Origin of the sequence: Pseudomonas sp., from assembly GCF_035512415.1 — a bacterium.
Lineage (GTDB): Bacteria > Pseudomonadota > Gammaproteobacteria > Pseudomonadales > Pseudomonadaceae > Aquipseudomonas.
The window spans coordinates 284082-365548 of sequence record NZ_DATKDZ010000009.1; the positions used below are offsets into that span (position 1 = coordinate 284082).

Annotated in this window: 70 protein-coding genes and 4 tRNA genes (1 of these 74 only partly in view); 22 read left to right on the top strand and 52 right to left on the bottom strand. The window is 63.2% G+C overall.

The features are described from left to right. The 4 genes in view from VMP31_RS04815 to VMP31_RS04830 are tightly spaced (at most 6 nt apart) and all read left to right on the top strand, a layout consistent with a single transcriptional unit that may run on beyond the window. Nucleotides 1–538, top strand: partial view of a helix-turn-helix domain-containing protein gene (locus tag VMP31_RS04815; RefSeq protein WP_325504621.1) — the 3' portion only. The gene continues 119 nt to the left of window position 1, outside the view; only the last 538 of its 657 coding nucleotides appear in the window; the start codon falls outside the window, past its left edge; the stop codon is at nt 536–538. A gap of 6 nt (nt 539–544) precedes the next feature. Next, nucleotides 545–1627 (top strand): efflux RND transporter periplasmic adaptor subunit, encoded by a 1083-nt coding sequence (locus tag VMP31_RS04820; RefSeq protein WP_325504623.1) that lies wholly within the window; start codon nt 545–547, stop codon nt 1625–1627. A gap of 1 nt (nt 1628) precedes the next feature. Further along, nucleotides 1629–4784, top strand: a complete 3156-nt coding sequence (locus tag VMP31_RS04825) for an efflux RND transporter permease subunit (RefSeq protein ID WP_325504625.1) — start codon at nt 1629–1631, stop codon at nt 4782–4784. Between the two features lie 4 nt (nt 4785–4788). After that, nucleotides 4789–5118 (top strand): DHCW motif cupin fold protein, encoded by a 330-nt coding sequence (locus tag VMP31_RS04830; protein WP_325504627.1) that lies wholly within the window; start codon nt 4789–4791, stop codon nt 5116–5118. Between the two features lie 132 nt (nt 5119–5250). Here the strand turns inward: VMP31_RS04830 and VMP31_RS04835 are convergent, their stop codons facing one another. Next, complete coding sequence (locus VMP31_RS04835; RefSeq protein WP_325504629.1) at nt 5251–6072, bottom strand: aldo/keto reductase; 822 nt, start codon at nt 6070–6072, stop codon at nt 5251–5253. Nucleotides 6073–6126: 54 nt separating this feature from the next. After that, complete coding sequence (locus VMP31_RS04840) at nt 6127–6813, bottom strand: class I SAM-dependent methyltransferase (protein WP_325504631.1); 687 nt, start codon at nt 6811–6813, stop codon at nt 6127–6129. Between the two features lie 201 nt (nt 6814–7014). On the opposite strand from VMP31_RS04840, the gene VMP31_RS04845 reads away from it, so the two are divergent. After that, nucleotides 7015–10110 carry a transglycosylase domain-containing protein gene (locus tag VMP31_RS04845; protein ID WP_325504633.1) on the top strand — a complete coding sequence of 1032 codons (3096 nt, stop codon included), beginning with the start codon at nt 7015–7017 and terminating at the stop codon, nt 10108–10110. Nucleotides 10111–10174: 64 nt separating this feature from the next. Here VMP31_RS04845 and cheR read toward each other — a convergent pair whose 3' ends face one another. Next, nucleotides 10175–11002: a protein-glutamate O-methyltransferase CheR gene (cheR, locus tag VMP31_RS04850; protein WP_325504768.1), complete on the bottom strand. Its 828-nt coding sequence runs from the start codon at nt 11000–11002 to the stop codon at nt 10175–10177. Nucleotides 11003–11046: 44 nt separating this feature from the next. Continuing rightward, nucleotides 11047–11979, bottom strand: a complete 933-nt coding sequence (locus tag VMP31_RS04855; protein ID WP_325504635.1) for a chemotaxis protein CheV — start codon at nt 11977–11979, stop codon at nt 11047–11049. 72 nt (nt 11980–12051) lie between these two features. Between VMP31_RS04855 and flgA the strand changes: the two genes are divergently transcribed. The 4 genes from flgA to VMP31_RS04875 all read left to right on the top strand — a co-directional run bounded on the left by flgA (nt 12052) and on the right by VMP31_RS04875 (nt 14685). After that, nucleotides 12052–12810, top strand: a complete 759-nt coding sequence (flgA, locus tag VMP31_RS04860; RefSeq protein WP_325504638.1) for a flagellar basal body P-ring formation chaperone FlgA — start codon at nt 12052–12054, stop codon at nt 12808–12810. A 145-nt stretch (nt 12811–12955) separates the two neighbouring features. After that, entirely contained in the window at nt 12956–13297 is a 342-nt protein-coding gene (gene flgM, locus VMP31_RS04865) for a flagellar biosynthesis anti-sigma factor FlgM (RefSeq protein WP_325504640.1), read from the top strand. Between the two features lie 89 nt (nt 13298–13386). Next, entirely contained in the window at nt 13387–13854 is a 468-nt protein-coding gene (locus VMP31_RS04870; RefSeq protein ID WP_325504642.1) for a flagella synthesis protein FlgN, read from the top strand. 81 nt (nt 13855–13935) lie between these two features. After that, the gene (locus VMP31_RS04875) at nt 13936–14685 is read left to right on the top strand and encodes a flagellar brake protein (RefSeq protein WP_325504644.1); all 750 of its coding nucleotides are present in this window, start codon (nt 13936–13938) and stop codon (nt 14683–14685) included. Here the strand turns inward: VMP31_RS04875 and VMP31_RS04880 are convergent. From VMP31_RS04880 to VMP31_RS04895, 4 genes are all read right to left on the bottom strand, one after another. Next, a complete protein-coding gene (locus tag VMP31_RS04880) occupies nt 14682–15293 on the bottom strand; it encodes a TIGR04282 family arsenosugar biosynthesis glycosyltransferase (protein ID WP_325504646.1) in 612 nt (203 codons plus the stop codon). The genes VMP31_RS04875 and VMP31_RS04880 overlap by 4 nt on opposite strands. Further along, entirely contained in the window at nt 15290–15982 is a 693-nt protein-coding gene (locus VMP31_RS04885; RefSeq protein ID WP_325504648.1) for a TIGR04283 family arsenosugar biosynthesis glycosyltransferase, read from the bottom strand. Before VMP31_RS04885 ends, VMP31_RS04880 begins: the two co-directional genes overlap by 4 nt. Next, the gene (locus VMP31_RS04890) at nt 15979–17298 is read right to left on the bottom strand and encodes an MFS transporter (RefSeq protein WP_325504650.1); all 1320 of its coding nucleotides are present in this window, start codon (nt 17296–17298) and stop codon (nt 15979–15981) included. The genes VMP31_RS04885 and VMP31_RS04890 overlap by 4 nt, the downstream gene beginning before the upstream one ends. Nucleotides 17299–17393: 95 nt before the next feature. After that, nucleotides 17394–18635, bottom strand: coding sequence for a glutamine synthetase family protein (locus VMP31_RS04895; protein ID WP_325504770.1), 1242 nt, complete (start codon nt 18633–18635; stop codon nt 17394–17396). A 443-nt stretch (nt 18636–19078) separates the two neighbouring features. On the opposite strand from VMP31_RS04895, the gene VMP31_RS04900 reads away from it, so the two are divergent. Further along, on the top strand, nt 19079–19675 hold the full coding sequence (locus VMP31_RS04900; protein WP_325504652.1) for a phage infection protein: 597 nt from the start codon (nt 19079–19081) through the stop codon (nt 19673–19675). A gap of 71 nt (nt 19676–19746) precedes the next feature. Here VMP31_RS04900 and VMP31_RS04905 read toward each other — a convergent pair whose 3' ends face one another. Next, on the bottom strand, nt 19747–20409 hold the full coding sequence (locus VMP31_RS04905) for a YceH family protein (RefSeq protein ID WP_414705431.1): 663 nt from the start codon (nt 20407–20409) through the stop codon (nt 19747–19749). Nucleotides 20410–20685: 276 nt separating this feature from the next. Here VMP31_RS04905 and sstT point away from each other — a divergent pair, with 276 nt between their 5' ends. Then, nucleotides 20686–21909, top strand: a complete 1224-nt coding sequence (gene sstT, locus VMP31_RS04910; RefSeq protein WP_325504656.1) for a serine/threonine transporter SstT — start codon at nt 20686–20688, stop codon at nt 21907–21909. Between the two features lie 127 nt (nt 21910–22036). On the opposite strand, the gene VMP31_RS04915 is transcribed toward sstT, so the two are convergent. Next, a tRNA-Arg gene (locus VMP31_RS04915) sits at nt 22037–22111 on the bottom strand. Between the two features lie 122 nt (nt 22112–22233). On the opposite strand from VMP31_RS04915, the gene VMP31_RS04920 reads away from it, so the two are divergent. Next, nucleotides 22234–22707, top strand: coding sequence for a GNAT family N-acetyltransferase (locus tag VMP31_RS04920; protein ID WP_325504658.1), 474 nt, complete (start codon nt 22234–22236; stop codon nt 22705–22707). A gap of 221 nt (nt 22708–22928) precedes the next feature. Here the strand turns inward: VMP31_RS04920 and VMP31_RS04925 are convergent, their stop codons facing one another. The 3 genes from VMP31_RS04925 to VMP31_RS04935 all read right to left on the bottom strand — a co-directional run bounded on the left by VMP31_RS04925 (nt 22929) and on the right by VMP31_RS04935 (nt 29083). Continuing rightward, nucleotides 22929–24326, bottom strand: a complete 1398-nt coding sequence (locus tag VMP31_RS04925; RefSeq protein WP_325504660.1) for a sodium-dependent transporter — start codon at nt 24324–24326, stop codon at nt 22929–22931. A 48-nt stretch (nt 24327–24374) separates the two neighbouring features. Then, nucleotides 24375–25433, bottom strand: a complete 1059-nt coding sequence (locus tag VMP31_RS04930; RefSeq protein ID WP_325504663.1) for a Glu/Leu/Phe/Val dehydrogenase dimerization domain-containing protein — start codon at nt 25431–25433, stop codon at nt 24375–24377. Between the two features lie 182 nt (nt 25434–25615). Then, complete coding sequence (locus tag VMP31_RS04935) at nt 25616–29083, bottom strand: indolepyruvate ferredoxin oxidoreductase family protein (protein ID WP_325504664.1); 3468 nt, start codon at nt 29081–29083, stop codon at nt 25616–25618. 201 nt (nt 29084–29284) lie between these two features. Here VMP31_RS04935 and VMP31_RS04940 point away from each other — a divergent pair, with 201 nt between their 5' ends. Beyond that, complete coding sequence (locus tag VMP31_RS04940; protein WP_325504666.1) at nt 29285–29752, top strand: Lrp/AsnC family transcriptional regulator; 468 nt, start codon at nt 29285–29287, stop codon at nt 29750–29752. A 17-nt stretch (nt 29753–29769) separates the two neighbouring features. Here VMP31_RS04940 and VMP31_RS04945 read toward each other — a convergent pair whose 3' ends face one another. The 14 genes from VMP31_RS04945 to phnC all read right to left on the bottom strand — a co-directional run bounded on the left by VMP31_RS04945 (nt 29770) and on the right by phnC (nt 41712). After that, on the bottom strand, nt 29770–31026 hold the full coding sequence (locus VMP31_RS04945) for an MFS transporter (RefSeq protein ID WP_325504668.1): 1257 nt from the start codon (nt 31024–31026) through the stop codon (nt 29770–29772). Continuing rightward, nucleotides 31023–31772, bottom strand: coding sequence for a phosphonate metabolism protein PhnP (gene phnP, locus VMP31_RS04950; protein WP_325504670.1), 750 nt, complete (start codon nt 31770–31772; stop codon nt 31023–31025). Before phnP ends, VMP31_RS04945 begins: the two co-directional genes overlap by 4 nt. Next, a complete protein-coding gene (gene phnN / locus VMP31_RS04955) occupies nt 31763–32347 on the bottom strand; it encodes a phosphonate metabolism protein/1,5-bisphosphokinase (PRPP-forming) PhnN (RefSeq protein ID WP_325504672.1) in 585 nt (194 codons plus the stop codon). The genes phnP and phnN overlap by 10 nt, the downstream gene beginning before the upstream one ends. Then, the gene (locus tag VMP31_RS04960) at nt 32347–33492 is read right to left on the bottom strand and encodes an alpha-D-ribose 1-methylphosphonate 5-triphosphate diphosphatase (protein WP_325504674.1); all 1146 of its coding nucleotides are present in this window, start codon (nt 33490–33492) and stop codon (nt 32347–32349) included. Before VMP31_RS04960 ends, phnN begins: the two co-directional genes overlap by 1 nt. After that, complete coding sequence (gene phnL, locus VMP31_RS04965) at nt 33482–34207, bottom strand: phosphonate C-P lyase system protein PhnL (protein WP_325504676.1); 726 nt, start codon at nt 34205–34207, stop codon at nt 33482–33484. Before phnL ends, VMP31_RS04960 begins: the two co-directional genes overlap by 11 nt. 132 nt (nt 34208–34339) lie before the next feature. Continuing rightward, nucleotides 34340–35149, bottom strand: coding sequence for a phosphonate C-P lyase system protein PhnK (gene phnK, locus VMP31_RS04970; protein ID WP_325504678.1), 810 nt, complete (start codon nt 35147–35149; stop codon nt 34340–34342). Beyond that, nucleotides 35146–36024, bottom strand: coding sequence for an alpha-D-ribose 1-methylphosphonate 5-phosphate C-P-lyase PhnJ (locus VMP31_RS04975; protein ID WP_325504680.1), 879 nt, complete (start codon nt 36022–36024; stop codon nt 35146–35148). Before VMP31_RS04975 ends, phnK begins: the two co-directional genes overlap by 4 nt. Continuing rightward, nucleotides 36021–37112, bottom strand: coding sequence for a carbon-phosphorus lyase complex subunit PhnI (locus tag VMP31_RS04980; RefSeq protein ID WP_325504682.1), 1092 nt, complete (start codon nt 37110–37112; stop codon nt 36021–36023). Before VMP31_RS04980 ends, VMP31_RS04975 begins: the two co-directional genes overlap by 4 nt. Further along, complete coding sequence (gene phnH, locus VMP31_RS04985; protein ID WP_325504684.1) at nt 37112–37723, bottom strand: phosphonate C-P lyase system protein PhnH; 612 nt, start codon at nt 37721–37723, stop codon at nt 37112–37114. The genes VMP31_RS04980 and phnH overlap by 1 nt, the downstream gene beginning before the upstream one ends. After that, entirely contained in the window at nt 37723–38172 is a 450-nt protein-coding gene (gene phnG, locus VMP31_RS04990) for a phosphonate C-P lyase system protein PhnG (protein WP_325504772.1), read from the bottom strand. The genes phnH and phnG overlap by 1 nt, the downstream gene beginning before the upstream one ends. Before the next feature lie 40 nt (nt 38173–38212). Further along, nucleotides 38213–38917, bottom strand: coding sequence for a phosphonate metabolism transcriptional regulator PhnF (gene phnF, locus VMP31_RS04995; protein WP_325504686.1), 705 nt, complete (start codon nt 38915–38917; stop codon nt 38213–38215). A gap of 36 nt (nt 38918–38953) precedes the next feature. Beyond that, on the bottom strand, nt 38954–39748 hold the full coding sequence (gene phnE, locus VMP31_RS05000) for a phosphonate ABC transporter, permease protein PhnE (protein ID WP_325504689.1): 795 nt from the start codon (nt 39746–39748) through the stop codon (nt 38954–38956). 66 nt (nt 39749–39814) lie between these two features. Beyond that, on the bottom strand, nt 39815–40819 hold the full coding sequence (gene phnD, locus VMP31_RS05005) for a phosphonate ABC transporter substrate-binding protein (protein WP_325504691.1): 1005 nt from the start codon (nt 40817–40819) through the stop codon (nt 39815–39817). Nucleotides 40820–40875: 56 nt separating this feature from the next. Further along, nucleotides 40876–41712 (bottom strand): phosphonate ABC transporter ATP-binding protein, encoded by an 837-nt coding sequence (gene phnC, locus VMP31_RS05010; protein ID WP_325504693.1) that lies wholly within the window; start codon nt 41710–41712, stop codon nt 40876–40878. 389 nt (nt 41713–42101) lie between these two features. Here phnC and VMP31_RS05015 point away from each other — a divergent pair, with 389 nt between their 5' ends. Further along, on the top strand, nt 42102–42419 hold the full coding sequence (locus tag VMP31_RS05015) for an Arc family DNA-binding protein (RefSeq protein WP_325504695.1): 318 nt from the start codon (nt 42102–42104) through the stop codon (nt 42417–42419). Nucleotides 42420–42650: 231 nt separating this feature from the next. Here VMP31_RS05015 and VMP31_RS05020 read toward each other — a convergent pair whose 3' ends face one another. The 4 genes from VMP31_RS05020 to mgtE form a co-directional block, all read right to left on the bottom strand. Continuing rightward, nucleotides 42651–43787 (bottom strand): sodium ion-translocating decarboxylase subunit beta, encoded by a 1137-nt coding sequence (locus tag VMP31_RS05020; protein ID WP_325504697.1) that lies wholly within the window; start codon nt 43785–43787, stop codon nt 42651–42653. A gap of 12 nt (nt 43788–43799) precedes the next feature. Then, the gene (gene oadA / locus VMP31_RS05025; RefSeq protein ID WP_325504699.1) at nt 43800–45581 is read right to left on the bottom strand and encodes a sodium-extruding oxaloacetate decarboxylase subunit alpha; all 1782 of its coding nucleotides are present in this window, start codon (nt 45579–45581) and stop codon (nt 43800–43802) included. Nucleotides 45582–45606: 25 nt separating this feature from the next. After that, nucleotides 45607–45858 (bottom strand): OadG family transporter subunit, encoded by a 252-nt coding sequence (locus tag VMP31_RS05030; protein ID WP_325504701.1) that lies wholly within the window; start codon nt 45856–45858, stop codon nt 45607–45609. 177 nt (nt 45859–46035) lie between these two features. Then, nucleotides 46036–47478, bottom strand: a complete 1443-nt coding sequence (mgtE, locus tag VMP31_RS05035) for a magnesium transporter (protein ID WP_325504703.1) — start codon at nt 47476–47478, stop codon at nt 46036–46038. Between the two features lie 324 nt (nt 47479–47802). Here mgtE and VMP31_RS05040 point away from each other — a divergent pair, with 324 nt between their 5' ends. Beyond that, entirely contained in the window at nt 47803–48300 is a 498-nt protein-coding gene (locus tag VMP31_RS05040) for a DUF4124 domain-containing protein (RefSeq protein ID WP_325504705.1), read from the top strand. Between the two features lie 72 nt (nt 48301–48372). On the opposite strand, the gene VMP31_RS05045 is transcribed toward VMP31_RS05040, so the two are convergent. The 16 genes from VMP31_RS05045 to VMP31_RS05120 all read right to left on the bottom strand — a co-directional run bounded on the left by VMP31_RS05045 (nt 48373) and on the right by VMP31_RS05120 (nt 65476). Further along, nucleotides 48373–48449, bottom strand: a tRNA-Arg gene (locus VMP31_RS05045). 72 nt (nt 48450–48521) lie between these two features. Next, nucleotides 48522–48598, bottom strand: a tRNA-Arg gene (locus VMP31_RS05050). Nucleotides 48599–48707: 109 nt separating this feature from the next. Continuing rightward, nucleotides 48708–48798: transfer RNA gene (locus VMP31_RS05055), tRNA-Ser, on the bottom strand. Nucleotides 48799–48860: 62 nt separating this feature from the next. Beyond that, entirely contained in the window at nt 48861–49046 is a 186-nt protein-coding gene (csrA, locus tag VMP31_RS05060) for a carbon storage regulator CsrA (protein ID WP_025165378.1), read from the bottom strand. A gap of 186 nt (nt 49047–49232) precedes the next feature. Then, nucleotides 49233–50471, bottom strand: a complete 1239-nt coding sequence (locus VMP31_RS05065) for an aspartate kinase (RefSeq protein ID WP_325504707.1) — start codon at nt 50469–50471, stop codon at nt 49233–49235. A 114-nt stretch (nt 50472–50585) separates the two neighbouring features. Then, entirely contained in the window at nt 50586–53210 is a 2625-nt protein-coding gene (gene alaS, locus VMP31_RS05070; protein WP_325504709.1) for an alanine--tRNA ligase, read from the bottom strand. Nucleotides 53211–53466: 256 nt separating this feature from the next. Beyond that, a complete protein-coding gene (gene ltaE / locus VMP31_RS05075; RefSeq protein ID WP_325504711.1) occupies nt 53467–54468 on the bottom strand; it encodes a low-specificity L-threonine aldolase in 1002 nt (333 codons plus the stop codon). 385 nt (nt 54469–54853) lie between these two features. Further along, on the bottom strand, nt 54854–55864 hold the full coding sequence (gene astE / locus VMP31_RS05080; RefSeq protein ID WP_325504713.1) for a succinylglutamate desuccinylase: 1011 nt from the start codon (nt 55862–55864) through the stop codon (nt 54854–54856). 10 nt (nt 55865–55874) lie between these two features. After that, the gene (locus VMP31_RS05085) at nt 55875–56162 is read right to left on the bottom strand and encodes a topoisomerase II (protein WP_325504715.1); all 288 of its coding nucleotides are present in this window, start codon (nt 56160–56162) and stop codon (nt 55875–55877) included. Between the two features lie 80 nt (nt 56163–56242). Further along, nucleotides 56243–57607: an N-succinylarginine dihydrolase gene (gene astB, locus VMP31_RS05090; protein ID WP_325504717.1), complete on the bottom strand. Its 1365-nt coding sequence runs from the start codon at nt 57605–57607 to the stop codon at nt 56243–56245. Beyond that, nucleotides 57604–59067 carry a succinylglutamate-semialdehyde dehydrogenase gene (gene astD / locus VMP31_RS05095; RefSeq protein WP_325504719.1) on the bottom strand — a complete coding sequence of 488 codons (1464 nt, stop codon included), beginning with the start codon at nt 59065–59067 and terminating at the stop codon, nt 57604–57606. Before astD ends, astB begins: the two co-directional genes overlap by 4 nt. A gap of 93 nt (nt 59068–59160) precedes the next feature. Next, nucleotides 59161–60177: an arginine N-succinyltransferase gene (gene astA, locus VMP31_RS05100; RefSeq protein WP_325504720.1), complete on the bottom strand. Its 1017-nt coding sequence runs from the start codon at nt 60175–60177 to the stop codon at nt 59161–59163. A gap of 11 nt (nt 60178–60188) precedes the next feature. Then, entirely contained in the window at nt 60189–61205 is a 1017-nt protein-coding gene (aruF, locus tag VMP31_RS05105) for an arginine/ornithine succinyltransferase subunit alpha (protein ID WP_325504722.1), read from the bottom strand. Nucleotides 61206–61380: 175 nt separating this feature from the next. Beyond that, nucleotides 61381–62601, bottom strand: a complete 1221-nt coding sequence (locus VMP31_RS05110) for an aspartate aminotransferase family protein (protein ID WP_325504724.1) — start codon at nt 62599–62601, stop codon at nt 61381–61383. Nucleotides 62602–63024: 423 nt separating this feature from the next. Then, entirely contained in the window at nt 63025–64224 is a 1200-nt protein-coding gene (locus VMP31_RS05115; RefSeq protein WP_325504726.1) for a patatin-like phospholipase family protein, read from the bottom strand. Between the two features lie 325 nt (nt 64225–64549). Continuing rightward, nucleotides 64550–65476 carry a lipid A biosynthesis lauroyl acyltransferase gene (locus tag VMP31_RS05120; protein ID WP_325504728.1) on the bottom strand — a complete coding sequence of 309 codons (927 nt, stop codon included), beginning with the start codon at nt 65474–65476 and terminating at the stop codon, nt 64550–64552. Nucleotides 65477–65640: 164 nt separating this feature from the next. Between VMP31_RS05120 and minC the strand changes: the two genes are divergently transcribed. The 7 genes from minC (at nt 65641) to fhuB (ending at nt 72248) form a co-directional block, all read left to right on the top strand. Beyond that, nucleotides 65641–66366, top strand: coding sequence for a septum site-determining protein MinC (minC, locus tag VMP31_RS05125; RefSeq protein ID WP_325504730.1), 726 nt, complete (start codon nt 65641–65643; stop codon nt 66364–66366). A 92-nt stretch (nt 66367–66458) separates the two neighbouring features. Further along, nucleotides 66459–67274 carry a septum site-determining protein MinD gene (minD, locus tag VMP31_RS05130; protein WP_275963283.1) on the top strand — a complete coding sequence of 272 codons (816 nt, stop codon included), beginning with the start codon at nt 66459–66461 and terminating at the stop codon, nt 67272–67274. Continuing rightward, nucleotides 67271–67525, top strand: coding sequence for a cell division topological specificity factor MinE (gene minE, locus VMP31_RS05135; protein ID WP_025165363.1), 255 nt, complete (start codon nt 67271–67273; stop codon nt 67523–67525). Before minD ends, minE begins: the two co-directional genes overlap by 4 nt. Nucleotides 67526–67712: 187 nt before the next feature. Then, nucleotides 67713–68348: an RluA family pseudouridine synthase gene (locus tag VMP31_RS05140; protein WP_325504733.1), complete on the top strand. Its 636-nt coding sequence runs from the start codon at nt 67713–67715 to the stop codon at nt 68346–68348. Between the two features lie 276 nt (nt 68349–68624). Continuing rightward, the gene (locus VMP31_RS05145) at nt 68625–69386 is read left to right on the top strand and encodes an ATP-binding cassette domain-containing protein (RefSeq protein ID WP_325504735.1); all 762 of its coding nucleotides are present in this window, start codon (nt 68625–68627) and stop codon (nt 69384–69386) included. Continuing rightward, nucleotides 69386–70246 carry an ABC transporter substrate-binding protein gene (locus tag VMP31_RS05150; RefSeq protein ID WP_325504737.1) on the top strand — a complete coding sequence of 287 codons (861 nt, stop codon included), beginning with the start codon at nt 69386–69388 and terminating at the stop codon, nt 70244–70246. The genes VMP31_RS05145 and VMP31_RS05150 overlap by 1 nt, the downstream gene beginning before the upstream one ends. Beyond that, complete coding sequence (gene fhuB / locus VMP31_RS05155; protein WP_325504739.1) at nt 70239–72248, top strand: Fe(3+)-hydroxamate ABC transporter permease FhuB; 2010 nt, start codon at nt 70239–70241, stop codon at nt 72246–72248. Before VMP31_RS05150 ends, fhuB begins: the two co-directional genes overlap by 8 nt. Nucleotides 72249–72841: 593 nt before the next feature. Here the strand turns inward: fhuB and fhuF are convergent. The 5 genes from fhuF to VMP31_RS05180 form a co-directional block, all read right to left on the bottom strand. After that, nucleotides 72842–73588, bottom strand: a complete 747-nt coding sequence (fhuF, locus tag VMP31_RS05160; protein ID WP_325504741.1) for a siderophore-iron reductase FhuF — start codon at nt 73586–73588, stop codon at nt 72842–72844. A 13-nt stretch (nt 73589–73601) separates the two neighbouring features. Then, entirely contained in the window at nt 73602–74912 is a 1311-nt protein-coding gene (locus VMP31_RS05165; RefSeq protein ID WP_325504743.1) for a lysine N(6)-hydroxylase/L-ornithine N(5)-oxygenase family protein, read from the bottom strand. A gap of 162 nt (nt 74913–75074) precedes the next feature. Beyond that, a complete protein-coding gene (locus VMP31_RS05170; protein ID WP_325504745.1) occupies nt 75075–76091 on the bottom strand; it encodes a GNAT family N-acetyltransferase in 1017 nt (338 codons plus the stop codon). Next, entirely contained in the window at nt 76081–78327 is a 2247-nt protein-coding gene (locus VMP31_RS05175; protein ID WP_325504747.1) for a TonB-dependent siderophore receptor, read from the bottom strand. The genes VMP31_RS05170 and VMP31_RS05175 overlap by 11 nt, the downstream gene beginning before the upstream one ends. A 119-nt stretch (nt 78328–78446) precedes the next feature. Beyond that, nucleotides 78447–81467: condensation domain-containing protein (locus VMP31_RS05180; RefSeq protein ID WP_325504749.1), on the bottom strand; the 3021-nt coding region annotated here is incomplete at its 5' end.

Below are 81467 nucleotides of genomic sequence, written 5' to 3' on the forward strand. Positions count from 1 at the left end.
CGCCATTGGCAAGGGCACGGTGTACAAGCACTTCCCCAGCAAGGAGGCGCTCTATGCACGTCTGACGATGGATCGCTCCCGTACCGACCTGGCCGAACTACGCGCCCTGCACGCCACCAGCGCGCCGCAGCAGGCCATGCGCCAGGTGATCCTGCGCGCCTTCGAGCAGATGCTGAGTAATCCGACCCAGGCCCAGCTGTGCCAGCACTGCGACCGCCCGGAGTTCCAGGAGCGCCTGGATCCAGCCTCGCGCCAGCAGTTCCTCGAGCTGGAACGCGACTACCAGCGCTTCTTCGCCGAGATGCTCAACGGGGCTCTGGGCACCCACGCCCTCGCTCAGGGCGACTGCCAGAACCTGTTGTGGGGCGTGGAGGCCTGCGTCAACGGGGTGATGGCGCGCATCGCCTCCGGCGGTTTCGCCCACTGGGCCGAACCCATCGCCCTGAATGAATACTTCGCCCGCGTTACCGATTTCATTATTGCCGGCCTGCGTACCCAGGCCGCCGATCTTCTTGCCCCACCACGCCGTCACGAGTAAGCGCCCATGTTCAGTCAGTTGTCCAAACGCCCCTGGTTGATCGCCGTCGCCATCAGTCTGCTGTTACTGCTGTGGTTGCTCAGCGGCTCGCTGTTCAAGGCCCAGCAGGTCGCCAGCGCCGATCAGCCTGCCGTGGAGCAGGGCCTGGCGAAAGTCGAGGTGCAGTGGCTGGAAGCGCAACCGATGCAGCGCCAGCATGTGGTGCAGGGGCAGATCGAGGCCTGGCGGCGGGTCGAACTGCGCTCGCAGATCAGCGCCAGCGTGGCGCGCCTGGATCAGGACAAGGGCAGCCCGGTCAAGGCCGGTCAATTGCTGCTGAGCCTGTCCACGGACAACCGCCCGGCCCAGGTGGCCAGGGGTGAAGCCGATGTGCGGCAGCGCCAGGCCGATGCCACGGGTGCCGCGCGCCTGCGCGAACGCAACCTGGTTTCCGCCAACGAACTGATCCGCCTGCAGAGCGAGCTGGCCAAGGCCCGCGCCGAACTGGACATGGCCCGTATCCAGCTGGACAACACCAGAATCAGCGCCCCCTTCGCCGGGGTTTACGACCAGCGCCTGGTCGAGCTCGGCGACTTCGTCCAGCCCGGTCAGAGCCTGCTGACCCTGGTGGACATCAGCCAGCTCAAGGTCACGGCGCAGATCGCCCAGCAGGAGGTAATCCAGCTCAAGCTGGGCCAGACGGTGCGTATCGAGTTGCTCGACGGCCGTGAGATGGACGGCCAGCTGCACTTTATCGCCGCCGCCGCCGACCCCGGCTCGCGCAGCTTCCGCATCGAGGTCAAGGTTGACAATCCGCAGGCCCTGCGCCTGGCCGGAGCCAGCGCTACCCTGCATATCGCCACAGGCGAAGCCCTGGCCCATCGTGTGTCGCCTGCCCTGCTGAGCCTGGATCAGGCCGGCCGGCACGGGGTCAAGTGGGTCAATGAGCAGCAACAGGTCGAGTTCACCCCGGTGACGCTGATTAGCGTCGACAATCAGGGGGCCTGGGTCAGCGGCCTGCCGTCGAAGGTGGCGCTGATCACTCTCGGCCAGGGCTTTGTCGAGCCGGGCCAGCAGGTGATCAGCCAGCTCGCCAAAGGGGGAAGCTGAGATGCACGGTCTGATCGCCGCGGCGCTGGATCGTAGCCGCACCAGCCTGCTTGTACTGCTGTTTCTTCTGGTCGGCGGCCTGGGTGCCTACCTGGTCATCCCCAAGGAAGCCAACCCGGATGTGAGCATCCCGATCATCTATGTTTCGGTCACCCTCGAGGGCATCAGCCCGGAGGACGCCGAACGCCTGCTGGTGCGCCCGCTTGAGCAGGAGTTGCGCAGCCTCGAAGGGGTCAAGGAAATGCGCGCCATGGCCAGCGAAGGCCATGCCTCGGTAACCCTGGAGTTCGACGCTGGTTTCAATGCCAAACTGGCCCTGGTCGATGTGCGCGAGAAGGTTGACACCGCCCGCAGCAAACTGCCCGAGGAAGCCGAAGAACCCACGGTCAACGAGGTCAACGTGGCGCTGTTCCCGGTGCTGTCGATCGGCCTGTCCGGGCCCATCGACGAACAGCAACTGGTGTATGTGGCGCGGCGGCTAAAGGACAACATCGAGGGCATCGCCGAGGTGCTGTCGGTGGAGATCGGCGGCGACCGCGAGGACCTGCTGGAAATCGTCGTCGACCCGCAGGTGCTCGACAGCTACGGCATCGACTACAACGAACTGTTCAACCTGGTCAGCCGCAACAACCGCCTGGTCGCCGCCGGCAGCCTGGACACCGGTGCCGGGCGCATGAGCCTGAAGGTGCCCGGGGTAATCGAAAACCTCGAAGACGTGCTGAGCATGCCGATCAAGGTGGTGGACGGCAGCGTGGTCACCTTCGGCGACGTGGCCACCATCCACCGCACCTTCAAGGACCCCACCGGCTACGCGCGGATCAACGGCCAGCCGGCCATCGTCCTGGAAGTGGCCAAGCGCAGCGGGGCGAATATCATCGCCACCATCGAGCAGGTCAAGGCGCTGATGGCCCAGGCCCAGCCGCTACTGCCCGAAGGCCTGCAGGTCAGCTACATCATGGACCAGTCGCAGGAGGTCAAGGGCATGCTCGGCGACCTGCTCAACAACGTGATGACCGCCATCGTTCTGGTGCTGATCCTGGTGGTGGCGAGCATGGGTATGCGCTCGGCGCTATTAGTCGGACTGACCATTCCCGGAGCCTTTCTGACCGGCATCCTGCTGATCTGGATGCTCGGCTTCACCCTCAATATCGTCGTGCTGTTCAGCCTGATCCTGGTGGCCGGCATGCTGGTGGACGGCGCTATCGTGGTCTCCGAACTGGCCGACCGCTACCTGCACCAGGGGCAGAATCCACGCCAGGCCTGGGCCAATGCCGCGACGCGGATGGCCTGGCCGGTAATCGCTTCCACCGCCACCACCCTGGTGGTGTTTCTGCCGCTGCTGTTCTGGCCCGGCGTGGTCGGCCAGTTTATGAAATATCTGCCGGCCACGGTGATCGTCTGCCTGCTCGCCTCGCTGGCCATGGCCCTGGTGTTTCTGCCGGTGCTCGGTGCGGTAACCGGCGGCCAGCCCGCGGCCCAACCCGAGCAGGCCAGCCGTAGCGCCCTGGCCTACCGCCGCCTGCTCGGCCGCCTGCTCAAGCGCCCAGGGCTGACCCTGCTCGGCATGCTGGCCCTGATCGCCCTGATCTACACCGCCTACGGTCGCTTCAACCATGGCGTGGAGTTCTTCCCGGAGGTCGAGCCGGAAAACGCGCAAATCTGGCTGCGCGCCCGCGGCGACCTGTCGGTGCTGGAAAAGGACAGCCTGCTGCAACAGGTGGAAAAACGCCTGCTCGGCATGAGCGAGGTCAAGGCCCTGTATGCCCGTTCCCTGGCCCAGCCGGACGGTCAACTGGGGGCGGATGTGATCGGCACCCTGCAATTCCAGTTCGTCGAATGGCATGAGCGGCGTCCGGCCAGCCGTATCCTCGCCGATATGAGTGAGCGCACGGCGGACATTCCCGGCATCGTGCTGGAGTTCCGCGAACAGGACCAGGGCCCCAGCGGCGGCAAGCCGGTCAAGTTGCAGATCAGCGCCCTCGACCCGGCCAAGGCCGACCAGTGGGTCGAGCAGGTGCGCACGAATATGCAACGCCTGGGCGGCTTCAAGGACATCGAGGACGACCGCGCCCTGCCCGGCATCGAATGGCGGATCAAGGTCGACCGCGAGGCCGCCGCACGTTTCGGCGCGGATGTGCTGAGCGTGGGCAATGCCGTGCAGATGATTACCAACGGTCTGAAGCTGGCCACCTACCGCCCGGAAGACGCCACCGACGAGGTGGACATCCGCGTGCGCCTGCCGGGCAACTGGCGCTCCCTCGACCAGCTCGGCCGCCTGACCCTGAGCACTTCGAGCGGGCAGATCCCCCTGGGCAACTTCGTCTCGCTGCAGCAGGCCCCCAAGGTCGGCACCCTGCGCCGGGTCGACGGCACCCGCACCATCACCCTGCAGGCCGATATGGCCGAGGGCGCACGCCTGGACGAACGCCTGCAGGCCCTGCGCGAGGCAATGGGCGAAGTGCCCGAGGATGTGCAGGTGACCTTCGCCGGCGAGGACGCCGACCAGCGTGAGGCGGCCACCTTCCTGATGACCGCCTTCGGCGTGGCGATCTTCCTGATGTTTATCATCCTGGTGACCCAGTTCAACAGCATCTACCAGGCCCTGCTGGTGCTATCGGCCATCGTGCTGTCCACCGCCGGGGTGCTGGTCGGCCTGCTGGTCAACGGCCAGTCGTTCGGCATCGTCATGGTCGGCATGGGCCTGATCGCCCTGGCGGGCATTGTGGTGAACAACAACATCATCCTGATCGACACCTACAACCAGCTGCGTCGTCAGGGCCTGGAGCCGCATGCAGCGGCCCTGGAAACCGGCAGCCTGCGCCTGCGGCCGGTGCTGCTCACCGCGGTGACCACCATTCTCGGCCTGATGCCCATGGTGCTCAGTGTCAACGTCGACCTGCTGACCCCAAGCCTGGGCTTTGGCGCGCCGTCGACCCAATGGTGGACCCAGCTGTCCAGCGCCATCGCCGGCGGCCTGAGCTTCGCCACCGTGCTGACCCTGCTGCTGACCCCCTGCCTGTTGGTGCTAGGCTCGCGTTTCGAGCGTCGCCCACCGCCGCTGGAAACCTTCGACGACGATCTACTCGACCTGCCGGAACACCTGCTTGCGGCAAAACCAAGCAAGGCCAGCCTGAGCAATCAGACCATAAGGACATGACTGCATGGACATCAGCAATATCCCCTTCGGCACCACCGACTGGAGCCAGATCGAAGCCAGCGAACATACCGGCGAAACCGGCATGGCTTACTGGCGCACCCAGGTGTTCGGCACTATCCGCGTGCGCATGGTCGAGTACACCGCCGGCTACCTGGCCGATCACTGGTGCCACAAGGGTCATATCCTGCTGTGCCTGGAGGGCGAACTGCACACCGAACTGGAAGACGGCCGGTGCTTTGTGATGACCGCCGGCATGAGCTACCAGGTCGCCGACCAGGCCGAAGCCCACCGCTCCTCGACCACCACGGGCGCGCGGCTGTTTATCGTTGACTGAGCCCTAGCAGGCTTTGCGGTGGGATTACCTCTCGTAGGGCGGACATGCCGAAGGCTTGTTCGCCACGGGACAGTTAGCGGTGGACAAGGCTTCGCCATCTCCACCCTACAAAAGCGTGTTTCGTGGCCCGGATCACACCATCTGTAAATGCCGCTTACCCCTGGGCGGCGGATAAGCCGTATCGATCAGCGCCAGGTCCTCGGCACTCAACTGCAAGCCCGCCGCTTCGGCATTCAACTGCAGATGCGCCGGCTCGACCGCCTTGGGAATGGCAATCACCCCGGGTTGGCGCACGACCCAGGCCAGGGCGACCTGCGCCGGGGTGACGGCATGCCGTTCGGCCACCTCGCGCAGCGCCGGGTTGCCCAGCAGCTGGCCGGCCTGACCCAGCGGGCAGTAAGCCATCAAGGGCATGCCCTGTTGCTGCTGCCAGGGCAACAGATCGAACTCAATGCCACGCGCCTCGGGGTTGTAGAGCACCTGATTGGCGGCGCAGGCCGGTGCGCCCAGCTCCTCCAGATCGTCCAGATCGAAGTTGGAGACACCCCAGCGGCGGATCTTGCCCTGCTCGCGCAGACGCTCGAAGGCTTCGACGGTTTCCGCCAATGGATACTGGCCGCGCCAATGCAGCAGATAGAGGTCGATCACCTCGGTCTGCAGGCGCTGCAGACTGCGCTCACAGGCCGCCATCACACCACTGCGGCTGGCATTGTGCGGGTAGACCTTGCTGACCAGAAAAACCTGCTCGCGCCGCCCGGCAATCGCCTCGCCCACCACCGTTTCGGCACCGCCCTCGCCATACATCTCGGCACTGTCGATCAGGCGCAAGCCCAGATCGATACCTTGGCGCAGGGCAGCCACTTCGGCGCGGCGCAGGTCGGCATCCTCGCCCATGCGCCAGGTGCCCTGGCCGATCACCGGCACCTGGGCACCGGCTAATTCAAGCGTACGCATCGTCTTCGAACCTCTCCAGCTATGTGCTCGCCCAACAACAGTTGCATATCCACCCTACCCGCGCTCGCCACTCAACAACAAAAGCAACGACACCGGCTGCTCGCTTTCCGGGTGCAGAGGCTCCTGCAACCACTGCAAGCGCCAGCCGGTTTCAGTGAACAGGGCCAGCCAGGACTCCAGGGTGCGGAAAAACCAGGGCATGGGTTCGGCAAAGCCCTCGCCGAAACCGGCAAAACTCTCCACCCGCCAGCCGTCGCGGTAGCTGGCGTCGTTGCAGGCCCGCCAAGGATGCAGGGTCTGGATCAGCAGACGGCCGCCCGCAGCCAGCAGGCCGTGCAAGGCATTCAGGGTCGGAGCCAGGGGGTCTTCGAGCAGGGCGAAGTTGCACACCAGCAGGTCGAAGCGGCCCAGTTGCGCCGCCTGGCTTTCCAGTTCGGCATAACCGCAGACGCGGTACTGCGCACGCGAGCAGCCGGCCTGTCGGGCGACGGCGATCAGCGGCGCACTGGCATCCACGCCGACCGCCTCGATACCATGCTCGGCCAGGCCGCGGCACAGCCAGCCTTCACCGCAGCCGAGGTCAAGCACCCGGGTTGGGGCCAGGGCCAGAACGGCCTGGACAATCGCCGCATCGGTGACCAGATGGCGGCTTTCGATGCGCCGTTCGCGCACCGCCGCGGTCCAGGCATCGGCATTGGCCTGCCAGCTGAGGCTGAGTTGCTCACGATGATCGCGTTGCATGGATCACCTCTCCTGTAGATGCACGGCTCGATACTAGGGTCTGAAAATAAACCCGCCTCTGCAAAATACTCCCTGCCAGAGCACCCGCCCAACCGCTAGACTGGTTGGCAAGCGAGGTGAAGCGCGGAATCCGGCGCTGACGTCCAGCGCGGTTATTCGCACCCTATACACCTATGGATGAGTAAATCGGGCGAAATGAATATGGGTACATCCTGGCAACCTCAGATCACCCAACTGCCCAGCGACAGCCAGCCCAGCACGCCCCCCAAGGCTGGCAAGCGCCGCAGCAAAGTGAAAGTCGCCTTCTGGCTGTCACTGCTGTTGCTGCTGATCATTGCGGCCCTGCTGCTCGCCTATGAAATGCACAGTTCGCGCCTGCAGGCACATGAGCTTAGCCGCTATGCGCAATCTCTGAGTTATCGGGTCAAGCCCGGCCCCAGCCCGGCGATCAGCTACCCCAAGGAAGGTCCCTTCGATAAGCGCCTGGGTTATACCTATATCCCGCTGATGCTCGAACGCCTCGAACAGCGCGGTTTCAGCGTGCAACAGCAGGCGCAGTTCTCGCCGGCGCTGCTCGACTACGCCCAGCGCGGCTTCTTTATCCCTTACCCGGAAAAGATCCAGGCCGGCCTGCGCATCAGCGATTGCCGCGGCACGCCCTTCTATGAATTCCGCTACCCCCAGCAACGCTACCCGAGCTTTAGCGCCATCCCGCCGTTGGTCGCTGGCAGCCTGCTGTTTATCGAAAACCGCCATCTGCTCGACCCACAGCTGCCCCTGGCCAACCCGGCCGTGGACTGGCCGCGCTTTATCATGGCGGCGGCATCCCAGGTCGGCAAAATGCTCGACATGCAGGATCAATCCGCAGGCGGCAGCACCCTGGCCACCCAGCTGGAGAAATACCGCCACTCGCCGGATGGCCTGACCCTCTCGGCCTCGGAAAAGCTCCGGCAGATGATTTCCGCCAGCATTCGCGCCTACCAGAGCGGCCCGCAGACCCTGGCCGCGCGCGAGAATATCGTCCGCGACTACCTCAACAGCGTACCGCTCTCGGCGGCACCGGGGCATGGCGAGGTGCATGGCCTGGCCGATGGCCTGCGCATCTGGTTCGGCGCGGACTTTGCCCGGGTCAACCACCTGCTCGACCCGGCCCGCTCGCCCGAAGCCAGCGTGGCAGAGCGCGGCCTGGCCCTGCGTCAGGTACTGGCGCTGATGATCGCCCAACGCCGCCCCTCCTATTACCTGGCCCAGGGACGCCATGACCTGGCGGAACTGACCGACAGCCATATCCGCCTGCTGGCCAACGGCGGCCTGATCGACCAGCCGTTGCGCGATGCCGCCCTGAGCCAACCCCTCGCCTACCGCGACTGGGTGCAGGAACCCAACCTGCAGACCGTGGACGGCAATAAAGGCATCAGCGTCTCGCGCTCACGCCTCTCGGCCATGCTCAATATGCCGCTGTACGACCTCGATCGCCTCGACCTGAGCGTCACCAGCACCCTCCACGACGAACTGCAGCAGGCCGCCAGTCAGTATCTGCAGCAGCTGGCCGATCCGGAGTTTGCCGGGCAGATCGGCTTGTTCGGCGAGCGCCTGCTATCGCCGGAAAAAACCGCCGAAGTGCGCTACAGCTTCAACCTGTTCGAGCGTACAGCCACCGGTAGCCGGGTGCGGGTGCAGACCGACAGCACCGACCAGCCCTTCGACATCAATGAAGGCAGCAAACTGGAACTGGGCTCCACCGCCAAACTCAGGGTGCTGGCCACCTATCTGGAAATCACCGCCGAACTGCACCAGCGCTACGCCGGACACAGCGCCAGCGAACTGCGTACAGTCAACGGCCAGGACAACCTGACCCGCTGGGCCGTCGACTACCTGCTGCGCAACCCCGGGGCCAGCCTGCCGGCGATGCTCGAAGCTGCTCTGGAGCGCAAGTATTCGGCCAGCCCCGCGGAACGCTTCTTCACCGGCGGCGGTATCCATACCTTTGCCAACTTCCGCCGCGAGGACGACCACCGCATCGCCACCATGCGCGAAGCTCTGCGCGAGTCCCTCAACCTGCCGTTTATCCGCCTGATGCGCGACCTGGTGCGCTACAGCACCTATCAGGGCCCGGAAAACAGCGCCGAGCTGTTGAAAGACGACAAGGATCCCCGGCGTCAGGCCTATCTGATGGACTTCGCCGACCGCGAAGGCAAGACCTTCCTGCTGCGCTTCTGGCGCAAGTATCAGGGGCAACCCGAGCAACTTCGCCTGGAAACCTTCCTCAGCGGCCTGCGCCACACACCGGCGCGCCTGGCTGCCGTGCATCGCTATCTGTCGCCCGAGGCCGACCAAACCACCTTTGCCGCCTTCCTGCGCACCTACCTGCCCCAAGCCGCGCTGAGCGACGCGCGCGTCGCCGAGCTGTACCGAACCTATGGCCCCGGGGCCTACGACCTGCCGGACCAGGGCTATATCGCCCGGGTTCACCCGCTGGAACTGTGGCTGCTAGGCTATCTGATCGAGAACCCCCAGGCCACCTTCAGTGACGCGGTACAGGCCAGCCAGGATGAGCGCCAGGACGTCTACGGCTGGCTGTTCCGCAGCCGCCACAAGAGCGCCCGCGACAGCCGCATCCGCATCATGCTGGAGGTCGAAGCCTTCCTCGATATTCACCGGCGCTGGCAAAACCTGGGCTACCCCTTCGCCCACCTGGTGCCCTCCCTCGCCACCGCCATCGGCAGCTCCGGCGACCGCCCGGCGGCCCTGGCCGAGCTGATGGGGATCATCCAGAACGATGGCATTCGCCAGACCAGCGCGCGCATCGACAGCCTGCATTTTGCCGCCGACACCCCCTACGACACGCTGGTCGGGCGCAATCAGGTGGTGGGCACCCGGGTCATGGCCTCCGAAGTGGCCGCCGCCCTGCGCAACGCCCTCGCCGAAGTGGTCGACAACGGCACCGCACGCCGCCTGCAGGGCAGCTTCAAACTGGCCGATGGGCAGGTGCTGAAGGTCGGCGGTAAAACCGGTACCGGCGACAACCGTATCGAAACCGTCGGGGCTGGTGGCCGGGTGCTCAGCTCCCGGGCCATGAACCGCACGGCAACCTTTGTCTTCTACCTGGGGCCGCGCCATTACGGCACCCTCACCGCCTTCGTCCCCGGGCGCGCGGCGGAAAACTTCCGTTTCACCTCGGCGCTGCCGGTGCAGGTCCTCAAGGGCATGGCCCCGATCCTTATGCCCTACCTGGAACCCGGCCTTAACAGCCGCTGCCAGGAACCCCTGCCAGCGGTACAGGCCAGCTGGAAGTAAACCGCGGCGGCGACAATAAAAACGGGAGGCCAATGGCCTCCCGTTTAGCAACACCAGCCGCGGCTTATTTCGCCTTGTAGATGATCCCCGGGCTGCACTGCACCATCTGATAATGGGTGGGCAGACCGTTCAGAGCTTCGGAAGCCCCGAGAAACAGATAACCGCCCGGTTTTAACATCGCATGGATACGCGTGAGGATGTCCTTCTTCACCTCAGCCGAGAAATAGATCAGCACGTTGCGGCAGAACACCACATCGAACTTGCCGAGGCTGGCATAGCTGTCGAGCAGGTTGAGCGGGCGAAATTCGATGCGGCTGCGAATCGCCGGCTTGATCACCCAGCGCCCCGGCCCCTTGGGGTCGAAGTAGCGCTGCAGGCGCTCTTGGGACAGGCCACGGCCCATTGCCAGGCTGTCGTACTCGCCGGACTTGCAGTTGGCCAGCATGGTCGGCGACAGGTCGGTGGCGACAATCTGCACGCCGGCCTTGAGTTGGCCAATATTGGTTTTCTCGAACTCGTCGATGCTCATCGACAGCGAATAGGGTTCTTGCCCCGAAGAACAGGCGGCGGACCAAATGCGAATGCGCTGGCCGGGGCTGGCCTTGATCATCTCCGGCAGCACCCGGTTCTTCAGCACCTCGAAAGGATAGGTATCGCGAAACCACAGGGTTTCGTTGGTGGTCATGGCATCCACCACCTGCTCGCGCAGCCCGCTACGCGGTTGGGTTTGCATGCGCTGCACCAGATCCCCGAGGCTCTTGATACTGTTCTGTTCCATCAGTTTGTTGAGCCGGCTGGAAACCAGATACTGCTTGTTGGTACCCAGCAGGATGCCACAGGCTTTTTCCAGAAAAATCCGGAACTGCTCGAAATCCAAATTACCTGTAGACACTCGCGAGGCCTCGACGATCATGTTGTTCACTGAGGGCAAAGCCCTCAGTCCCCTGCCGAAAGATTGATGCGTTCAGCCACCCGCGCCGCCAGATCGTCGGGGCGGAACTTGGCGAGAAAGTCATCCGCGCCAACCTTCTTGACCATGGCCTGGTTGAACACACCGGAAAGCGAAGTATGCAGGATGATGTGTAGCTTTTGCATGCGTGGATCGGCGCGGATTTCCGCGGTCAGGGTATAGCCGTCCATCTCGGGCATCTCGATGTCGGAAATCAGCATGAGGAATTCCTCTTCCGGCTTGCGCCCCTCCTCGACCATGGCCTTCAGATAATCCAGCGCCTGGCGGCCATCGCTAAGTGCCACCACCTCAACGCCCACCGTCTCCAGACAGCGGGTAACCTGCTTGCGCGCCACCGAGGAATCGTCGCAGGTCAGCACCCGCTTGCTGACTGCGCGGGCCTGGGTCTGCGCATCAAGCACGCCCTCGGAGATCACTTCGGAAGTAGGCGCAACTTCGGCGAGCACCTTCTCGACGTCGATGATCTCGACCATCTTGTCGTCCAGATGGGTCACCGCCGTCAGGTAGTGATCGCGCCCCGTACCCTTGGGTGGTGGATGAATCGCCTCCCAGTTCATGTTGACGATGCGCTCGACCGACTGCACCAGAAAGCCCTGAACCTTGGTGTTGTACTCGGTGATGATCACGAAGCTGCTGCCGATATTTTCCAGTGGCGCACTACCGGTCGCCATGGACAGGTCGAGGATGGGAATGGTGCCGCCCCGGATATTGGCCACACCGCGGACCACCGGGCTGGATTTGGGCATGATGGTGAGTTTCGGGCACTGCAGCACCTCTTTCACCTTAAACACGTTGATCCCGTACAACTGGTTGCCGTTAAGACGAAACAGCAGCAGTTCCAAACGATTCTGCCCAACCAACTGAGTTCGTTGGTTAACCGAATCCATCACACCGGCCATACCCAAACTCCTTATTCGAGTAACAGGTTTTGTCAGCGTAGCAGGCGGCACGCGCCTTGCTACCAAACGCATATGAACACAGAAACGACAACTATCCGACACTTACTGGCAAACTGCCGCCACTGGCTGGCAGTTTTACCTGCTTTGCTGGCGCTCGGCTATGGCCCCCAGGTTTCAGCGGCGGCCATGCGTACCGATGACCTTATCGGCGCAAGCGAGATCTTTCTTGAGCAGGCAGTAAGCGATTATCTACAGCGTAGCAACATCGCGGGCCGCCACGAGATCCAGATCAACCGGCTCGACCCGCGGCTACGCCTGCCGCTGTGCGATCAGGAGCTGACCACCAGCCTGGAAAGCCCGGCCCAACCCATAGGCCGCGTGACCCTACGGGTGCGCTGCGATGGCAGCTCGCCGTGGACGGTGTTCGTCCCCGGGCAGGTGCGCCTGTACCGTGAAGTCGTCACTGCCATCCGCCCGCTCAAGCGCGACAATGTTGTGACAGAAATGGATGTCAGCCTGACCGAGCGCGATGTCGGCCTGCTCAATCAGGGCTATTTGACCAGCCTGAAGCAGGCCATTGGCAAGAAATTGACGCGAGCCTTGCTGCCCGATCAGGTATTGGCCCCCGTGCACGTTCAGCAGGCCGAGGTTATCCGCAAGGGCGACCAGGTGGTAATCAGCGCCCACAGCGGCGGCATCAGCGTGCGAATGCCCGGTGAAGCCTTGTCAGACGGGGCTCTGGGCAAACAGATCAGTGTGCGTAACCAGCGCTCCAAGCGGGTGATCAAGGGTCGAGTCACAGGCCCCGGACAAGTAGAAGTGGCCATGTAGGCATGATTCTTGTTTAGACTATGCCTAACGATTTTTCACAACGTGTTTTAGACTCATGCCTGACGCGGATTTTTTCTCCTAAAGTTTTATTGGCTAGCGCCGATAAGCAGGGCAAGCGTCCAAACACTGTTCGAGGTTTTGCATCATGGTCATCGACTTTAACCGGCCCAATAATGCCACCACCCCCGCTAACTCGGGGCGTACCGGCAGTGCCCAGTCTGGTGGACAGAATGAAGCCATCACGACCAAGCAGACTACCAGCGCACCCGCACCCGCCGAGCAGGCTCAGGCCAGCAAAAGCGGTGAATCGGTGCAGCTCAGCCGTGAAGCGCAACAGCTGCAGAAGATCAGCGAGAAGCTGCGCGACCAGCCGAGTGTCGACAATGAGCGCGTCGCTCAGCTTAAGCAGGCCATTGCCGACGGCAGCTACCAGGTCGACAGCCAGCGCGTGGCCAGCAAGCTGCTGAATTTCGAATCCCAGCGCTAGCCCCAGGGCTGCGCTGGGGGTAATGGTCGCCCGCCAGATCATCGAAGGCCGCTGTGCCCCAAGTGATCTGCCATCCCCAAGAGCCCGCCATGCACGACATCACCCTGCTTGAGCTGTTCACCGACGATATCGGCACCGCCGAGCGTTTGCTTGAATTAATCGATCACGAATTCCAGGCCCTCGGCGAGCGTGATCTGCCGCGCCTGCAAAACCTGTTGACGGAAAAGCAACCGCTGCTCGGCCTTCTCGAAGAGCATGGCCGTACCCGCAGCCAGCTGTTGCTTGACGCCCACCTCAGCGCCGACCGCGCCGGCCTGCAGGCGCTGGCCGCACAATCCAGCCAGGGCGCGCAGCTCCTCGAGCGCGGCGACCAGCTAAGCGACCTGCTCGAGCGCTGCCAGCAGGCCAACCTGCGCAATGGCCGTCTGATCCGCGCCAGCCAGGCGTCAACCAGCAGCATGCTGGGCATCCTGCGCGGCAACGAAACCCCCAGCCTCTATGACAGCCGCGGCGCTGCGGCTAGAATTGGCCAACAGCGCCCTCTAAGCCAGGCCTGATACCTATAACAAAGCACAAGGACATGCTGCCATATTGACAGTATGCTGGTGCTCAAGCTTTTGCTCGGAGAGTCACGGACCGTGTCCAATCCTTTTAATCAGGAAGAGGGCCCGCAACCACCCAAGGTGCTCAAGGCACCCGTGGAAATAGTTGCCAACCTGCGCCTACTGCAACAAAACCACGACCCACTGATCATCACCTTTCACGAACGCAACCAACGCTTCCAGAGCTATGTGATCGAGATTGATCGCGACAAGCAGGTGGTGATCCTGGATGAAATGATTCCCCGTGATGGCGAACGTTTCCTGCTCAATGGCGAGGCATTCCGTATCGAAGCCTTCCACGAAGGCGTGCGCGTGGCCTGGGAATGCGAACAGGATGTGCGTATCGCCGAGCATGAAGGGGCGCGCTGCTATCTCAGCCCGCTGCCCAGCGAAGTGCTCTACCACCAGCGCCGCAGCGCCTTCAGGGCCCCTCTCAAGCAGGCCGAACTGATCAAGGTCGAACTGGCCGGCGACAAGCTGCGCAACGCCCTGGCCGGACAACTGCTGGATATTTCCGCAACCGGTTGCAAAGTGCGCATACCCGGTAATGTCACTGGCAGCCTGCAGAGCGGTCAGGTATACGAACGCTTTACTCTGCAGTTCCCCTTTGGTGCCATGACCACGGCCCTGGAGCTGCGCCACGCCCAGTACGAAGAAAAGCTCGATATCACCTTTCTTGGCGCGCGCTTCCATCGCATGAGCGGGCTCGAACAGCGCCAGGTCGAACGTTTCGTCTACCAGCTGCAGCGCGAGGCTCGCCGCTTTGAAAGCGATGGGTTGTTCTAGATATTGATGCCCAGCGCCGCCAGGCGCGGCAGATCTTCGGGACGGTCGACGTCCCACAGGGTCGGCAGCAGGTGATGGCTCCAGTCCAGTTGCAGCAAGCGCGCCTGGGTCATCGGCAGCACCTGCTCCGTGCCCCAGGGCATATCGCTGAACAGCGATGAGGTGATGCGGCGCAACCCCAGCAGCACATAACCGCCATCCTCGGCAGGACCAATGACCACCGATTGATTCTGCAGGGCCGCACAGGCACTGCCCAGGTAACCGCCATCCAGCGCCGGGCAGTCATTGCCGATCAGGATCACCCCGTCGCTTTCCGCCAGCCCTAGGGCAGCGATACGCCGCATACGCTCGCCGAGATCCCCCGCCGGTTGTTCGACCAGGGTCCAGCCCAACTTTTCGGCCAAGGCCTGCAGGTGCTTATCCGCCTCATCGTCGAGCCACAGAAAGCGCTCGCTGAAACCCTCCCCAGGCAGTTGCAGGGCGCGCTCCAGCAGCAGCCGTTGCAGATCGCACGCACCCTCCCTGCCCAGCGCCGGAATCAAACGCGTCTTCACCCGCCCAGGTACGGGCGCGCGCGCCAGCATGTGCAGGGAAATCGACAGATTCATGGTGGTGCCCCTCGTTGATACTGGCGCGCCAGCTTCTCCGGGCTGACCCCGCAGTAGTAAGCCAGACGCAAACGCCACATAAGCACCAAGGTACGCCAAATTCCCTGCTGCTCCCAGCGCCGGCTCGAGGTGGTCAGGGTCGGGCGCAGGCAGCACGGCCAGGCCAGGCGCTTGAGCCGGCGACAGAGCTCGAGGTCTTCCATCAGAGGGATATCGGCATAGCCGCCGAGCGCTTCGAAGGTCGCCCGGGCGACGAAGATCCCCTGGTCGCCCGAGGCAATGCCGGTCAGACGCGAACGCAGGCTGATCATGCTGCCGATCAGCCTGAACATCGAACCACGCGCGGACAGACGCACATCGAAACGCCCCCACAGCGGGCGCTCGATCAACACATCAAGCAAGCGCCGAATGGCCTCGGGGCTGACCCGGGTATCGGCATGCACAAACCACAGGTAGTCGCCAACCGCCGCAGCGGCCCCGGCATTCATCTGCCGCGCCCGCCCAGCGGCGCAACTGAGCAACTGATCAACATGACCGGTGGCCAACTCAATGCTGGCGTCGCTGCTGCCGCCATCGACCAGCAGCAGTTCGGCTCCGGCCTCGCGCAGGGCCGCCAGGTCGGCCAGCAACAGGGGCAAGGCCTGAGCCTCGTTACGGACCGGGATGATCACGCTCAGCAGCAGGCTCATGGCCGCGTCTCGGGCTCACCATCCTGGGGCACAGCCTCATCCTCTGCCGGCGGTTCGCTATCGTGCATCTGTTCGTGCACCACCTGTTCATCGACCCGCGGATCAAGCGCCGCAGTCAGAGGCGAGCTGGTCGTGCTGTCAGGCATCGGAATATGGTGCAGCGGCGCATCCTCGACCTGATGCAGATGGGTGACTCGCTCCGGCCGCACGCGGATAACCAGGATCATCGCGCAGGCACAGACGAAGGCATAGAGCATATTGGCCCCGAGATAACGCATCAGTACACCCGCCAGCAACGGGCCGATACTGGCTCCCACGCCAAAGGTCACCAATAGCATGGCCGTCAGTGATACCCGCCGCTCACCCTCGACATGGTCATTGGCCAGAGCCACCGCCAGGGGGTAGAGGCTGAATTGCAAGGCGCAGACCAGAAAGCCCACGGCAAACAACAGCGCCAGCGTCGCCTCTGCCAGCAGCGCCAGCGGCAAGGCGGCCAGCACCAGCAAGGCCGCACAGCCGCGGATCAACTGGACGCGATCATGCCGGTCCGACAGCCAGCCCAGCGGCCACTGCACCAGCAACCCGGCGAGGATGCTGCACCCCATAAACAGACCGACCTGTTCGGTAGACAGCCCCATGCGCGTGCCATACAGCGGTGCCAGGCCATAGAAGGCCCCGATCAGCAGGCCGGACACGGCAATGGTGGTCAGCGACAGTGGCACCCGCGAGATAAAGAAACGCAGCTCCAGCGGAGCCGGATGCAAGGGGGCCGGGTGCAGCTTGTGGGTCAAAGCTACGGGCACTAGGCACAGGGCGAAACACAGGGCCACCAGCATCAGCAGCTCCAGGCCCAGCGCGGGATGCACCACCAGCACCAACTGGCCCAGAATCAGGCCCAGGTAGGAGGCCGCCATATAACCGGCGAACACCTGGCCGCGCTGGCTGATATCGGCCTGCTCGTTGAGCCAGCTTTCGATCACCATGTACTGGCACATCATGCACAGGCCGACCAGCATCCGCAGCACCAGCCAGGCCGGCAGCCAGTCGCTCAGCCCATGGCCAAGCACCGCAGCGGTGACCACGCCAGCGCAAGCCACATAAGCGCGAATATGCCCCACCCGCGCGATCAGTCGATGGCCCAACTTGCCGCCCAGCACCAGGCCCAGGTAGTTCGCCGTCATCAAGGCACCCACCCACAAGCCGTCGGCGGTTTGCGCCAGGCGCAAGCCCAGGTATGTACTGAGCAGACCCGAGCCGAGCAGCATCAACAGGCTGGCGAAATACAACGAACTGAACGACTTGAGAATCAGACTCATAGGGCGGTATTTGGCTCCGTTAAGGGCCGCCGAAAACATATCCGACGGTAGAACATGGGCAGGCGATCAAGTGGCTCAGTCGGCGGGCCATCCGCCTATACCTGAGCGGCCAGCACCCGGCGCTCCCAGGGCGTGATCTCATCCTGGAAGCTTGTAAGCTCCAAGGCCTTGCTGGCCAGATAGCCGGCGATAAACTCCTCGCCGAACAGCTCCCGCGCCAACTGACTGCGCTTCAGACGCTCGATAGCGGCATGCATGGTACAGGGTAGCGTCAATTCATCCGGCACTTCGAACTCCCCCTGGATCGGCGCACTGGGCTGCAACTGCCGTTCGAGCCCATGCAGACCTGCGGCCAGACTGGCGGCCAGAGCCAGATAGGGGTTGGCATCGGCCCCCGGCAGGCGGTTCTCCACCCGTCGCGCCACGGGCGCACTGGCCGGTATGCGCAGGCCGGCGGCGCGGTTGTCCTCGGACCAGCAGGCATTGTTCGGCGAAGCAAAGGGCTGATACAGGCGCTGATAGGAATTCACATGGGGCGCGAACAGCAGGGTGAAGTCAGCCAGGGCCGCCTGCTGGCCGCCGATAAAGTGATAGAAGGCCGGCGTCGCCTGGCCATCGGCGGCGCTGAAGATATTCTGCCCACTGCCCTGCTCCACCACGCTCTGGTGCAGGTGCATGGAGCTACCCGCCGTATGCGCCAGGGGCTTGGCCATGCACAGCACATTCAGACCATGCTTGAGACCGACCTCCTTGAGCAGGTGCTTGAACAGAAAAGTCTGATCGGCCAGCAGCAGCGGGTCGCCGTGCAGCAGGTTGATCTCGAACTGGCTGACGCCCATCTCGTGCATAAAGGTATCGCGCGGCAGGCCTAGGGCGGTCATGCAGGCGTAGACCTCCTGGAAGAACGGCCGCAGGCCATTATTGGAACTGACACTAAAGGCCGCTGTGCCCTCCTCGCGCCGGCCATCCAGGCCCAACGGCGACTGAAATGGCTGGCGCGGATCGGGGTTGGGCGCGCAGACGAAGAACTCCAGCTCGGTCGCCACCACCGCCTGCCAGCCATGGTCGGCATAGCGGGCCAGCACGCGCTTGAGCAGGCCCCGGGTGGACAAGCCGGAGCTGCGCCCGTCCAGTTCATCGGCATCGCAGATCGCCAGGGCCCGCGGCGTGTCGCTCCAGGGCAGCCGGTGCACCTGCCCCGGCGCGGCATTCAGGGCCAGATCACCGTCGTCGCTGCCATAGAACCGCGGTGCCGGATAACCGCCCATGATGCATTGCAGCAGCACGCCGCGAGCCAGCTGCAGACGCCGCCCTTCGAGAAACCCCTCAGCCGTCATCACCTTGCCACGCGGCACGCCATTGAGATCGGGGGTCACACATTCGATTTCATCGATACCCCGCAGTAATTCGGCCATGGCGGTGCGGTTGGGGCTGTTCATTTGCGTTGTCCTTATATGCGCAAGAGCCGTATGCGAACGGCGAGGCGTACAAAATACGCATCGGCCGTTCAGTATTTCAAGCAAAGTCCCGACTCCGAACAGCCGCAGCCCCAGGCCTGCGCAGATACATCTAATAAATAGATAATAACGATACAACAGCAAGCGCCTCTATAACCGCACAAAAGAGCCGGACAACAAATGTGAAACAGCCGTTCTAGAGCGGTAAAACCCAACTATCAAGCGCATCGATTATTACCATGCCCAGGCTCGACTTCTTCATCAATTTTTCATCAGTAATATGGGCTCCGTAGTCACTTACCGCCCTCACGAGGAGCCTGAACATGAAAAAGCAAATGATCACCGCACTGTTCCTGACCAGCCTGTCCGCTGGTGCATTCGCCCTGCCACAAGGCAGCCCACAACCCCTGCTTGGCGAAGCCCAAGACAGCAGCGTTAAAACGGTTATCGGTTTTGGCAGCACTCCGCTGGCCGAAGGCGGTGCCGAACGTCTGCAACAGCGCCTGCGTATCGCCGCTGACGGCTCCGACCGGGTAGGTCCTAACCGTCTTGCCGAGGGTGGTGCCGAACGCCTGCAACAGCGTCTGCGTATTGCTGCTGACGGTGCCGACCGGGTAGGTCCCAACCGTCTCGCCGAAGGTGGTGCCGAACGCCTGCAACAGCGTCTGCGTATCGCCGCTGACGGTTCCGACCGAGTAGGTCCTGACCGTCTTGTCGAAGGTGGTGCCGAACGCCTGCAACAGCGTCTGCGTATCGCCGCTGACGGCTCCGACCGGGTAGGTCCTGACCGTCTCGCCGAAGGTGGTGCCGACCGCCTGCAACAGCGTCTGCGTATCGCCGCTGACGGTTCCGACCGGGTAGGCCCTAACCGTCTTGCCGAAGGTGGTGCTGAGCGCACCCCGGGCCAGCGTATTGGCTAACGCCCTGGCTGCAGATACATCTCCACCCCAGCAAAGGTGCCCCCACGGGCACCTTTGGCGTATCTGGCGGTTTATTCCAGCTGTGCCAGACGCTCTTCCAGGGCCGCCAGCCGGGCCTCCAGGGCGTCCAGACGGCTCTCATATTGAGCACTGCTGCTAGCCCGCGCCGGCTCACTCGCCCGCGCCTCGATGGCCGCCTGCAGATCCGCCGGATCCCCCAGCACATGCATATAGCGCTCTTCACGCTGCCCCGCCTGGCGCGGTAACTGGCACACCAGGCCGCGACTGATCAGGCGCTCCAGATTGTGCTGCACCTGCTCGGCATCCTCGAAGTCATGCATACGACTGCTGCGCGTCAGCAACTCATTGACCGTCTGCGGGCCCCGCAGCAGCAACAGGCCGATCAATATCTGCTGGGCCGCGATCAACTCCAGGCCCTTGTCGGCGCGATGTTCCCAGCGATCGGCGCGACTGCCCATCACCAGCCGTGCCAGACTGCGACCTTCGAGACTGCGCAGGGCCTGACCGACCTGGCCAGGACTCAGGTTCAGTACCGGCTCGCGACTGGTTTTCTGATTGCACGCCAACACCAGGGCATTGAGGGTCAGGGGATAGGCCTCCGGGGTGGTGGCCTGCTTTTCGATCAGGCAACCCAGGGTTCTGGCTTCGACTGCCGTCAGGGGCACGCTGCCTGATTGGTTAACGCTTTCACTGGACATGACAACCTCACTCACACGGACATGGCGCTAGCCTACCCTACCTAGCCTGACTGGCAGCGGCTTGATATCACCGCCAGCCGCAACAGCCGAAATCGACCACCGGGCCATCAGGTTGGGCGCATAACGCCCGGGAACAAAACACTGTGCTAAAGTCGCGCGCTATTTTTTGCCGTGGTGCCTTCGCCCCGACAAATTGCCTGATTCACTGCCACGCAGCCAACGCATCCAGGCGTACCCGCTACGCCACACAAGAGATTGCCGGCTCACCCGCACATTATTGAGATGCATGCCATGACTGCTGCCCAACACCCGCTCTTGCAGATATTCAACCGCACCAGCCTGGTGCTACAGATCTTTATCGGCCTGCTCGCCGGCATCGCCCTGGCTCTGTTCTGGCCCGAAGCGGCCAGCCGCGTCAGTTTTCTCGGCACGGTATTCGTTTCGGCCCTGAAAGCCGTGGCCCCGGTGCTAGTGTTTATCCTGGTCACCGCCTCGATTGCCAACCACCAACGCGACCAGCAAACCCACATCCGGCCGATCCTGCTGCTCTACCTGTTCGGCACCTTCAGCGCCGCCCTGATTGCCGTCAGCGCCAGTTTCGTTTTTCCCTCGAGCCTGACCCTGGTCAGCAACAGCGCCGACCTGACGCCCCCCGGCGGTATCAGCGAAGTGCTGCAAACCCTGCTGCTCAATGTGGTCGACAACCCGGTCAATGCGCTGCTCAAAGGTAACTTTATCGGCATTCTGGCCTGGGCCATCGGCCTCGGTCTGGCCTTCCGCCATGCCAGCCCGAGCAGCAAGATGATGCTCGCCGACCTCTCCACCGGGGTCACCGCCATCGTCAAGCTGGTAATCCGCCTGGCTCCCCTGGGGATCTTTGGCCTGGTGGCCGCGACCCTGGCCGAATCGGGCATGGCGGCGCTGCTCGACTACCTGCACCTGCTGCTGGTACTGGTCGGCTGCATGCTGTTCGTGGCCCTGGTGGTCAACCCGGCCATCGTCTTCTTCAAGCTGCGCCGCAACCCCTACCCGCTGGTCTTCACCTGCCTGCGCGAAAGCGGCCTGACCGCCTTCTTCACCCGCAGCTCGGCGGCCAATATCCCGGTCAACCTGCAGCTGTGCCAGCGCCTGGGCCTGCATGAGGAAACCTACTCGGTGTCGATCCCCCTGGGGGCCACCATCAATATGGCCGGGGCCGCCATCACCATCAGCGTGCTGACCCTGGCCGCGGTGCATACCCTGGGTATCGCCGTGGATCTGCCCACCGCCCTGCTGCTCAGCCTGCTGGCGTCGATCAGTGCCTGCGGAGCCTCGGGCGTGGCCGGCGGCTCACTGCTGCTGATCCCTCTGGCTTGCAGCCTGTTCGGCATCCCCAATGAAGTGGCCATGCAGGTGGTGGCAGTCGGCTTTATCATCGGCATCGTTCAGGATTCGGCGGAAACCGCGCTGAACTCCTCCACCGACGTGCTGTTTACCGCGGCGGCCTGCATCAGCGAAGAGCAGCGCCAGGCCTGACAGGCCAGCGCAACGTAAAAAGGCTTACGCAATGCGTAAGCCTTTTTACGGCCGGCCCTCCCTGGCGGCCACCCTGCGGGCCGTCGCTGCGCGACGTTAAAAATTGCTCCCTGCAATTTTTCAGATTTGGCGTCCCCTGCTGGAATCGAACCAGCATCTAGCCCTTAGGAGGGGCTTGTTCTATCCGTTGAACTAAGGGGACCTGTTGCGGGCCGGTTGCACAAGCCACCGGCCGGGCCGCATCTTAGCGAGCCTGCACGCTTTTGTCATGCCGCTGCCATCAAGCCTTGGCCATACTCCAGCTGGATCAGCACGGAGATCGCCATGAAACAGCTCAAGCCCTCGCCAGACTCGCCTTTCTCCACCCTCAGCCTGCGCGCCGCCAGCGTCAACGACGCCGCCGCCCTGAGCGCACTGCTGCAACAGCTGGCCCCACAAGAACCGCGCGCCGACGCCAAGCTGCTGGCCCTGCGCCTGGCCGAGCTACCGGCCAGCCGCGCGGTACTGGTGGCCGAGCGCAATGGCAAACTGCTGGGCACCTGCACGGTCAACCTGATCGAACACCTGGCGCATAACTTCGCCCGCTCGGCGATTCTCGAAGATGTGGTGGTGGATGCCGACGCCCGCGGCCTGGGCATCGGCCAGGCGCTGTTAAGCAAAGCAGTGGAACGCGCGCGCAGCTGGGGTTGCTACAAGCTGGCGTTGTCCAGTAGCCAGAGCCGCGAGGCCGCTCATCGCTTCTATGAACAACAGGGGTTTGAACTGCATGGCGTCAGTCTGGCGCTCACGCTGGACTGAAAACCTTGGTGGATAAGCTGCGCGTTATCCACCTACCCGGCTAATCGCAGGCTGGATAAGAACGGCGCTGCACCGCTCGGGTAGCCGGATAAGCCTTGGCGCAATCCGGGAAATACTCTGCCCGGCCTGCCACACCCGGCTCCCGGACTGCGCTGCGCTTGCTCGGGCTACAGCTCAAGCGCAAATGCCATATTCATCTACAACGCTGGGCATGCACGGCTTTAGAACAAACCAAGGGTATGCAAGAACACGATCAAAATACCCAGCGGCGTCAGCCAGCGCAGCAGCTGCCACCACAGGCCGAACAACTGCGGATGCTCAACACCCAAGGCCTCCTGCACGGTCTTGCGGCTTAACGCCCAACCGGTAAACAGCACGGTACCCAGCCCGCCCAGGGGCATCATCAGGTTGGTGGTCAGGTAGTCCAGGCTGTCGAAGAAGGTCTTGCCGAACAGGGTGATCTCGCTCCAGGCATTGAAGGAAAACACCGTCCCCAGGCTCAGCAGCCACAGCGCCACGCCGCTTAGCAGCACCGCCTTGAGGCGGCTGATGCCGAATTTCTCCGACAGCCAGGCAATGGTCGGCTCGCTCAGGGAAATCGCCGAGGTCAGGGCGGCGATGGCCAACATGATAAAGAACAGCCCGCCGACCAACTGGCCGAACGGCATCTGGCCGAAGGCGATCGGCAGGGTGACGAAGATCAGGCCCGGCCCCGCGCCTGGCTCCAGCCCATTGGCAAACACCAGCGGAAAGATCGCCAGCCCCGCCAGCAACGCCACCAGCGTATCGGCCAGGGCCACCATCAGCGAGGTACGGGCAATAGAGGTGCCCGCGGGCAGGTAGGAGCCGTAAACCATCATCGCGCCGCTGGCCAGGCTCAGGGTGAAGAAGGCATGCCCCAGGGCCACCAGTACTCCGGTGCCGCTAAGCTTGTTGAAGTCGGCATCGAAAAGAAAATGCACGGCCTGCATAAAATGCCCGGTGGTGGCGGCATAGCCCACCAGCACCAGCAACAGGACGAACAGCCCCGGCATCAGAAAGCGCAACGAACGCTCCAGCCCTTCGCGCACGCCCAGGCCGACGATGCCTAGGGTCAAGACCAGTACCAGGGTGCCGTAGCCGGCCAGTTTCCAGGGGTCCGCCAGCAGCGCACCGAACAACGCACCGCTGCTCTCCCCATCCAGGCCGGCAAAGCCACCACTGAGCGCCGCCGGCGCATAGGCCAGGGCCCAGCCCGCCACCACCGCATAGAAGCTCAGAATCAGAAAACCGGTCAGCACCGCCACGGTTCCCAGCCAGCGCCAGTGCCGGCTCGCGCCGGCGGCCTTGGCCAATAGCGCAAAAGCCCCTTCCGGGTTGGCCCGGCCGCGACGGCCGATCATCACCTCGGCCATCAGCAGCGGAATACCGATCACCAGGATGCACGCCAGGTAGACCAGGACAAAGGCACCGCCTCCGTTCTCCCCGGTGATATAGGGAAACTTCCAGATATTGCCCAGCCCGACCGCCGAGCCCGTGGCGGCGAGAAAGAATACCCAGCGCGACGACCATAGGCCGCGCGCGCCTGAACTGCTGTTGCCGTCGACGCTACTGGCGGCGGCGATACTGTCTTGACTCATCGATCATGCCCTCTTGTTGTTGTAATGGCTGACACCGGGTGATGCACTTCACTCACCGCCGTTGAGACGCTCCAGAGCCAGGCGGTCGGCGATCTGCGTGGTACTGCAGCCGTCGGCCGCGGCGCGTTGGAAAATCTGCTGCAGGGTGTCGCCTATGCCTTCGATATGCGCCTTGAGCTGCGCGGCGCTGCCGCCAGTGCGCTCGTAACAGACATCGATAATGCCGCCGGCGTTGATCGCGTAATCCGGTGCATACAGGCACTCGTTGCGGCGCAGGGTTTCCGCCAGGCTGGCATCGGCCAGCTGGTTGTTCGCCGCCCCGGCGATAATCGGCGCACGCAGGGCTTCCAGGGTGTGCAGGTTGATAATGCCGCCCATGGCGCACGGCGCGAATACATCCACCTCCAGGCCGAAAATCTCCTGCTGCGCCACGGCGGTTGCACCCAGCTGCTCCACCGCACGACGCACATTGGCCGGGACTATATCGGTGACCCACAACTCGGCCCCGGCCTCCTTGAGGTGCCGCGCCAGGCTGAAGCCTACCTGCCCCACGCCCTGGATCGCCACCCGAAGACCGCGCAGGTCGTCACGGCCCAGGCGGTGTTTGACCGCGGCCTGGATACCGATAAACACCCCGTAGGCCGTAGAGGGCGACGGGTCGCCATTGCGCATGCCGCCCTCGAAACCTTCGCGCTGCCCGGCCCCGGCCACATGGCGCGTGCGCTCGGCCATGATCTGCATCTCGGCAACGCCGGTGCCCGAATCCGCCGCAGTGATATAGCGCCCGCCGAGGCTGTCGACAAAATCACCCATGGCCTGGAACAGCGCCGCGCTCTTGCCAGTATGCGGGTCGCCGATGATCACCGCTTTGCCGCCACCCAGCGGTAGGTTGGCCAGGGCCGATTTGTAGGTCATGCCGCGCGACAGGCGTAACACATCGCGCAGCGCTTCATCGTCATTGGCGTAGGGCCACATGCGGCAACCGCCAAGGGCCGGGCCGAGGTTGCTGTTGTGAATGGCGATAATCGCCCGCAGGCCGCTGGCCTTGTCGTGGCCGTAGACCACCTGTTCGTGGTGGTCGAAATCGATATGGGAAAACACGGACATGGGAGTTCCTTGATTGTTCTTGTTGTTGAAATAAAGAGGGGCACAGGCGGTGTGAAAACGTAGCGAGCGAAGGTCAGGCAAGGCAAAAACAGGCTAAAAAGCGGAGTTTACGACTGTAAATGAGCACTTTTAGCCTGTTTTTAACGCAGCATCACCGAGCGCAGTAGTTTTCACGCTGCCTGTCAGGCGGCCGGCTCGAACAACTGCACGGCCTGGATTTCGCTGACCAGCATGCGCGCCTTGAGCTGGCTGCTCTGCTCGCGCACCTTGGCCAGGCTGCGTTCCTTGACGTGGCCATAGCCGCGGATCTGCTCCGGCAACTCGGCCAGGGCCAGCGCGGTGCGGTAGTTGTCGGCGTTGAGTTCCTTGAGCAGGTACTCCAGGTTCTGCTCGTAGTCGTCGATCAGCTCCAGCTCCAGTTTGCGCTCGGCGCTGTAGCCGAACAGGTCCAGCGGTGTGCCGCGCAGAAACTTGAACTTGGCCAGCACGCCGAAAGCCTTGAGCATCCAGGCGCCGAATTGACGCTTGCGTGGCTCGCCGGTGCTGGCGTCCGGCTTGCTCAGCCAGGACGGTGCTAGGTGGAACTCCAGGCGGTAGTCGCCGCTGAACTGCGCCTCCAGCTGACGGATAAAGCTGCCGTCGCTGTACAGCCGCGCCACTTCGTACTCGTCCTTGTAGGCCAGGAGTTTGAAGTAGTAACGCGCCACGGCCTTGCTCAGCGCTTGGTCAGCGCTCTTGTCAACCTGCTGCACCCGCGCCACCTGCTCGCGATAGCGCTCGGCGTAGGCGGCGTTCTGGTAGGCAGTCAGGCGCACCACTCGGTCGGCGATGATTTCTTCCAGGGTCTGGCAATGCGGCGCTTCGATCACTTCAGGCTTGGCCAGGCGCTCTACGGCGACCGCATCATGGGCCGCGCGACGGCCCCAGAGGAATGCCTGCTGATTGAGCTGCACGGCCACGCCGTTAAGCTCGATGGCCTTGTTGATGGCTTCGGCGGACACCGGCACCAGACCTTTCTGGTAAGCGAAACCGAGCATAAACAGGTTGGTCGCGATGCTGTCGCCAAGCAGGCGAGTGGCCAGGCGGCTGGCATCGACAAAGTGGGTTTTGCTCGCGCCCACCGCTTCGATCAGCGCCTCGCGCATGGCCGCGCCGGGCACCTGAGCATCGGGATTGCGGGTGAATTCGGCGGTGGCCGCTTCATGGCTGTTGACCACCGCATGGGCGATCTTGTCATTCAGCTTGGCCAGGGCCTCTTCGCTGGCCGAAACCACCAGATCGCAGCCCAGCAGCAGGTCGGTTTCCCCGGCGGCGATGCGCACGGCGAAGATGTCGTCCTGCTTGGCGGCGACACGGATATGGGTAATTACCGGGCCGAACTTCTGCGCCAGGCCAGCCTGATCGAGCACGCTGCAGCCCTTGCCTTCGATATGCGCAGCCATGCCGAGCAACGCGCCGACTGTGGTGACGCCGCTGCCGCCGACACCCGGCAGGAGGATATTCCAGGGACGATCCAGCGCCGGTTGGCGCGGTTCCGGCAAGGCGATAAATAGCGCACCCAGGCCGACGGCCGTGGGTTTGCGCAGGCTGCCGCCGTGCACGGTGACGAAGCTTGGGCAGAAGCCTTCAACGCAGCTGAAATCCTTGTTGCAGGAGTTCTGGTCAATCTCGCGCTTGCGCCCCAGTTCGGTTTCCAGCGGCAGCACCGACAGGCAGTTGGATTTGACGCTGCAATCGCCACAACCCTCACACACGGCCGGGTTGATAAAGGCACGCTTCTGCGGATCAACCAGCTTGCCGCGCTTGCGCCGACGGCGTTTCTCGGTGGCGCAGGTCTGGTCATAGATGATCACTGAGCAGCCCTTGAACTCGCGCAGCTCACGCTGCACGGCATCCAGGTCGCGGCGATGGTGGAAGGTGACGATGGGCGCGAAGGTGTTGCGCGTCGGGTACTTATCCGGCTCGTCGGTAACCAGGGCGATACGTTTCACCCCTTCGGCATACACCTGCTGGCTCAGTTGATCGACGCGCAGTTCGCCGTCGATGGGCTGGCCGCCGGTCATGGCCACGGCGTCGTTGTAGAGAATTTTGTAGGTGATATTCACCCCGGCGGCCACGGACGCACGCAGCGCCAGCTGACCGGAGTGGAAGTAGGTGCCATCACCGAGGTTCTGGAAGATATGCGGGGTGTCGGTAAACGGCGCCTGGCCGATCCAGGTCGCGCCCTCGCCGCCCATCTGGGTAAAGGTGTCGGTATTGCGGTCCATCCACTGGGTCATGTAGTGGCAACCAATGCCGCCCTGGGCGCGGCTGCCTTCCGGCAGTTTGGTCGAGGTGTTGTGCGGGCAGCCGGAGCAGAAATGCGGGGTGCGTACGGTGGTGTGCTTGGGCGCGGCCAGCGATGCTTCCTTGGCCGCCAGGAAGGCCAAACGCTCGTCGATGCTGGCGCTGCTGTAGATCGGCGCAAGGCGCTTGGCGATGGCACGGGCGATCATCGCTGGGGTTAGTTCGGACAGGTTCGGCAGAAGCGAATGGCCGGCCTCATCGAACTCGCCGACCACCACCGGGCGTTTGCCCACGGGCCAGTTATAGAGCTGGCCGGTGAGCTGGTCTTCGATGATGCTGCGCTTTTCCTCGACCACCAGAATCTCGTCCAGGCCTTCGGCGAACTCATGCACCGATACCGGTTCTAGCGGCCAGCTCATGCCGACCTTGAGCACACGCAGGCCCACCTGGGCGCACAGCGCTTCATCCAGGCCGAGGTCATCCAGGGCCTGGCGCACGTCCAGATAGGACTTGCCGGTGGTGATAATGCCCAGGCGCGGATTGGGCGAATCGAGCTTAATCTGGTTGAGGTTGTTGGCCAGGGCAAAGGCGCGGGCGGCGTAAATCTTGTAGGTGTTAAGGCGCGCTTCCTGAGCCAGGGGCGGGTCCGGCCAGCGGATATACACGCCGTCTTCCGGCAGCTGGAAGTCCTCGGGAATCTTCACCTGCATACGCAGCGGATCAACATCCACCACGGCGGAGGAATCGACGTTTTCGGCGATGGTTTTCAGCGCCACCCAGCAACCGCTGTAGCGCGACAGCTCCCAGCCGATGATGCCGTAATCGAGAATTTCCTGAACGTTGGCCGGATTGAGCACCGGAATCGAGGCAGCGATAAACGCATGCTCGCTCTGATTGGCGATGCTTGAGGATTTGCAGCCATGGTCGTCGCCGGCCAGCAGCAGCACGCCGCCATGCTCGGAAACGCCGGCCGAGTTGCCGTGCTTGAACACATCGCCGCAACGGTCCACACCCGGGCCTTTGCCGTACCACATGGCAAACACACCGTCGTAGCGCGCCCCGGGGAACAGGCTGGTCTGCTGGCTGCCCCACACCGAGGTGGCGGCCAACTCTTCGTTGACGCCCGGCTGGAAGTGGATGTGGTTTTCTTTGAGGTACTGCTTGGCGTCCCACAGGCTCTTGTCGAGGTTGCCCAAAGGCGAGCCACGGTAGCCGGAAATAAAGCACGCGGTATTCAGACCATGGGCGGCGTCGCGTTGCTTTTGCAGCATCGGCAGGCGGGTCAGCGCCTGGGTGCCTGTGAGGTATAGATGACCAGTGGCAAGGCGGTACTTGTCATCCAGGCGGATCTCGGCCAGAGACATGCGTTCGCTCCTTTTATTTTTATGGAGAGCAAGGCTGACAACGGTGAATGCCAACCGGGTTCTGTTTCGTCCGGGATCACCGGGCGCAACGACTGGCTAAAAATATGACTGAGCAGTGCCGCTTTTTTCTTTCTAAATAGGCAGAAAAAAGCCAATACTTCGCATGACCTATCCAATAAATACAAGAAATCAGGAACATTCATGCAGGAAAAACTAAGCCCTATCGACCGCAAGATTCTTCGCCTGCTGCAGCATGACGCCGACCTCTCCGCCGCCGAGATCGCCGAGAAGGTGGAATTGTCACAATCGCCCTGCTGGCGGCGGATTAACCGCATGCAGGAGGAAGGCCTGATCGAGCGCAAGGTTGCCCTGCTCAACCCCCAGTTGCTGGGCCTGAGCATGACCGTGTTTGTCGATATCAAGCTGTCGGCCCATGGCCGCAAGAACCTGGAAGAATTCGAACAGGCGGTAGTCGGTTACCCCGAGGTGCTGGAGTGCTACACCATGGCCGGCGGCTCGGATTACCTGCTCAAGGTGGTGGCCAAGGACATCGCCAGTTACGAACGCTTTCTGCGCGACCACCTGCTGCAACGCCCCCATGTGCAGGAAGCCCACTCGCATATCGCCATGAGCGAGGTCAAACGCACCACCGAATTGCCGCTGGATTGAACCCGCGAAGAGCCTGTCTATGGCGACCGCTGGCCCGTAGGGTGCGCTGTGCGCACCAAAATCTCCTTATCCTCGGTGCGCGCAGCGCACCCTACCCGGTTTGTACCCGCCCACCACAGCGCCAGCGGCCCTAGCAGCAGTAGCAAGCCCATCAGGGCAAACGCCGCCCACCAGCCGAGCAGGCTCTTGTCGCCCAATAGATCCAGGCTGATGCCAAACAGCAGCGGACCGAGGAAGGCACCGCTAAAGCCGGTGCAGGAATACAGCGCCATGGCCGCGCCACGATGGCTGGCCGGAGCCACGGCGATCAGGCCAGCCGTCAGGGAGGACGAATCAGCGGTCACGGTGATGCTGTAGAGCAGCACCAGCACCAGCATCAGCCAGAACGGCAAGGCCGCACTTAGGCCGATAAACAGCGCCAATGCTGTTGAGCTGAGCATCACCGCGATCAACCAGCGCTGCCGACCGAAACGCAGCGCCAGCTCGTTGCCGAAGATGCTCGCAGGCATACCGATCAGGGTCACCAGCATCGCCACCCAGGTGCCGGACAGCCAGGGATCGCCGCCCTGTAATTGCCCGGAAAACACCACAAAAGCCACCACCCAGGCGCGCAGGGCAAACAGCTCAAGGTTATGCACCGCATAGGCCAGGCAGTAGGCGGCAACCGCGCGGTTTTTCAGCGGGGCTAGGTCCAGCAGTTTGCGCGGCGCATGCTGCACCACCGCCTTGGGCTGCAAACCCCAATAGACCATGACCCAGGCCAGCAAGGCGCAGAGGCCGCTGAGCAGGGTCGGTAGCTGCCAGCCGCCAAACTTGGCCAGCTCGCCAGCGAGAATGAAGGACAGCGCCGTGCCCAAGCCAAAGCTCGCCGTATAGAAGGCCACCGCACGCGACTGCGCCGGCCCTTCGATGCGTTCGGACAGCGCCTTGAGCCCCGGCATATAGGTGCCCGCCAAGCCAACGCCCGCCAGCACCCTCCAGGCCAGAGCCGACCAGAAACCATCGGCGAAGACAAAGCCGGCATTGGCCACGGCAGTCAGCAGCATCGCCGCCAGGTAGATCAGCCGCGCATCGTATTTGTCGGTCAGCCCGGTAAGGATCGGCACCGCAACCATATAGCCCAGAAAGAACCCGCCACCGATCCAGCCCGCCTCGGTATTACTCAGCCCCCACAGCGCCTGAAAATCCGGCAACAAGGCAGCAAACAGAGCAAAGCCAGCCATGCCCAGGGTTTCCGCGCCGCATAGCAGCAGCGTCACGCGACAGGCATTCATAACACTCGCCCATCAAAGGCCAGGCTAACCCCCGCAGGCAAGGCATCGGGGTGTTCCAGCAGCCAGGCGTCGAAGCTGTGGCCGATATGGGTCAGCACGGTTTGCCTTGGTTGCAGCTGCTCGACCACCTCCAGCGCGCGGGTCAGGTCGTTGTGATTGCGCGGGGCGATGGGCTGCGGCGCGGTGGAGCAATCCAGCACCAGCAGATCCAGCGGCTGCTGGCGCAGCACCTCGGCACTGGCGTCCGGCACGCCGAGGGTATCGGTGAGGTAAGCAATACGTCTGCCATCGCCCTCCAGCAGATAGCCAAAGGTCAGCTTGGAGTGATTAAGCGGCAGCGCCGTGACGCTTAGCTCACCTAGCTGCCGCCGCTCAAAGGCGGCAAACGGTTGGCTGAAATCGAGAATGCCGGGGTGCTTGTACAGGTCGGCCAGGCCTTCCGGGTCATCCGGGCCATGCACCGGAATAATCAGCCCCTGGCCCCAGCGCAGGTGCAGCAAACCCTGGGCATGATCGGCGTGGTAATGGGTTTGCAGAATGCCGCTCAGGCTATGGGGCGGGAAGCGCTCGCACAGATCGGTCAGGCCCGAGTCAATCAGCCAGCGCTGCGCGCCGCATTCGATCAGGGCGCAACACGGCCCACGACGCCGCGCTGGGTAAACCCGCGCGCTGGCGCAGGCCGGACAGTTGCAGTTGTAGACCGGCACCTGGCGCGCATCGCCGGTGCCGAGCAGGGTCAGGCGCATGCGCGCGCATCGCTAAGCAGTTGCAGCAACTGGGTGACGGATTGTTCTAAGGGGCCGGAGTTATTTAGCAGGTATTGCGATTCGCCTTCGTCGCTATCCCCTGCCACCGGGGCAAAAGGAAGTTGCAGTTCGCGGCTGCGCGCCAGGCGGGCCTCAATCTGCTCGGCGCTTTCCCGGCCGCGTGCTTGCAGGCGCTGACGCAAGGCCGCTTCATCCACCTGCAGCAGGATCGCCAGCAGCTCGGGATAGCGTTGCCGCGCCTGAGCTAGATGCCCGCGCGATCCATTGACCAGCACATCCTGCCCCGCCGCTAACCAGTCGTCGATCTGCCGTGGGATGCCATAGGCCAGGCCGTTGGCGCGCCAGCTCAGGGCAAAGGCGCTAGCGGCTTCCTGCTGGTCGAACTCGGCCGGCGCAACACCGATGGCGTCCTCACCCACCGCTTCCGCCGAGCGGGTGATGACCCGCCGGGCGATCACACAATTTCGTTCGGCCAGGCGCGCGCGCGCGGCATTCAACAGGCTGTCCTTGCCCGAGCCCGAAGGCCCCATCAGATAGATCAACCGGCCGCTCATCAGAACACCCTTTTCGCTTGTCGCCAGACTTGCTGGATCACCGCCTGGCCCGCATGCACCTGCGCCTGCACCAGGTCGGCACGCAGGCCGACGCGGATTTCGCCGCGATCATGCAGCCCTGCCGCCTGTGCCGGCACGCGGCTGACGGTGGCAATCGCTCGCGGCAGATCATAGCCGTTATCCTGCCCGGCCAGCAGCAAAGCAGCCTGCAACAGGCTGGATGGGTAATAGTCGCTGGAGAGGATATCCAGCACGCCATGCCGGGCTAGTTCGGCGGCGGCGATATTGCCCGAATGCGAACCGCCGCGCACGATATTCGGCGCGCCCATCAGCACCTTAAGGCCCAGCTCGTGGCTGGCCTTGGCCGCCTCCAGGGTGGTGGGAAATTCGGCAATGGACATGCCGAAACCGGCCGACTCCTGCACATGGGCCAGGGTCGCGTCGTCGTGGCTGGCCACGGAAATGCCACGGGCCTGGCAGTCGGCAACAATGCTGCGGCGCTGACGGTCGCTGTACTGCCGCGAGTTGTCCACCTGCTCCACGATAAAGGCATTCATCTCCGCCTCGCTGAGGTGGTACTTGCCCATGTAGTACTCGCGGTATTTGTCTTCCTTGGCGAACTGGCGCTGGCCCGGCGCGTGGTCCATCACCGACACCAGCGCTACCCGCGGGTGCTCCACCAGATCGCGAAACACCGCCAGGGTATCCGGGTGGCACACCTCGCAGCGCAAGTGCAGGCGGTGATCGGCACGCATATGCCCCGCCTCAGCCGCCGCGGCGATGGCTTCAAGCATGGCCGGCAGTTGCTGCATACGCTTACCGCGCGGGTTGACGTCGCCAATCGCCAGGGCATCGAACACCGTGGTGATACCGGCCGAGGCGATCTGCGCATCATGGGTCAGCACTGCCGATGCCGATGGCCAATCCACTCCCGGCCGTGGGCTCATATATTTTTCCAGGTTGTCGGTGTGCAGCTCGACCAGGCCAGGCAGCAGGTAATCGCCGCCCAGGTTCTGCGCCTGGGACAAGCCGCTGACGCCCTCTTCCACCTGGGCAATCAGACCATCGCGCAGCACCAGGGTGCCGACAAACTCCTGCTCGGCGGTGACGATCCGCGCGTTGGTAAAAATCTGCTCAACCGGCATAGATGTACTCCTGTTGCGCCGCAGCGCTCATGTCCTGGCTCATATCAAGGTAACGGTCGGCCACCGCCTCGCGGGCGGCGCGGTCGTGGAAGATGCCTATCAGCGCGCTGCCGGCAGCCTTGGCTTCAGCGATCAGCTCCAGCACCACCTGGCGATTGGCGTCGTCCAGCGAGGCAGTGGGTTCATCCAGCAGCATCAGCGGCCAGGCGACCATAAAGCCGCGGGCGATATTCACCCGCTGCTGCTCGCCGCCGGAGAAGGTGCCTGGGGCCAGCTGCCACAGGGCCTGGGGGATATTCAGGCGGCTTAGCAGACTCTTGGCCCGCGCTTCGGCATCGGCGCGGCGAAGGCCACGGGCCAGGGCCGGTTCCATCACCACATCCAGGGTGGCGACCCGAGGAATCACCCGCAGAAACTGGCTGACATAGCCCAGGGTCTGTCGGCGTACCGCCAGCACCTGACGCGGTTCTGCGCCAACCAGCTCGACCCATTCGCCGTTATGCAACACACGAATGCTGCCGCCGGCGGCCAGATAGTTGCCGTACAGGGTGCGCAGCAAGGTCGACTTGCCGGCACCGGATTGGCCGTGCAGCACCAGGCACTCGCCGGCGCGCACGCTGAAATGCAGCCCGCTCAACACATTCAGCACCACGCCGTGCTGCTGATGCAGGGTGAAGGTCTTGCTGAGGCCGGAGACCTCGATCAGGTTGTTCATATAAACCTCGAACCACGTACGACCGGATTCGATCCGGCGCGAAAGTCGTTTCGTAGGGTGGATGGCGCTTTATCCATCCACCGATGGCGACACGTTGGTGGATGAAAACAGCGTCATCCACCCTACCCAGCGTCAGGGTTGCAACACCGACGACACCAAAAGCTGCGAATAGGGATGCTGCGGGTCATCGAGAATCTGATCGGTCAGGCCGGCCTCGACCACATGGGAGCGGCGCATCACCATCAGTCGATCCGCCAGCAAGCGCGCCACGGCCAAGTCGTGGGTGACGATCACCACCGCCAGGTCCAGCTCGCGCACCAAGCCGCGCAGCAGGTCGAGCAGGCGCGCCTGCACCGACACATCGAGGCCGCCGGTGGGTTCGTCCATAAAGATCAGCCGTGGGCTGGAGACCAGATTGCGGGCGATCTGCAAGCGCTGCTGCATGCCGCCGGAGAAGGTGCGCGGCAGGTCGTCGATGCGCAGCGGATCAATCTCCACCTGTTGCAGCCAGTCGATGCCGGCCGCGCGCAGCTCGCCGTAATGGCGCACGCCCTGGGCCATCAGCCGCTCGCCGATATTCGCCCCGGCCGACACACCCATACGCAGGCCGTCACGTGGATTCTGCTCGACAAAGCCCCACTCGGTGCGCAGCAGCGTGCGCCGCTGCGCCTCGCTGGCGCTGTATAGATCGAGCCAGTTGCCGGCCGTATCGCGATAACTGACTGAACCGCGATCCGGCGGGCAGCGCCCTGACAGCAGGCTGAGCAGGGTCGACTTGCCCGACCCGGACTCGCCGACGATACCCAGCACTTCGCCCGGATACAGATCGAACGACACGCCCTGGCAGCCCTTCTCCAGGCCGTACAGGCGGGTCAGATCGCGCACGCTGAATAGCGGCTGAGCGGTTTCGCTATGCAGCTGCAACTTTTCGGCAGCACTCATTGCTCGCCCTCCTGTTCAATGTCCTGGCGTTGCATGCAGTAATCGGTATCGGAGCAGACGAAACGCTTGCTGCCGGCATCGTCGACGATCAGCTCGTCCAGATAGGAGTCGCGGCTACCGCAAAAGTCGCAGCATTCATCCCAACGCTGGACCTCGAACGGGTGATCCTCGAAGTCCAGACTCACCACCCGGGTGAACGGCGGCACGGCATACAGGCGCTTCTCGCGGCCGGCGCCAAAGAGCATCAGCGCCGGACTCATATGCAGTTTGGGGTTGTCGAATTTGGGAATCGGCGAGGGGTCCATCACGTAGCGCTCATCGACCGTCACCGGGTAGGCGTAGCTGGTGGCGATATGGCCGAAGGTGGCGATGTCCTCGTACAGCTTTACGTGCATCACGCCGTAATCCTCTAGCGCATGCATGGTGCGGGTCTCGGTTTCCGAGGGTTCGATAAAGCGCAGCGGCTCGGGGATCGGCACCTGGTAAACCATGATCTGATCATTGCGCAGTGCGGTTTCCGGGATACGGTGGCGGGTCTGGATCACCGTCGCCTCGGGGGTGCGCGTGGTGGTTTTGACCCCAGCGGTGCGGGCGAAGAAGCGGCGGATCGACACCGCGTTGGTGGTGTCATCCGCGCCCTGGTCGATCACCTTAAGCACATCCTCGGCACCGAGAATCGCCGCGGTCAGTTGCATACCGCCGGTGCCCCAGCCATAGGGCAGTGGCATCTCGCGGCCACCGAACGGCACCTGATAACCGGGAATCGCCACGGCCTTGAGCAGGCCACGGCGGATCATGCGTTTGGTTTGCTCGTCCAGATAAGCAAAGTTGTACCCGGCTTCCGGGGCGCGAGTGATCTGGCTTTGGGCATTCATGCGCGTTGCTCCTCGGCGGCTGGCTGCTCGCACGTCTGCTTGCGCAGTTTGCGGATCAGCTCCAGCTCGGATTGGAAGTCGACGTAGTGCGGCAATTTCAGGTGCGAGACGAAGCCCGCGGCCTCGACGTTGTCGCAGTGCATCAGCACGAACTCTTCCTGCTGCGCCGGGCCCTGCACTTCCTCAGCGTATTCGGCAGCGCGCAGCGAGCGGTCGACCAGGGCCATGCCCATGGCCTTGCGCTCGGCATAGCCGAAGGCCAGGCCGTAACCGCGGGTAAATTGCGCCTGCTCAGGCGCATCACCGACGAACTGGTTGACCATCTCGCACTCGGTCACCTCGATAGCGCCCAGCGGCACGGCAAAGCCGAGCTCTTCCGGCTCCAGCCAGACCTCGACCTCGCCGATGCGAATCTCCCCGGCAAAGGGATGATTGCGCCCATAGCCGCGCTGAGTGGAGTAACCCAGCGCCAGCAGGAAGCCTTCATCGCCTCGGGCCAGGGCCTGCAGGCGCTGGGCGCGGCTCGCGGGGAAGTCCAGCGGCTCGCGGGTGATATCCGGCACGGCGGCACCGTCATCGACTTCACGGGCCATCAGGCCTTCTTCGGCGAGAAAATCCAGCACCCGTGGGCACGGCGACAACTCAGCCTGCGGGTCGACCTGTGGCCCTGGCTGTTCGCCCTCGGCCAGCAACGCGAAGTCCAGCAGACGGTGGCTGTAGTCGAAGGTCGGGCCGAGCAACTGGCCGCCGGGCAGGTCTTTGAAGGTGGCCGAGATGCGCCGAGTCAGCTGCATCTGCGTGGTGTCCAGCGCGGCGCTGGCAGCGAAACGCGGCAGCGTGGTGCGGTAGGCGCGCAGCAGAAAGATCGCCTCCATCAGGTCGCCGGCCGCCTGCTTGATTGCCAGCGCAGCCAGCTGCGGGTCGTACAGCGAGCCTTCGCTCATCACCCTGGCCACCGCCAGCGGCATCTGCTCGCGCACCTGCTCGACGCTGAGTTCGGGAATCGCGGTATCGCCACGGCGCTTCTTGGCCAGCAGCAAATGGGCATTGTCGATGGCGCGCTCGCCACCTTTGACGGCGACGTACATCAGGCTGCCTCCTCGGCATTCAGCAGCACACGGGTGCTGCGCGGCAGGCCGATCACCTGATCGCCGGCGGCGAAGAAGGCATCCAGGCCACGGGGAAAGGCACTGCGCGCCTGGCGCTGCTGCCAGAACGCCACCGGCAGTGGCAGCTCGACGCAACGCACATCCTTGATCCCCGGCCCACGCCAGCGCAGAGGTGTGCCATTGCAGAGAGCATCGAGCTGGATCAGCAGGGTGCAGGACTGATCCGGGTAACGCTCGCTGCCATTGTCAAAGTCCGACAGATCCGTCAGCTCGCTTTCATCGAGCAGGGCAAACAGCGCCAGCTCGCGTTCATCGACAATCGGGCAGCCACAGTGGAACGCCAGGTTGGCGCGGATCGCCGGGGTGTCGAAACGCGGTGCCAGCCATAACGGCGTGTCGCCATCGAGAAACGCCAGGCACAGGGCGTAGGTCGCCGGATGCAGATTTTCCAGGGCCAGGGCGCGGTTCAATGGCTGCACCAGGCCAGGCTCGGCCAGGGCCTTGAGGGCGCTGCGGAAACTGGTCTGCGCGTCCAGTACCGGATCATTGAAAGCTGGTTGCAGCCAGTGAGAGCTATTTGCCGCGTGCATCAATCTTCTCCTCGGACCAGGGTGAAGAATTCCACCTGGGTGGTTGCGGTTTCTGCGGCCTTGGCCGCCTGTTGGGCCTGTTGCACTGCCGCCAGGGGTTCGATCAGCCGGCTCAGCCAATGCGGCTGCTCAGCCCCCTGCAAATGCGCGTCGGCCAGGGCGGCCAGTTCGGCGTGCTGCTTGTCGCGCCCGCTCACATAGCTGTAACCGGTGCGGCCATCGGCCAGGCGCACCACGCAGCGGGTCACGCTCATCTCGCCGAGGTTGAAGGGGCTGCCGGTGCCGCCCATGCGCCCACGCACCAGGGTCATGCCGATTTCCGGGGCGCGAATCAGGCGGTATTCGGCTTCCTTCAATGCCGACTCATAGGTCGCCAGTTGGCTGCCGGCGCGGGCGAGCACGCCCATCCAGCGCTGACGGGTGGCGATCTGCGGGTCGCTGTGCTGCATGTCGCTGTGCGGTCTATCGCGGTTCATCAACAAGCCTCCATCAAAGGGCGAGCTGGTACTGGAAGCGGTCGGCGCGGCTGGTCGATAACGACAGCTCCACCGGCCGTCCGGCCAGATCACGGGAAAGGGTTTGCACGCTAAGAAGAGGTGCGTGCCTGGGCATCAGCAGGCGCGCGGCCTCCTCACGGCTGGGCAGGCGTGCGCCGATCAGGCTGAAGGTGCGAGTCAGCGCCATGCCGCGCTGGCTGAGGTAGTGGCGCAGCGAGCCGCCCTGGTAGTCGGCGAGCAACTCGGTGTGTTCGGTACTGAAGGCATGACGAATCAGGCTGACCGGCTGGCCCTCGATCAGGCGCAAGGTGCTCAGTTCCAGCAGCTGCGCACCACTGGCCAGCTGCAGGTACTCGCGCTCCTCGCAACCGGCCGGGCGCAGGCGGCTTTCCAGCAATTGCGCCTCGACCTTGTGACCAAGCGCCGAGAGCGAGGCGCTGTAGGCACTGCCGGCCTGCATCGGGTAGATCAGCGGCTTGGCCAGCACCCGCGTGCCCTTGCCCTGCTGACGCAGCAGGCGGCCTTCGAGCACCAGTTCATCCACCGCGCGGCGCAGGGTGTGGCGGTTGACTGCAAAGCGCGCGGCCAGCTGCACCTCGGCCGGCAGGTAATCGCCAGGGCTCATGCGCTGCAGCTCATCGCGCAGCACTGCGGCCAGTTCGCGGTACAGCGGCTCGGATTGTCTAGACAAGTACATGGCTAATAAAGGGCATCCGCAGATGCCCGCTCTCCGTCAGATAAATTGCTTGCGCAGGCGTTGCGAGATGATGTCCAGCAGGCTGACCACCAGGATGATCACGATCAGCAGGGCGCAGGTCTGGGCGAACTGAAAGCCGCGAATCGCTTCCCAGAGAATCACCCCGATACCACCTGCGCCGACCATGCCAACGACAGTTGCCGAGCGCACGTTGGATTCGAAGCGGTACAGCGAGTAGGAAATCCACAGCGGCAGGACCTGCGGAATCACCCCGTAGATGACTTCCTGCAGCGCGCTGGCGCCGGTGGCGCGCACGCCTTCAACTGGACCTGGATCGATGGCCTCGACCGCCTCGGCAAAGAGCTTGGCGAGCACCCCGGTGGTGCCGATAAACAGCGCCAGCACCCCGGCAAACGGGCCCAGGCCAACCGCCACCACAAAGAGCATGGCGAAGACCATTTCATTGATCGAACGGCAGGCGTCCATCACTCGGCGGATCGGCTGGTAGACCCACCACGGCACAATGTTTTCCGAGCAGAGAATGCCCAGCGGGATAGCCAGAACAATCGCCAGCACCGTGCCCCACAGGGCGATCTGCACGGTGACGATCATCTCCTTGAGGTACAGCTCCCAGTTGCTGAAATCGGGCGGAAAGAAGTCCGCGGCAAAGGTCGCCATATTGCTGGAGTCGCGGATCAGCGCCAGCGGATTCATCTCCGCGCCCTGCCAGGACCAGGCCAACACAACGAAGAACAGCCCCCAGCCGATCAGCTGCAGCCAGGAACGCTTGGCGGTCAGGTCGGGCGTGGGTGCGGTGGTCAAAGTGGTCATAACAACATCTCGAATCAAGCGGCAGAAAGAACCTGCCCGGCAGGTGTGCCGGGCAGGGAGCAGCTATTAACCCGCGCTGGCAGGGCTTTGCTTGGCGATTTCAGCCATGCGCTTTTCCAGCTTGGCCAGCTCGGCATCCAGCTCCTTGAGCTGAGCCTGCTTGTCGTCTGCCTTGAGCTTGTCGTTGTTAGCGACTTCAGTGCGCTTCTTGAACAGTTCCAGCTGGCGGATCGGCAGCAGCTGATCGTCATCGGAGGCCTTGAACTTGGCCCACTGCAGGCCTTCCAGCACCTTCAGCTCGGCGGGCTTATCGCCGTAGGTCATAAAGAACTCGCGCAGCTTGTTCTTGGTGGCGTCATCAAGGTTCTTGCGCCAAACCATCGGGTCGGACGGGATCAGTGGCGAAGTCCAGATCACTTTCAGCTGCGCAGCCTTGTCCGGCGCGGTCACTTCCAGACGCTCCATGCCTTCGCTGTTGAAAGTGCCGATATCGACCTGCTTGTTCGCTACCGACAGGGCGTTGACTTCATGGCTGCCGTTGAGCGAACGCTTGAAGATCTTGTTGGCGTCGGCGTTGTTCTGGGCGAACACGTAATAGCCCGGTACCAGATAGCCCGAGGTGGAGTTCGGGTCGCCGTTGGCGAAGGTCAGGGTCTTGGCGTTTTTCAGCATGTCTTCGATCGAATTGATCGGGCTGTCCTTGTGCGCCACCATCAGGCTGTAGTAGCCCTGAGCGCCATTGGCAGCGACGGTTTGGGCGAAGATCTGGCCACCGGCACGGTCTACCGCTTCCATCGCCGCTTTGTTGCCGTACCAAGCCATGTCGACCTTGTCGAAACGCATGCCCTGGATGATCCCGGCGTAGTCAGGGGCGAAAAAGGCTTTGATCTTCAACCCAGTCTGCTGACTCATGTCCGCCAGAAAGGGGTCCCACATGGTTTTCAGGTTCTGCGACGACTCGGTGGAGATGATGCCGAAATTGATTTCCTGCTCAGCGGCCTGGGCGGTGCCCAGAACCGAACCGGCCAGCAGCGTGGACGCGACGAGAACGCGACTGATACGTTTGAACATGCAAAGCACTCCTAGTGCAGATGGACAGACAGGGGTTGGCATAACAGGGAAGCGACTCAGGCCTTGGCCAGGGTCAGTGGGACTTTTGCCTTAGGCGCACGGCGTGGCTTCTCTTCGGTTTGCGGCTCGGCTAGGAGCTCGGCACCGTAGAGATCGTTAAGGAAGTTGGGATGCAGCTCGGCGGCCGCGCCGTCGTAATGAATACGCCCCGCTTTCAACGCCACGGCGCGCTGGCAATAGCGCATGGCGTAATCAACCTGATGCAGGGTGACCACCACGGTGGTGCCGTCTTCACGGTTGATGTCGGCGAGAATCTGCATGACCTTGCGCGCTGACTCGGGGTCCAGCGAGGCAATCGGCTCGTCGGCCAGAATCACCTTGGCGCGCTGGCACAGGGCGCGGGCAATCGCCACGCGCTGCTGCTGGCCGCCGGATAAAGTCGAGGCGCGCTGCTGCGCCAGATCCGCCAGACCGACACGTGCCAACGCCTGCCGCGCACGCTGCTTTTCTTCGGCATTGAACAGGCCGAAGCTGCCTCGCCAGCGCGGCATGCGCCCCAGGCAGCCGAGCAGCACGTTCTGCATCACGCTAAGGCGGCCGACCAGATTGAACTGCTGAAAGATGTAGCCGATGTCGGCACGCAGACGGCGCACTTCGCCATTCAGGCGACCTGCAGCCTGCACTTCGCGGCCCAGCACCTGAATGCTGCCTCCGCCGCTACGGTCGCAACAGGCCAGGCCCGCCACATGACGCAACAAGGTAGACTTGCCGGAACCGGAGGCTCCAATCAACGCCACCATTTCACCGGGCTCGACGGACAGCGCCAGATCAAACAGCGCTTGCTTGCGGCCGAACGTCTTGTTCAGGCTCTCGACCCGGATCACTGCACTCATGGAATGCCTCCTTATTAAGGGTTACACCGCGGCGCGAAGCCGCCTTCTGGTGTAGACCAAGGTAGGCAAATCCTGTGTCAGGCCGATTAATGGGCCATGACACTTGCGTGACCATTGCTTTAACTTTCTCGCGCGCTCAGCCAGAAACCCTTGCTTTTTGCCGAATAAGGCGCATTTCTGATAACCGGTGCTGGCAAAAAGCCTGCACACCAGCCACAATTGCGCCACGCAATTGGCGTCAATTTAATGCCCTGCAAGTTATGAGGGTAATAATACTGAATAGCGTTCCGGCTGAACGGTTAGTGCTACGAGTGGTCAAACCGGTGACGACTCCATAGCTTATCGCCAGTATCGCTTTCCTAAACTAACCGGTTTAATGTACGCGCCCTATGAAACCAGCACTCTATTCCAGCCGTACCGCTGACAAATTCGTTGTTCGCCTGCCAGACGGCATGCGCGAACGTATCGCAGATGTCGCACGTAACCATCACCGCAGCATGAACTCGGAGATCATTGCTCGCCTCGAGCAAAGCATGCTCCAGGAAGGCTCTCTCGGTGATGACCTCAATATGCGCCTCGACAGCCCAGAACTGTCGTTGCATGAACGCGAGCTGCTGCAGCGCTTTCGTCAGCTGTCACGTCGCCAGCAGAATGCCCTGGTGGCATTGATTGCTCACGACGTCGAAATGGCCAACGAAGAAGCCTGATCCCAGGCCGCAAAAAAACCGGCCCCCAGCGGCCGGTTTTGTTGCATCTGCGATTTGCTTGAGCCGCCTACCGAGCGGCTTTTCTATGCCTATTTCGCGAGCCGCTGTTATTCAGCGCTGATAGACGCCGATAGATTCATGCCCCAAGCTCGCAGTGCGACCTTCACTCCATCCCTGAAACCAAGACATAAAAAACCGCCTCAATGAGGCGGTTTTTTAACATCGGCCCTATCAACCAACGAAGTTGAGCAACACCCCCGCCGCCACCGCCGAGCCGATCACACCGGCCACATTGGGCCCCATGGCGTGCATCAGCAGGAAGTTCTGCGGATTGGCCTCCAGGCCCACCTTGTTCGACACCCGCGCCGCCATCGGTACCGCCGAGACGCCAGCCGAGCCGATCAAAGGGTTGACCTTGTTCTCGCTGAACACATTCATCAGCTTGGCCATCAGCACACCCGCCGCAGTACCCGCGCAGAACGCCACCATGCCCAGGCTGAGAATGCCCAGGGTTTTCAGCTGCAGAAAGGAGTCCGCCGACAGCTTGGAACCCACGGTCAGGCCGAGGAAGATGGTGACGATATTGATCAGCGCATTACGCGAGGTATCAGCCAGACGCTCGACCACACCGCTTTCACGCAGCAGGTTGCCGAGGGCGAACATGCCCACCAGCGGCGCGGCATCGGGCAGCAGCATACCGATCAACACGCACAGCACGATCGGGAAGATGATCTTCTCGGTCTGCCCCACCGGACGCAGCTGCTGCATCACGATGGCGCGCTCTTCCTTGGTGGTCAGCGCACGCATGATCGGCGGCTGAATCAAGGGCACCAGCGCCATATAGGCGTAGGCCGCTACGGCAATCGGGCCGAGCAGATGCGGAGCCAGCTTGGAGGTCACGAAGATCGAGGTGGGGCCGTCTGCACCGCCGATAATGGCGATGGAAGCAGCTTCTTTGAGAGTGAACTCCAGGCCCGGGATACCCAGGGAGGTCAACGCCAGCGCGCCAAGCAGGGTGCCGAAGATACCGAACTGCGCCGCCGCCCCCAGAAGCAAGGTCTTGGGGTTAGCCAGCATCGGCCCGAAGTCGGTCATGGCCCCGACGCCAAGGAAGATCAGCAGCGGGAAGATACTGGTGGGCAGACCCACCTCGTAGATCATATGCAGGAAACCCGAGCCTTCTGCCATGTTGGCCACCGGGATGTTAGCCAGCAACCCACCGAAACCGATCGGCAACAGCAACAGAGGCTCAAAGCCTTTCTTGATCGCCAGATAGATCAGCAGGATGCAGACCGCCATCATAAACAGCTGACCCGGCTCAACGTGGTACAGACCCGTGCTCTGCCAAAGCTTGAGGAGCTTATCCATTACCGCGCTCCCTTAACCAATGGTCAGCAGGCTGTCGCCCACCGCCACCGCATCACCGACCTTGACGTTGACCGCACCGATGGTGCCAGCCTTGAACGCACGGATCTCGGTTTCCATCTTCATCGCCTCGAGGATGATCAACAAATGACCCTCCTCGACAATCTGACCCGGCTGCACCAACACCTTGAAGATATTGCCGGCCAGCGGCGCAGCCTGAGGCTCGCCGCCGCCCACAGGAGCGGCTGCAACAGCGCCTGCGGCCGACGCCGACGCGCCACCTACAGGCTTGATGCCGTCGATATCGCCACCCTCGTTGACCTGCACGACAAAGGACTTGCCGTTGACTTCAACGGTATAGACCTCAGGCTTGTCGGCTTCACGGGCGGGCTGCTCCTTGCCGGTCGGAGCCGGTTCGAAGGCCGCTGGATTACCGCGGTTTTCCAGGAACTTCAGGCCGATCTGCGGGAACAGTGCATAGGTCAGCACGTCGTCGATTTCATCGGCGGCCAGCTTGATGCCCTTCTCTTTGGCAATGCCCTTGAGTTCGGCAGTCAGTTTGTCCATTTCGGCTTCAAGCAGGTCGGCCGGGCGGCAGGTAACGGCTTCAGCGCCATCCAGTACGCGCGCCTGCAGCTCTTTATTGAAAGGTGCCGGCGCTGCACCGTATTCACCTTTCAATATGCCGGCAGTTTCCTTGGTGATCGACTTGTAGCGCTCACCGGTCAGCACGTTGATCACCGCCTGGGTGCCAACGATCTGCGAGGTCGGGGTCACCAGCGGGATAAAGCCGAGGTCTTCGCGTACGCGCGGGATCTCTGCCAGCACTTCGTCAAACTTGTCCTGGGCACCCTGCTCTTTTAGCTGGCCTTCCATATTGGTCAACATGCCGCCCGGCACCTGGGCGACCAGAATGCGCGAGTCGACGCCCTTGAGGTTGCCCTCGAATTTGGCGTACTTCTTCCGTACTTCACGGAAATACGCGGCAATTTCTTCCAGCAGCAGCAGATCCAGACCGGTATCGCGCTCGGAACCCTGGAAGATGGCTACCACGGATTCGGTTGGCGAATGACCGTAGGTCATCGACAGCGAGGAAATCGCGGTGTCGACGTTGTCGATGCCAGCTTCCACCGCCTTGACGATGGCTGCAGTCGACAGCCCTGCCGTGGCGTGGCATTGCATATGGATCGGGATCGACAGGGTCGCCTTCAGGCGTGTCACCAGTTCGAACGCGGTGTAGGGGTTGAGGATGCCGGCCATGTCCTTGATGGCTACCGAGTCGGCACCCATGTCTTCAATCTGCTTGGCCAGGTCGACCCACATCTCCAGGGTATGCACCGGGCTGGTGGTGTAGGAGATGGTGCCCTGGGCATGCTTACCCAGCTGCTTGACGGCCTTGAGAGCGGTCTGCAGGTTGCGCGGATCGTTCATCGCGTCGAACACGCGGAACACATCGACGCCATTGAACGCGGCGCGTTCGACGAATTTTTCCACCACGTCATCGGCGTAGTGGCGGTAGCCCAGCAGGTTCTGCCCGCGCAGCAGCATCTGCTGACGAGTGTTGGGCATGGCTTTCTTCAGCTCGCGAATACGATGCCAAGGATCTTCGCCCAGGTAGCGAATGCAGGAGTCAAAGGTCGCGCCGCCCCAGGACTCGACCGACCAGAAACCGACCTGATCGAGCTTGGGTGCGATTGGCAACATGTCTTCAAGGCGCACGCGCGTGGCCAGGATCGACTGGTGGGCGTCGCGCAGCACCACATCGGTAATACCGAGTGCTTGTTTAACGGCAGTCATACAGATGCTCCCTTTCGAACCTGACTCAACCGCGACGGGCGCGGTGCTGATTAATAGCGGATTGGATGGCGGCTAGCAGCTCGGCACTAGGCTCTTCGGCAGCATGCCGGGCAACCGGTGGCAGCGCAGCGGGTACAGGTGTTTTCGAGGCAAACAGCTCGATCAACCGTGACATTACACGGATCACCAGAACCAGCAGGACCAGAAAGAGAAATACGAAGCCCAGGCCGAAAAGCATGAGCTCGACACCCTCGAGCAGGAGTTCACTGGGGGTCATCTTGGCTCCCTTTGCCAGCAGCACTTTAGCTGCATTCATTATTGATAGGAGCGCCCGGGGATTGACCCCGGACAAAGCTGGCGAACCTTAGCTTGAAACAAGCGTTTGAAGCAAATCCAAGACAGGCTAATGGGACATTTTCTGACGAAAAAGCGTCACAAACCCTAACGAGAACTCCTAGAGCAGAAACAGACTGGCCAGTCCCAGAAAGATAAAGAAGCCGCCACTGTCGGTCACCGCGGTAATCATCACGCTGGCCCCCAGCGCCGGATCTCGACCCATACGCACCAGAGTCATGGGAATCAGCACGCCCATCATGGCCGCCAACAGCAGATTGAGGATCATGGCCGCAGTCATCACCACACCCAGGGACCAGCTGTCATAGAGCAGATAGGCCACTACGCCGATCACGCCACCCCAGACGATGCCATTGACCAGACCAACCCCCAGCTCCTTGCGAATCAGCCGTGAGGTGTTGCCGGTACTGACCTGATCCAGGGCCATGGCGCGCACGATCATGGTGATGGTCTGGTTACCCGAATTGCCGCCGATGCCTGCGACAATCGGCATCAGGGCCGCCAGCGCCACCAGCTTCTCGATCGAGTCCTCAAACAGGCCGATCACCCGCGAGGCCATAAAGGCGGTGACCAGGTTGATCGCCAGCCAGGCCCAGCGGTTGCGCAGGGATTTCCATACCGAGGCGAAGATGTCTTCTTCCTCGCGCAGACCGGCCATGCTGAGGACTTCGCTTTCACTCTCCTCACGGATCAGGTCGACCATTTCATCGATGGTCAAACGGCCGATCAGCTTGCCATTCTTGTCCACCACCGGAGTAGAAATCAGGTCGTAACGCTCAAAGGCCTGGGCGGCGTCGTAGCCATCCTCATCCGGGTGAAAGCTCACCGGGTCGGTGGCCATGACCTCGCTGACCAGCCGCTCCGGATCATTGACCAGCAGGCGCTTGACCGGCAGCACGCCCTTGAGCACGCCGTCGTAATCCACCACAAACAGTTTGTCGGTGTGCCCTGGCAGCTCCTTGAGGCGACGCAGGTAGCGCAACACCACTTCCAGGCTGACGTCTTCGCGGATGGTGACCATCTCGAAGTCCATCAGCGCGCCGATCTGGTCGTCCTCATAGGACAACGCCGAACGCACCCGCTCGCGCTGCTGGGCGTCGAGGGACTCCATCAGCTCATGCACGACATCGCGCGGCAACTCGGAGGCCAGGTCGGCCAGCTCATCGGCGTCCATGTCCTTGGCAGCGGCGAGAATCTCGTGGTCGTCCATGTCGGCGAGCAGGGTTTCGCGCACCGCATCGGACACTTCGAGGAGGATATCGCCGTCGCGCTCGACCTTGACCAACTGCCAGACCGTCAGACGGTCATTCAGCGGCAAGGCTTCGAGAATATGGGCTACGTCGGCGGAATGCAGATCGTCGAGCTTGCGCTGCAGCTCGGCGAGGTTTTGCCGGTGCACCAGGTTTTCCACCCGGCCGTGGTGCTGACCTTCCTGACGGTGGGTCAGGTCTTCGACCACTTTGTGCCGATGCAGCAGTTCGACCACCTGGGCCAGGCGGTCCTGCAGGCTTTCCTGCGGTTTTTTCGCTTCTACTTCAGTCATGGCGCGCTCCACCCCCAGCGGCGGCGCACGCCAAAGAGGGTCAATCAGTCAGTACGTGATTGCACAATCGAATTTCAGAGTAACTACTGGGTAAGTCCATGGTGGTGTCCCACAAGCCCCGGCGGGGCTGACGGGGCAAATGATAACACCGCGCCAACGCCTTGCATGCGACAAAAGCAAGGCCAGAACAAACGCTTGCGAGGCAAACCTGAATGCTTTTTGCAGCTCTGCAACTGCGACGCACCGGCACGCAGACAGGGCACCACTGGCAGATGCAAAAGCATCGACTAAGGTTGCACAGGTGAACGTCAAGGAGGACGCCCCATGCATGGACTGCGCTGCGCAGCTATCTGCGCCATTTTGCTTTGCCCTACCCCACTGCTGGCTTCCAGCGTATTTCGCTGCGAAGACGCCAGCGGCCATATCACCTATACCCTGCAAGGCTGCGCCGCTGGGCAGGCGCAATACCGTCAGGAAGCCCACAACCCGACGCCCGGCAAGGGCAAGGCAGTACCCCTGGCCAAACCGGCCAAAGCCAAGACCAAGCGTAAGTCAGCACAAAGGGATGCGCGCGAGGTGACAGTGGTGGGCAGTCGGGACGATGGCTGCGGCAACCACATGACCAGCAGCGAACGCCGCACGGCGATTATCCGCCAGCGGATAACCAGCGGCATGAGCCGCGCCGATGTGGAAAGCAGCCTGGGCAAACCCGACAGGATCACCCAGCATAACGGCCAGACCCGCTACCTCTACCGCGACAACCAGGGCAACAACCGCCAGGTCAGCTTCGACGATGCAGGCTGCGTCAAGGGCAAGCGCTAACCGCGCGCCTAGCGCCTGGGCAAACGCCAGACAAAGAAAAAGGGCCTGCATCGCTGCAGGCCCTTTTTTGTATGGTGCACTCAGGAGGATTCGAACCTCCGACCGCTCGGTTCGTAGCCGAGTACTCTATCCAGCTGAGCTATGAGTGCAGATGGCGCTTTTAAACCAGATCACCGCTGGCTGAAACAAAATGGCTTGCATCGCTGCAAGCCATTCCAAGTTGGTGCACTCAGGAGGATTCGAACCTCCGACCGCTCGGTTCGTAGCCGAGTACTCTATCCAGCTGAGCTATGAGTGCATGTAACCCGCGCACTGAAAGGCCTGAAACCGCCTTCTGTGATCGTTGCGATACGCTTTTCAGCCGCTACCGCTCTCTCACACCGGCAAAACCTTACAACACTAAATAATGGCGGAGAAGGGGGGATTCGAACCCCCGACACCCTTTTGAGATGTACTCCCTTAGCAGGGGAGCGCCTTCGGCCACTCGGCCACCTCTCCGCAACACGGGGCGCATGATACTCATCTTTGCCCCGTTTGCAAAGCCAAAATTTCGATAAAAATTAGTGGCTTGGTTCTTCGCCTTTCTCTTTCTGGATGCGCTGGTAAATTTCCTCACGATGCACGGCAACCTCCTTCGGCGCGTTAACGCCAATGCGCACCTGATTACCTTTAACGCCCAACACGGTGACAGTGACTTCGTCACCCACCATCAGGGTCTCTCCGACCCGGCGAGTCAGAATCAGCATTCCTTTCTCCTTACGGATAACAGTTCAGGACAACAACAGTCTGCAAAAAATAAAAGGGTTGCAGCTGCGTCCAGTAGACCCAGCCTTAACCTAAGTATTGACCAGTGTAGGCAGAAAGAAAGCCTCCACCCATGCCAACCAAAAGCAAAAAAGGCGCGGGTTGAACCGCGCCTTTCGGATAATGCCTCAATCGCCCTGACGGGCCGGGGCATCCAGTTCGAAAGCAGTGTGCAGGGCGCGCACCGCCAACTCCAGATATTTCTCTTCGATGACCACAGAGACTTTGATTTCCGAGGTGGAGATCATCTGGATATTGATGTTTTCCTTGGCCAGGGCCTCGAACATGCGGCTGGCAACCCCGGCATGGGAGCGCATGCCGACACCGACGATGGAGACCTTGGCGATCTTCACATCGCCGATCACTTCGCGGGCACCCAGTTCGCGCGCGGTGTTTTCCAGCACGGCCAGGGCAGCGTTGTAGTCGTTGCGGTGCACGGTGAAGGTGAAGTCGGTGGTGTTATCGTGCGAAACGTTCTGCACGATCATGTCCACTTCGATATTGGCGGCACTGACGGGGCCGAGAATCTTGAACGCCACGCCCGGGATGTCCGGCACGCCACGGATAGTCAGCTTGGCTTCGTCGCGATTGAAGGCGATGCCGGAGATGATCGGCTGTTCCATGGATTCCTCTTCATCAAGGGTAATGAGGGTGCCCGGACCCTCCTGAAAGCTGTGCAACACGCGCAGCGGGACGTTGTACTTGCCGGCGAACTCCACCGAACGGATTTGCAGCACCTTGGAGCCCAAGCTGGCCATTTCCAGCATTTCTTCGAAGGTGATCTTTTCCAGACGCTGAGCCTGGGGCACCACACGCGGGTCGGTGGTGTAGACGCCATCGACATCGGTGTAGATCTGGCATTCGTCGGCCTTGAGCGCCGCCGCCAGGGCCACGCCCGTGGTGTCGGAACCGCCACGGCCGAGGGTGGTGATATTGCCGTGCTCGTCGACGCCCTGGAAACCGGCGACCACTACTACACGACCGGCCTTGAGGTCGGCCCGCAGCTTCTGGTCATCGATCTGCAGGATGCGCGCCTTGTTGTGCGCGCTATCGGTGAGGATACGCACCTGGTTGCCGGTATAGGACACCGCCGGCACATCCAGCTTGATCAGCGCCATGGCCAACAGGGCAATGGTCACCTGCTCGCCGGTGGACACCATGACATCCAGCTCGCGCGGCACCGGCTGGCCATCGCTGACCTGCTTGGCCAGTTCGATCAGGCGGTTGGTTTCGCCACTCATGGCGGACACCACGACCACAATGTCATCGCCGTTTTCGCGGAATTTCTTCACCTTCGCGGCTACCTGCTGAATACGTTCAACAGTGCCGACGGAGGTGCCGCCAAATTTCTGTACGATCAAAGCCATTTCAAAGCCGCCTCAGCCCGTGAAGGGCGCCCATTAAACATACAACTCGATTGACTGCCAAGGGCCGCCGGGCGTAATGCCACCCCGCCATGCGCCCTCGGCCAGCCGCGATGCTTACAGACCCTGTTCGACGAAGCTCGTGGCCAGCGCCAATGCGCCGTCCAGCGCACCGGCATCGACGCCGCCGCCCTGAGCCATATCCGGACGACCACCGCCCTTGCCGCCGACCGCCGCAGCCGCCTGCTTCATCAGCTCGCCGGCTTTCAGCTTGGCGGTCAGATCCTGAGTTACGCCGGCCACCAGCACGACCTTGTCGTCCTGCACGCCGCCGAGCAGGATTACCGCACTGCCGAGCTTGTTCTTCAACTGATCGACCATGGCCAGCAGTGCCTTGCCGTCCAGACCATCGAGACGCGCACTGAGCACCTTGATGCCCTTGACGTCCACGGCGGAACCGGCCAGGTCATTGCCCGCCGCGCTGGCGGCCTTGGCCTTGAGCTGCTCCAGCTCTTTTTCCAGCTGACGGTTGCGCTCCAGCACGCCGGCGAGCTTGTCCAGCAGGTTGTCGCGGCTGCCCTTGACCAGCGCAGCAGCTTCTTTCAATTGCTCTTCAGCGCCATTCAGGTAGGCAAAGGCCGCAGCACCGGTGGCCGCTTCGATACGCCGCACGCCGGCTGCTACACCGCCTTCACTGGTGATCTTGAACAGGCCGATATCGCCAGTGCGCTTGACGTGAATGCCGCCACACAGCTCGACGGAGAAACCGCCGCCCATGCTCAGCACGCGCACCTGATCGCCGTACTTCTCACCAAACAGCGCCATGGCACCCTTGGCCTTGGCGGTTTCGATATCGGTTTCCAGAGTTTCCACTTCAGTGTTGGCGCGTACTTCGCGGTTGACGATGGTTTCCAGCTCTTTCAGCTGCGCCGGGGTTATGGCCTCGAAGTGGCTAAAGTCGAAACGCAGGCGCTGACTGTCGACCAGCGAGCCCTTCTGGGTCACGTGCTCGCCCAGTACCTGGCGCAGTGCGGCATGCAGCAAGTGGGTGGCGGAATGGTTAAGCGCAGTGGCCTGACGCACGCTGGCGTCGACCTCGGTTTTGACCGAAGTCCCAACGCTCAAGCCGCCCTTGGCCACGATACCGTGATGCAGAAAGGCACCGCCGGCCTTGGTGGTGTCGCGCACATCGAAACGCACGCCAGCACCTTCAAGGAAGCCGCTATCACCCACCTGGCCACCGGATTCGGCGTAGAACGGCGTCTGGTCGAGAACCACAACGCCCTCCTCGCCTTCTTTCAGGCTATCCACGGCCTGGCCAGCGGCAAACAGCGCGATTATCTTGCCGCTGCCGCTGGTGCCCTGGTAACCGAGGAACGCGGTGTCGCTGTCGACCTTGACCAGGGCGTTGTAATCCATGCCGAAGGCGCTGGCGGAACGGGCGCGCTCGCGCTGTGCCTGCATTTCGCGCTCGAAGCCTTCTTCGTCCAGGGTCAATTCGCGCTCACGGGCGATATCGCCGGTGAGGTCCATCGGAAAGCCGAAGGTGTCGTACAGCTTGAAGATCACATCACCCGGGATCACCGTGCCTTTCAGCTCGCTCAAGTCCTGCTCGAGGATCTTCAGGCCCTGCTCCAGGGTCTTGGCGAACTGCTCTTCTTCGGTTTTCAGTACGCGCTCGATATGCGCCTGCTGCTGTTTCAGCTCGGGGAAGGCTTCGCCCATCTCGGCGACCAGGGCGGCAACGATCTGATAGAAGAAGCTGCCTTTAGCGCCCAGCTTGTTACCGTGACGGCAGGCGCGACGGATGATGCGGCGCAGCACATAGCCGCGACCTTCGTTGGACGGCGTCACGCCGTCGGCGATCAGGAAGCCGCAGGAGCGGATATGGTCGGCCACCACCTTGAGCGAAGCCTGAGCCTCGTTGGCGCAGCCGATGGCCTTGGCCGCGGCATCCAGCAGGCTCTGGAACAAGTCGATCTCGTAGTTCGAGTTGACGTGTTGCAGCACCGCGCTGATGCGCTCCAGGCCCATACCTGTGTCCACACTCGGTGCCGGCAGCGGGTGCAGCACGCCATCGGCAGTCCGGTTGAACTGCATAAAGACGTTGTTCCAGATTTCGATATAGCGGTCGCCGTCTTCTTCTGGCGAGCCGGGCGGGCCGCCCCAGATATGCTCGCCGTGGTCGAAGAAGATTTCGGTGCAGGGGCCGCAGGGGCCGGTGTCGCCCATGGTCCAGAAGTTATCGGAGGCGTAAGGCGCGCCCTTGTTGTCGCCGATACGGATCATCCGTTCGGCCGGTACGCCGACTTCCTTGGTCCAGATGTCGTAGGCCTCATCATCGGTGGCATAGACGGTGACCCAGAGCTTTTCCTTGGGCAGCTTCAGCCAGTTGTCGCCGGTAAGAAACTCCCAGGCGAAATGAATGGCATCGCGCTTGAAATAGTCGCCGAAGCTGAAGTTGCCCAGCATTTCGAAGAAGGTGTGGTGACGTGCGGTATAACCGACGTTTTCCAGATCGTTGTGCTTACCGCCGGCGCGCACGCATTTCTGGCTGGTCGCGGCACGGGTGTAAGCGCGCTTTTCCAGGCCGAGGAAGCAGTCCTTGAACTGGTTCATCCCGGCATTGGTGAACAGCAGCGTCGGGTCATTGCCCGGAATCAGGGAGCTGGAAGCGACACGGGTGTGCCCCTTCTCTTCGAAGAAGCTCAGGAAGGCTTCACGGATTTCTGCGCTTTTCATAGGATCATCCACGGAAACAGGCGGCCACGGCAAAGCCGGCAAAGGGCCGCATTATATCGGGCCTGGGCTCGGGGGCTAGTGCCTTTATTGATAGACGGGAGCTATGGCAGCGCACGGGCGTTGTAGCGCGGTTTATTCAAGCAGCCAGACTTATAACCAGCCCATAACATGTAGGAGCCAGGGGGACGCCAAGTTCTTGCTGGCGATCATGCCGGCGCTATCGCCAGCAAGCTGGCTCCTACAGGGGCAGCCTCACCTAGCGCCGGAAGGCGGAAAACGCCTGAATCACCTGCTCGATATCCTCGGCACTGACATCCATATGGGTAACCATGCGTAAACGCGGCGCGGCGCTGAGTTTGATTGCGCGTTCGGCGCAGAAGGTTTTCAAGGCACCGGCGCGTTCGCCGAGCTGGGCGTAAACCATATTGGTCTGCACCGGCTCGACCTGATAGCCCAGTTCGCGCAAGCCAGAAGCCAGACGCTCGGCGTTGCTGTGATCCTCTGCCAGGCGCGCCACCTGATGCTCCAGGGCATACAGCCCGGCGGCGGCCAGCACGCCGGCCTGGCGCATACCGCCGCCGACCATCTTGCGCAGCCGCCGCGCCTTGCCGATCAGCTCGGCGCTGCCGCACAGCAGCGAGCCCACCGGCGCACCGAGGCCCTTGGACAGGCACACCGAAACCGAATCGAAATACTGAGTGATCTCCCGCGCCGGCACATTCAGTTTGACCGCAGCGTTATACAGCCGCGCGCCGTCCAGATGCAGGGCCAGGCCATGCTTGAGCGTCAGCGCACGAGCAGCCGCCAGGTACTCCAGCGGCAGCACCTTGCCCTGCATGGTGTTTTCCAGCGCCAGCAGGCGGGTGCGGGCGAAGTGGAAGTCGTCCTGCTTGATCGCGGCTTCGACCTTAGCCAGATCCAGCGAGCCATCGGCTTCGCCCTCGATCGGCTGCGGCTGGATCGAGCCGAGCACCGCCGCGCCGCCGCCTTCGTATTTATAGGTATGGGCCTGCTGGCCGACGATATATTCGTCGCCGCGCGCGCAATGAGCCATCAGCCCAAGCAGGTTGCTCATGGTGCCGGTGGGCACGAACAAGGCACTGGCAAACCCCAGCTCGGCAGCCAGGTGCTGCTCCAGACGGTTGACCGTGGGGTCTTCGCCATACACGTCATCACCCAGCTCGGCGGCCAGCATGGCCTCACGCATACCCGCTGTGGGTTGGGTGACGGTGTCGCTGCGCAGATCGATAACGGCCATGGCGGGCTTTCCTTGGTGTGAAAGTCGCGTAGCGACGCCTTCCTTGTGCCCTTCTCCCTGCGGGAGAAGGTGGCGCGTAGCGCCGGATGAGGGAAGCGGGCATGCCGCACTGGTTTTCCAGAACAGGGCTGCCGGTCGCGGCATGCCCGTTAACGTGGCGAAAGCCCCGATGCTAAAGCGCCGCGGATAAGCGAACAAGGTACAGATAGGGGCAACGGCACCAGGACAGATAGGCCGGGCATGGATCACGGCGACCCCGAATAAGCGCCAGCGCAATCCGGGTTACGGGTTAGCCGCGAGTCGTAGCCCGGATGAAATCCGGGGAAAGATTGTGTGGCCACCATCGCTTCCCGGACTGCATCCGGGCTACAGGTTCACGCGCTACTCACGCAAGCTGCACATCCTCGGCTGGGACGATAAGAATGCCGGCCCGCAGGCCGTTCTTCACCTTGGGGTTGGGGAAGATAATTCGCGCGCCGGCTTCATCCACCACCCAGCGGGTGCCGGCGATATCCTCGGCGAGCAAGTAGCCGACCGGCAATTCGCTGAAGTTTTCGATATCCGCCGGTAGGTGCAGCTTGAAAGCGTCGCTGTGCTTGATCACTTCGCGGGCCACGGCGAACAGCTTGAGGTCGCCCAGACCATCACCAGCGACCTCGGGCTCACGCCCTTCGATCAGCGCCTGCAGGTACTGCTCCAGCAGATCCAGGTTGACCAGTTCGTTCTGCCCAAACGGCCGCGCCTTGCCCAGTTCCAGGGTGAAGGCCTCGGCCCCCAGCTGCGCATAGGTGTAGGCACTGAAGGTAATCGAGCTCTTGTTGTGCAGCAGCACCGCCTCGATCCCCGCAGCGCTCAGGCGCGCCAGTTCACGCTGGCTGCGCGGCCGGCCTTCCTGATAGGGATAGAGGGCGAACTGCTCGATCTTCGACGCGCGAATGGCGGTGTGCAGGTCGTAATGCAGCTGGGTCCGCTCTGATTTGCTGAAAAAGGTCGCGGCCAGATGCTCCAGATCGCAGGCACGCAGGGCCTCGGGCCCGGTGTACTGGTCGTGGCGGCCGTTGAACAGGCGGTTGATGTCATGCTCGACATAGCGCTCGCCGCGGCGCATGGCCTCGGGGTTGCCGAACAGAAACAGAATGCGCGCCCGCGGCTTCAACTCGTTGCGGGCAATACCGCGCAACAGGCGGTCGAGTAATTCAATGGGGGCGGTTTCATTGCCATGGATACCGGCCGAAAGCAGCAGATCCTGGCCATTGTCGCCGGCCACCGGCGGCGTGATTTCCAACGCGCCTTCGGCCAGCCAACGCAAACGCGTGCCCTCGGGGGTCAGCTGAATTTTCGCTGCCGGCTCATGGCCGGCCAGGGTCATTTCAAGCAGTTTGCCGAGGGCAAGCATAGGAGTTACCTCAGTCGTGGTTACAGTCAGGACCATGCACGTGCTCGTCGTCTTCATCCAGGCCAGCCGCTTCCATCTCCAGCTCCAGGCTGACCAGGTTGGTGGCCAGGGGGCGCAGTAACAGGTTGGCGTATTCGGCAGCGCCCTCCTCCACATCCACGCCAATCATCAGCTGGTTGTTGCCAACCTGCTGGAACCAGATTTCCTGGCCCTGCCAGATCACGGCAAAGCGCGTGCAGGAGGTTTCCAGCTGGGTGCCGTCGGTGTCTTCGAGGATCAGTTGCAGGGCGTCGCTCATAAAATCTCCACAGGTTTGGACGTAGGGTGGATGGCGTTTTTACATCCACCGGTGGATCGATAAAGCGTGATCCACCCTACTTAAGCTAATTGGAAGGGATAAACCGCGCCCAGTTTAAGGATCTGGGTCAGTTCGTCCAAGGCCGTGCGGCATTCGTTAAGCAATTGTGGATCAGCCAGGTCGTTTTCGCTCAGGCGATCGCGGTAATGCTTGTCGACCCAGAGGTTCAAGCTGTCGTGCAGGGTCGGGGTCATGATCACGCCCTGATTGACCGCCGCCAGTTCGTGCTCCTTGAGCGCCACGCGCAGGCGCAGGCAAGCCGGGCCGCCGCCGTTCTGCATGCTCTGCTTGAGGTCGAACACCTTGACCTCGCGGATCGGCCCGCTACCACTGGTGAGTTGCTGCAGGTAGCTCCACACATTGCTGTTGTTGCGACACTCTTCCGGCACGATCAACAGCATGCCGCCATCGGCGCGGCTCAGCAGTTGGCTGTTGAACAGGTAGGAGCGCACCGCATCTTCCACCGTGACCGCTTCGCGCGGCACGCACACGGCCTGGAAATTGCCGCCACGGCGGGCGAGCTTGGCACTCAGCTCGGCCAGCACCTTGTCGGTGTCGAGGAAGGCGTCCTGGTGATGGAACAGCACCTCGCCATTGCCCACGGCGATCACATCGTTATGGAACACGCCCTGGTCAATCACCTCGGGCGTTTGCTGGGCGTAGACCACGCCCTCCTCGCTCAGGCCATGCAAGCGCGCGACCGCCTGCGAGGCTTCCAGGGTCTGCCGCGCCGGGTAGCGCCCCGGTTGCGGAAAGCGGCTGTCGAAGGCGCTGCGACCGAATACGAAGAACTCCACGCCGGCATCGCCATAGCCCTTGCAGAAACGCGTGTGGTTGGCCGCACCCTCGTCGCCGAATTGGGCCACCGCCGGCAGCGCGGCGTGGTGGGCAAAGTGCTGCTCGCTGGCGAACATCGCTGCCAGCACGCGGCTGGTGGTCGGGTGTTCGATGGAGCGGTGGAACTTGCAGTTGAGGTTGGCGGCGGTGAAGTGCACGCGACCGTCAGCGGTGTCGGCGCTGGGGCTGACGGTGCAGGCGTTGGCGGTCCACATGCTGGATGCCGAACAGCTGGCCACCAGCAAGGGCATGGCCTCTTTCGCCACCTTCTGGATCACCTGAGCGTCAGTGCCGGTAAAACCCAGGCTGCGCAGCACGGCGACGTTGGGGCGCTCCTGCGGGGCCAGTACGCCCTGCTTGAAGCCCATTTCCATCAGGGCCTTCATCTTGGCCAGGCCCTGCTTGGCCGCCTCTTTTGGATTGGACGCCACCTGGCTGTTGCTCTGCGAGGCCACGTTGCCGTAGGACAGGCCGCCGTAGTTGTGCGTTGGCCCGACCAGGCCATCGAAATTCACTTCAAATGCAGTCGCGTTGGATGCGTGGCTCACAGGCTTACTCCGGGAGTCAGGGTGGCGGGCAGGCTCAGGCTTTCGACTTCCAGCGAGGCCACCGGGTAGGCGCAGTAATCCGCCGCGTAATAGGCACTGGCGCGATGGTTGCCGGAGGCCCCCACGCCGCCGAAGGGCGCGCTGCTGGCGGCACCGGTCAGCTGCTTGTTCCAGTTGACGATGCCGGCGCGGCTTTGCAGCCAGAACTGCTCATAACGCGCCTTGGAGTCGGACAGCAAACCGGCGGCCAGGCCGTACTGGGTGTTGTTGGCTTCGGCGATGGCCGCAGCGAAATCGGCATAGCGAATCACCTGCAGCAGCGGGCCGAAGAATTCCTCGTCGGGGCGATTGGCAATGGCGCTCACGTCGATAATGCCCGGGGTAAGCAGGGCCGCATCGGCTTCTGGCTGGGTCATCGTCAGCAATGCGCTGGCCCCCTGGGCCAGCAGTTGGGCCTGGGCCTGGATCAGCTGCTGGGCCGCCGCCAGGGAAATCACCGAGCCCATAAAGGGCGCGGGCTGCTCATCGAAACGACCGACCCGAATCTGCGCGGCGACCTGTACCAGGCGCGCCAGCAGGGCATCACCCCACGCGCCCTGGGGCACCAGCAGGCGACGGGCGCAGGTGCAGCGCTGGCCGGCGCTGATAAAGGCCGACTGGACGATGGTGTAGACCGCGGCGTCGATATTCTCGACCTGATCGACGATCAGCGGGTTGTTGCCGCCCATCTCCAGGGCCAGGATTTTCTCCGGGCGACCGGCGAACTGGTTGTGCAGCAGGTTGCCGGTGCGGCTCGAGCCGGTGAAGAACAGGCCGTCGATGCCCGGATTGGCGGCCAGGGCCACGCCGGTTTCCCGCGCGCCCTGCACCAGATTGAGCACGCCCGCCGGTAGGCCAGCGTCGATCCAGCACTTGAGCGTCAGCTCGGCGACTTTCGGGGTCAGCTCGCTGGGCTTGAACACCACGCAATTGCCCGCCAGCAGCGCCGGCACGATATGGCCGTTGGGCAGGTGACCAGGGAAGTTGTAGGGGCCGAACACCGCCACCACGCCATGGGGCTTGTGCCGCAGCACGGCGGTGGCGTCGGCCAGGGGGCCGCTCTTCTCGCCGGTGCGCTCGCGGTAGCTCTGGATGGAGATGGCGACCTTGGCCGCCATGCTGGCGACTTCCGTGGCGGTTTCCCACAGCGGCTTGCCGGTTTCCTCACCGATGCAGTGGGCAAGTGCCTCGCCCTGGCTTTTCAGGCTGGCGGCAAACTGCTCGAGCACGGCAATGCGCTCATCCAGCGAACGCGAAGCCCAGGCCGGGAACGCGGCACGGGCGGCCTGCACGGCGGCCTCGACCTGCGCGGCGCTGGCAGCCTGGCCGTGCCAGATTACAGCCTGGCTCACCGGGTTCAGCGATTGCAGCGGTTCGCCCAGGCCTGCATGCCAGGCACCGGCGATGTAATGAGTGCTCATTTTGTTATATCACTCCCAGCAAGGTGTGGGCCCGGTCAGGCACCGGGCAGGTACTACGGGCGAGGCGCGCGTCAGGTCGCGCCAGGCTCAGAATCAGCCGCGAGCGGACAGCGGCACGGCGCGCACCTGGTCGCCGGCCGACAGCTGCAGACGCTTGGCGGTCTGCGCATCGACCACCAGGCTGCCAGCTGCCAAGCGCGCTGGCGCGGCGGTGATGCGACAACCTTCGCGCTTGCGGTTGTGGATCAGGTAGGCGGTGGCGTCATCGCCGGGGGTGCCGATGGCCAGAATCAGCGCCTGGCTGTCACGCACCGCGCGGATCTTCGCGGTTTCCGCCTCGATGGCCGGGCCGGCGTCGAAGATATCGACATAGCCCTGGTAGCTGAAACCCTCACCATTGAGCATGGCCAGGGCCGGCTCGGTGTCGGGATGGACGCGGCCGATGATGTTGCGCGCATCCTCCGAGAGAAAGCAGGTATAGAGCGGAAACTTGGGCATCAGCTCGGCGATAAAGGCCTTGTTGCCGACGCCGGTGAGGTAGTCGGCCTGGCTGAATTCCATCTTGAAGAAGTGCCGGCCGAGGCTTTCCCAGAACGGCGAACGGCCGTTGTCGTCGGACATGCCGCGCATCTCGGCGATCACCTTGTCGCCGAACAGCTCGCGAAACTCGGCGATAAACAGCAGGCGCGCCTTGGACAGCAAACGGCCGTTGAGCCCGCTGCGGTGATCGGCACGCAGGAACAACGAGCACAGCTCGGAGTTGCCGGTCAGGTCGTTGGCCATAAACAGGGTGGGAATCTGCCGATGGATATTCAGCTCCTTGGAGGCGCTGACGGTCAGACCGACCCGGTAGTTGTACCAGGGCTCGCGCAGGCCAACGGCCCCCGCCACCGCGGAGATACCGACCACTTCGCCGGCATCGTTCTCGAGCACGAACAGGTAGTCAGCATCGGCACGTTCGGCGCGGCCCTGAAAGGTTTTTTCCGCCCAGGCCACTCGGTGCGCCAAGCGCGCCTCGTTGGCCGGCAAGGTGGTCAGGCCGGCACCAGTGCTGCGGGCCAGTTCGAGCAAGGCCGGAAGATCGGCGCTACATACGGGACGAACGATCATGCACTCACTCCTTAAACCGCCACCAGGCGCACGCTGACGCCTTCGCCGACGCCCAGGGCTTCGGCGGCTGCAAAACTCAGGGTCACCGGCTTGCCCGGCACCCAATCGAGGTCGGCGACTATGGCGCGAAAATCCTGCAACTGGCCGTTGCTGACCAGATAGGGCCGACCGCCTTTCACCGGCTCGCCGATGCGCACCGGCACCACACGGCTCTGGGAAATGGAGCGGATGCCTGAGGTGCGGGCATGCAGGGTCGGGCCGCCGTCGAAGATGTCGATGTAGTGGTCGGTCTCGAAACCCTCGCGCATCAGGATGTCGAAGCTGATCTGCGCCCGCGGATGCACCTGGCCCATGGCCTCCTGGGCATCGTCCGGCAGCAGCGGCACATAGATGGGGTAATGCGGCATCAACTCGGCGAGGAAGGTGCGGCTCTTCAAACCACAGATGCGCTCGGCCTCGGTGTAGTTCATATCGAAGAAATTGCGCCCCACCGCATCCCAGAACGGCGAGTCGCCCGCCTCATCGCTGTGGCCGACGATTTCCACCACCAGGGCATCAGCAAAACGCTCCGGGTGATTGGCCAGAAACAGCAGGCGAGCGCGCGAATTCAGCTCGGACCAGGCGGTGTCCACCAGCGACCGATCAACATAGAAGCTGGTCAGCAGGCTGTTACCGGTCAGGTCGTGGCACAGCGAAAGCACGTGGATCTTGTTGTGGATCTTCAGCTCGCGGGAGTTGTGCACGAAGGTTTCGTTGCGAAAACTGTAGAACGGCTCGGAATAGCCGGCCGAAGCGACGATGCCGGAGCAGCCGACCAGGCGACCGCTCTCGCTGTCTTCGAGGACGAAGAAGTAGCTCTCTTCGCCATTGAAACTGACCTCGGCAGAAAACGAGGCCTCCGAGGCCGCGATCTTTTCGCGCAGGCGGTCGGCATCGTCCGGCAGCGAAGTCACACCAACCGGGCTATCCGCGGCCAGACGCTGCACTTCAGCGAGGTCGGCCATTTGCGCGGGGCGCATCACCAGCATGGTGTCACTCCTTTCGAGAAAAGCTCCAGGCGGCACCTGCGCGCAGCCTGGAAAACGCTGCGGACAAGGCCACAGCACACACAGAGACGGTCTTCCCTGGATTCGACTCAAGCCATCCGTGGCTTGAGCATATCCGGCCTGACACACCCGCTGCGGGGCATGCCAGGCCGGCGACTCAGGCTTGAGTCAGCTTGGCCACGGCCCGCTCGAGTCGCGCCAGACCTTCATCGATATCGGCATCCTCCACCACCAGGCTCGGGGCAACACGCACCACATCCGGGCCGGCCTGCAGCACCATCAGCCCTTCGAGGGCAGCGGCATCGAGAATCGCCTTGGCCTTGCCCTTCCAGGCATCGCTGAGCACCGCGCCGATCAGCAGGCCGAGGCCGCGCACTTCGCTGAACACGCCGTACTGCTGGCCGATCTGCTCCAGCTTGGTCTTGAAGCGCTGGTGCTTGGCGTTGACGCCCGCCAGCACTTCAGGGGTGTTGATGGTGTCGATCACCGCCTCGGCCACCGCGCAGGCCAGCGGGTTGCCGCCGTAGGTGGTGCCGTGGGTGCCGACTGCCAGGTGCTTGGCCAGCTCGCTGGTGGTGAGCATCGCGCCAATCGGGAAACCGCCGCCCAGGCTCTTTGCGCTGGATAGGATGTCCGGGGTGACGCCGTAATGCATATAGGCGAACAGCGAGCCGCTACGGCCCATGCCGCTCTGCACCTCATCGAACACCAGCAGGGCGTTGTGCTTGTCGCACAATTCGCGAGCGGCCTGCAGGTAGGCCAGGTCCGCCGGCAACACGCCGCCTTCGCCCTGAATCGGCTCCAGCACCACGGCGCAGGTCTTGTCCGATACCGCGGCCTTCAGCGCCTCGATATCGTTATAGGGAATGTGGCTGATGCCCTGGATCTTCGGCCCGAAACCATCGGAATACTTCGGCTGGCCGCCGACGCTGACGGTAAACAGGGTGCGCCCGTGGAAGCTGTTGGTCGCCGCGATGATCTCGTACTTGTCCTCGCCGTATTTATCGAAAGCCACGCGCCGGGCCAGCTTGAACGCCGCCTCGTTGGCTTCCGCACCGGAGTTGCAGAAGAACGCGCGCTCGGCAAAGGTGGCGTCGACCAGCTTGTGCGCCAGGCGCAGGGCCGGCTCATTAGTGAATACGTTGGACACGTGCCACAGCTGGTTGGCCTGCTCGGTCAGGGCTGCGACCAGCGCCGGGTGGCAGTGGCCCAGGACGTTGACCGCGATACCGCCGGCGAAATCGATCAGCTCGCGACCGCTCTGGTCCCAGACTCGCGAACCGGCTCCGCGCACCGGAATAAAGCCGGCGGGGGCATAGTTGGGCACCATCACCTGGTCGAAATCGGCGCGTTGCACCGGGTCGTGCTGAACGGACATCTGGGCTCTCCTGACAAGGAACACCTGCATTGGATAGCAGGCGATGTGAAGGATTGTAGGGATTGATCCGGGCTTGGCATTGCCGCCATGCGACAACTTCTTATAGCGCCAACCCGAGGAAAACCGGCGCTTTCAGATATGCGACAGAAAGCGTCGGGAAGGCGCAGTTTAAATGCAGCCGGCCCGCTTGGCGCGGATTTATCAGGGGTGCGGAAAAGGATTTTTATGGCCTGCCATCCATGGCGGGCCCCCTTCGGGCCGTCGCTACGCGACGTTAAAAATGACTCCCGGCCATTTTTCAGCGGGTAGGTTGGGTTGAGGAGCAGCGCGACGAAGCCCAACACGACATACCACTGCCTGTTGGGCTTCGCTGCGCTCAACGCCAACCTACGACCTATCGCCTCACAACACGCAATGGCTTTTTCAGGCGGGTACCGGCACCACGGTCGGCACCGGTGGACTGCTGAGGCAAAGGAACTCGACCAGTTCGCTCTGCTGCGCCATCGCATCCTGGTAACCCAGTTCGATCAGTTCGTTGCAGTAGCCTGGCTCGAACAGCAGGTAGCTGAGCACCCCCGCGCCACTGGCCTTGGTTGCCCCCGGCCCGCGCAGAAACAGGCGCAGGGCCCTGGGCAGCTCGTGGCGATGGCGCGCGGCGATCACATCCAGCGGCCGGCTCGGCGCAATCACCAGCACGTCCACAGGCTTGAGGCCCAGGCCGCGGGGATGCAGCTCGGGGGGAATCAGCCGGCTCATCTGGTTGAGGCGCTCAAGCAACTCGATATCGCTTTCCAGGCTGTCGATAAAGGTGCTGTTGAGCATATGTCCGCCGATCTGCGCCAGGCTCGGAGGGCGCACATGTTGCGGCCGCGGTACGTCGCCACTGGCATTCGCCGCCGGATTGCCGCTGACCCCCACCACCAGCACCCGGGTCGCCCCCAGGTGCAGCGCCGGGCTGATCGGGGCTGGCTGGCGCACCGCACCATCGCCGAAGTATTCGCGGTTGATCCTCACCGGCGGGAAGATCAGCGGGATCGAAGCACTGGCTAGCAGGTGCTCCACGCCCAGCCGGGTTGGCACGCCGACCCGGCGATGGCGGAACCAGGGATCGATAGTGGCGCGCCCCTGGTAGAAGGTAACCGCCTGACCGGTCTCATAACCGAAGGCGGTTACCGCCACCGCGCGCAGCTGACGCTGGCGCACGGCAGCGGCAATCCCGCTGAAATCCAGCTCACGGCGCAGCAGTTCGGCCAGCGGCGAGCTGTCGAGCAACGCCACCGGAATCTCGCCCCCCAACCCGAGCAGGCTATGGCCGATAAAACGACTGGCCTGGCGCAACACCCCCGGCCAGTCGCTGCGGTACACCTGATGAGTATGAAAGCCCTGCCAGACAGCAGTCAGGCGGCGCACCGCCTCGGTAAAGTGCAGCGACCCGCAGGCCAAGCCCACCGCATTGATGGCTCCAGCCGAAGTGCCGACGATCACCGGAAAGGGATTGTGCGCCGCATTGGGCAGCAGGTCGGCAATGGCCGCCAGCACCCCCACCTGATAAGCCGCACGCGCGCCGCCACCGGAAAGAATCAGCCCGGTAACCGGCTGACTGGTTGGAGCAGTGTGCGACATAGACTACTTCCACTGTTTTTTAGCCAGTATAGGAGCCCGTCAGGCGCACACGGAACCATCAGGTGCCAAGAAAACCAACTTCAACACGACAACCCGCCAATAGGATGGCGGGACAAGTCAGAAACATCGAACCTGTTTTCGGATCTCGCGAGCTAGAGCGAGACAAGGCAAAAATGGCCGAGGAAGCGGAGTTTACGGGCTGTAAATGAGCATTACTCGTTCCACTCGCCCTTCGGGTCGCGCTGAAGCGCGTTAGCCGCAAGCGGCTTGCCGAGGCCATTTTTAACGCCGTATCGCCGACGCGCAGCAGATCCAAGGCAGGTTCTTAGCGCTTCTTTTTATATAGCTTCGGCTCACCTTCCGGCCGAGTCTTGAAGCGCCGGTGCGCCCACAGATACTGCTCGGGGCAGGCGGTGATCGCCTGCTCGATCCACTGATTGACCCGCACGCAGTCGGCCTCCTCACTCTCGCCGGGGAAGTCGGCCAACGGCGGGTGAATGGTCAGGCGATAGCCCTGGCCACCGGGCAGGCGTTGCTGGGTAAAGGGAATCACCCGGGCCCGGCCCATGCGGGCGAACTTGCTGGTGGCGGTGACGGTGGCCGCCGGTACGCCAAACAGCGGCACAAACACGCTGCGCTGCGCGCCGTAATCCTGATCCGGCGCATACCAGACCACCCCGCCGGCGCGCAGCAGCTTGAGCATGCCGCGCACATCATCACGACCAATCACCCCGAGCAGGCGCTGCTCGCGGCCACGGCGCTGGATATAGTCGAACAATGGGTTCTTGTGCGGCCTGTACATGCCATACATGTCCTGTTCCAGGCCAAGCAGGCCGCCGCCCATCTCCAGGGTGGTGAAATGCAGCGCCATCAGGATCACGCCCTGGCCATCGGCCTCGGCCTGACGCAAATGCTCCAGCCCTTCGATGGTGCCCAGGCGCGCCAGACGCGCGGCGGGCCACCACCAGGCGATGGCCATCTCGAAGAAGGTAATGCCGGTGGAGGCGAAGTTTTCCTTGAGCAGGGCCTTGCGTTCGGCCGCAGGCATCTGCGGGAAACACAGCTGCAGGTTGCGCGCGGCAATCTTGCGCCGCGAGCTGGCCAGGCGATACATCAGCGCCCCCAGGCCGCGCCCCAGCCACAGCAGCGCCTTATAAGGCAGCTGGGCGATCAGCCACAGCATGCCCAGCCCCAGCCATAACAGCCAGAAACGCGGATGCAAAAACGCAGCATGAAAAACCGGACGTTCCATAAACAGGCCCAATGCCCCAACAAAGCGCGGCATTCTATCAGGAGTTTGCCGAGCACTGGCCCGAGCGGCGGATTGCCTGCGCCTCAACTTGCGAGTGAGCGGCGTTCTCGCTATAAGTCCGGGCTACTTTTATAAAGCCGCTATAAGGCCGCATCAGGCAGACCATGAGCCAAGCTGATCTCCTCGCGCAAGACCCCGTATTCCAACTCAAGGGCAGCATGCTGGCCATCACGGTGATGGAACTGGCGTACAACGACCTCGAGCGCCTCGACCAACAGCTGAGCGAAAAAGTCGCCCAGGCTCCCGCTTTTTTTAGCAATACCCCGCTGGTACTGGCCCTGGACAAGCTGCCGGAAGGCGAAGGCAGCCTCGACCTCGCCGCCCTGATGGCCGTATGTCGCAAACATGGCCTGCGCACCCTGGCAGTGCGCGCCAACCGTGAGGCCGATATCGCTGCCGCCGAAGCGCTGGACATGCCGGTTCTGCCGCCTTCAGGTGCACGCGAGCGGCCCATCGATTTGGCCCCGCCGAAGCCGGAAAAACCTGCCGAACCCGAGTTCAAGCCGAGCAAAATCATCACCAGCCCGGTGCGTGGCGGTCAGCAGGTGTATGCCCAGGGCGGCGACCTGATCGTCCTGGCCCCGGTCAGCGCCGGCGCGGAACTTCTCGCCGATGGCAACATCCATGTTTACGCGCCCATGCGCGGCCGCGCCCTCGCAGGCATCAAAGGCAACACCAAGGCACGGATTTTCTGCCAACAGATGGGCGCAGAACTGCTGTCCATCGCCGGCCAGTACAAGGTCGCCGAAGACCTGCGCCGCGACCCACTCTGGGGCGAGGCGGTGCATGTCAGCCTGTCGGGTGACGTGTTGAACATCACCCGCCTTTAACGGATACTGCGGCCACTTTTCAAACAGGGCAGCCGGAAGCCTGAAATAGGCCACGGAACCTGCGTTTTCTCTATATTTTGGGGTGAATCACCTTGGCCAAGATCCTCGTAGTTACATCCGGCAAAGGTGGCGTCGGTAAAACCACCACCAGCGCCGCCATCGGTACCGGCCTCGCCCTACGCGGGCACAAGACAGTTATCGTCGATTTCGACGTCGGTCTGCGCAACCTCGACCTGATCATGGGCTGCGAACGCCGCGTGGTGTACGACTTCGTCAACGTGGTCAACGGCGAAGCGACCCTCTCGCAAGCGCTGATCAAAGACAAGCGCCTGGAAAATCTCTACGTGCTGGCCGCCAGCCAGACCCGTGACAAAGACGCCCTGACTCAGGAAGGCGTCGAGAAAATCATTAATGAGCTGCGCGAAACCTTCGAATACGTGGTCTGCGATTCGCCGGCCGGTATCGAAAAGGGCGCACACCTGGCCATGTACTTCGCCGATGAAGCGATTGTCGTGACCAACCCGGAAGTCTCCTCGGTACGTGACTCGGACCGTATGCTCGGCCTGCTGGCGAGCAAATCGCGCCGCGCCGAGAAAGGCGAAGAGCCGATCAAGGAACACCTGCTGCTGACCCGCTACAACCCTGAGCGCGTGATCAAAGGCGAAATGCTCGGTGTGGAAGACGTCGAGGAAATCCTCGCCATCCGCCTGCTCGGCGTGATTCCTGAGTCGCAAGCCGTACTCAAGGCCTCGAACCAGGGCGTGCCGGTGATCCTCGACGATCAAAGCGACGCAGGCCAGGCCTACAGCGACGCCGTTGACCGCCTGCTCGGCAAGGAAGTTGCCCATCGATTCCTCGATGTGCAGAAGAAGGGATTCATGCAACGCCTGTTTGGAGGTCGTGAATGAACATTTTTGACTTCTTTCGTGAGCGCAAGAAAGAAACCACCGCGTCCATTGCGAAAGAGCGTCTGCAAATCATCGTCGCCCACGAGCGCGGCCAGCGCAGCCAGCCGGACTACCTGCCGGCCCTGCAGCAAGAGCTGGTCGAGGTGATCCGCAAGTACGTCAATATCGACTCGGATCAAGTACAGGTTGCACTGGAAAACCAGGGCAGCTGTTCCATTCTGGAACTCAACATCACCCTGCCGGATCGTTAATTCGTATCCGCAGGCGAAACCTGAATAAATGGCGGCCTTAAGGGCCGCCATTTTATTTAAGCCCTACACAGAACCTGTAGGAGCGGCGGGGGCGCCGAGCCTTGTCCGCGAAGCTTTTAACGCAACAGAAGCCATCGCGGGCAAGCCCGCTCCTACACCAGCAGACCGACGCGCATTCAAGAAGCCCATGCCCCTCAGCCAAGTAGAAATTCTCCACCAGGACGCTGCCCTGCTGGTGATCAACAAGCCCACCCTGCTGCTTTCGGTGCCTGGCCGCGCCGAGGACAACCGCGATTGCCTGGTCACCCGCCTGCAGGAAAACGGCTACCCGGAAGCGCGCATCGTCCATCGCCTGGACTGGGAAACCTCGGGAATTATCGTCCTGGCCCGCGACACCGACAGCCACCGCGAGCTGTCGCGGCAGTTCCACGACCGCGAAACCGAGAAGGCCTACACCGCCCTGTGCTGGGGCCAGCCCGAGCTGGACAGCGGCAGCATCGACCTGCCGCTGCGCTACGACCCACCCACCAAGCCGCGCCATGTGGTCGACCATGAGCTGGGCAAACACGCCCTGACCTACTGGAAAGTGCTGGAACGCTGTGGCGATTATTGCCGCATCGAGCTGACGCCGATCACCGGCCGTTCGCACCAGCTGCGCGTGCATATGCTGTCCATCGGCCACCCGCTGCTCGGTGACGGCCTGTATGCCCACGAACAAGCCCTGGCCGCCTGGCCGCGCCTGTGCCTGCACGCCAGCATGCTCAGCCTGACCCACCCGCAAACCGGCGAGCGTATGCGCTTCGAGTGCCCAGCACCGTTCTGATTCACTGCGCCTGGTAGCCCGGATGCAATCCGGGATCGCTACCGGACGCACAACCTTTCCTCCGGATTTCATCCGGGCTACATGCTCGTAGGGCGGAGATGCCGAAGACTTGTCCGCCATCAGGCCGCCAGCGGTGGACAAGGCTTCGCCATGTTCACCCTACAGAAACGCGCACTCCCTCGGCTCGTACAGCATAACAATTGATAAGCATTAGCATTATGAATTAAGGTTCGCGTTTTCCTGCCCGCCGTCGCAGGAGCGTTTTTGGAGCCTTGTATGTTCGACCTGCAGAGCGTCAGCTTCAGTTTGTCCGATCGAACCCTGCTGCACCCGCTCAGCCTGAGCATTGCCCACGGCCAGATGGTCGGCCTGATCGGGCATAACGGTTCCGGCAAATCCACCCTGCTGAAACTGCTGGCCCGCCAACAGGCACCGAGCAATGGCAGCCTGAGTCTGGACGGCAAACCGCTTGCCGACTGGCAGGAACGCGCCTTTGCCCGTGAAGTGGCCTACCTGCCGCAACAATTGCCGGCGGCTTCTAGCCTGACGGTGCGTGAACTGGTCGGCTTCGGTCGTTACCCCTGGCATGGCCTGCTCGGCCGCTTTAGCCAGAAGGATCATGAAAAGGTCGCCCAGACCCTGGCGCTGACGGATACCGAGCGCTTCGCCGAGCGCCTGGTCGACAGCCTGTCCGGCGGCGAGCGACAGCGCGTCTGGTTGGCCATGCTGCTGGCCCAGGACAGCCGCTACCTGCTGCTCGACGAACCGACCTCGGCCCTCGATATCGCCCATCAGGTGGAGGTTCTTGCTCTGGTGCGCGACCTTAGCCAGCGCCTGGATCTGGGCGTGGTGGTGGTGTTGCACGACATCAATATGGCCAGTCGTTATTGCGACCGCCTGATCGCCCTGCACAGCGGCCGCCTGCTGACCCAGGGCACGCCGCAAGAGCTGATGACCGACAGCACCCTGGAAGCCATCTATGGCATCCCCATGAATGTGCTGCAGCATGCCGGCCAACCCATCGCCGTGGTGAACTGATGCGCGCCTGGCTTGCGCTCTGCCTGCTGCTGATCTGCCTCGCGGCCCAGGCTGCGCCGCCGCAACGTATCGCGGTGATCGACTGGGGCATCGCCGAAACCCTGCTGGGCCTGGGCGTCACCCCCATCGCCGTGGCGCAGACCGAAGGCTATCGGCGCTGGGTCGGCACGCCCGCGTTACCGGATGATGTGGTCGATCTGGGTCTGCGAATCGAACCCAATCTGGAGTTGCTCAGCCAGCTCAAGCCCGACCTGATTCTGATCACCCCGCAGTTCGCGGCCAGCCGCGCGCAGCTCGAACGCATCGCCCCGGTGCAGTCCCTGGCCATCTACACCCGCGAAGCGGAAGGCTATGTCGGCGCGCAACAGGTCACCCGCGAGCTGGCCACCCTGCTTGAGCGCGAGGCCGAAGGCGAAGCCCTGATTGAGCGGATCGACGCCAGGCTGCAGCAGGTACGCCAGCGCCTGAGCCAGTACCCAGTGCCAGCGTTGTATATCGCCACCTTTCTCGACGCCCGGCATGTGCGCCTGTTCGGCAAGCAGAGCCTGTACCAGGGCGTGCTGGATCGCGTCGGCCTGCGCAACGCCTGGCAGGGTCCGACCAACTACTGGGGCTTTACCCAGGCAGGGATCGAGCGCCTGAGCGAACAACCGACCGCCGCGCTGATCTATCTCGAACCGCTGCCGCCCGGCACCGAACAAGGCCTGGCCGACAGCGCCCTGTGGCAGCGCCTGCCCATGGTGCGCGAGCAGCGCGTGTATGGCCTGCCGCCGGTGTGGAGTTTCAACGGGTTGCTGGCCGCCGAGCGCTTCGCCGGCCTGCTCGAACAACGCCTGAGCGAGGAATATGGTCATGACTGAATCCGTGGCCCGCCTGCCGCTCAGCGCACGCTGGGGCTTCAATGCCAGCCCCTTCTGGCTGTGCGCCCTGCTCCTGCTCGGCGTAGCGGCGCTGGTCATCAACGACCTGACCCTGCGCCTGCCAGGCACCCTCTGGCTGCAGGCGCTCTGGCAACCGGACGAAGGCGATATCCGCCAACTGGTGCTGCATTACAGCTGGCTGCCGCGCCTGTGCATGGCCGCGCTCTGCGGTGCAACTCTGGCCCTGGCCGGTACGGTGATGCAGCAGGTGCTGCGCAACCCCTTGGCCTCGCCCACCACTCTGGGCGTGGCCAGCGGCGCGCAACTGGCCCTGGTGGTCGCCACCCTGTGGGCACCCGGCCTGCTGCTGATCGGCCGGGAGTGGGTAGCCATGGCCGGTGGCGCTGCCGCCGCGCTGCTGGTGTTCAGCCTGGCCTGGAAGCGCGGCCTGGCACCCTTGACCCTGATCCTCGCCGGATTGGTAGTCAGTCTGTACCTGAGCGCGCTGAACACCAGCCTGATGCTGATCCAGCAACAGGACATGAACGCGGTATTTATCTGGGGCTCGGGCTCACTGAGCCAGAACAGCTGGAACGGCGTGGACTTCCTGCTGCCGCGCCTGGGCCTCGGCCTGCTGCTACTGCTGCCCTTGCTGCGCCCCCTGGGCCTGCTCGAGCTCGACGACAATGGCGCGAAAAGCCTCGGCGTGCCGATTCAGTTTCTGCGTTTTTCCAGCCTGACCCTGGCGGTATTCCTCAGCGCCTGCGTGGTCAGCGTGGTCGGGGTGATCGGCTTTATCGGCCTGGCAGCCCCGGCTCTGGTAAGGCTGCTCGGCGCGCGCACGCTGCGCGCGCGACTGATCTGGGCACCGACCCTGGGGGCGCTGCTGCTGTGCGTCACCGACCTGGGCATCCAGTACCTGGCCGGCAGCCTGGCCGAGCTGATCCCCACCGGTGCCGCCACCGCCCTGCTCGGCGCGCCGCTGCTGCTCTGGCTGCTGCCGCGGTTGAAACTGAGCGGCGGCCAACCCCAGGGCGAAAGCGCCGCGGCGACCCTGCGTTATCCGCGCCCGACGCTGCGCCTGCTGCAACTGGGAGCGGTGCTGGTCGCCAGCCTGTTGCTGGCACTGGCCATCGGCAAGGGGCTCGAAGGCTGGCAATGGCAGCTCAGCGATCTGCAATTGCTCGACTGGCGCTTGCCGCGGGTGACGGCAGCCGCGGCGGCCGGTTTGATGCTGGCGATTGCCGGCACGCTGATCCAGCGCCTGACCGGCAACCCCATGGCCAGCCCGGAAGTACTGGGCATCAGCGCCGGTGCCGCGCTGGGGCTGATCGCCGTGCTGTTTCTACTGCCCTACTCCGGGCTGCCGGCGCAGCTCGCCCTCGGCGGCCTTGGCGCACTGCTGACCTTGCTGTTGCTGCTGGGCATGAGCCGACGCAGTGGCTTCGCCCCGGAGCGGGTGCTGCTGATCGGCATCGCCATCAGCGCGTTCTTCGATGCGCTGCAGGTGATCATCCTCGCCGGCGGCGACCCGCGCGGGCAGAACCTGCTGAGCTGGCTGTCCGGCTCGACCTACTTTGTCACAGCACAAACGGCCTTCAGCGTGCTGCTATGCGCCGCACTGTTGCTATTGGCGGCCCTGCCCTGCGCACGCTGGCTGGAACTGCTGCCTCTGGGCGACAGCAGCGCCAAGGCCCTGGGCGTACACCTGGGCAAGAGCCGTTTCTACCTGCTGCTGCTGGCGGCGCTGCTGACCGCCGGCGCGACCCTGATCGTCGGTCCGCTGAGCTTTATCGGCCTGCTCGCCCCGCACCTGGCGCGCCTGCTCGGCCTGACCCGCGCCCTGCCGCAACTGCTGGGCGCGGCGCTGCTGGGGGCGACCGTGATGGTGCTGGCCGACTGGCTGGGGCGCAATCTGCTGTTCCCCATCCAGCTCCCCGCCGGCCTGCTCGCCTCGCTGGTGGGCGGAGCCTACTTTATGTTGTGCCTGCGTAAGCGTTAAGCGCGCGTTGGTAGGGTGGACATGGCGAAGCCTTGTCCACCGCTGGCGACCGGACGGCGGACAAGCCTTCGGCATGTCCGCCCTACGCCGATGCAGCTTCGTAGCTCGGATGCAATCCGGGAAAGGTTGTGCGGGCAAAATCGCTCCCCGGATTGCATCCGGGCTACCAGAGCGGGCCTGCAGTCGTAGGGTGGATGACGCTCTTTTCATCCACCAGCGCAGTTGGTGGATGGGTGAAGCGTCATCCACTGGTGGGCGGTGCCTACTTTATGTTGTGTCTGCATAAGTGTTAAGCGCGCGTTGGTAGGGTGGACATGGCGAAGCCTTGTCCACCGCTGGCGGCCGGGCGGCGGACAAGCCTTCGGCATGTCCGCCCTACGCCGATGCAGCTTCGTAGCCCGGATGCAATCCGGGGAAAGGTTGTGCGGGTAAAAACGCTCCCCGGATTGCATCCGGGCTACCAGAGCGGGCCTGCAGTCGTAGGGTGGATGAAGCCTTTTTCATCCACCATTGCAGTTGGTGGATGGGTGAAGCGTCAGCTACACGCCCCGATCCACCCTACGCAGTTCCCGTAGCGCAGACCCCAGCTGGCCTCAATCCAGCACAGCACCTTCCGCCGGTGGGCAGTCGAGGTGGGGGCAGTTGTCGCACATGTCCATGGCCAGCTGGTTGCGGATGCAGCAGGTGCGCCGCTGCCGCCACGGCGTCTGGCCTTGGCCCTGTTCGATATAGCGCACCGGCTCGAACAGTGGGTTGCGCGAGCCGTCCGGGCGTAGTCGGGTTTGCAGCAGCGCATGGCCATGGGCCAAAGTCGCGGCGGGAAACGGCAGGCGGCCCAGGGTGCTCATAAACCATTCGACATAGTTGCCGGCGTTGCTCCACAGCACCCGCGGTGCCACCTTGCGGTAGCGGTTGAGGGCGGAGATAAAGGGCGCGAGGTTGTCGTCCAGCAGGCCGGAAAACCGCTCGAAACCATCGTTTGGCGGATTGTTCCAGCGCTCGCCCTCGCCGGGTAGCTTGAAGGCTTCGGGCAAGCCATCGACCCCCACCACCACCTCGATCGCATCGAAATCCAGCGGCAGCCGCCAGTTGAGAATCAGGCCCGCCGCCAACACCGGCGGTATCAGGCGCAGAAAGTAGTACTTCGACCAGAGCGACAGCAGCGCGCGGCGGTCGCCATCGGCATGCTCGGGGCCGAAACGCAGCAGCCATTCCTCCAACCGTTGCGGCTCGACGAAGTCCCGCGCCGGCACAGCCGGGCGGGGATCGTCGGTCAGGGTCAGCACGTCGCGATAGTGGGCGAACTGGCCCTGAAACAGCGGAGCAATGGCTGGGATCAACTTCAGTCTCTCGTCATGCGCAGGCGCTGGCAGGGGTACGCGGTCGGCGGCCCTGCTCCAGCAACGCGTCGACCACTTCCTGGGAGCGTACCGAAAGCACCGACAACAGGGTATCGCTCAGGCCATGGCTGGCCTCGCAGCAGCCTTGCAGGTAGATATTGGGGAGGAACCCGGCCTGGGTCGGCAAACGATAGCTGCGTTCCACTTCAGCGGCAGCCAGGTAGTGGCTGAGCCCTTCGAGCAGGCGCTGGTGGCCGTCGCGGCGGTAACCGGTAGCGAGCACCACGCCGTCGAACTCGCGCACCTCGTTGTGCCCGTTGTGGCTATCACTGAGGCTCAGACGAATACCTTCGGCGACGGCCTCGACCCCATGGATCTGCCGGTTGGCCAGCAGCCGCTGAGTGCTGCGCCCGGTGATGGACTGCTGGTACAAGCCCTGGTAAATGCGCTCGATCAGGTCCAGGTTGACCACCGAATAGTTGGTATGGGCGTGGGCGCGGATCAGCTCCTGGCGCACGGCATGGGGTTGCTGGTAGATCAGGTCGGTGTACGAGGGGTCGAAAATCTCGTTGACGAAGGGGCTGTCGTCCGCCGGGCGCAAGGCCTGGCTGCGCATGATCAGGGAAACCTCGGCCTGCGGGAAGCGCCCGGTAAGGTCGCTGAAGATCTCCGCCGCGCTCTGCCCGGAACCGATCACCGCCAGGCGCTGGGGCTGCTCGCGCTCGCCACCCAGGGCATCGATACGCTCCCGATACTGCGAGGAATGGATCACCCGCGGCTCGTCGCGCAATGGGCGAAACGCCTCGGGGATCGACGGCAGGCCGCCGATGCCGACCACCAGGTTACGAGTCACCCGCGCGCGGGTGCGACCGTCGGCATAGCGGGAAATCACCCGCAGACGCTGCACTTCGCCCTGCTCCTCGATGGCCTCGACGGCGATCACTTCCTCGCCGTAATGCACGCGCTCGGCGAAATGACCGGCGGCCCAGCCCAGGTAGTCGTTGTACTCGACGCGCGAGGGGTTGAAGCTGCCGATATTGATAAAGGGCTCCAGGCGGCGCTTCTGGTGCAGGTAATTGATAAAGGTAAAGCGACTGGCCGGGTTGCGCAGGGTCGCCAGGTCCTTGAGGAAGGAGATCTGCATGCGGCTGTCCTCCAGCAGCATGCCGCCATGCCATTCGAAGGCCGGTTTCTTTTCCAGGAAGCAGTAACGCAGGCCGCCTTCGCGCACCCGTCGATCTTCTTCCAGGGCTACGGCAATGGCCAGGTTGGCCGGGCCGAAGCCCAGGCCGATTACGTCGTATTCCAGTGTTTCAATACTCATGTCTGGCACCGATTCTGTGGTCTATGGCTGGTAATAGGACGCCGTGCGTCCCGCCTGACAGGCCGTTGCAAAACTACTGCGCTCGCTATGTTCTTCAACGGTCTGTAAACCTCATCAGTGGCCGCGTTAAGCGCGGCTCGTGTTATTGCGGCGCGCCTCGGCTCAACAAAGCGGGCAGCTCGCAAAAAAAGCTTCTCGCTCCAGCACCATTAATGCGGCGCGTTTATGCGGAAAATCGAACTCCTTGTGTTTGGCGAAACCCAGCGCCTGCAGGTGCTGGATCATCCGCGCGTTGTCAGCGCGCGGCTCACAGACGATGCGCTGAGTGCGCGGCTCGTCGAGAAACAGGTAGTGCACCAGGGCACCTAGCCAGGCGGCGACCTTGTGCGGGCCGCGGTGGGCATCCTCGCCAACCAGCATATGGATGCCGCGGTCGTAATCCTCGGCTGGATAGAAGGGTGCGATGCGGTCCTCCTTGGCCCAGTAGGCTTCGTAATAGGCGAAAGGCCGCTCGTCGAAGGCCCCGACCAGGGTCAGTACTCGCGGATCGGCCGCCAAGCCGGACAGGTAAGCGCGGTGCTGTTCAAGGTCGCCTTCTTCCTGCCAGAACGCCGCCACCCGCGGGTGGTTCTGCCAGCGGTTGAAGCGCGGCAGATCGCCCTCGATATCCAGGCTGCGCAGGGTAATCCAAGCGCCGAGGCGGGCATCGAAGCGTCGATAGACCTCGCCGACCGGCTTCGGCGCGCGCCGTGGATGACGCCGCCCGCTCGGGTGCATGACCAGGCTCTGCGGATAACCAGCGCTGGCCGGCGCACGCAAAAAGCGCCCCGACAGTTGCCAGAACATGCTGCGCTCGATCAGCCACAGACCTTCTGCGTCCCCCTTAACCAACAAGCCGCGCGCCAGCAGCGCCGGGTCGACTTCGTCGAGCCTCAGCGCCACGGCCTGGCAGGCGGCATCGCCTGCGAAGCAGGCGTACGCCAACAGCTCGAGGGCTGCGGCCTGGGCCTGCAGGGGCAACTCCACGGGCTGCAGCGCTTGCCCAGTGCCGTGCTGCAGGCGGCGGGCGCGCAGCAGCGGCTGCTCATCCAGACGCAGGGCCAGGCAATCACCATCGTCGGCGAGGCTCAGCCGCTGCCCATCGGGCAACGGCAGGCTGCGTAGCTGCTTACCAGGCATAGCTGGCACTGGCGATCACATTGCGACGGTTGCCGTACCAGCAGTAGTAGTCGCAGGCGGTGATGTATTCCTTGTCGGTCAGGTTGTTGGCATTGAGCTGAACCCGGAAGTTGTCCCAGTCGTAACTGACCATGCCATCGAGAATGGTGTAGGACGGCACTTCCAGGGTTTCGGTGTTATCCCCATAGCTGGAGCTGGTATGCCGGGCCCCTGCGCCGAAGGCCAGGCCATCGAGCACACCGCCACGAACCCGGTAACGCGCCCAGATCGAGGCCATCTCGTCGGCGACGTTGGCCGGGGTCTTGCCTTTCTCCGCCGCGCGGGTGGTTTTGGTGGTCTCCGGGTCAAGCTTGGTATAGCTGGCCACCAGGCTCAGGCTCTCGGTAACGTTGGCCTGGGCCTCCAGTTCGATGCCGCGGCTGCGCACTTCGCCCAGCTGGGTCTGAATCCCTCCGGTCAGGGTTTTGCGGACGTTTTCCTGGGTCAGCTCAAACAGTGCAACGTTGAACGAGCCGTCGAACCCTGGCGGCTGATACTTCAAGCCCAACTCTTTCTGCTCGCCCTGCTCCGGCTCGAACGGCTCGCCAGTGCTGGTATTCAGGTCGGTAACCGGCAGGAAGAATTCGGAATAGCTGGCATAGGGCGTCAGGCCGTTGTCGAAGATGTAGGCAACACCGGTGCTCCAGGTGAAGTCTTCGTCGCGGACATTAAAGCCGACACCGGTGCTGTCATTGTCGAAATCAGTACGCGACTTGTCGTAACGCCCACCCAGCAGGAAGACCCAGCGGTCATCGAGCTTGAGCTGCTCCTGGAAGTAAAAGCCGATCTGATCGGCGCGGGTCTGTTTGCCCTGCAATGCGCCGGGATTGATCGACTGGCCGTAGGTCGGGGTAATGCTGCCGACGAGGGGCAAGGTCACAGTGGCGGAACTCTTGGGGTTGTAGATATCCAGCAGCGGCACGCTGGGGAAGCTGGCGTCGCTGGCCGGGCTGCGGTCGTCGATCTTCAACTGCTGGTAGTCGACGCCGAGCAGCAGACTGTTCTCCCAGCCATTGCCGATCCAGTTGCCGAGCAGGCGGTTGTCCACCGAAACGTTGTCCGCCTGGCCGTCGCGGTAGGTCAGGCCACGGGCGATCAGGCTCTGGCTCGGGTCGAGGCCGGGGAAGGAGTCGTTGACGTAGCCAAGGCTGTAGAGCTGACGCAGTTCCAGATCCATATGGCCGTAGCGCAGGTTCTGCTGGAAATCCCAGGCATCGCTGAGGCGATGGTTGAATTCGTAGCCCAGGGTGTACTGGGTGCGGTTGAACTTCTCGTAGCCGGGGTCGCCGACCGCGGTATCGGTATCGATCTTGCCATTCGGGTTGGAGGCGATGGTGCCGCTGGCCGGGAGAAACTGCAGCTGTGGGTCCGAGTTGTCCTTCTGGAAACTGGCCAGCAGAGTCAGGGAGGTGTCGGCATCGAAGTTCATGGTCAGCGACGGAGCCAGCAGCAGGCGTTCGGCGTCCACGTCGTCGACCTGGGTGCCGGTGTCGCGGCTCAGCGCCACCACGCGATAGAGCAGGTCGCCCTGCTCGTCGAGCTTGCCGCCCACATCCAGGCTCAGCTGCTTGCGGTCATAGCTGCCGTATTGAACGCCAATTTCATTCTTATGCTCGGCGCTCGGGCGCTTGCTCTGCAGATTGATCAGGCCGCCCGGCGGGGTCTGGCCGTAGAGCACCGAGGACGCGCCCTTGAGCACCTCGATACGTTCGAGCATAAAGGGGTCGATCTGCCAGCTATAGAAAGCGCTGGAGTAGATACGCGAGCCGTCCATAAACAAGCCGTTGTTGGCCTGCTTGAAGCCGCGAATGATAAACCAGTCCTGCTTGTTGTCCTCGCCATAGAAGCCCGCCTGAACGCCCGGCACATAACGCAGCGCATCGCTGACGGTCTGCACGTTGCGGTCGTCCATCTGCTCCTGGGTGACCACCGAAACCGAGCGCGGGGTTTCGTTGAGGGGAGTGTTGATCTTGGTCGCGCTGCGGCTGTTCTTCGCCACATAGCCCTGGTCTTCGCCGACCGGGCTGTCCAGCTCGCCAGTGATGCGCATGCTCTCCAGTTCGACGGGCTCATCCGCCGCCTGCAGCGGGCTGGCCAGCAATGCCAGGGCATAGCCCATGGCCAACGGCAGGTGCGCCTTGTTGAACGGCACCACAGCTGAACACTTCGACAACCGGTACTTCGCTAAGCGCTGCATCAAACACTCCCCAGATAAAATACTAATCAGAATTATTCTCATTAACTCAGACTTCCACCACTAAGACGAATGCCGGCGGAAAAAATTTAGCGATTTGTCGATTTATTTTTCCTAGGCCCTCAGCTCAGCGCCGCCAGGTAGCGACTTACCTGCTCCAGGGTCTGCGGCGAGCGCACGATGCCCAGGTGGTCGGCGTCGATCAGGCTATGGCTGGCCGCGCGGCCGAGGGCCTGTTCCAGGCCCTGCTCCAGCAGTGCGGCGCGTCCTTCGGGCCGGCTCGCCCACCAGCAGTGCGGGCGGACCTTGACCCTCGGCAATTGGTAGCCAGCGCACAGGCGGCGCATCTGCTGTTCGACCGACCAGGCGAACAGCAGCTCCTGCAGACTCTGGCTGGCCACGGCATCGAGCCCCTGCCCCAGCAACCACTGCTTGCAGGCTTGTGGCCAATCCAGCGGCGGCAGCGGTTCGAGCCGCGCCAGCAGATCGTCCAGCGCGCCAGCCGATAGCTCCGGCACCAACAAGCGCAGATGCTCGCCGAGGCGTGCACGGGCCTGGGGATGGCGGCTGTCGTCCTCGGGAATTTCCGTGCCAGGCACATAGCAATCCACCAGGCCGAGAAAGGCCACGGTCTGGCCGCGAGCCTCCAGACGCGCAGCCAGTTCCAGCGCCAGGCTGCCGCCCAGGGACCAGCCCAACAGGTGATAAGGCCCCTCGGGCTGCTGGCGCAGTAAGGCAGCCAGGTAGGTGTCAGCCATCTCGGCCAGGCTCGCGTCGCGCCATTCGGGGTCGACAAAGCTGCGGCACTGCAAACCGAACACCGCGCGCTGGCCTTCCAGCTTGGCCGTCAGCGGCTGGTAACCAGTCACCCGGCCGGTGACCGGATGCGGGCAGAACAACGGCGGCGCAGGCGGAGTCTGTCGCGACAGTTGCAGCAGCGGCACTGGGCCTGATCCCGCTGCTGTCCCAGCCAGATCAAGCAGCGCCAGCAACTCGGCGCGATAGGCCTCGGCCAGCGCCTGCACGGTGCTTTCGTGCAACTGGCTGGGGGCGTACTCCCAGGCCAGGCTCAGTTCGCCGTCGAACACCTGGCCATTGACCGTGAGCAATGTGCCCAGGGGGTTGGCGGCCGCCTGTTGCGCGCCACCGCCCGCCAGCGGACGGAACCAGCCGGTGGCTTCACCGCCGGCATATTGGCCGAGGTAGTTAAAGGTCACCTGCGCCTGCGGCAGGGCGGCCAACGCGGCTTGTGCAGCCGACTCGCCGAGCCAGCGCAGCGCGCCATAACCGACGCCGCCATTGGCGACGTGCTGCAACTGCGTCTGCACGCTGTGCAGCTGCTCGCGCAGGTCGCCGACATGGGGCAGGCGCAACGGGTAGAGGCTGGTAAACCAGCCCAGGGTGCGGCTCGGGTCGATACCGGCGGCCAGCGGCTCGCGGCCATGCCCTTCCAGATTGACCCGCAGCGCGCCCTGCCCGCTCCAGGCGCAGAGCGCGCGGGTCAGGGCAGTCAGCAACAGATCGTTGATCCGCACGCCCAGAGCGCTCGGCACCTGGGTCAGTAAACGCTTGCTGCTGGCGCGATCCAGGCCGATGCGCACCTCGCGCTTTGCGCCAAAGGTCGCCATGGCCGCCGGCAGATCCTGGGGTAGCGGCCGGTCGTGGCCGGACAGCCGCGTGCACCACTCATCCAGTTCGGCGGCGGCCTGCTCGCTGCGCGCCCAAACCTGCAGATGCTCGGCCCAGTCCTTGTAGGAACAGCTCTTGGCCGGCAGTGCCGGGGGCTGACCAGCGGCGAGGCGCTCGTAGGTACGCGGCAAGTCCTCCAGCAGCACGCGCCAGGACACACCGTCCACGGCCAGGTGATGGATCACCAGCAATAGCCGATCCGCCTGGCCGGCCTGGCGCAGATAAAGCGCGCGCAGCAGCGGGCCAGCGGCCAGATCGAGGCTGCGCTGCACTTCGTTGCACAGCATCTCGACCTCAGCGTCGCAGCCAACCTCACAGCTGAGCAATAACGGCGTGGTCAAGGCATCGTGGGCGGCATAGCACTGGCGGCCCTCGGCAAAGCGCAGACGCAAGGCGTCGTGATGCAGCACCAGCGCCTGCAATGTCTGCTCCAGCAGCGCAGGGTCGAGTGGGCGCTGCACCTCGAGGTACAGCGACTGGTTCCAGTGCGCCGGCTCGGCCTGGCCCATGGCGAAGAAATGCGCCTGGATCGGCGTCAGCGGCAACTCGCCGCTGACCGGCCCCTGGGCCTGGGTCGACTCAGTCGCCGGCCGCGCAACGGCTGCCAACTCGGCCAGGGTTTGTTGCTGGAACAGATCCCGCGGGGCCAGCGCCAGGCCCTGCTGGCGCGCCCGGCTAACCACCTGCAATGCCACGATGGAATCGCCGCCCAGCTCGAAGAAGTGATCCGTGCGCCCTACCCGCTCCACGCCCAGCACCTGCTGCCAGATCGCCGCGAGAGTGCGTTCGTTGTCGCTGTGCGGTGCCTGGTAGTCGGCGCTCTGCCATTGCGGTTCGGGCAGCGCGGCGCGATCCAGCTTGCGCGCCGGGGTCAGCGGCAGGCTGGCCAGCTGCATCAGCTGCACCGGCAGCATATAGTCCGGCAGCTGGGCCGCCAGCTGCTGTTTGATTTCATTCAGGTCCAGCTCGCCGCGGCCAACGAGATAGCCGACCATCTGCTTGCCGCTCGGCGTATCGCGCGCCACCACCGCCGCTTCGGCGACTTGCGGCAGGGCTAGCAACTGGCTTTCGATTTCGCCCAGCTCGATACGGAAACCGCGGATCTTTACCTGATGGTCGACCCGGCCCAGATAATCCAGGGCACCGTCTTCACGCCAGCGCACCAGATCGCCGGTGCGGTACATCCGCTCGCCCGGCTCGCCGAAGGGATCAGGCAAAAAGCGCTCGGCAGTCAGATCCGGGCGCTGGTGATAACCGCGGGCCAGGCCTACTTCGCCACCTATATACAGCTCGCCCGCAACACCAATCGGCAGCAGGTTAAGTTCGTTATCTAGTACGTAGCATGTGCGCGGGCCAACTGGGGTGCCGATAGGTGCGTAGGCCGCCTCCAGTTGGTCGCCGGCAAAGGCTTCCCAGATCAGCGGGGTGACCACGGTTTCGGTCGGGCCGTAGCC

Coding starts and splice junctions, on each gene's coding strand:
- mgtE (WP_325504703.1), bottom strand. CDS start 47,478: ATGACTGAAGTAGAAGCGAAAAAACCGCAGGAAAGCCTGCAGGACCGC.
- VMP31_RS04830 (WP_325504627.1), top strand. CDS start 4,789: ATGGACATCAGCAATATCCCCTTCGGCACCACCGACTGGAGCCAGATC.
- flgM (WP_325504640.1), top strand. CDS start 12,956: ATGGTCATCGACTTTAACCGGCCCAATAATGCCACCACCCCCGCTAAC.
- phnD (WP_325504691.1), bottom strand. CDS start 40,819: ATGTTCAAACGTATCAGTCGCGTTCTCGTCGCGTCCACGCTGCTGGCC.
- VMP31_RS04895 (WP_325504770.1), bottom strand. CDS start 18,635: ATGACGGCTGAGGGGTTTCTCGAAGGGCGGCGTCTGCAGCTGGCTCGC.
- VMP31_RS04935 (WP_325504664.1), bottom strand. CDS start 29,083: ATGTCTCTGGCCGAGATCCGCCTGGATGACAAGTACCGCCTTGCCACT.
- flgA (WP_325504638.1), top strand. CDS start 12,052: ATGAACACAGAAACGACAACTATCCGACACTTACTGGCAAACTGCCGC.
- VMP31_RS04960 (WP_325504674.1), bottom strand. CDS start 33,492: ATGCCGGTTGAGCAGATTTTTACCAACGCGCGGATCGTCACCGCCGAG.
- VMP31_RS04975 (WP_325504680.1), bottom strand. CDS start 36,024: ATGAATGCCCAAAGCCAGATCACTCGCGCCCCGGAAGCCGGGTACAAC.
- VMP31_RS04925 (WP_325504660.1), bottom strand. CDS start 24,326: ATGAGTCAAGACAGTATCGCCGCCGCCAGTAGCGTCGACGGCAACAGC.
- VMP31_RS05110 (WP_325504724.1), bottom strand. CDS start 62,601: ATGTCCGTTCAGCACGACCCGGTGCAACGCGCCGATTTCGACCAGGTG.
- astE (WP_325504713.1), bottom strand. CDS start 55,864: ATGCTTGCCCTCGGCAAACTGCTTGAAATGACCCTGGCCGGCCATGAG.
- aruF (WP_325504722.1), bottom strand. CDS start 61,205: ATGCTGGTGATGCGCCCCGCGCAAATGGCCGACCTCGCTGAAGTGCAG.
- phnH (WP_325504684.1), bottom strand. CDS start 37,723: ATGCACGCGGCAAATAGCTCTCACTGGCTGCAACCAGCTTTCAATGAT.
- VMP31_RS04885 (WP_325504648.1), bottom strand. CDS start 15,982: ATGAGCCTGCTGCTGAGCGTGATCATCCCGGTCCGTAACGAGGCTCAG.
- VMP31_RS04930 (WP_325504663.1), bottom strand. CDS start 25,433: ATGTCCGTGTTTTCCCATATCGATTTCGACCACCACGAACAGGTGGTC.
- phnF (WP_325504686.1), bottom strand. CDS start 38,917: ATGTACTTGTCTAGACAATCCGAGCCGCTGTACCGCGAACTGGCCGCA.
- csrA (WP_025165378.1), bottom strand. CDS start 49,046: ATGCTGATTCTGACTCGCCGGGTCGGAGAGACCCTGATGGTGGGTGAC.
- VMP31_RS04920 (WP_325504658.1), top strand. CDS start 22,234: ATGAAACAGCTCAAGCCCTCGCCAGACTCGCCTTTCTCCACCCTCAGC.
- VMP31_RS05140 (WP_325504733.1), top strand. CDS start 67,713: ATGCCCCTCAGCCAAGTAGAAATTCTCCACCAGGACGCTGCCCTGCTG.
- VMP31_RS04835 (WP_325504629.1), bottom strand. CDS start 6,072: ATGCGTACGCTTGAATTAGCCGGTGCCCAGGTGCCGGTGATCGGCCAG.
- VMP31_RS04825 (WP_325504625.1), top strand. CDS start 1,629: ATGCACGGTCTGATCGCCGCGGCGCTGGATCGTAGCCGCACCAGCCTG.
- VMP31_RS05115 (WP_325504726.1), bottom strand. CDS start 64,224: ATGTCGCACACTGCTCCAACCAGTCAGCCGGTTACCGGGCTGATTCTT.
- VMP31_RS05175 (WP_325504747.1), bottom strand. CDS start 78,327: ATGCAGCGCTTAGCGAAGTACCGGTTGTCGAAGTGTTCAGCTGTGGTG.
- phnK (WP_325504678.1), bottom strand. CDS start 35,149: ATGAGTGCTGCCGAAAAGTTGCAGCTGCATAGCGAAACCGCTCAGCCG.
- phnE (WP_325504689.1), bottom strand. CDS start 39,748: ATGACCACTTTGACCACCGCACCCACGCCCGACCTGACCGCCAAGCGT.
- VMP31_RS05120 (WP_325504728.1), bottom strand. CDS start 65,476: ATGGAACGTCCGGTTTTTCATGCTGCGTTTTTGCATCCGCGTTTCTGG.
- phnN (WP_325504672.1), bottom strand. CDS start 32,347: ATGAGCGGCCGGTTGATCTATCTGATGGGGCCTTCGGGCTCGGGCAAG.
- astA (WP_325504720.1), bottom strand. CDS start 60,177: ATGATCGTTCGTCCCGTATGTAGCGCCGATCTTCCGGCCTTGCTCGAA.
- VMP31_RS04840 (WP_325504631.1), bottom strand. CDS start 6,813: ATGCAACGCGATCATCGTGAGCAACTCAGCCTCAGCTGGCAGGCCAAT.
- minC (WP_325504730.1), top strand. CDS start 65,641: ATGAGCCAAGCTGATCTCCTCGCGCAAGACCCCGTATTCCAACTCAAG.
- VMP31_RS05020 (WP_325504697.1), bottom strand. CDS start 43,787: ATGGATAAGCTCCTCAAGCTTTGGCAGAGCACGGGTCTGTACCACGTT.
- VMP31_RS04845 (WP_325504633.1), top strand. CDS start 7,015: ATGGGTACATCCTGGCAACCTCAGATCACCCAACTGCCCAGCGACAGC.
- VMP31_RS05150 (WP_325504737.1), top strand. CDS start 69,386: ATGCGCGCCTGGCTTGCGCTCTGCCTGCTGCTGATCTGCCTCGCGGCC.
- VMP31_RS04870 (WP_325504642.1), top strand. CDS start 13,387: ATGCACGACATCACCCTGCTTGAGCTGTTCACCGACGATATCGGCACC.
- VMP31_RS05040 (WP_325504705.1), top strand. CDS start 47,803: ATGCATGGACTGCGCTGCGCAGCTATCTGCGCCATTTTGCTTTGCCCT.
- alaS (WP_325504709.1), bottom strand. CDS start 53,210: ATGAAAAGCGCAGAAATCCGTGAAGCCTTCCTGAGCTTCTTCGAAGAG.
- VMP31_RS05165 (WP_325504743.1), bottom strand. CDS start 74,912: ATGAGTATTGAAACACTGGAATACGACGTAATCGGCCTGGGCTTCGGC.
- VMP31_RS04880 (WP_325504646.1), bottom strand. CDS start 15,293: ATGAATCTGTCGATTTCCCTGCACATGCTGGCGCGCGCGCCCGTACCT.
- VMP31_RS05085 (WP_325504715.1), bottom strand. CDS start 56,162: ATGAGCGACGCCCTGCAACTGATCCTCGAAGACACCGACGGCACCCAG.
- VMP31_RS04980 (WP_325504682.1), bottom strand. CDS start 37,112: ATGTACGTCGCCGTCAAAGGTGGCGAGCGCGCCATCGACAATGCCCAT.
- VMP31_RS05065 (WP_325504707.1), bottom strand. CDS start 50,471: ATGGCTTTGATCGTACAGAAATTTGGCGGCACCTCCGTCGGCACTGTT.
- VMP31_RS05170 (WP_325504745.1), bottom strand. CDS start 76,091: ATGCCTGGTAAGCAGCTACGCAGCCTGCCGTTGCCCGATGGGCAGCGG.
- phnP (WP_325504670.1), bottom strand. CDS start 31,772: ATGCGCCTGACCCTGCTCGGCACCGGCGATGCGCGCCAGGTGCCGGTC.
- VMP31_RS04945 (WP_325504668.1), bottom strand. CDS start 31,026: ATGAATGCCTGTCGCGTGACGCTGCTGCTATGCGGCGCGGAAACCCTG.
- astD (WP_325504719.1), bottom strand. CDS start 59,067: ATGAGCACTCATTACATCGCCGGTGCCTGGCATGCAGGCCTGGGCGAA.
- VMP31_RS05145 (WP_325504735.1), top strand. CDS start 68,625: ATGTTCGACCTGCAGAGCGTCAGCTTCAGTTTGTCCGATCGAACCCTG.
- phnG (WP_325504772.1), bottom strand. CDS start 38,172: ATGCAGCACAGCGACCCGCAGATCGCCACCCGTCAGCGCTGGATGGGC.
- VMP31_RS04820 (WP_325504623.1), top strand. CDS start 545: ATGTTCAGTCAGTTGTCCAAACGCCCCTGGTTGATCGCCGTCGCCATC.
- VMP31_RS05030 (WP_325504701.1), bottom strand. CDS start 45,858: ATGACCCCCAGTGAACTCCTGCTCGAGGGTGTCGAGCTCATGCTTTTC.
- ltaE (WP_325504711.1), bottom strand. CDS start 54,468: ATGGCCGTTATCGATCTGCGCAGCGACACCGTCACCCAACCCACAGCG.
- VMP31_RS04855 (WP_325504635.1), bottom strand. CDS start 11,979: ATGGCCGGTGTGATGGATTCGGTTAACCAACGAACTCAGTTGGTTGGG.
- oadA (WP_325504699.1), bottom strand. CDS start 45,581: ATGACTGCCGTTAAACAAGCACTCGGTATTACCGATGTGGTGCTGCGC.
- minE (WP_025165363.1), top strand. CDS start 67,271: ATGAACATTTTTGACTTCTTTCGTGAGCGCAAGAAAGAAACCACCGCG.
- fhuB (WP_325504739.1), top strand. CDS start 70,239: ATGACTGAATCCGTGGCCCGCCTGCCGCTCAGCGCACGCTGGGGCTTC.
- phnC (WP_325504693.1), bottom strand. CDS start 41,712: ATGAGTGCAGTGATCCGGGTCGAGAGCCTGAACAAGACGTTCGGCCGC.
- VMP31_RS04890 (WP_325504650.1), bottom strand. CDS start 17,298: ATGAGTCTGATTCTCAAGTCGTTCAGTTCGTTGTATTTCGCCAGCCTG.
- VMP31_RS04940 (WP_325504666.1), top strand. CDS start 29,285: ATGCAGGAAAAACTAAGCCCTATCGACCGCAAGATTCTTCGCCTGCTG.
- sstT (WP_325504656.1), top strand. CDS start 20,686: ATGACTGCTGCCCAACACCCGCTCTTGCAGATATTCAACCGCACCAGC.
- phnL (WP_325504676.1), bottom strand. CDS start 34,207: ATGAACAACCTGATCGAGGTCTCCGGCCTCAGCAAGACCTTCACCCTG.
- VMP31_RS04900 (WP_325504652.1), top strand. CDS start 19,079: ATGAAAAAGCAAATGATCACCGCACTGTTCCTGACCAGCCTGTCCGCT.
- VMP31_RS05015 (WP_325504695.1), top strand. CDS start 42,102: ATGAAACCAGCACTCTATTCCAGCCGTACCGCTGACAAATTCGTTGTT.